This is a genomic window from Streptomyces sp. NPDC091279, from assembly GCF_044757465.1.
GTDB lineage: Bacteria > Actinomycetota > Actinomycetes > Streptomycetales > Streptomycetaceae > Streptomyces.
The window spans coordinates 759,737-860,027 of sequence record NZ_JBIVVA010000002.1 but is presented as its reverse complement, the minus strand read 5'-3'; the positions used below and the strand labels follow the sequence as shown (position 1 = coordinate 860,027).

General features: G+C 72.1%; 84 protein-coding genes, 1 tRNA gene and 6 pseudogenes (1 of these 91 only partly in view). 32 read left to right on the top strand and 59 right to left on the bottom strand.

Annotated features, from left to right (window positions below):
- The 4 genes and pseudogenes from ACIQOU_RS07320 to ACIQOU_RS07305 all read left to right on the top strand — a co-directional run.
- Positions 1-170 (top strand): annotated as a pseudogene (locus ACIQOU_RS07320) (glucose-6-phosphate isomerase); the annotation flags it as partial.
- Between the two features lie 10 nt (positions 171-180).
- Positions 181-1,059, top strand: a complete 879-nt coding sequence (gene gnd / locus ACIQOU_RS07315; RefSeq protein ID WP_401534718.1) for a phosphogluconate dehydrogenase (NAD(+)-dependent, decarboxylating) — start codon at positions 181-183, stop codon at positions 1,057-1,059.
- Between the two features lie 6 nt (positions 1,060-1,065).
- Positions 1,066-1,656: a histidine phosphatase family protein gene (locus tag ACIQOU_RS07310; RefSeq protein ID WP_401534626.1), complete on the top strand. Its 591-nt coding sequence runs from the start codon at positions 1,066-1,068 to the stop codon at positions 1,654-1,656.
- A 42-nt stretch (positions 1,657-1,698) separates the two neighbouring features.
- The gene (locus tag ACIQOU_RS07305) at positions 1,699-3,162 is read left to right on the top strand and encodes a membrane-associated oxidoreductase (RefSeq protein WP_401534624.1); all 1,464 of its coding nucleotides are present in this window, start codon (positions 1,699-1,701) and stop codon (positions 3,160-3,162) included.
- Here the strand turns inward: ACIQOU_RS07305 and ACIQOU_RS07300 are convergent.
- Together ACIQOU_RS07300 and ACIQOU_RS07295 are read right to left on the bottom strand one after the other, a co-directional pair.
- Complete coding sequence (locus tag ACIQOU_RS07300; protein ID WP_401534715.1) at positions 3,149-4,945, bottom strand: bifunctional sugar phosphate isomerase/epimerase/4-hydroxyphenylpyruvate dioxygenase family protein; 1,797 nt, start codon at positions 4,943-4,945, stop codon at positions 3,149-3,151. The genes ACIQOU_RS07305 and ACIQOU_RS07300 overlap by 14 nt on opposite strands.
- Positions 4,946-5,243: 298 nt before the next feature.
- Positions 5,244-6,119 (bottom strand): shikimate dehydrogenase, encoded by an 876-nt coding sequence (locus ACIQOU_RS07295; protein ID WP_401534622.1) that lies wholly within the window; start codon positions 6,117-6,119, stop codon positions 5,244-5,246.
- Positions 6,120-6,296: 177 nt separating this feature from the next.
- On the opposite strand from ACIQOU_RS07295, the gene ACIQOU_RS07290 reads away from it, so the two are divergent.
- Together ACIQOU_RS07290 and ACIQOU_RS07285 are read left to right on the top strand one after the other, a co-directional pair.
- Entirely contained in the window at positions 6,297-6,962 is a 666-nt protein-coding gene (locus tag ACIQOU_RS07290; protein WP_401534619.1) for a TetR family transcriptional regulator, read from the top strand.
- A 177-nt stretch (positions 6,963-7,139) separates the two neighbouring features.
- Positions 7,140-8,498 carry an MFS transporter gene (locus tag ACIQOU_RS07285; RefSeq protein WP_401534616.1) on the top strand — a complete coding sequence of 453 codons (1,359 nt, stop codon included), beginning with the start codon at positions 7,140-7,142 and terminating at the stop codon, positions 8,496-8,498.
- A gap of 181 nt (positions 8,499-8,679) precedes the next feature.
- Here ACIQOU_RS07285 and ACIQOU_RS07280 read toward each other — a convergent pair whose 3' ends face one another.
- On the bottom strand, positions 8,680-9,129 hold the full coding sequence (locus ACIQOU_RS07280) for a PPOX class F420-dependent oxidoreductase (protein ID WP_401534613.1): 450 nt from the start codon (positions 9,127-9,129) through the stop codon (positions 8,680-8,682).
- A 162-nt stretch (positions 9,130-9,291) separates the two neighbouring features.
- On the opposite strand from ACIQOU_RS07280, the gene ACIQOU_RS07275 reads away from it, so the two are divergent.
- The 3 genes from ACIQOU_RS07275 (at position 9,292) to ACIQOU_RS07265 (ending at position 12,522) form a co-directional block, all read left to right on the top strand.
- Entirely contained in the window at positions 9,292-9,873 is a 582-nt protein-coding gene (locus tag ACIQOU_RS07275) for a TetR/AcrR family transcriptional regulator (protein ID WP_401534611.1), read from the top strand.
- Positions 9,870-11,228, top strand: coding sequence for an MFS transporter (locus ACIQOU_RS07270; protein ID WP_401534609.1), 1,359 nt, complete (start codon positions 9,870-9,872; stop codon positions 11,226-11,228). Before ACIQOU_RS07275 ends, ACIQOU_RS07270 begins: the two co-directional genes overlap by 4 nt.
- A 64-nt stretch (positions 11,229-11,292) precedes the next feature.
- Positions 11,293-12,522: a serine hydrolase domain-containing protein gene (locus ACIQOU_RS07265; protein WP_401534607.1), complete on the top strand. Its 1,230-nt coding sequence runs from the start codon at positions 11,293-11,295 to the stop codon at positions 12,520-12,522.
- A 25-nt stretch (positions 12,523-12,547) separates the two neighbouring features.
- On the opposite strand, the gene ribA is transcribed toward ACIQOU_RS07265, so the two are convergent.
- The gene (gene ribA / locus ACIQOU_RS07260) at positions 12,548-13,207 is read right to left on the bottom strand and encodes a GTP cyclohydrolase II (RefSeq protein ID WP_401534605.1); all 660 of its coding nucleotides are present in this window, start codon (positions 13,205-13,207) and stop codon (positions 12,548-12,550) included.
- Between the two features lie 38 nt (positions 13,208-13,245).
- Between ribA and ACIQOU_RS07255 the strand changes: the two genes are divergently transcribed.
- Complete coding sequence (locus tag ACIQOU_RS07255) at positions 13,246-14,022, top strand: creatininase family protein (RefSeq protein WP_401534603.1); 777 nt, start codon at positions 13,246-13,248, stop codon at positions 14,020-14,022.
- A 143-nt stretch (positions 14,023-14,165) separates the two neighbouring features.
- Here the strand turns inward: ACIQOU_RS07255 and ACIQOU_RS07250 are convergent.
- From ACIQOU_RS07250 to ACIQOU_RS07230, 5 genes and pseudogenes are all read right to left on the bottom strand, one after another.
- Positions 14,166-14,909 (bottom strand): annotated as a pseudogene (locus tag ACIQOU_RS07250) (YbhN family protein); the annotation flags it as partial.
- 317 nt (positions 14,910-15,226) lie between these two features.
- Entirely contained in the window at positions 15,227-16,165 is a 939-nt protein-coding gene (locus ACIQOU_RS07245) for a class I SAM-dependent methyltransferase (protein ID WP_401534712.1), read from the bottom strand.
- A gap of 131 nt (positions 16,166-16,296) precedes the next feature.
- Positions 16,297-17,478 (bottom strand): glycosyltransferase family 4 protein, encoded by a 1,182-nt coding sequence (locus tag ACIQOU_RS07240; RefSeq protein ID WP_401534600.1) that lies wholly within the window; start codon positions 17,476-17,478, stop codon positions 16,297-16,299.
- Complete coding sequence (locus tag ACIQOU_RS07235; RefSeq protein WP_401534598.1) at positions 17,475-17,873, bottom strand: 6-pyruvoyl trahydropterin synthase family protein; 399 nt, start codon at positions 17,871-17,873, stop codon at positions 17,475-17,477. Before ACIQOU_RS07235 ends, ACIQOU_RS07240 begins: the two co-directional genes overlap by 4 nt.
- Before the next feature lie 140 nt (positions 17,874-18,013).
- Positions 18,014-18,988: a zinc-binding alcohol dehydrogenase gene (locus ACIQOU_RS07230; RefSeq protein ID WP_401534596.1), complete on the bottom strand. Its 975-nt coding sequence runs from the start codon at positions 18,986-18,988 to the stop codon at positions 18,014-18,016.
- Between the two features lie 107 nt (positions 18,989-19,095).
- Here ACIQOU_RS07230 and ACIQOU_RS07225 point away from each other — a divergent pair, with 107 nt between their 5' ends.
- Positions 19,096-19,869: a CDP-alcohol phosphatidyltransferase family protein gene (locus ACIQOU_RS07225; protein WP_401534593.1), complete on the top strand. Its 774-nt coding sequence runs from the start codon at positions 19,096-19,098 to the stop codon at positions 19,867-19,869.
- Between the two features lie 220 nt (positions 19,870-20,089).
- On the opposite strand, the gene ACIQOU_RS07220 is transcribed toward ACIQOU_RS07225, so the two are convergent.
- The 8 genes from ACIQOU_RS07220 to ACIQOU_RS07185 all read right to left on the bottom strand — a co-directional run bounded on the left by ACIQOU_RS07220 (position 20,090) and on the right by ACIQOU_RS07185 (position 28,108).
- Positions 20,090-21,316: an MDR family MFS transporter gene (locus ACIQOU_RS07220; RefSeq protein WP_401534591.1), complete on the bottom strand. Its 1,227-nt coding sequence runs from the start codon at positions 21,314-21,316 to the stop codon at positions 20,090-20,092.
- Between the two features lie 127 nt (positions 21,317-21,443).
- Entirely contained in the window at positions 21,444-23,228 is a 1,785-nt protein-coding gene (locus ACIQOU_RS07215) for an ABC transporter permease subunit (RefSeq protein WP_401534589.1), read from the bottom strand.
- Positions 23,229-23,231: 3 nt separating this feature from the next.
- Positions 23,232-24,722 (bottom strand): ABC transporter substrate-binding protein, encoded by a 1,491-nt coding sequence (locus ACIQOU_RS07210; RefSeq protein WP_401534587.1) that lies wholly within the window; start codon positions 24,720-24,722, stop codon positions 23,232-23,234.
- Between the two features lie 5 nt (positions 24,723-24,727).
- A complete protein-coding gene (locus ACIQOU_RS07205; RefSeq protein ID WP_401534585.1) occupies positions 24,728-25,261 on the bottom strand; it encodes a GNAT family N-acetyltransferase in 534 nt (177 codons plus the stop codon).
- Positions 25,262-25,407: 146 nt separating this feature from the next.
- The gene (locus ACIQOU_RS07200) at positions 25,408-25,680 is read right to left on the bottom strand and encodes a hypothetical protein (protein WP_401534584.1); all 273 of its coding nucleotides are present in this window, start codon (positions 25,678-25,680) and stop codon (positions 25,408-25,410) included.
- The gene (locus ACIQOU_RS07195; RefSeq protein ID WP_401534582.1) at positions 25,677-27,191 is read right to left on the bottom strand and encodes a glycosyltransferase; all 1,515 of its coding nucleotides are present in this window, start codon (positions 27,189-27,191) and stop codon (positions 25,677-25,679) included. The genes ACIQOU_RS07200 and ACIQOU_RS07195 overlap by 4 nt, the downstream gene beginning before the upstream one ends.
- Positions 27,192-27,249: 58 nt before the next feature.
- Positions 27,250-27,723: a hypothetical protein gene (locus ACIQOU_RS07190; protein ID WP_401534580.1), complete on the bottom strand. Its 474-nt coding sequence runs from the start codon at positions 27,721-27,723 to the stop codon at positions 27,250-27,252.
- Positions 27,724-27,853: 130 nt separating this feature from the next.
- Positions 27,854-28,108, bottom strand: coding sequence for a zinc ribbon domain-containing protein (locus ACIQOU_RS07185; protein ID WP_401534709.1), 255 nt, complete (start codon positions 28,106-28,108; stop codon positions 27,854-27,856).
- A gap of 156 nt (positions 28,109-28,264) precedes the next feature.
- On the opposite strand from ACIQOU_RS07185, the gene ACIQOU_RS07180 reads away from it, so the two are divergent.
- The gene (locus ACIQOU_RS07180) at positions 28,265-28,720 is read left to right on the top strand and encodes a tellurite resistance TerB family protein (RefSeq protein WP_401534707.1); all 456 of its coding nucleotides are present in this window, start codon (positions 28,265-28,267) and stop codon (positions 28,718-28,720) included.
- A gap of 22 nt (positions 28,721-28,742) precedes the next feature.
- On the opposite strand, the gene ACIQOU_RS07175 is transcribed toward ACIQOU_RS07180, so the two are convergent.
- Positions 28,743-29,681, bottom strand: a complete 939-nt coding sequence (locus ACIQOU_RS07175; RefSeq protein ID WP_401534578.1) for a M56 family metallopeptidase — start codon at positions 29,679-29,681, stop codon at positions 28,743-28,745.
- A gap of 3 nt (positions 29,682-29,684) precedes the next feature.
- Positions 29,685-30,143, bottom strand: a complete 459-nt coding sequence (locus ACIQOU_RS07170; protein WP_401534575.1) for a BlaI/MecI/CopY family transcriptional regulator — start codon at positions 30,141-30,143, stop codon at positions 29,685-29,687.
- A gap of 116 nt (positions 30,144-30,259) precedes the next feature.
- Between ACIQOU_RS07170 and ACIQOU_RS07165 the strand changes: the two genes are divergently transcribed.
- The 5 genes from ACIQOU_RS07165 to ACIQOU_RS07145 all read left to right on the top strand — a co-directional run bounded on the left by ACIQOU_RS07165 (position 30,260) and on the right by ACIQOU_RS07145 (position 35,490).
- The gene (locus ACIQOU_RS07165) at positions 30,260-30,835 is read left to right on the top strand and encodes a TerD family protein (protein ID WP_401534572.1); all 576 of its coding nucleotides are present in this window, start codon (positions 30,260-30,262) and stop codon (positions 30,833-30,835) included.
- A 184-nt stretch (positions 30,836-31,019) separates the two neighbouring features.
- Positions 31,020-32,219: an acyltransferase family protein gene (locus ACIQOU_RS07160; protein ID WP_401534571.1), complete on the top strand. Its 1,200-nt coding sequence runs from the start codon at positions 31,020-31,022 to the stop codon at positions 32,217-32,219.
- A 160-nt stretch (positions 32,220-32,379) separates the two neighbouring features.
- A complete protein-coding gene (locus tag ACIQOU_RS07155) occupies positions 32,380-33,738 on the top strand; it encodes a hemolysin family protein (RefSeq protein WP_401534569.1) in 1,359 nt (452 codons plus the stop codon).
- Complete coding sequence (locus tag ACIQOU_RS07150; RefSeq protein WP_401534566.1) at positions 33,735-34,754, top strand: hemolysin family protein; 1,020 nt, start codon at positions 33,735-33,737, stop codon at positions 34,752-34,754. Before ACIQOU_RS07155 ends, ACIQOU_RS07150 begins: the two co-directional genes overlap by 4 nt.
- Positions 34,755-34,839: 85 nt before the next feature.
- Positions 34,840-35,490, top strand: a complete 651-nt coding sequence (locus tag ACIQOU_RS07145; RefSeq protein ID WP_401534564.1) for a hypothetical protein — start codon at positions 34,840-34,842, stop codon at positions 35,488-35,490.
- A 15-nt stretch (positions 35,491-35,505) separates the two neighbouring features.
- Here ACIQOU_RS07145 and ACIQOU_RS07140 read toward each other — a convergent pair whose 3' ends face one another.
- Positions 35,506-35,721 carry a twin-arginine translocase TatA/TatE family subunit gene (locus ACIQOU_RS07140; RefSeq protein ID WP_401534563.1) on the bottom strand — a complete coding sequence of 72 codons (216 nt, stop codon included), beginning with the start codon at positions 35,719-35,721 and terminating at the stop codon, positions 35,506-35,508.
- Between the two features lie 123 nt (positions 35,722-35,844).
- On the bottom strand, positions 35,845-36,204 hold the full coding sequence (locus tag ACIQOU_RS07135) for an ArsR/SmtB family transcription factor (RefSeq protein WP_401534561.1): 360 nt from the start codon (positions 36,202-36,204) through the stop codon (positions 35,845-35,847).
- Positions 36,205-36,405: 201 nt separating this feature from the next.
- Between ACIQOU_RS07135 and ACIQOU_RS07130 the strand changes: the two genes are divergently transcribed.
- Entirely contained in the window at positions 36,406-37,737 is a 1,332-nt protein-coding gene (locus ACIQOU_RS07130) for an MFS transporter (RefSeq protein ID WP_401534559.1), read from the top strand.
- Positions 37,738-37,751: 14 nt separating this feature from the next.
- Here ACIQOU_RS07130 and ACIQOU_RS07125 read toward each other — a convergent pair whose 3' ends face one another.
- Together ACIQOU_RS07125 and ACIQOU_RS07120 are read right to left on the bottom strand one after the other, a co-directional pair.
- Positions 37,752-38,549, bottom strand: a complete 798-nt coding sequence (locus tag ACIQOU_RS07125; RefSeq protein WP_401534557.1) for an SAM-dependent methyltransferase — start codon at positions 38,547-38,549, stop codon at positions 37,752-37,754.
- Positions 38,550-38,670: 121 nt separating this feature from the next.
- A complete protein-coding gene (locus ACIQOU_RS07120; RefSeq protein WP_401534556.1) occupies positions 38,671-40,614 on the bottom strand; it encodes an RICIN domain-containing protein in 1,944 nt (647 codons plus the stop codon).
- A gap of 242 nt (positions 40,615-40,856) precedes the next feature.
- On the opposite strand from ACIQOU_RS07120, the gene ACIQOU_RS07115 reads away from it, so the two are divergent.
- Entirely contained in the window at positions 40,857-41,894 is a 1,038-nt protein-coding gene (locus tag ACIQOU_RS07115) for a LacI family DNA-binding transcriptional regulator (protein ID WP_401534555.1), read from the top strand.
- Between the two features lie 175 nt (positions 41,895-42,069).
- Here ACIQOU_RS07115 and ACIQOU_RS07110 read toward each other — a convergent pair whose 3' ends face one another.
- The 10 genes from ACIQOU_RS07110 to ACIQOU_RS07065 form a co-directional block, all read right to left on the bottom strand.
- On the bottom strand, positions 42,070-44,424 hold the full coding sequence (locus ACIQOU_RS07110; RefSeq protein WP_401534553.1) for a glycoside hydrolase family 3 N-terminal domain-containing protein: 2,355 nt from the start codon (positions 44,422-44,424) through the stop codon (positions 42,070-42,072).
- 76 nt (positions 44,425-44,500) lie between these two features.
- Positions 44,501-45,406 carry a carbohydrate ABC transporter permease gene (locus tag ACIQOU_RS07105; RefSeq protein ID WP_401534551.1) on the bottom strand — a complete coding sequence of 302 codons (906 nt, stop codon included), beginning with the start codon at positions 45,404-45,406 and terminating at the stop codon, positions 44,501-44,503.
- A complete protein-coding gene (locus tag ACIQOU_RS07100; protein ID WP_401534705.1) occupies positions 45,403-46,254 on the bottom strand; it encodes a carbohydrate ABC transporter permease in 852 nt (283 codons plus the stop codon). The genes ACIQOU_RS07105 and ACIQOU_RS07100 overlap by 4 nt, the downstream gene beginning before the upstream one ends.
- A gap of 53 nt (positions 46,255-46,307) precedes the next feature.
- A complete protein-coding gene (locus tag ACIQOU_RS07095; RefSeq protein ID WP_401534549.1) occupies positions 46,308-47,633 on the bottom strand; it encodes an ABC transporter substrate-binding protein in 1,326 nt (441 codons plus the stop codon).
- 251 nt (positions 47,634-47,884) lie between these two features.
- Positions 47,885-48,526, bottom strand: coding sequence for a cutinase family protein (locus ACIQOU_RS07090; protein WP_401534548.1), 642 nt, complete (start codon positions 48,524-48,526; stop codon positions 47,885-47,887).
- Between the two features lie 70 nt (positions 48,527-48,596).
- Positions 48,597-49,877: a PucR family transcriptional regulator gene (locus tag ACIQOU_RS07085; protein ID WP_401534546.1), complete on the bottom strand. Its 1,281-nt coding sequence runs from the start codon at positions 49,875-49,877 to the stop codon at positions 48,597-48,599.
- A 334-nt stretch (positions 49,878-50,211) separates the two neighbouring features.
- Complete coding sequence (locus ACIQOU_RS07080; protein ID WP_401534545.1) at positions 50,212-50,904, bottom strand: M24 family metallopeptidase; 693 nt, start codon at positions 50,902-50,904, stop codon at positions 50,212-50,214.
- Between the two features lie 64 nt (positions 50,905-50,968).
- Positions 50,969-51,904 (bottom strand): RimK family alpha-L-glutamate ligase, encoded by a 936-nt coding sequence (locus tag ACIQOU_RS07075; RefSeq protein ID WP_401534544.1) that lies wholly within the window; start codon positions 51,902-51,904, stop codon positions 50,969-50,971.
- Positions 51,905-52,027: 123 nt separating this feature from the next.
- Positions 52,028-53,506 (bottom strand): ABC transporter substrate-binding protein, encoded by a 1,479-nt coding sequence (locus tag ACIQOU_RS07070; RefSeq protein ID WP_401534542.1) that lies wholly within the window; start codon positions 53,504-53,506, stop codon positions 52,028-52,030.
- Between the two features lie 8 nt (positions 53,507-53,514).
- Positions 53,515-55,494 (bottom strand): hypothetical protein, encoded by a 1,980-nt coding sequence (locus ACIQOU_RS07065; protein ID WP_401534540.1) that lies wholly within the window; start codon positions 55,492-55,494, stop codon positions 53,515-53,517.
- A 295-nt stretch (positions 55,495-55,789) separates the two neighbouring features.
- Here ACIQOU_RS07065 and ACIQOU_RS07060 point away from each other — a divergent pair, with 295 nt between their 5' ends.
- The 3 genes and pseudogenes from ACIQOU_RS07060 to ACIQOU_RS07050 all read left to right on the top strand — a co-directional run bounded on the left by ACIQOU_RS07060 (position 55,790) and on the right by ACIQOU_RS07050 (position 60,054).
- Positions 55,790-56,245, top strand: coding sequence for a nuclear transport factor 2 family protein (locus tag ACIQOU_RS07060; protein ID WP_401534539.1), 456 nt, complete (start codon positions 55,790-55,792; stop codon positions 56,243-56,245).
- A gap of 178 nt (positions 56,246-56,423) precedes the next feature.
- On the top strand, positions 56,424-57,554 hold the full coding sequence (locus tag ACIQOU_RS07055; protein ID WP_401534538.1) for a serine hydrolase domain-containing protein: 1,131 nt from the start codon (positions 56,424-56,426) through the stop codon (positions 57,552-57,554).
- Between the two features lie 158 nt (positions 57,555-57,712).
- Positions 57,713-60,054: pseudogene (locus ACIQOU_RS07050) on the top strand (penicillin acylase family protein).
- A 191-nt stretch (positions 60,055-60,245) separates the two neighbouring features.
- Here ACIQOU_RS07050 and ACIQOU_RS07045 read toward each other — a convergent pair.
- Positions 60,246-60,986, bottom strand: coding sequence for an alpha/beta hydrolase (locus tag ACIQOU_RS07045; RefSeq protein ID WP_401534536.1), 741 nt, complete (start codon positions 60,984-60,986; stop codon positions 60,246-60,248).
- 305 nt (positions 60,987-61,291) lie between these two features.
- A pseudogene (locus ACIQOU_RS07040) lies at positions 61,292-61,417 on the bottom strand (helix-turn-helix domain-containing protein); the annotation flags it as partial.
- Positions 61,418-61,468: 51 nt separating this feature from the next.
- Between ACIQOU_RS07040 and ACIQOU_RS07035 the strand changes: the two are divergent.
- Positions 61,469-61,768, top strand: a pseudogene (locus tag ACIQOU_RS07035) (hydrolase); the annotation flags it as partial.
- Positions 61,769-61,876: 108 nt separating this feature from the next.
- Here the strand turns inward: ACIQOU_RS07035 and ACIQOU_RS07030 are convergent.
- The 4 genes and pseudogenes from ACIQOU_RS07030 to sucC form a co-directional block, all read right to left on the bottom strand.
- A tRNA-Leu gene (locus tag ACIQOU_RS07030) sits at positions 61,877-61,964 on the bottom strand.
- A 434-nt stretch (positions 61,965-62,398) separates the two neighbouring features.
- Positions 62,399-62,808: pseudogene (locus ACIQOU_RS07025) on the bottom strand (aldehyde dehydrogenase family protein); the annotation flags it as partial.
- 122 nt (positions 62,809-62,930) lie between these two features.
- Positions 62,931-63,839: a succinate--CoA ligase subunit alpha gene (gene sucD / locus ACIQOU_RS07020; protein ID WP_401534535.1), complete on the bottom strand. Its 909-nt coding sequence runs from the start codon at positions 63,837-63,839 to the stop codon at positions 62,931-62,933.
- Between the two features lie 14 nt (positions 63,840-63,853).
- Entirely contained in the window at positions 63,854-64,984 is a 1,131-nt protein-coding gene (gene sucC / locus ACIQOU_RS07015; protein WP_401534533.1) for an ADP-forming succinate--CoA ligase subunit beta, read from the bottom strand.
- 143 nt (positions 64,985-65,127) lie between these two features.
- Between sucC and ACIQOU_RS07010 the strand changes: the two genes are divergently transcribed.
- From ACIQOU_RS07010 to ACIQOU_RS06990, 5 genes are all read left to right on the top strand, one after another.
- Positions 65,128-66,810, top strand: coding sequence for a thiamine pyrophosphate-binding protein (locus ACIQOU_RS07010; RefSeq protein WP_401534532.1), 1,683 nt, complete (start codon positions 65,128-65,130; stop codon positions 66,808-66,810).
- Between the two features lie 10 nt (positions 66,811-66,820).
- A complete protein-coding gene (gene frc, locus ACIQOU_RS07005; protein WP_401534531.1) occupies positions 66,821-68,062 on the top strand; it encodes a formyl-CoA transferase in 1,242 nt (413 codons plus the stop codon).
- A gap of 4 nt (positions 68,063-68,066) precedes the next feature.
- Positions 68,067-70,211 carry an acetate--CoA ligase family protein gene (locus ACIQOU_RS07000; protein WP_401534529.1) on the top strand — a complete coding sequence of 715 codons (2,145 nt, stop codon included), beginning with the start codon at positions 68,067-68,069 and terminating at the stop codon, positions 70,209-70,211.
- A gap of 115 nt (positions 70,212-70,326) precedes the next feature.
- Positions 70,327-71,706, top strand: a complete 1,380-nt coding sequence (locus ACIQOU_RS06995) for an MFS transporter (RefSeq protein ID WP_401534527.1) — start codon at positions 70,327-70,329, stop codon at positions 71,704-71,706.
- Between the two features lies 1 nt (position 71,707).
- The gene (locus ACIQOU_RS06990) at positions 71,708-73,117 is read left to right on the top strand and encodes an OFA family MFS transporter (protein ID WP_401534526.1); all 1,410 of its coding nucleotides are present in this window, start codon (positions 71,708-71,710) and stop codon (positions 73,115-73,117) included.
- A gap of 72 nt (positions 73,118-73,189) precedes the next feature.
- Here ACIQOU_RS06990 and ACIQOU_RS06985 read toward each other — a convergent pair whose 3' ends face one another.
- From ACIQOU_RS06985 to ACIQOU_RS06970, 4 genes are all read right to left on the bottom strand, one after another.
- Positions 73,190-74,236: a sugar phosphate isomerase/epimerase family protein gene (locus tag ACIQOU_RS06985; protein WP_401534523.1), complete on the bottom strand. Its 1,047-nt coding sequence runs from the start codon at positions 74,234-74,236 to the stop codon at positions 73,190-73,192.
- 892 nt (positions 74,237-75,128) lie between these two features.
- Positions 75,129-76,298: a metabolite traffic protein EboE gene (gene eboE / locus ACIQOU_RS06980; protein WP_401534522.1), complete on the bottom strand. Its 1,170-nt coding sequence runs from the start codon at positions 76,296-76,298 to the stop codon at positions 75,129-75,131.
- 3 nt (positions 76,299-76,301) lie between these two features.
- Positions 76,302-77,150 carry a TatD family hydrolase gene (locus tag ACIQOU_RS06975; protein ID WP_401534521.1) on the bottom strand — a complete coding sequence of 283 codons (849 nt, stop codon included), beginning with the start codon at positions 77,148-77,150 and terminating at the stop codon, positions 76,302-76,304.
- Positions 77,150-77,881, bottom strand: coding sequence for an EboA domain-containing protein (locus tag ACIQOU_RS06970; protein ID WP_401534519.1), 732 nt, complete (start codon positions 77,879-77,881; stop codon positions 77,150-77,152). The genes ACIQOU_RS06975 and ACIQOU_RS06970 overlap by 1 nt, the downstream gene beginning before the upstream one ends.
- A 220-nt stretch (positions 77,882-78,101) precedes the next feature.
- Here ACIQOU_RS06970 and ACIQOU_RS06965 point away from each other — a divergent pair, with 220 nt between their 5' ends.
- Complete coding sequence (locus ACIQOU_RS06965) at positions 78,102-78,263, top strand: hypothetical protein (RefSeq protein ID WP_401534517.1); 162 nt, start codon at positions 78,102-78,104, stop codon at positions 78,261-78,263.
- A 265-nt stretch (positions 78,264-78,528) separates the two neighbouring features.
- On the opposite strand, the gene ACIQOU_RS06960 is transcribed toward ACIQOU_RS06965, so the two are convergent.
- The 15 genes from ACIQOU_RS06960 to ACIQOU_RS06890 form a co-directional block, all read right to left on the bottom strand.
- Positions 78,529-79,569, bottom strand: coding sequence for a sugar phosphate isomerase/epimerase family protein (locus ACIQOU_RS06960; RefSeq protein WP_401534515.1), 1,041 nt, complete (start codon positions 79,567-79,569; stop codon positions 78,529-78,531).
- Positions 79,570-79,741: 172 nt separating this feature from the next.
- On the bottom strand, positions 79,742-80,917 hold the full coding sequence (locus tag ACIQOU_RS06955) for an inositol-3-phosphate synthase (RefSeq protein WP_401534514.1): 1,176 nt from the start codon (positions 80,915-80,917) through the stop codon (positions 79,742-79,744).
- A gap of 256 nt (positions 80,918-81,173) precedes the next feature.
- Entirely contained in the window at positions 81,174-82,502 is a 1,329-nt protein-coding gene (locus tag ACIQOU_RS06950; RefSeq protein WP_401534513.1) for a ThuA domain-containing protein, read from the bottom strand.
- A 14-nt stretch (positions 82,503-82,516) separates the two neighbouring features.
- Positions 82,517-85,015, bottom strand: coding sequence for a PQQ-dependent sugar dehydrogenase (locus ACIQOU_RS06945; RefSeq protein ID WP_401534512.1), 2,499 nt, complete (start codon positions 85,013-85,015; stop codon positions 82,517-82,519).
- Between the two features lie 84 nt (positions 85,016-85,099).
- Positions 85,100-86,098 carry a sugar phosphate isomerase/epimerase family protein gene (locus tag ACIQOU_RS06940; RefSeq protein ID WP_401534511.1) on the bottom strand — a complete coding sequence of 333 codons (999 nt, stop codon included), beginning with the start codon at positions 86,096-86,098 and terminating at the stop codon, positions 85,100-85,102.
- Positions 86,099-86,111: 13 nt separating this feature from the next.
- Complete coding sequence (locus ACIQOU_RS06935; RefSeq protein WP_401534510.1) at positions 86,112-87,320, bottom strand: Gfo/Idh/MocA family protein; 1,209 nt, start codon at positions 87,318-87,320, stop codon at positions 86,112-86,114.
- A gap of 58 nt (positions 87,321-87,378) precedes the next feature.
- Complete coding sequence (locus ACIQOU_RS06930; RefSeq protein WP_401534509.1) at positions 87,379-88,458, bottom strand: substrate-binding domain-containing protein; 1,080 nt, start codon at positions 88,456-88,458, stop codon at positions 87,379-87,381.
- A gap of 17 nt (positions 88,459-88,475) precedes the next feature.
- The gene (locus ACIQOU_RS06925; protein ID WP_401534508.1) at positions 88,476-89,495 is read right to left on the bottom strand and encodes an ABC transporter permease; all 1,020 of its coding nucleotides are present in this window, start codon (positions 89,493-89,495) and stop codon (positions 88,476-88,478) included.
- Positions 89,492-91,009, bottom strand: coding sequence for a sugar ABC transporter ATP-binding protein (locus ACIQOU_RS06920; protein ID WP_401534507.1), 1,518 nt, complete (start codon positions 91,007-91,009; stop codon positions 89,492-89,494). Before ACIQOU_RS06920 ends, ACIQOU_RS06925 begins: the two co-directional genes overlap by 4 nt.
- Before the next feature lie 129 nt (positions 91,010-91,138).
- Positions 91,139-92,320 carry an ROK family protein gene (locus tag ACIQOU_RS06915; protein WP_401534703.1) on the bottom strand — a complete coding sequence of 394 codons (1,182 nt, stop codon included), beginning with the start codon at positions 92,318-92,320 and terminating at the stop codon, positions 91,139-91,141.
- Positions 92,321-92,555: 235 nt separating this feature from the next.
- On the bottom strand, positions 92,556-93,233 hold the full coding sequence (locus tag ACIQOU_RS06910) for a GntR family transcriptional regulator (protein WP_401534506.1): 678 nt from the start codon (positions 93,231-93,233) through the stop codon (positions 92,556-92,558).
- Positions 93,234-93,647: 414 nt separating this feature from the next.
- Entirely contained in the window at positions 93,648-94,586 is a 939-nt protein-coding gene (locus ACIQOU_RS06905) for a beta-ketoacyl-ACP synthase III (RefSeq protein ID WP_401534505.1), read from the bottom strand.
- Between the two features lie 208 nt (positions 94,587-94,794).
- A complete protein-coding gene (locus ACIQOU_RS06900) occupies positions 94,795-94,929 on the bottom strand; it encodes a hypothetical protein (RefSeq protein ID WP_401534503.1) in 135 nt (44 codons plus the stop codon).
- Complete coding sequence (locus tag ACIQOU_RS06895) at positions 94,898-96,229, bottom strand: OFA family MFS transporter (protein ID WP_401534501.1); 1,332 nt, start codon at positions 96,227-96,229, stop codon at positions 94,898-94,900. Before ACIQOU_RS06895 ends, ACIQOU_RS06900 begins: the two co-directional genes overlap by 32 nt.
- Positions 96,230-96,345: 116 nt before the next feature.
- The gene (locus tag ACIQOU_RS06890) at positions 96,346-96,915 is read right to left on the bottom strand and encodes a TetR/AcrR family transcriptional regulator (RefSeq protein ID WP_401534500.1); all 570 of its coding nucleotides are present in this window, start codon (positions 96,913-96,915) and stop codon (positions 96,346-96,348) included.
- Between the two features lie 107 nt (positions 96,916-97,022).
- On the opposite strand from ACIQOU_RS06890, the gene ACIQOU_RS06885 reads away from it, so the two are divergent.
- Both ACIQOU_RS06885 and fdhD read left to right on the top strand, forming a co-directional pair.
- On the top strand, positions 97,023-97,985 hold the full coding sequence (locus ACIQOU_RS06885; RefSeq protein WP_401534499.1) for a zinc-binding dehydrogenase: 963 nt from the start codon (positions 97,023-97,025) through the stop codon (positions 97,983-97,985).
- 99 nt (positions 97,986-98,084) lie between these two features.
- A complete protein-coding gene (gene fdhD / locus ACIQOU_RS06880) occupies positions 98,085-98,930 on the top strand; it encodes a formate dehydrogenase accessory sulfurtransferase FdhD (RefSeq protein WP_401534497.1) in 846 nt (281 codons plus the stop codon).
- 117 nt (positions 98,931-99,047) lie between these two features.
- Here fdhD and ACIQOU_RS06875 read toward each other — a convergent pair whose 3' ends face one another.
- Positions 99,048-100,073: a bile acid:sodium symporter family protein gene (locus ACIQOU_RS06875; protein ID WP_401534496.1), complete on the bottom strand. Its 1,026-nt coding sequence runs from the start codon at positions 100,071-100,073 to the stop codon at positions 99,048-99,050.
- A 178-nt stretch (positions 100,074-100,251) separates the two neighbouring features.
- Between ACIQOU_RS06875 and ACIQOU_RS06870 the strand changes: the two genes are divergently transcribed.
- On the top strand, positions 100,252-100,291 hold the 5' portion of the coding sequence (locus ACIQOU_RS06870) for a LysR substrate-binding domain-containing protein (RefSeq protein WP_401534495.1). 842 nt of this gene lie beyond the right edge of the window; the window shows 40 of its 882 coding nt (coding positions 1-40); the start codon lies at positions 100,252-100,254; its stop codon lies beyond the right edge, outside the window.

Below are 100,291 nucleotides of genomic sequence, written 5' to 3'. Positions count from 1 at the left end.
AGGGCGCGGTGTGGCACATCGACTCCTTCGACCAGTGGGGCGTGGAGCTGGGCAAGGTCCTCGCCAAGCGCGTCGAACCCGCCCTCACCGAGGGCGCCGACGTCCCCGGTCTCGACCCCTCCACCCGCGCTCTCGTGGCCGCCTACCGCGAACTCAAGGAAGTGAACTGACATGACAGCCATGCAGCTCGGCCTCATCGGCCTCGGCAAAATGGGCGGCAACATGCGCGAGCGTGTCCGCAACGCCGGGCACACCGTCGTCGGCTACGACCGCAACCCCGACGTCTCCGACGTGGACAGCCTCACCGAACTGGTCGGGCAGCTCCAGGCGCCGCGCGTGGTCTGGGTGATGGTCCCGGCCGGCGCCGCCACCCAGTCCGTCGTCGACGAACTCGGCACCCTCCTCGAAGCGGGCGACATCGTCGTCGACGGCGGCAACTCCCGCTGGACCGACGACGAGCAGCACGCCGAGGAGCTGGGCGCCAAGGGCATCGGCTTCGTCGACGCCGGTGTCTCCGGCGGCGTCTGGGGACTGAAGAACGGCTACGCCCTGATGGTCGGCGGCGACAAGGAGCACGTCGAGCGGCTCCAGCCGATCTTCGAGGCGCTCAAGCCGCAGGGCCCCTACGGCTATGTCCACGCGGGCAAGGTCGGCGCCGGGCACTTCTCCAAGATGGTCCACAACGGCATCGAGTACGCCATGATGCAGGCCTACGCCGAGGGCTGGGAGCTGCTGGAGAAGGTCGACTCCGTCACCGACGTGCGCGAGGTCTTCCGCTCCTGGCAGGACGGCACCGTCATCCGCTCCTGGCTGCTCGACCTCGCCGTGGACGCCCTCGACGCCGATGAACACCTCGACAGGCTCAAGGGGTTCGCGCAGGACTCAGGCGAGGGCCGCTGGACCGTCGAGGCCGCGATCGACAACGCCGTACCGCTGCCCGCGATCACGGCGTCCCTGTTCGCGCGGTTCGCGTCGCGGCAGGACGACTCGCCGCAGATGAAGATGATCGCGGCGCTGCGCAACCAGTTCGGCGGGCACGCCGTCGAAGCGAAGGAGTAAGTCACCGTGGGGGACCTTCTGTTGGTCCGCCACGGCGAGACGGAGTGGAGCGTGTCGGGCCAGCACACCAGCTGGACCGACCTGCCCCTCACCCACCACGGTGAGGACCAGGCCAAGTCCCTCGCTCCTCTCCTGTCGCGGCGGACCTACGCGCTCATCCTGACCAGCCCGCTCGAACGTGCGCTGCGCACCGCCGAACTCGCGGGCCTGACCGGGGCCGTGACAGACCCCGACCTGCACGAATGGGACTACGGCGGCTACGAGGGCATCACCACCGTGGACATCCACCGCACCCGGCCCGACTGGGACCTGTGGACGGACGGCGTCCCACCGGGCACCGACGGCCATCCCGGCGAGTCACCGGCCGAGGTGGGCGCCCGTGCCGACCGCGTGCTGGGCCGCGTCGAGGCCGCCCTCCCGGACGGGGACGTCCTGCTTGTCGCGCACTCCCACTTCCTGCGCGTCCTGACCGCCCGGCGGCTCCGACTGCCGCCCGAGGAAGGGCGGTTGTTCCAGCTGGCGACCGGTTCGGTGAGCCGGTTGTCGACGGAACACGGCCGGCCCGTGATCGCCGAGTGGAACGCCCGTACGTCATAGGGCCGTTGACAGCGCGCGCCCGCCGCACCAGAGTCCAGGCTGATGGAGATCGACGATCTGACCCCGGCCGAGACCAGCGTGTGGCGGGCGTTCGCCTGCGGCCACCCGGTGGATTTCCGCACCGGACCCGACGAGGACGCCACCGGCGAGGACACGTGGGGGCCCGAACGGACCCTGCGCGCCTCGGTGTTGAAGACCCTCCTGGTCTCGGCGCCACAGCGGGAGGGCGAGATCGCCGCCCTCAAGGTGCGGGGCGCCCGGATCACCGGCACCCTCCGTCTCACGCACGGGGTGCTCGACCATCCGGTCAGCCTCACCCACTGCCGCTTCGACGAGACCCCCGAGCTGTACGCGGTCCGGCTGCGCCAGCTCAACCTGCGCGGCAGCGTGCTGCCCGGCCTCAACCTCGGCGGCTCCCGCATCGACGGCGTCCTACGCCTCACCGACTGCCACCTCAACGGCCCGCTGCGCCTGGGCGGCGCCCAGATAGCCGCCGCCCTCTTCATGGAACGCGCCCGGCTCGTCGCGTCCGACGGCACACAGGCCGCCCTCCAGCTCACCCAGGCGGTGATCGGCGACGACCTGTGGGCGCCCGAGCTGTCCGTGCGGGGCGAGACCCGGCTCAACGGCACCTCGGTCAGCGGCACCCTGAACATCGAGGGCGCCCGCTTCGACCACCCCGGCGCCACCGCCCTCAGCGCCCTCACCCTCGACGCGAGCGCCGACGTGAACGCCCGCCAGGTGCGCACCCGGGGCCAGGTGGATCTGCGGGGTGCGCGGATCGCCGGGCGGCTCGACCTGTCCCACTCCCGGCTCCGGCACCCCGGCGGGGTCGCCCTGCGGGCCAGCAGCTGTGTGATCGGCGAACTCTGGCTGAGCGGCGCCGAACCCGTGCGCGGCACGCTGCATCTGCGCCGCTCCCGCATCGACGTCCTCAGTTTCGCGCCCGAAGTGGTGCCGGGCGAGGTGCTGTTGAACGAGCTGACGTTCACCGCGCTCACCCCGCACGAGCCCGCCGAACGCCGGCTGCCGCTCCTCGAACGGGACGGTGAGGGCTATGTCCCGTACGCCTACGAGCAGTTGACGGCCGCCTATCGGCGTATCGGCGACGACCGCGGGGCCCGCGCGGTCCAACTCGCGGGGCAACGCAGGCTGCGTGCCACCCTTCCCTGGTACGGGCGCCTCTGGGGCCACCTCCAGGACATCACCGTCGGCTACGGGTTCCGCCCGCTGCGGGCCGCTGCCTGGCTGGTGTCGCTGCTCGCGGCCGGGTCGCTGGTCTACGCGCTGCATCCGCCGCGCCCGCTGAAGACGTCCGAGTCCCCGCACTTCGACGCGGTGTTCTACACCCTGGACCTGCTGCTGCCGGTCATCTCCTTCGGTCAGGAAGGGGCGTTCGCACCCGACGGCTGGTACCAGGCGCTGTCCTACGCCTTGATCATCACCGGCTGGGTGCTCGCCACCACGGTCGTCACCGGCGTCACCCGCAGCGTCAGCCGCCAGTGAGTCGGCGTGCGCCGTGCTGGGCCGCCAGCCGTACCGGTGCGTTCTGGGCGCCGTAGCCCCGGTAGCCCCCGTCGCGCTGGACGAGTTCGAAGAAGACGCGTCCGACGGTCTGCGTGTAGCAGTGCCGGAACTCGCCCTGCGCGTCCCGGTCGTAGAGGATGCCGAGGTCCCGGAAGGTCGCCAACTCGCCCTCGGGGAGGTCGAATCGGGCGGCGAGGTCGTCGTAGTAGTTCGCGGGCATCGCCAGCAACCGGCCACCGGCGGCGCGGAACCGGCGGGCGGCGGCGACGATGTCCGAGGTGGCGAGGGCGATGTGCTGGGCGTGCACGGTGTCGTCGGCGGGGGCCGCACCGACCGACAGCACGATCCGCACCCGCTCCTCGGTGTCCGTCACGGCGCGGCTGCGCAGCAGGCCGTAGGGGTCGGCGACGTCGACGCTCTCCTGGGCGCGGAGCCCGAGGACGCTGCGGTGGAAGAGGGCCGCCTCGTCGAAGTGGTGCCAGGGCTGGGTGAGGGCGAGATGGTCGACGCGGGTGATGACCGCGCCGTCGGCGGCGGCCCGGATGTCCTCGAAGTCGCCTCGCCAGCCGGGGAGTTCGGGGTGGTCGGCGGCGCAGAAGAAGAGTTCGGTGCCGTCGGGTGCGGCGACGGCGTCCAGCGGGGCGTCCTCGGGGGCGCGGCGGCGGGGCAGTACCGGGGCGAGGAGGGCCTCGGCGCGGCGGGCGGCGGCGGCCGGGTCCGGTGACTCCAGGCCGATCGCGGCGAGTCCGGTGCCGTCCCGGCGGGCGGCGGGGCCGGTGTTGACCAGGACGCGGGCCTCGCCCTGCTGCCAGAGGTCGACCGGCTTGCTGCGGTGGCGGGCGGTGCGGGTGAAGCCGAGGGCGGCCAGCACGGAGGTGACGGGTTCGGCGTCGGGCGTGGTGAGTTCGGCGAAGGCGATGCCGGTGGGGACGACCGGGGCGGGCAGGTCCGCGAGGCCGACGCTCTCGCGCAGGACCAGCAGGGAGCGGTGCGCGTCGACGGCGGTCGGTCCGGCGTCGGCCTGCCGGAAGACGTCGTTGAAGACTTCGAGGGAGAGCGGTCCGGTGTATCCGGCGCGCAGCACGTGCCGGACCAGGTGCGCGACGTCGAAGCCGCCCTGTCCGGGGAAGCAGCGGTAGTGGCGGCTCCACTGGAGGACATCCATGGCGAGCAGCGGGGCGTCCGCCAGCTGGAGGAAGAAGATCTTCTCGCCGGGGATGTCCTCGATCGCCTTGGGGTCGGTGCCGCGCGAGAGGATGTGGAAGCTGTCGAGGCAGGTGCCGAGGGCGGGGTGGTCGGCCGCCTCGACGATCCGCCAGGCGTGGTCGTAGGTGGAGACATGGCGGCCCCACGCGAGCGCCTCGTAGGCGACCCGGACCCCGAAGTCCTGCGCGAGGTCCGCGAGTTGGGTGAGGTGGTCGGCGGCGAGGGCGTCGTCGTCGACGGCCTGGGGACTGACGCTGGAGCAGACCAGGACGGTGTCGGCGCCGAGCCGGTTCATCAGCTCGAACTTGCGCCGGGCGCGGCGCAGGTTGGCGGCGAGGAGGTCGGCGGGGACGGCCTCGATGTCCCGCATCGGCTGGTAGAGGTCGATGGTGAGGCCGAGGTCGGCGCAGCGGGCGCGCACCTCCTCGGGGGTGAGGGGGCTGGCGAGCAGGTCGTTCTCGAAGATCTCGACGCCGTCGAAACCGGCCCGGGCGGCGGCCGTGAGCTTCTCGGTGAGCGAACCGCTGAGGCAGACGGTGGCGATGGAGGTGCGCAGGGCGGCGGGCACGGGCGCGCTGCCCGGCCGGACGGCGGGGGTGGGGAAGGGGGAGGCTGAGGGGCGGGTGGACATGGCGGGGCCTCGCTTCACTTCGGTGCGCTGCTTCGCTTGGGTGCGCTGCTTCACTTGGGTGCGCTGCTTCGCTTCAGACGGTGCGTCGCCGCTCGCGGCCCTTCATTTCTGACGGCGCGTCATTTCCCACGGCGCTTCATCTCTGACGGTGCGTCAATTCTGACGTTCCGTCACTTAACCTGCCAGGCTTCCCTTTTGGCTCCCGTGCCGCTCGCCCCGGGGTTCACTTCGGCGTAGTGACGGCGTCCGCGAGTTCCTCGATGTCGGTGAGCATCCGGGCCGTGTCGGGGTCCTCGCCGGTGAACAGGCGGAACGCGTCGGCGGCCTGGAAGACGGCCATGCCACCGCCGTCGAGGACAGAGCAGCCCACGTCCCGTGCGGTACGGAGGAGTTCGGTCTCCAGCGGGCGGTAGACCACCTCGGCGACCCACAGCTCGGGGCGCAACAGCGCGGCGGGCAGGGGCAGTCCGGGGTGCGCGGCCATGCCGGTGGGCGTGGCGTGGACGATGCCGTCGGCCGTGCCGGTCAGCTCGGGCAGGGCGTCGGGGGCGGCGCCGGTGGCGCGGCCGGGGCCGAAGTGCCGGTTCAGGGCGGCGGCGAGGGCGGTGGCCCGTTCGGGCCGGGCGTCGACGAGGGTGACGCGTCCGGCGCCGAGGGTGAGCAGGGCGTGGGCGACGGCCGCGCCCGCACCGCCCGCGCCGAGCTGGACGACCCGTTCCAGCGGGGCGTACGGCAGACCGCGCGCGAAGGACGCGGCGAAGCCCGTGACGTCGGTGTTGTGGCCGATGGCGCGGCCGTCCTCGAAGACGACGGTGTTGACGGCGCCGAGCGCCTCGGCCTGCGGGGCGAGCGCGTCGAGGTGGTCCAGGACGAGCTGCTTGCAGGGGTGGGTGATGTTCAGCCCGTCGAAGCCCAGGTCACGCGCGGCCCGCAGCAGATCGCCGACCGCCTCGGGCGGTACCCCGAGGACGTCGATGTCGATGAGCCGGTAGAGATAGCGCAGCCCCCGCCGGTCGGCCTCGCGCTCGTGCAGGGCGGGGCTGAGCGAGGGGCCGATGCCGGAGCCGATCAGCCCGACGAGATACGAGTCCTTGGCCACGGCGGCCCTCCCAGCGGCTGACTAATGTACGAACTAGTACGTTAGTGATAGCAGCCGGGACGGCTCAGGGGAACCCCCCGGCCGCGACGAACGGGCGTCCGGGCCCACCTCGCCGCAGCCGCCCCGGCCCCCGGCTTCTACAATCGCGGGCACCGGCCTCTCCCCCGAAGGAACCCGATGACCAGCGTCGACGAACCGGCACGACCCCACGGGCGCATCCGTGACGCCGCCCGCACCAGGGCCGAGATCCTCGACGTCGCGACCGGCGAGTTCGCCCGGGTCGGCTACGCGGGGGCCCGGGTCGACGACATCGCCGCCCGCACCCGCACCACGAAGCGGATGATCTACTACTACTTCGGCGGCAAGGAGCAGCTGTTCACGGCCGTCCTGGAGCGGGCCTACGGTGTGATCCGGGAGGCCGAACAGACGCTGGACGTCGAGCATCTGGACCCGGTCGCGGCCATCCGGCGGCTCGCGGAGGTGACGTTCGACCACCATGAGCAGCACCCCGACTTCATCCGGCTGGTCAGCATCGAGAACATCCACGAGGCCGAGCACATCGCCGGCTCCGAGAAGCTCGGCAGGATCGGCTCGCCCGCGCTCGACGTGATCCGCCGGATTCTGGCGGCCGGACAGGAGTCCGGGGTCTTCACGGCGGACGTGGACGCCGTCGACCTGCACGCGATGATCAGCTCGTTCTGCTTCTTCCGGGTCGCCAACCGGCACACCTTCGGCGCGCTGTTCGGCCGCGACCTGGTCGACCCGGCCCGGCGCGACCACTACCGCACCATGCTCGGTGACCTGGTGATCGCCTACCTCACGGCGGACCGTACGGCGGGCTGACGGGCCCGTGCGCGACCTCTTGACAGCGGGGAAACACGGGCGCAACATCCCTACCCATCACGACTAACTACCCAGTGGGTTAATTAAGCCCCCGGTCCGCCGACCCGCCATCCCTGGGATTCGGCCTCCTCCCGCCGCTCACTCCGTCCCTGCCGGAGCCCCCGAAGGAGTACCGCCGTGCCCGTCCCCGCCACGCCCGCCGAACCCGCCGCGCCTCCCGGCCAGCCGGGGAAGGCGGCGGCCGCCGCCTGGATCGGCAGCGCCCTGGAGTACTACGACTTCTTCATCTACGGCAGCGCCGCCGCGCTGATCTTCCCGAAGGTGTTCTTCGACGAGTCCGACCCGGCGAACGCGACCCTGCTGTCGCTGGCGACGTTCGGGGTGGCGTACGCGGCGCGGCCGGTCGGCGCGCTCTTCCTGGGCCACTTCGGGGACCGGGTCGGCCGCAAGAAGATCATGGTCTTCACGCTGATCCTGATGGGCGTGTCGACGTTCCTCATCGGCTGTCTGCCCACCCGTGCCCAGGTCGGCGGCCTCGCGCCGGTGCTGCTGGTGGCGTGCCGGGTGCTCCAGGGCATCTCGGCGGCGGGCGAGCAGGCCAGCGCCAATTCGATGACGCTGGAACACGCGCCGCCCCGCCGACGCGGCTTCTTCACCAGTTTCACGCTGGGCGGCACCCAGGGCGGGCAGTTGCTGGCCACGCTGGTCTTCCTGGTCATCGCCCAGTTGCCCGAGGAGCAGTTGCTGTCGTGGGGCTGGCGGGTGCCGTTCTGGCTGAGCATCGGGGTGGCCGTGGTCGGCTATGTGATCCGGCGCCGGCTGGCGGAGACCCCGGCGTTCACGCGGCAGGCCGCTTCGGCGGGCGCGGTGCGGCTGCCGTTGGTGGTGCTGATGCGGGAGCACTGGGCGGATGTGCTGCGGGTGGTCGCGGGCGCGCTGGTCGCCTCGGTGTCGACGATCTTCACGGTGTGGGCGCTGGCGTACGCGACGAGCGACGCGGTGGGCATGTCCCGTTCGTCGATGCTGTGGGTCGGCGCGCTCGCCAACCTGGTGGCGCTCGGCGCGATCCCGCTGTGGGCGACGCTGTCGGACCGTGTCGGGCGCCGCCCGGTGTATCTGTTCGGCGCGGTCGGCAGCGCGGTGACGATGTTCCTCTACCTCTGGGCGATCTCCACCGGCTCCTACCCGCTGGTCCTGCTGCTCGGCATCGTCAGCTTCGGGGTCGTCTACAGCGCCGCGAACGGCGTGTGGCCCTCCTTCTACGGCGAGATGTTCACCACCCGGGTCCGGCTGTCCGGCGTGGCCATCGGCACCCAGACCGGCTTCGCCGTGGCCGGGTTCGCGGCCACCTTCGCGGCGCGGATCGCCGGTCCCGACGGACGGGGCTGGTCGGCGGTGGGGCTGTTCACGGCGGCCCTGTGCGTCCCGCCGGTGATCGCCGCCCTCACGGCCCGCGAGAGTCACCAGATCCCGACGGAACGGCTCGGCGAGCGCACACCGGAGCGGGCGGCCCGGAGGGAGCGGGTCACCGCCTGACCCGCTCCCTCCGGAGGCGTACGGGGGGGGCGGCCCGGTGCGGGTAAGGGGCGCCCCTGATGTCGATGTCAGGGGCGCCCCTTACGCCTGCCGCGCCCCGCTGGCTCCCTGTCGTACCGGAGGGTGAGCCCCGTAGTACCGGAGCAGCAGGGGCCCCGTAGCCGCTCCGGCCGCCCGGGGGTCACTCCCCCTCGGTCCGCCGGGGGATGCCGTAGGCCCGCTCCACCGGGAGCCTGACCACCAGGCGCCGGTCGCGGACCATGGTCGCGCGGTAGTCGTCCCAGTCGGGGTGCTCGCCGAGGACCTCACGGTAGAGCCGGATCAGTTCCTCGACCGTGTCGTCGTGCGGGTCGGCGGCGACCGGGGACAGCTCGGCGGTGCCCTCGACGACCGTGAAGGCCCAGCGGTCGGGGGCGGTCACGTGGTAGGAGGCACGGGGGTCGCGGCGCAGGTTGCGGGTCTTGGCGCGGTCGTCGGTGACGGAGATCCGCACGATCCGCTCGTCCGGGTGGTAGCTGTGCACGACGTTCGACAGCTGGGGCCGGCCGTCGCGCTTCAGGGTGACCAGCACCCCGTCCCTGCCCTCGGTGAGCAGCTTGAGCAGTGCGCCCTCGGTGGTCTCTTCGCTCATGTCCGCCGTCCTGTCCGGGGTTCCGTGTGCGGGCTCGTGTGGGGTCAGAACCGTGCCGTCCGCCGCCGCATTCCCGGGCGGGCGGCTTCCTCGAAACACCACGGCCCCTCCTTCCACCATGCCGAGTAGACAGTGTCTACGCCTACCTGGTAGACACGGTCCATGCCTGAAACGGAAGCGGGACTGCGGGATCGGCTGGTCGACGCCGGGGTGGAGCTGGTCGCCCGGGAAGGGGCGCAGGCGTTGACCCTGCGGGAGATCGCACGCCGGGCGGGCGTCTCGCACGGGGCGCCGCGCCGCTACTTCCCGACCCACCTGGAGCTGCTGTCGGCCATCGCCCGCCGGGGTTTCGCCGACCTCGCCGGGCGAACGGCGGTGGCGGCCGCCGCCGATACGAGGCCGCCCCGCGCCCAACTGGCCGTGCTGGCCCGCGTCTACCTCGACTTCGCGTGCGGGAACCGTGGGATGTACGAGCTGATGTTCCGTCACGACCTGCTGGAGAGCGGCCACTTGGGGCTCCGGGACACCAGCCTGCCACTGTTCGCCCGGCTGGTGGAGCTGACCGCCCTCGCCCGTCCCGACCTCGACGCCCGGACGGTCGCGGGCGCGCTCTGGGCCAACCTGCACGGCATCGCCCAGCTGTGGAGCTGGGGCAGCCTCCAACTCGCCACCGGCACCGAGGACTTGGCCCCGCTGCTGCGGGCCGCCCTGGACGCCCACCTCGGCCCGGAAGGTGCCCGGTGAACCGTCGGCTGACGCTGGCCGGGAGCGTCGTCGGGGCCATGGTCGTCGCGCTGGACGGCACCGTCCTCACCATCGCCCGGCCCACCCTGCAACAGGATCTGGGGGCGTCCCTCGTCGAGGCGCAGTGGACCGGGACCGGGTATCTCATCGCCGTCGCGGGCCTGTTGGTGTTCGCCGGGCGGCTCGGGGACCGGTACGGGCAGCAACGCCTGTTCGGCATCGGCATGGTGGGCTTCGGCCTGACGTCGGCCGCCATCGGCCTCGCGCCGGATGTCGGGTGGGTGATCGGACTGCGGGTCGTGCAGGGCGTGTTCGGGGCCCTGCTGCAACCGGCGACGCTCGGGATGCTGCGGGCCGCGTACCCGCCCGACCGGCTGCGGATGCCGATCGCCGTGCGGACCAGCTCGATCGGGCTCGCCGCCGCGGCCGGTCCGGTGCTGGGCGGGGCGCTGGCGGCGGGGCCGGGCTGGCGGGCGGTGTTCTTCCTCAACGTCGTCCCGACCCTGCTGCTCGGTGGGCTCGCGCTCGTCATCCGGGACCCGGGCGGGCGGCCCGCGCCGCGTCCGGTCCCGCTCGACGTGCCCGGTGTGGTCCTGCTCGCGGTGGCCCTGGCCTGTCTGACGCACGCCCTGGTGACGCTGCCCGCCGGTTCCTGGGCCGTGGCCGCCCTCGGCGTCGTCGCCGCCGTCGCCTTCGTCGCCCATGAGCGGCGTGCCGCAAGCCCGTTGGTGCCCTCGGACGTCATCGGCCAGCCGTCCGTCGCCGCCGCGCTCGGCGTCCTGGTGGCCGCGTCGGCGGCGCTGAACGGCACCCTGTTCGTGGCCGCCTATCTCCTCCAGGACACCTTCGGCCTGGACCCCGTGCAGACCGGGCTGCGCGCGCTGCCGCTCGCGGCGGCGATGATCCTCGCGGCGCCCCTGGCCGCCGTTCTGCCGGGGCGGTTCGGGCCCCGGGTGACGACGGTGACGGCGTCGGGGGTGCTCGCGGCCGGGATTCTGGTGCTGCGCGCGGCGCACGGGACGCCCGCCGTCTGCACCGGGTTCGCGCTGATCGGCGCCGGGTTCGGCACGGTGATGGTGACGGCCACCCATGTCGTGGTCCGGCGGGCACCGGTCGGGTCGGCCGGGGTGGCGGGCGGGTTGCAGCAGACGGCGATGAACGTGGGGCCGACGCTCGGCGTGGCCGGTGCCGCCACGCTCACCGGGGCCGGGGGCGGCCACGCGGTGGCGCTGGGGGCGCTCGCGGGGGTCGCCGGGGTGGCCGTATTGATCGGACGTCTCCTGCCGAAACGTTCCGAACTGGCGCTCCATCCTGATCAACCGGAGGACCGGGCCCCCGTTCCTGAGCGACGATGAGGGTTGAGACCGGGACGGCGGGGCAGCCGGACCGCGCCTCGACGAACGTATTCGGAGGAGAACGATGGCACTGCTGCGACAAGAGATCGACCCGGACGAGGTCGGGCTGGACGAAAAGGCGTTGGACCGCCTCGACCAGCACCTGGCCGACCAGGTCGACGAGGGGCGGCTGCCGGGCTTCCTGCTGGCCGTGGCCCGTGGCGGTCGCGTCGCCCACCTCACCGCGCACGGCCACCGTGACCTCGCGGCCGGGGAGCCCGTCGAGCCGGACACCCTGTGGCGGATCTACTCGATGACCAAGCCGGTCACCTCGGTGGCCGCGCTCACCCTCGTCGAGGAGGGCCGCCTCTCCCTGGACGACCCGGTCGAGCGCTATCTGCCCGCCTTCGCCGACCCGCAGGTGTATGTCAGCGGTGCGGGCGCCGACCTGCGCACCCGTCCGGCGTCCGGGCCGATATTGATCCGGCATCTGCTGACCCACACGGCGGGCCTGACGTTCGCCTTCTACCACTCCCACCCGGTGGACGCCCTGTACCGGGAGGCCGGTCTGGAGTCGTCGGTGCGGCCCGGCACCGACCTCGCCGGGACGGTCGACGTGTACGCGAGCCTGCCGTTGCAGTACGAGCCGGGCACCGAGTGGAACTACTCGGTCGCCACCAATGTGCTGGGCCGGGTCCTGGAGGTGGTGACGGGGCAGCCGCTCGACGTGTTCCTCGCGGAGCGCGTGTTCGGGCCGCTCGGCATGACCGACGCCGGGTTCGAGGTCTCGGCCGAACAGGCGCCCAGGCTCTCGGAGTTGTACGGCGAGACCAAGGACGGCGGCATCGAGCCCATCAAGGGGCTGCCGCTGCACGGGCGGCCCCGGTTCCTGTCCGGCAGCGGCGGCATGGTCGCCTCCGCCCACGACATGCACCGGTTCGCGGAGCTGCTGCGCCGACGCGGTGAACTCGACGGCGTCCGGCTGCTCTCGCCCGAGACGGTGGACCTGATGACCCGCAACCACCTTCCCGACGGCGCCGACCTGCGCGCCTTCGGCAGCCGCCCGGCCCATGACGAGGTGGGCAACGAAGGCGTGGGCTTCGGCCTCGGCGTCTCCGTGGTCGTCGACCCGTCCCGCACCAAGGCGCCGTCCGGGCTGGGCACCTACGGCTGGAGCGGGGTGGCGACGACGACGTTCTGGGTCGACCCGAGCCGTGACCTGAGTGTGCACTTCTACACGCAGGTGCGGCCGACGTCGTCGCACACGCTCTACCCGGACATCAAGCGGCTGGTCCACACGGCCGTTCTCGACTGAACGGCCCTTTGCCGTACGGCCGTTGTCAGGACAGGTGGGCGACCGCGTCCAGGTGGGGCAGGTGGTGGTCGAGCCGCTCCCGCTTGGTGCGCAGGTAGGTGATGTTGTTCTCGCACGGCGGTATCAACAGCGGCACGGTCTCGGCGACTTCGATGCCGTGCCGCACCAACGCCTCGCGTTTGCGCGGGTTGTTGGACATCAGCCGGACCGAGTGCACACCGAGGTCGTGCAGCATCCCGGCGGCGACCCCGTAGTCCCGGGCGTCGACGGGCAGTCCGAGGGCCAGGTTCGCCTCCACGGTGTCCAGGCCCTCGGCCTGGAGGGCCATCGCCCGCAACTTGCCGAGCAGCCCGATGCCGCGCCCCTCGTGGCCGCGCAGATAGACGACGATGCCCGCGCCCTCGGCGACGACGGCCCGCAGCGCGGACGCCAGTTGGTCGCCGCACTCGCAGTGCTGGGAGCCGAACGCGTCGCCGGTCAGGCACTCCGAGTGCAGCCGGGTCAGGACGCCCTCCGCGCCGATGTCACCGTGCACGAGCGCCACCTGTTCGTCACCGCGGTCGTGGTCCAGGTAACCCATCGCCCGGAATTCCCCGTACACGGTGGGCAGCGGCGCATTCACGATCCGTTCCACGCCCGTGCGCTGCGGTGACTTCGTGCCGAGGACGCCGATTTTTTCTGTCATGATCTGATTCCTAAACAGAGACGAAAGGCCGTGGGGAAATGACTGGTTCGGGCGCGTATACGGCGGCATACGGCTGGGTGCCGGCGGACACTACGGAAGAAGTACGGGCCAGGGCGGCGGGCGTCTCAACGCAGGTCGCCGTTCTTCCGGTGGGGAGTTTCGAGCAGCACGGCCCCTACCTCCCGCTGGCGACGGACACGCTGGTCGCCTGCGCGGTGGCCCGCGAGATCGCCGCCGCCTACCCGGTGCACCTCCTGCCTCCGGTGACGATCGGCTGCTCGCACGAACACGCCGACTGGCCCGGCACCGTGAGCGTGTCGGCCGTGACGCTGCACGCCGTGGTGAGCGACATCGCCGCCTCGCTGCGCCGCTCGGGCGTCGAGGCGCTGGTGGTGGTCAACGGCCACGGCGGCAACTACGTGCTCGGCAACGTCGTCCAGGAGGCGTCGGCGCGCGGTGAGCGGATGGCGCTGTTCCCGGCCGCCGAGGACTGGGAGGCGGCGCGGCAACGGGCCGGTGTGACCAGTTCGCTGCTCACCGACATGCACGCGGGGGAAATCGAGACCTCCCTCCTGCTGCACACTCATCCGGAATTGCTCAGGCCCGGATATGAGACCTCGGATTTCATCGCGGACGACCGGCGTCATCTTCTGACTCTCGGAATGTCCGGCTATACCGATTCGGGCGTCATAGGCCGCCCTTCACTGGCTTCGGCGGAAAAGGGGAAGGCCATGCTCGCGAGCTTCGTGGATTCCTTCGGCGCGTATTTCTCGCTGCTCGCCCCCGGCGACTCGGACGGCTCCGCGGACGAGTGAGCGGCGCCGGGTTCCGGGACCGCCACCGCCGTGGTGGGGCCCGCCCGCAGGCCCGTCCACCAGCGGACGACGAGCACGGCGACGCCGGGCAGCGCGGCCACGAAGCTCAGCACCCCGTAGACGACGGCGACGGCGAGGCCGTTGCTCGCGCCGAGCCCCGCGGCCCCGAACGCCCAGGCGGTGACGCCCTCCCGGGGCCCCCAGCCGCCGACGTTCAGAGGCAGGCCCATCGCGAGGAGCGCGAGCACCGCGATCGGCAGCAGCGCGGCCACCGACGCCCCGGACCCGGCGACCCGGGCGGCCAGCACGAACATCCCGAGGTGTCCGGCCAGCACCAGCAGCGACGAGACGACGATGCCGGGGGCGTTGCGGCGGGACAGCAGCCCCGCGCGGGCCTCGGCGAGGGACGCGCGCAGCGCCCCGCCCCGGCGTGCGGGGGTGCCGTTCATCCGCAGTGCGAGCCCGACGGCGAGCGCCCCGACGACCGCGAGCCCGAACAGCGGCGCGAGATCGCGGGCCTCGGTGAGCACCGGGGACTCCATGGTGAGCAGGACGACCGCGCCGACGACCGCCAACGCGGCCTGCCCCGCGGCCCGTTCGAGGACGACCGTGCGTACCCCGCGCCCGAGGTCGCCCTCGCTGCGGCCGTGCCGTACCGCCCGGTGCACATCGCCGAGGATGCCGCCGGGCAGCGCCGCGTTCAGGAACAGCGCCCGGTAGTAGTCGGCGACGGCGGCCCCGAACGGCAGCCGGATGTGCAGTCCCCGCGCGACCAGCGCCCACCGCCACGCGCTGAGCACGGTGGTGGCGAGCCCGATGGCGAGGGCCGGCAGGAGGGTCGGCGCGTCGATGCGGCGCAGTCCGTCGGTGAAGACGCCGGTGCCCATCCGCCACAGCAGGACGGCGAGGATGACCACACCGGCGACCGAACCGGCGTGGGTGCGTACCGCGCGGGAGTTGAGGACGCTCAGGGTGGCGCGCACCGCCGTTCGCACGCCGAGGGCGCCGGGCCTGATGCCGGGGCGGGCCACGTCGACGATCACGCCGATGTGGGCCGGGGAGACGGCGGCGGGGGCGGCCGGGGTGGTCTCGGCGGCCGGTGCGGGCCGGGCCGGCGTCCGCGCCTCGTCCCGCCGGGCCGCCACCGGCAGGCCCACCGACCGCACCACCACCGGCAGGCGCACCGCCCGCGCCGTCTCCCCGCTCATTCCGCACCGCCCGCCGGTCGGCTCAGGGCGAGGAGGTCGTTGTGGTGGACGACGACGTGGAGTTCACCGGCGGCGCAGGCGGCCAGGCGGTCCCGCAGGTAGGGCTCCGCACGGTCCTTCAGTTCGGGGCGCTGTTCGACGGCGGCGCCGACCCAGCCGCGCAGCCACTGCGCCGTCAACGCGGCCTCGGCGGGCCCGAGCCGCCAGGCGCTCGGGTCGACCCGCACGGTCGCGCCCCGCTCGGAGAAGGCGTCGCAGGCCGCCGTGACCGAGTCCGGGCCGAGCAGCCCGCCGCGCCGCTGATGCGCGTTGAACGCCTCGGCGATCTCCTCGTCCAGCGGGTGCGCGGGCGTCAGTTGGACCCGGCCGGCCACCGAGAGGGTGAGCAGCGCGGGGCAGCCGGCGTCGGTGCAGGCGGCGGCGAGGGTGTCGATCTCGTCCCGGGTGAGGACGTCGAGGAGCGCGGACGCGGTCACCAGGGACGCGCCGAGCAGCGCGTCCGGGGTGAGGCGGGCGACGTCGCCGCGCCGGGTCTCGACGCTGACCCGGCTGCCGTCGGCGGCGGACTTCGGGGAGGCGACGGCCGCGAAGTGCAGCAGGTAGGGATCGCGGTCGTGCAGAATCCAGTGCTGGGCGCCGTCGAGGCGGGGCGCGAGCCAGCGGCCCATGGAGCCGGTGCCGCAGCCCAGGTCGTGGATGACGGTGCCGGAGCGGCCCGGCAGGTTGGCGAGCCGGATGCGCAGCGGGTCGAGCAGACCGTGGGCGCGGGCGGCGGCGTCGGCGGGTTCGCGCAGCTCCAACCACTCGGGCGCGTACCGGGGTTGGTCCTCGGGTCCGCCGTCGCGCAGCCGTACGGTGGCCCGCTCCCCCGGGCGCGGTGTGGGGCCCGCGCCCGGGATCACGCCGTCGCCCGGACCCGGGTCCGGTGTCGGCATCGCCACCTCCTGCTCGACGGGCCGCCCGGGTCCGGCGACGACTGTGCCAGCCATGTCGGCCGTGTCAGCCGGGTCGGCCGGTCCCGACCGGCCGGGGATCATGTCGATCTGCGGTGTCACGGTCGGGTTCTTCATGCCGCCCTCCGGGGTTCGCTCGGGAGCCGGCCCAGGACTCCGGCGAGGCTGCGGGCCGTGGTGGCCCAGCCGTCCAGGGCGGCGCGTCGGCCGCGCGCGGCGGCCTTGAGGCGGCGGCGCACATCGGCCTCGCCGAACCAGCCGCGCAGTTCGTTGGCGAGGGCGGTGGGGTTCTCCGGCGGGACGAGGAGTCCCGGCACACCGCCGTCGGGGGCCCGGCCGACCGCCTCGGGCACGCCGCCGACGTCGGTCGCGAGCACCGGGATGCCCCGGGCGAGGGCCTCGGTGACGGCCATGCCGTAGGTCTCCGCGTAGGAGGTGAGGACCATCAGGTCGGCGGCGGCGTAGCTGGCGTCGAGGGCGGCGCCGGAGCGCGGGCCGACCAGGTGGATGCGGTCGTCGAGGCCATGGGCGCTGATGAGGCGGCGCAGGTGACCGACGTACTCGGGGTCCTGGCCGAGGCCGCCGACGCAGACGCAGCTCCAGGGCAGGTCGGCCGCGGCCGCGAGGGCCTCGACCAGCCGGTGCTGGCCCTTGCGCGGGGTGACGGCGGCGACGCAGAGCAGCCGGGAGACGCCGTCGGTGCCGGAGGCGAGCGGCGCGATGTCGGCGCCGGGGGCGGCGACATGGACGCGGTCGGGGGCGAGGCCGTGGTGGGAGACGAGGCGGCGCACGGCCCAGTCGCTGGTGGCGATGGTGGCGGGCGCGGCCCGCAGCACCTCACGCTCCTTGGCGTCCAACTCCCGTGCCACGGCGGGCTCCAGGCCGGTCTCGTCGCCGAGCGGCAGATGCACCAGGACGGCGAGCCGCAGCCGGGCGGCCTCGGGGACGACGATCTCGGGGACGCCGCACGCCACCAGGCCGTCGATGAGGACCACGGTGTCGTCGGGGAACTCCCCGAGGACGCGGGCGAGTTCGGCGCGGGCGGCGCCACCCGGGCGGGGCCAGCTGCCGTGCACGGCGTGCTGGTGGACCTGCCAGCCGAAGCCGGGCAGGTCGAGACAGATCCGCCGGTCGTAGGCGTTGCCGCCGCTCGGTGCGGCCGGGTCGTCGACGCCGCCGGGCAGCACGAAGTGCACGGAGTTGAGGGACATGCGGAGAATCTCGGCGTTCTTCCAGGTGGCGTGCTGTGCGGGCACGTAGTCGAGCCGGGCCCGGTCCAGGGTCAGATCGGTCACAGCGCACGCTCGTAACTCGCCCAGGCGATGTGCGACTCGTGCAGGGTGACGGAGATCGACGCGATCCCCCGGGCGCCTTCGCCGAGCGCGCCCTGCTGGACTCGGTCGGCGAGCCGGTCGGCGATGACCTTGGCCAGGAACTCGGTCGAGGTGTTGACACCGGCGAACTCGGGCTCGTTGTCGAGGTTCCGGTAGTTCAACTCGCCGGTGAGGGCGCCGAGTTCCTGCGTGGCGAGGCCGATGTCGACGACGATGTTGTCGTCGTCCAGCTGCTCGCGGCGGAAGGTGGCGTCCACGAGGAACGTCGCTCCGTGCAGGCGCTGCGCGGGGCCGAAGACCTCGCCGCGGAAGCTGTGGGCGATCATGATGTGATCGCGGACGGTGACACTGAACAACGGACGACCCTCCAGGTACGGAGCCTTGGGTCCCCCTGGCTGATCCCTGCCGGGGGATGCCCACAAGTACGGCTCTTGCGTTCCCCGTGTTCAGCCCGTTCTCACTCTTTTCTCAGGTCAGGCGTGCGGGCCTGGTGACGTCAGGGGTAGCGGATGCGGTGGCAGAGCGCCGGGACGGTCCCGTCGGCCAACTTCGGGAGCAGCGCGGGCAGTTCCTCGAACGCCGACTCTCCTGTGACGAGGGCGTCGAGGGCCGGGTCGGTGAGGAGTTCCAGGGCGAGGGCGAGCCGGTCGGCGTAGCTGCGGCCCGGGCGGGCGGCCGGGGAGACGGTGCCGACCTGGCTGGCGCGGATGACCAGGCGCCGGGAGTGGAAGGCCTCGCCGAGCGGCAGGGAGACGGTGCGGTCGCCGTACCAGCTCAGTTCGAGGACGGTGCCTTCTGGGGTGAGGAGTTGCAGGGCGCGGGCGAGGCCCTGTTCGGTGGCGCTGGCGTGCACCACGAGGTCACGGTCGCCGAGGGCGTCGGCGGGCAGCGCGAAGTCCACGCCGAGCGCGGCGGCGACGGCGGCGCGCGCGGGGTCGGCGTCCACCAACTGCACGCGCACGCCCGGGAATCGGGCCAGCAGCGCGGCGACCGAGCAGCCGACCATGCCGCCGCCGATCACCGTGATCCGGTCGCCGACCAGGGGGGCCGCGTCCCACAGGGCGTTCACGGCGGTCTCGACGGTCCCGGTGAGGACGGCGCGCGACGCGGGTACGCCGGCCGGTACGGGGGTGACGGCGGCGGCGGGAACGACGTAGCGGGTCTGATGCGGGTGGAGGCAGAACACCGTCTCCCCGGTGAGGTGGTCGGGGCCCTCCTCGACCACGCCGACGCTGAGGTAGCCGTACTTCACGGGGGCGGGGAAATCGCCCTCCTGGAACGGCGCGCGCATCGCCGCGTACTGGCTCTCGGGGACGCCGCCGCGGAACACGAGGGTCTCCGTGCCCCGGCTCACTCCGGAGTACAGCGCGCGGACCACCACGTCGTCCGCGCCGGGTTCCGGCAGGTCGACGTCCTGTATCGCGCCCTCACCCGGACGGTTCAGCCAGAACGCGCGTGCGGTCCGGTTCATCGGAAGCCTCCTGAACGATCGGGAAGTTGTTCACGTACCGAGGTGTGCACAGGCCGCGGACAGTACGCGGCGGTGATCGACTCTGTCACATGGCCGGAGGGTGAGCGGTGGCCCTGAACAACACGTACGACGCGAGGCTGGTCCAGCAGGAGACCGCGGTGGGAGCGGGCGTCCAGATCCTGTTGCTGGCCCTGCTCGGCGAGGCATTCGGGCTGGGGCCCGCGGGCTGGCTGACCGGCCTCGTCTTCGCCGTCGCGACCTGGGCGGTGCTCTCCCGGGCGCTGCACCGGACCCGGCCGAGGTCGTTCGGCCCGGCCAACCGGGTGACCCTCGGACGGGCGACGCTGGTGGGCGGGGTGACGGCCCTGGTCGCGGACTCCTTCCAGAGTTCCCCGCCGGTCACGCTCTTCGTCGGTCTGACGGCGGTGGCGCTGATCCTGGACGGCGTCGACGGCAAGGTGGCCCGCCGCACCGGCACGTCGACGCCGCTCGGCGCGCGCTTCGACATGGAGGTCGACGCGTTCCTGATCCTGGTCCTGAGTGTGTATGTGTCGACGAAGCTCGGTCCGTGGGTGCTGGCGATCGGCGGCATGCGCTACGCGTTCGTCGCGGCGGCCCGTCTCTGCCCGTGGCTGAACGCGCCGCTTCCCCCGAGCATGGCCCGGAAAACGGTCGCGGCTCTCCAGGGTGTCTTCCTCCTGCTGGCCGCCTCCGGCTGTCTCCCGTTCGCGGGCACGTTCGCCGTGACCGCCGTCGCCCTGGGCACGCTGGTGTGGTCCTTCGGCCGTGACATCCGCTGGCTGCACCGCACGTCCCGGCTCGGCGCCCACGAGGTGGAGCGCCTGCTGGAACTGACGCCACGCCACCCGGTGACGTCCTGACCGCACCGCCCCACCGTGACCTCCCCGGCGACACGTTCTGGCAACGGCCCGCGTCAACGGCCCTGCCGCCGAGGCACGTCCCCCTCCGCCGCCGGGATCGCGGAACGCGTCCTGGAGCGGACCCCGCGCGAGCCGGTGACGTCCTGACCGGTCCCGCCCGGCCGCCCGCCGGCCTCCACCGGGTTCGCCACCGCGACGCCCTGACGGCAACCGCCCCGCGTCAACGGCCGTCCCGCCGAGGCAACGCGCACACCGCCACCGCCGGGATCGCCGCCAGCGCCAGCCAGGGCACCGCTGCCGGGAGGCCCGCGTCGAGGAGAGTACCGGTGGCCGCGCTGCCGACCAGGACGATCAGTCCGGAGACCGAGGACAGCGCGCCGGTGTAGAGACCGAGGCGGCCCTGTTCGGCGAGGTCGGGGACCCAGGCCCGGGCCACCGGGGCGATCAGCATCTGGCCGACGGTGAGCAGCACGACGAAGCCCGCGCCGGGCAACAGGCCCATCACGCCGGTCAGTTGGGCGGGTCGGGCGGCCGCGACCACGGCGAAGCCCGTCGAGATCAGCAGCAGGCCCGTCGCCATCGAGCGGCGTGGGGTGAGCCGGAGTCCGGCCCAGCGGGTGACCGGGAGCTGGGCGGTCACCACCAGCAGCGAGGACACGGCGAACAGGAAGGCCAACGGCGCCTGGGAGCCCGTCGCGCGTTCCACCTCGGCGGGCAGCGCCAGGTAGAGCTGGTTGTAGGCGAGCAGGTAGGCGCCGTAGGCGCAACACAGGGCGAGGAAACGGCGGTTGCGGATCAGCAGGCCCAACCCGCCCTTGGCCGGGGTGCGTTCGCGGCCGGGGATGTGCTGCGGGAGCATCCAGGCGTGTCCGGCGAGGACCAGCACGAAGATCCCGGCGCCCGCGAGGCACACGGCGCGGAAGTCGACGGCCAGCAACAGCCCGCCCAGCAGGGGCCCGACGAACGCGCCCGCCTGCCCGGCCACCGTGAACAGCGCGAGCACCCGGGTGCGTGAGCCGCCGCCGTTCTCCTCCAGGGCGACCGCCTGCCGGGCCACCTCGGACTCGACGGCGGGTGAGAAGAGCGCGGCGGCGAACCCGATGAGCAGCACCGCCCCGATCACCGCCCCGGTGTCCTCGGCGTACCCGAGCCAGCCGAACCCGGCGATGCGCAGCACGCATCCGGCGAGGACCACTGGCCGGATGCCGTACCGGTCGGCGAGCGCACCGCCGACCACGAACAGCCCCTGCTGGCTGAAGGTCCGCAGCCCGAGCACGAACCCGACGAGCCAGCCCGCCATGCCGATGGCCTGCCCGAGATGCTCGGAGAGGAACGGCACAACGGCGTAGAAGCCGATGTTGAAGGCGAGTTGGGTGAGGATCAGCAGCCGCAGCAACGGCGTCATGCGGGCCGTGTCGCCGGTGCGACGCAGCCGGAGCGAGGTCATCAGGCTCACTGGACGCCCACCAACTCCCGTGCCAGAGGCTGCCGTTGACGTACGCACCGGAGCCGCAGCAGGGATGCCACCGGTGCCGTGTCCCCAGCACCGCGCGGCCGAGGGGAGGTCGGCGAGGTCACTTCACCCTCACCAACTCCCCTACCAGCGGCTGCTGTTCGCGTGGGTCCCGGTGGCCCCGGAGTCTGGGCAGCCGGACTCCCCCGGCCGTCGCGACCGCGAGGGCGCCGAGGAGGGCGAGGACGGCGGCGGGGGCCAGGACGGCCCAGGGGGCGCGTTCGGCGTAGGGCTGGTTCTCGGCGAGGAGCAGGCCCCACTCCGGGGCGGGCGGCTGGGCGCCGAGGCCGAGGAAGGCGAGGGAGGCGAGGGCGAGCGCGGTACCGGGCAGCCGCAGCAGGGCGTGCCGGGCGACGGGCGGTACGACGGCGGGCAGCAGGTCGTGCCGGAGCAGGTACCAGGGGCCCGCGCCCAGCCCCCGGGTGGCGGTGAGGTGCAGGGCGGCGCGTTCCTGGCGCAGCAGCGCGGAGGTGTGCGCGGCCAGCGGCGCCCAGGCGACGACGCCGACGGCGAGCGCGGGCGTGGCGGGGCCGCCGCCCGCGACGGCGGTGACGAGGAGGGCGCCGAGGACGGGCGGCACCGCGTTGACGGTGTCGACGAGCGGCCCGGACAGCCGGGGCAGCAGTCCGAGGAGCACGCCGGTCAGGAGGGCGGCGGCGCTGATCCCGGTGGCGAGGAGCAGGGTGTCGAGGGCGCCGTGGGAGACCCGGGCGAGCAGGTCACGGCCGAGCGCGTCGGTGCCGAACGGGTGCGCGGCGGACGGTGGTCGCAGGCGCCGGGTGGTGTCGAGGGCGAGCGGGTCGCGGGGCAGGCCGAGCGCGACGACGCCGAGGACGAGGCCGCCGTAGAGGAGCGGGAGCCTGCTGCGGGCGGGTGGGCGGCGCCGGTGCAGGGTGGGCAGGGCGTTGTCGCGCAGGGCGGGGCCGATGAGCAGCCGGGTGGCGAGGTGGGCGGCGCCGGTGGAGCACGCGGCGAGCAGCAGCAGGAGCAGGGTGCCGGCCTGGAGGACGGGCAGGTCCTGGGCGAGGGCGGCTTGCAGGGTGGTGCGGCCGAGGCCGGGGATGTCGTAGATCTGCTCGACGGCGACGGCGCCGCCGGTCAGACCGACCACGAACAGACCGGCGTTGGGCAGCAGCGCGGGCAGGCACCGGCGCACCGCCTGACGGGCGATGGCCGCTGCGGCGAGGCCGCGGGCGGCGGCGGCCCGGGCCCAGGGTTCGGCGAACGCGCCGGGCAGCAGGTCGTCGAGGAGCCGCCCGAGCACCGCGCCCGCGGGCAGCCCGAGGGCGAGTCCGGGCAGCACCGTCCACCGCGGCCCGTACCAGCCGAGCGCGGGCAGCCACCCCAGCTGGACGCCGACGACGGTGGCGAGCACGGACGCGGTGAGGAACTCGGGGAGCGCGGCGAGCATCGCGGAGCCGCCGTTGCCGCCGGGGCGCCGGTCGCCGAGGCGGCGGTGCGCGCCGAGCCACAGGGTGCGGGCGCAGACCGCTCCCGCGGTGAGGACGGCGATGCCGAGCGCGACCGTCATCAGCAGCAGGGACGCGCCGAGGGCCTGGAGGACGGCGGGCGTGACCGCGTCGCCGGAGAGCCAGGACCGTCCGGCGTCCCCGCGCCACAGGCCACCGGCCCACCGCCCGAGGAGCGTCAACGGGCCTTCGTCGAGGCCGAGTTGGTCCCGGATGGCGGCGAGCACCTCGGGGGTGGGGTCGCGGTCGGCGGAGCGCGCCTTGAGGACGGTGAGCGCCGGGTCGGTGCGCGCGAGCCAGGGCAGCAGGCCGATGCCGCACACCAGGGCGAGGGCGAGGCCGGCGCGCCACAGCAGCGCGGTCGTACGGTGCCGCACGGGTCAGCGCCGGGTGCCGGTGGCGACGAGGGTGCGCTCGTACGGGTCGAGCAGGGCGCCGCGCACCGAGGGGGCCACGCCGGTGATGACGCGCTGGTGGACCAGCGGAACGACGGCGTCCGTGCCGAGGATCGCGGCCTCGGCCGCCATCGCCGCGTCCTCGCGCCTGCCGGTGTCGGCGATGCCCTCGGCCTCGGCGACGGCACGGTCGACGCCCTGGTCGCAGAGTTGGGCGATGTTGTAGCCGCCGTCGCAGGTGTAGTCGCTGGCGAGGACGGCGACGGGGTCACCGGTGTCGACGAGGGTGTTGCGGGCCAGCACGAACGCGTCGAACTTCCCGTCGAGGGCGTCGCTCTCCAGCCGTGAGTACTCGCGCACCTGGAGGTCGACGGTGAACCCGGCCTTCTCCAGCTGCTGCTTCAACACCTGGGCGGCCTCGGGGAGTTCGGGCCGGTTGTCGTAGGTGGCGAGGCTGACCTTCGTGCCCTTGGCGGAGCCTGCCCCGGCGCGTCCGGTGGGCTGCTTCCGCTTGCCCTCGGCCCAGGTGACGGCGGGTCCGTAGATGCCGGCGCCCGCGTCGGCGTGTCCTTCGTAGACGCCCTCGGCGAGTGCGGCGGTGTCGACGGCCTCGCGGGCGGCGGCGCGCAGCTTCGGGTTGGCGAACGGCCCTGACGCGGTGTTGAGCAGGAGGCTGGTGGTGCGGGTGGTGGCCGTCTCCTTGCGGGTGGCGGTGTCCAGGGAGGCGGCCTGCGCGACGGGTATCGCCTCGGCGAGGTCGACCTCCCCGGTGCGCAGCGCGGCGGTCCGGGCGGTGCCGTCGGCGATGAACTTCACGTCGATGCCCGCGGATTGGGCCCGGCCGCCCCAGTAGTCGTCGAAGCGGTCGAGGGTCGCGGTGGTGGAGCCGGTGACCTTGGTGAGGGTGAAGGGGCCGGTGGCGGTGCCGACGGGGTTCGCGTCGCCCTGCCGGTCGTAGCCCTTGGCGGACAGGACGGCGAGCCCGGGGCTTGACATGCGCAGCGGCAGTACGGGGTCGGGCCGGTCGGTGGTGACCTGCACGCCGGTGCTGCCGTCGGCGGTCGCCTTGAGGGTGACGCCGGTGAGGGCGGCGGGGGCGGGCTTGGCCTCGGTGGCGTGGGTGAGGGAGGCGGCGACGGCGGCGGGGGTGACGGCGGTGCCGTCCTGGAAGGTGGCGTCGCGCAGGGTGAACAGCCAGGTGCGGTCACTCTCGCGACGCCAGGAGGCGGCGAGCGCGGGGGCGGCGGCGCCGTTGGCGTCCAGGGCGGTGAGGCTCTCGGTGACACCGAGGCGGCTGAGGATGGTGGCGTCGGCGCCGTACGGGGAGAGGTGTTCGGCGGGCGGGAAGGCGAGGGCGACGCGGAGCCGGGAGCCGGACGCGCGGTCGCCGGACGCGTCGTCGGCGCCGTCGGCGGCGAAGCACCCGGTGAGGGCCGGGGCGAGCAGCAGGGCGAGGAGGTGGTGCAGGCGGCGCATCGTTTTCAGTACCCCATGGGTATCTCGAAGTGGACGATCCCCTGACCGCCGCCGGGTTCGTCGCGCTCGTCGAGCACGGCCTTCCCGAGCGACCGCCAGAAGGGCTCGGCACCCGGCACCGCCGGGTCGGTGTGCAGGTATACGGAGCGGTAGCCGCCGTCGGCCACGGCGAACGCGAGCAGGTCGTCGACCATCCGCCGGGCCAGGCCGCGCCGCCGGTGTTCCGGGCGGACGTAGACCCGGCGCAGCTGTGCCGTCTCGCCGGAGGGATAGCGGTCGGCGAGGTGGCGGGGGTTCGGCGGGTGCGCGGGACCGCGTGAGTCGAGGGCGCCGGTGCCGACGACCTCGCCGTCCGGGCCGATCGCCACCAGCAGGGTGTGGCGCCTCGAGGCCAGGTAGGCGGCGCCGGGGTCGACGATGTCGCCGTGCCAGCGCGGCACGTACCCGGTCCCGAAGTCGCGGTACACGGTGTCGAGCATCACCGCTCGCGCCCCGTCGAGGTCGTCCGGCCGCGCGGGCCTGATGATGTATTCACGCACTTGCGAATCATACGCATTAAGCCCCCCACGCCAGATCGACGGCACCCACTCCGGATGCCGCCGATCAATGTACCTACATGACATTCATTTTCAAAACGACGGTCCCTCTCACCCCTCCCGACCGAACCGCCCCTCCCCCTCCCGGACTACTCCTCTCCGGGCGGTACATCGAGCAGTCCGGCCGTCTCCAGTTCCGTGAACGCTCTGCGGATGGCGGCGAGGTCGGTCGGCGGGTGGGTGCGGGTTACGGCCTCGGTGATGTCGGGGAGCGTACGGGTGCCGTCGGCGAGGTGGAAGACGGTGGCGCTCAGGGGGCCGAGAAGGTGCCCCTGTTCGGCGTGTTCGTCGTACACCGCGAGGCGTCCGTCGACGGTCTCCTTGACGCGCAGCCCCTCGCGGCGTGCCCTGGGCGGCCTCACCCGAGCCCCACCGGCTGCGTCCGGTCGGTCCGGTCGCAGACCCCCGGAACGGTGCGATAGCGGTCGGGTCGGCTCCAGCTGGCCAAGTACCTCGCCAATCCGGCGTGTTGATGAATCCAGGACGTCATCTCGTGGACGTTGTCCGGGAGTTCGTCGAGCAGGGGGCCGAACGCGCTGCGGTGGTAGGCGAGGGCGTGGGTGGCGGTGACGTCGGTGACGGCTTCGATGTGCGCGCGGCCCGGGACCGCCGTTCCCCTGGCGCCGCCCAGGTGGAGCAACGACCAGGGGAGGTCCGCGAGTTCGGCCAGGGCGGCGCTCAGCGTGGCGGCGGCGTCGGGGAGGAAGAGGGCGTCGTCCTCCAGGACGAGGAGGGACTCCAGGCCGTCGATGTGGGCCTGCTCGACGGCGCGACGGTGGGACAGGGTGCGTCCGACGCGGGGGTCGGCCGGGGTCGGGGTGGCCGGTTGGCGGTGGATGCGCTCGGGGCGGATACCGAGGGCGATGAGCCTGCCCCGCAGGGCCTGCCAGCGGTCGGCGCGTTCGTCGAGGTTGATACAGGTGATGCCGTCGAAGGCGTGGAGGGGGTTGCGTCGCTCGGCCCGGTGGTCGGCGACGCCCTGCTGGACGGCCTTCTCACCGAGGACGGCGGTGAACTGGGCGACGGCCTCCTCGTGGCTCTGGCCGAGTTCGTCGAAGCCGGTGAGGTAGTTCAACAGGGTCTGGTACCAGGTCGAGTCGGTCCAGCTGGTGCGCGGCCGGTCGAAACGGTGGGCCCAGCGCACGGCGGGCAGACACCGGGTGGTGTGCCCGGCGCGGCGGAACTTCTCGTGCAGATGGCCCTCTTCACCGCCGTGCCGGGCGAAGGCGGGGTTGAGTCCGGGCCACGCGTCGGTGCGGCAGGCGAACAGGCCGAGGCCCTGCATGCCGATCTCGAAGGGCGGGGCGGCCGGGTCGAGGCCGCGCGGGTCGGTGGCCCAGGACCCGAACATCAGCCGTTCCCAACGGGGCTCCCAGTGGGTCGAGACCTGGCGCCCGTCGGCCGAGACCAGCGGGCCCTGGAGCAGGTCGCCGCTGTCCGGGTGGGCGTCGATGTACGCGAGGAGCGCGGCGAGGGCGCCGGGGGCCAACTGGACGTGGGAGTCCAGGCACAGGACCCAGTCCGAGGCGGCCTCGCGGAAGATCCGGTCCCGGGCTGCCGTGCCCACCCGCCGGTCGTAGGGGACGTACCGCAGCTGCGGGAAGTCCAGCTCCAGCCGCTTCAGCGCCCACGCGTGCGGGCCGCAGGGGTGGTTGTCGATCACCAGGAGGTTGACCCGGTCCCGCACCTCGGGGTGGTGCAGGAGCAGGCTCGCGACGGTGAAGTACACGCCGTCGTAGTCGTCGTACGTCGCCATGCCCACCGTGAGGGTGCGGGACTCCTGGGCCCCTCCCGGCTCCGGGCGCGGCCGGAACCGTTCGCCCGGCGCGCTCACCAGCTCCCGCAGCGCCGCGAGACCCACCTCGTCCGCCACCGCCACCCACCCCCGCTCGCTCGACTCCCGTTCCCTGCACAGCCGTTGACGCCGACTGTCACGGGGGCGTGGTGACGCAGTCGGTGCCGATGGTGATCGCCCCGTGCGCCGAGGCCTGGGTGTGTTCACCGTCGCCGACCAGCATGGCGGTGTAGCCGGCCAGGAGTTCCTGGATGGTGCCCGGGCCGAAGTTCTCCGGGGCGGTGATGCCCGCGATGCCGCTGTAGTTGGTGTACGCCGAGCCGAGCAGCCGGCCGCCCGCGCTGTAGAAGCGGACCAGCTCACCCGCCATCGGCCGCCCGCTGCGGGCGTCGGTCACGGTCGCGGAGATGTTCTCCAGCTGCATCGACGTGATGTTCAGCGTGCCCTGGCTGGCGCTCAGGCTGACCGGCGTCTGGGTGGGGCAGTCGGCCTGACCGCAGACGGGCGGCTGGGCCATCGCGGGGGCCGCCGACGCGACGATGGCACCGAGCGACAGGGTGCTCACCGCGACGGCGGCCAATCCGGCGAACTTGTTTCCAGCGAACTTCATAGGTGCCGCTCCACGGGGGCTCGGTGAGGACGCGTTCGGGGTGCCATCACACCCGAACGGCCCCTCACCCGGGTACGACAATCGCGACATAGGCCGCAACGGCTCTCCGGTTCGCCCCATCGGGTGAACGTCATGGTCGGGGCCGCGTTCGGACCCCGGGCCCGTGTCCGAGGGGGAGCCGGTCCCGGGCGCCCGGAACGAGAGGTTCCACCAAGGCGGCCCAACGGCCTCTCTGGTCGACGAATCCGCAGACCTTGCACGCGAAGGCACCCTGGGAGGGCCGGTTGTGGCGTGCGGTGTGATGACACTGCGCGCATTCCTGGCTGGTGTACGCCGGATCGACGTGGACCACCGGCACCCCGGCGCGCTTCGCCTGGTAGGCGATGAACGCGGCGCGGGCAGGGCGCGAACTTCCGCGAAACGGTGGGAACTTCTCCCCCGCCCCATGAGTTTCTACGGTGTTGTAGATACCGATGACCGACGGGGGATCGGCCGCCTGCCGGGCGGACCGGCCGCCGTTCCGAGGATGTTGGAGATGGCCATGGCTCTGTGGGACCGCATCAAGGATTCCGCGTCGACGATGCAGACCCAGCTCGTCGCGAAGAAGAACGACCTCAAGAGCGGCGCCTTCCGCGACGCCAGCATGGCCATGTGCGCCCTGGTCGCCGCCGCCGACGGCACCATCGACCCGGCCGAGCGCCAGCGGGTGGCGCAGCTCATCGCCACCAACGAGGTCCTTCAGAACTTCCCGGCCGACGACCTGCGCCGCCGTTTCGAGGAGAACCTGAACAAGCTGACGACGGACTTCGACTTCGGCAAGGTCAGCGTCCTTCAGGAGATCGCCAAGGCGAAGAAGAAGCCGGCCGAGGCCCGTGCCGTCGTCCAGATCGGCATCGTCATCGGCGGCGCCGACGGCGACTTCGACAAGACGGAGCAGGGCGTCGTCCGGGAGGCCTGCTTCACCCTGGACCTGCCCCCGCACGAGTTCGACCTCTAGGACCTGCGGGGCCGGACCCGTCTCACAGCGGGGTGGCGGTCTTGAGGATGAGGAACATGGTGACCGCCGAGTTCGCGGACGACATCGCGGACAGGGCGGCACCCGCGGCGGCGGTCCACACGGCCATGCCGACGGAGGTGAACGTCGGGGGCCAGGTGCGGGCGGTCGGGGCGGGGCCCAGCAGGGCGGCCACCCGGCGCGGCACCGGGCCCGGTTCGCCGCCGACCGCGGCCATCGTGGGCGCGGGGGCCGGGCGGGAGACGAGGGCGGCCTTGGCGACGGCGCGGGCGGTCAGCCGCCGGTCGCCGACCGCGCGGGCCGCGTCCTCGTCGGCCCAGCGCTCCACGGAGTAGGCGACGGTGGTGCGCAGTGGGCGCAGGAAGGGGTTGGCGCGGGCCGCGAGGCCGGCCAGCAGGAGGTAGCGGTGATGACGGCCGGTGAGATGCGCCCGCTCATGGGCGAACAGCACGCGCCGCTCGCGGGAGTCGAGTCCGGCCAGCATGCCGGTGGAGACGAGGATGCGGGCCGCCCGGCCGCGTCCCGGCAGGGTGTGCGCGTAGGGGCGTTCGTCGTCGAGGACGGCGACCTGGGTGCCGGGCAGTCCGCGCAGCGCGCGGGCGGTGGCGCGGCGCACCCGGTAGTGGCGCAGCAGCAGGGCGGCGCAGGCGGTGGCGGCCGCGGCCAGCGCGCCGACGGCACTCTTGCCGACGACCTCGTCGTGCGGCACGGCGGCCCGCACCTCCGGGTCGGCCCAGCCGTCCGGGAGCGGGTTGCCGGGGAGTTGGGCGGTGCCGACGATCGCCAGCAGCGCCAGGCACAGGATGCTGCACAGCCCGAGCACCCCGGCGACGCCGGAGAGCAGCAGGGTCGCGACGCGCGGATGCAGCCGGTGCTCGGCGAGGCGCGCGACGGGCCAGGCGGTCAGGGGCAGCACGAGCGGCAGGAACACGAACGTGCCCATGGATCAGCGGTCCCCGCTCTCGCCGTCCACCGGAATCTCGGCCTCCGCCTCCAGGAGCAGCCTGCGCAGCAGGGATTCGTCCTGGCGCGGCAGGGAGGACACGAAGCTGGCGAGGACGGCCTCCCGGTCGGTCTCGCCGTCCAGGACGCGGCGCATCCGGTGGGCCGCGAGTCCCGCCTCGCCGGTGGCCGCCGTCCACACGAAGGAGCGGCCCGCCCGGCGCCGGGTGACCACGCCCTTGGTGTGCAGGCGGGTCAGGATGGTGACGACGGTGGTGTAGGCGAGGGTGCCGCCCAGCCGCTCCAGGACCCAGGCGGCCGGTACCGGTTCCTGTGCCGTACGCAGCGCGGACAATACCTGGGCCTCCAGCTCGCCCTGGCCCCGCCGGCCACCGACCCGCTCCGCCACGCCGCCTCCCTGATCGATCGCCGCCGCGCGCAACTCATACGGCGTCCTGCCCATCGTAGTCAGGGGGATGGTCCCCGCCCACCACCCAACTTCTACAGTGTTGTAGATTCAAGGTGGTCCGAAGAGGTATCCGCAGGGGTATCCACAGAGCGCAGCAGGAGGAGAACACCGTGGGAGTTTCCCTGTCCAAAGGCGGCAACGTCTCGCTCAGCAAGGAGGCGCCCGGTCTGACGGCCGTGCTCGTGGGCCTCGGCTGGGACGTGCGGACCACGACGGGCACCGACTACGACCTCGACGCCTCGGCGCTGCTGTTGCAGTCGTCCGGGCGGGTCCCGTCCGACCAGCACTTCGTCTTCTACAACAACCTCACCAGCCCGGACGGCTCGGTCGAGCACACCGGCGACAACCTCACCGGTGAGGGCGAGGGCGACGACGAGTCGATCAAGGTGAACCTGGCCGGGGTTCCGGCGGACATCGACAAGATCGCGTTCCCGGTCTCCATCCACGACGCCGACAACCGGGGCCAGAGTTTCGGCCAGGTCCGCAACGCGTTCATCCGGATCGTCAACCAGGCGAACAACCAGGAGATCGCCCGCTATGACCTGTCCGAGGACGCGTCGACGGAGACCGCGATGGTCTTCGGTGAGCTGTACCGGCACGGCAGCGAGTGGAAGTTCCGTGCCGTGGGCCAGGGGTACGCCTCCGGCCTCGCCGGGATCGCCGCCGACTTCGGCGTGAACGTCTGAGAACCCGCGGCCACCGGCCGAGTCCAGCCGTCGTCCGTGTCTGACGGTTCACACCCCCGTTTACCGCACGGGAAAGCGGTGAGGCGGCGGAGATGTCTCTCCGTCACCTCACCGCCGTGAACCCCGCCGGACCCCCGCCCACAGCCGATCGTGAGGGCCGTCCGCATGGTGACCGGGAGGCGGGGTGAGCCAGACCACCGGAGCCAGCCGCAGCGACCGGACCGGTCACCTCACCGAGGCCACGGACAACGGCCGTACGGCCACGGAGAACGACGCCGCGGCCCGCGCCGATCGCCCCGCGCCCGGCGCGACGCCGGACCGCTCCCGCCCGCAGCCCGCGCGCGACGCCTCCTTCGACAACGCCAAGTACCTGGCGATCGTGCTGGTGGCCGTCGGACACGCCTGGGAGCCGCTGCGGGACGGCAACCCCACGGTCACCGCGCTCTACACCGTCGTCTACGCCTTCCACATGCCGGCGTTCATCGTGATGTCCGGCTACTTCTCGCGCGGCTTCGACGCCGGCCCGCGCCGTATCCAGCGCCTGGTGACCGGGGTGGCTGTCCCGTACGTCGTGTTCGAGACCGCGTACACCCTGTTCACGCGCTGGACGGACCACGCGCCGGACCGGCCCATCAGTCTGCTGGACCCGCTGTTCCTGACGTGGTTCCTGGCCTCGCTGTTCGTATGGCGGCTGACCACCCCGCTGTGGCTGCGGCTGCGGTGGCCGTTGCCCGTCGCGCTGGTCGTGGCGGCGCTGGCGACCACCTCGCCGGCCATCGGCGAGGACCTCGATCTGCAACGGCTGCTCCAGTTCCTGCCGTACTTCGTGCTCGGGCTCTGTCTGCGCCCGGAGCACTTCCGGATGGTGCGCGGGCGCCGGATGCGGGTGCTGTCGATCCCGGTGTTCGCGGGCGCGTTCGCGCTGGCCTACTGGCTGGTGCCGCGCTTCACCGGCGCCTGGTTCTTCCACCGCGACAGCGCGCCGGAGCTGGGCGCGCCGACCTGGGCCGGGCCGCTCATGACGCTCGCCCTGTTCGGCTGCTCGACCCTGCTGACCGCGTGTTTCCTGGCCTGGGTGCCGGAGCGGCGGACCTGGTTCACGGCGCTGGGCGCGGGCACCATCGCGGGGTATCTGCTGCACGGGTTCTTCGTGGTGCTGGCCAAGTACCTGGGCTGGTACCGGCCCGAGTGGGTGCACGGCCCGGTCGGCACGGTCGTCGTCACCCTGGTGGCCGCCGGTGTCGTCACCGCGCTGTGCACACCGCCGGTGCGCCGGGCGGTCCGGGTCGTCGTGGAGCCGAAGATGGCGTGGGCCTTCCGCGCGGCCCACGACCGGCCGCCCGAGGGGCCGGGAACCCGGACCGGCACCCCTTCGTTGTCCTGACAACCCCACCGGCCGTATCCCGGACCGCCCGGCGGTACCCCGGAAAGAGGAGCACGACCTTGTCCGCCAGACCGACGGACCCACCGGAATCCGAGGGGCACAGTCCCCGACCACCCCGTCACAGCGAGCGTGCGCGCGGCACCCGGCGGGGTGGTGTCCGATGAGTGCCGCGACCGCTCTGCTGGGCCTGCTGGCCGTGCTGGTCCTGACCGCAGGCACCGGCTACTTCGTCGCCCAGGAGTTCGCGTACGTCTCCGCCGACCGGCTGGCGCTGGCCCGGGAGGCCGAGGCGGGCGACCGGCGGGCGGCCCGCGCGCTGACGGTCCTCGAACGGCTGTCGTTCATGCTGTCCGGCGCCCAGCTGGGCATCACCGTGACCGGTCTGGTGGTCGGTTTCATCGCCGAGCCGTCCGTGTCGGCCCTGCTGGAACCGGCGCTGTCCGGTCTCGGGCTGCCCACCGGCGCGGTGAGCGCCACCTCGGTGGTGCTGGCCTTCGTGGGCGCCACCGTCGTCCAGATGGTGCTGGGCGAGCTGGCGCCGAAGAACCTCGCGATCGCGGCGCCGGAGCGGCTCGCCACGTCGCTGGCCGCGTCCACGCTGGCGTATCTCAAGGTCGTCGGGCCGCTGGTGCGGGTCTTCGACAGCGCCGCCGACCGGCTGCTGCGCCGGGTCGGCATCGAACCCGTCGAGGAACTGCACCACGGGGCCACGCTGGAGGAACTGGGCCATCTGATCGGCGCGTCCCACCGGCACGGTGAGCTGCCCGAGGACACCGCCGCGCTCCTCGACCACGCCCTGGAGTTCTCCGAACGCACCCTGGCCGAGGTGCTGGTGCCGCGCGCCGACGCCGTCTTCGTGCGCACGGACGCGAGCGCGACCGAGGCCGTCGAGCTGATCGCCCGGCACGGCCACTCCAACTACCCGGTGCTGGGCGACCATCCGGACGACGTGGCCGGGGTGGTCGGCGTGCGCGAGCTGATGCGGCTGCCCGCCGCCGCGCTCACCGGCTCCACCGCGGGCGACCTGGCCAGGCCGCCGCTGCTGCTCCCGGACACGCTGCCGTTGCCGGTGGCGGTGGAGCGGATGCGGGAACGGGACGACGAGTTCGCGGTCGTCCTCGACGAACACGGCGGGGTCGCCGGGATCGTCACCTACGAGGACATCGCGGAGGAGCTGGTCGGGGACATCGCCGACGAGTCCGACACGGTCACCGAACTCGCCGTCGCGGACGGCACCGGCTGGCTGGTGGACGCAGGACGGCGCCTGGACGAGGTGGCCGAGGCGACCGGCGTCGAGCTGCCCGAGGAGGACGACTTTGACACCGTCGCCGGTCTGATCGTGGACCGTCTCGGGCGCTTCCCCGCCGTCGGTGACCGGCTGACGGTCGACCTGCCCGGCGCGGGCCGCGCGGTGATCGACGTGCGGACCCTGGACCGGCATGTGCCCGAGCGGGTGCGGATCGAACGACTGGACACGGCCCGGACGACGGCGCACGAACCGGCTGAGGAGCAGGCATGAGTTTCCCGATGGCGCTCTTCGTCACCGTGCTGCTGCTGATCGGCAGCGGGTTCTTCGTGGCCGCCGAATTCGCGCTGGTCGCCGCCAAGCACCACCGGATGGAGAAGGCTGCCGCCGACGGCCGACGCGGCGCGCAGGCCGCGCTGGCCGGGATGCGCGAACTGTCCCTGATGCTCGCCGGTGCCCAACTCGGCATCACCATCTGCACCTTGGGCCTCGGCTCGGTCTCCAAACCGGCCATCTCGCACGAACTGGACCCGCTGCTGCACCGGTTGGGCCTGCCGAGCACGCTCAGCTACGCCGTCGCGTTCGCGGTGGCGATGGCCGTCGTGGTGTTCCTGCACATGGTGGTCGGCGAGATGGCCCCCAAGTCCTGGGCGATCGCGCACCCGGAGCGCTCCGCGATGCTGCTGTCCCCCGCCTTCCGGGCCGTGGTGCGGGTGGTGCGTCCGCTGATCTCGCTGCTGAACCGGGTCAGCAACGCCCTGGTGCGGCTGTGCCGGGTCACTCCGCGCGACGAGCTGGCCCCGGTCCACAACCGGGAGCAACTCACCCGTCTCGTCGCGGAGTCGGAGCGGCTCGGCCTGATCAGCGAGGTCGATTCCGAGCTGCTCACCCGCTCCCTGACCGAGCCGGACACACCGGTCGGTGACCTCACCGTGCCGACCGCGCGGATCACGTCGGTCGACGGCGGGGCGGACGTCGAAACGCTGCTGCGGGTGGCCGCCGACAGCGACCGCACCCGGCTGCTGGTGCGGGACGGCGAGGTGTTCGTCGGCTCGGTGCACGCCCGTGACGCCCTGGTCGCCCGGGCCCGGGGCCGGGCCGGTACCGCCCGCGACCTGGCCCGCCCGGTGCCCGAGGTGCGCTGCGACACCACGGTCACCGACGCGATCGACCTGCTGCGCGGGCGCCGTGCATCCCTCGCCGTGGTCCGCGACGACGAGGGCGCCGTCCTCGGCATGGTGACGCTGGACGACCTGCTGTCCCGGTTCCTCCAGCCGCAGTCGGCGTGACCGGCCGCCGGACACCGTCCCCGGAGGCGTTGGCAGGCGGATACGGTGTCCGGCGGAGCGAGTCGGCGGCGGCGGAAGCGGGGCCATGAGCGAGCAGGGCACGACCACGGGGACCGAGTTGGGCGAGCGGCGAGCCCCAACGCCGTTGAAGACGCCGTTGATCGGGGTGCGCAGGGCGGTCAACTCGCTGGTGTGGGCGGTGGGGCTGACCCTCGCGATGATCATCAGTACCGGGCTGGCCCAGTGGCTGGTGTGGCTCGGGGTCGTCCTGGTGCTGGCGACGGTGGCGGTCGCGGCCTGCCTCGTCGGCAGCGCCTGGAACCGGGCGGGGGCGGCGGCGCTGGCGTCGTTCTCCGGGTTCGCGCTGACGCTGTTCGCGGGGCCCGCGCTGTACGAGGTGTACATGAAGACGTTCGGGGACCCGGTGCCCGCCGTGGTCACCGAGGTGGGCGAACGGCGCAGCGGGCGCGACACCGACCTGTTCTGCTCGCTGCGTGAACTCACCGGCGCGCGCCGGGCGTACGAGGTCTCCCAGATGCAGAACTGTTTCGGACAGGCCGAGGTGGGCGACCGCGTCGTCATCCGCCAGGACCCGCTGGGCCTGCTGGAGCCCCGGCTGCCGGACAGCGCCGACCAGGAGGGCACCACCGACCTCACGGTCGGCATCAGCGCGGGCCTGGCCCTGCTGACCGCCGGGACCGTGTTCTACGGCGGTCAGCGACGCCGCAACGGCTAAGACCTGTCCGGCGGTTCAGGCGCGCGGGGCGGTCTCGTCCGGGCGGCCGACGACGGTGCCCTCGACGACCCTCGGCGTGCCGGGCGCGTCCTGCTCCTTGAGGGCCTTGGCCTCGCTCTTGAAGATCCGCGCCGCCTTGCCCGCCGAACGCGTCAGCTCGGGCAGCTTCTTGATGCCGATCACGACCGCGACGACGATCAGGATCACGGCCAGTTCACTCAAACCGAACATCAGGTCTGCTCTCTCCCAGGCGACACACGCCATCTACAGTGCTGTAGAAGTCTCTCCCGAAAGGCGACGGCACAACAAGCCCGCTGTTTCCAGCCGGACCCGCACAGGCCACCCGGCCCGCCCTCAGTCGTGCGGGGCCTGCCCGCTGACCCGGTGGTCGGCGTGGCTGAGGGCCTCCATCACCAGCCGCCGCAAGTGCCCGTCGCGCAGGCTGTAGTGGACGTGCCGCCCCTCGCGCCGGGTCTCCACCAGGCCCGCGAGCCGCAGCTTGGCGAGGTGCTGACTGACGGCGGTGCGGGAGGCGGCGCAGTGTTCGGCGAGCGTGCCGACGTCCGACTCGCCCTGGGCGAGCAGCCACAGCAGATGGAGCCGGGTGGCGTCCGAGAGCAGCGCGAAGACCCCGGTCGCCTCGGCCAGCCGCGCGCTGTCGGGGGCCCGCAGATGCGTATCGGGCGCAGGTGGCGAAGGGTCGCGTGGGGACATGGGGTCAGCCTAGGCGCTGCGCGGGCGGCGGGGAGCCGGGACCCCGGCCGACCGGGACGCCGTTGCCGCTGGTCACGCAGGGCGCCACCCGGCGCCTCATCGTCCGCCGGGAGGTGACCTGATCCTCATGTGCGCAGATGCGCACACGACTATTACACTGGTGGTCTGCCGTGTCCGCTCCGATCGTCAGGGAGCCGCCGCATGCTCGCCGTCCTGCGTGACCGTGTCTACCGCCGTCTCTTCACCGCCCAGGTGATCGCCCTGGTCGGTACGGGCCTGGCCACCGTGGCCCTCGGGCTCCTCGCGTACGACCTCGCGGGCGCCGACGCCGGTTCGGTGCTCGGCACCGCGCTCGCCGTGAAGATGGTGGCGTACGTCGGGATCGCCCCGCTCGTCGGCGCGGTCGCGGACCGGCTGCCGCGCCGGGCGCTGATGGTGGGCGCCGACCTCACCCGGGCCGGGGTGGCGTGCGTGCTGCCGTTCGTCGACCAGGTTTGGCAGGTGTATGTGCTGGTCTTCCTGCTCCAGTCGGCGTCGGCCGCGTTCACGCCGACGTTCCAGTCGGTGATCCCGGACGTGCTGCCCCAAGAGCGGGACTACACACGGGCGTTGTCGATGTCCCGGCTCGCCTACGACCTGGAGAGCCTCCTCTCCCCCGCGCTGGCCGCCGCCCTGCTCACCGTCATCGGCTACAGCTGGCTGTTCACCGGTACCGTCGTGGGCTTCCTCGGCTCGGCCGCGCTCGTGGTGTCGACGGCGCTCCCGAAGCGGGCCGCCGCCCCGACGCACCGGCCCGCGCGGGCGACGGCGGGGCTGCGGCTCTTCCTGAGCGTCCCGCCGCTGCGCGCGCTGCTCGCCCTGAACCTCGCGGTGGCCGCCGCGAGCGCCATGGTCACCGTCAACTCCGTCGTCTACGTGCGGGACGTGCTCGGTCTCTCGGCGAGCGTGGTGCCGCTGGCGCTCGGCGCGTACGGCGCCGGTTCGATGGTCGTCGCGCTGGCCCTGCCCCGGCTCCTCGACCGGGGTGCGGACCGGCCGGTGATGCTGCGCGGGGCCCTCCTCATGACGGTGGTGTTCGCCGGGCTCGGGGTCATCACGGCGTCGGGGAACGGGAGTTGGCGGCTGGTGGCGCTGCTGGTGCTGTGGGCGGCGTTCGGTGCCGCGTGCTCGGCGGTGCTCACCCCGGCCGGGCGGCTGGTGCGCAGGTCGGCGCCGGCCGGGGAGCGGACGGCGGCGTTCGCCGCGCAGTTCTCGCTCTCGCACGGCTGCTGGCTGCTGACGTATCCGCTGGCGGGCTGGCTGGGCGCGGAGGCCGGGCTGCTCACGGCGGTGGTGGTCCTGGGCGCCCTCGCGCTGGCCGCCTCGCTGCTCGCGGTACGGCTGTGGCGGGTGCCGTCGGCGGCCGTCGAGCACGAGCACCACGACCTGCACGCCGGGCACCCGCATCTCGCCAACGCCGTTGCGGTGCGGGCGGGTTGGCGGCACCGGCACGGCTACGCGGCGGACGGCCTGCACCCGCTGACGTCGGCGTAGCCGGGCCTCACGGGTCAGGCGTTCTTGCGGGCCACGCCGCCGTAGAAGCCGATCTCGTGGGAACGGGGCGGGGGTTGGCTGTCGGGGCGCCAGAACGGCGCCTGCGCCAGGCCGGGTTCGAGAAGGTCGAAGCCGTCGAAGAACCCCTCGACGGCGGCGCGGGGGCGCAGGGTGAGACTGGCGCTGGCCTTGCTGTAGACGGCCTGCGCGGCGGTGCGGTCGGCGAAGTCGCCGGTGGCGTGCGTCAGGACGAGGTAGCTGCCGTCGGGCAGGGCGTCGCGCAGGGTGGCGATGATGCCGGCCGGGTCGTCCTCGTCGGTGAGGAAATGGACGACGGCGACGAGGAGCACGGCGACCGGTCGGCCGAAGTCGATGACGGCGCGGACGTCCGGGTGGTCCAGGATCGCGCGCGGGTCGCGCAGGTCGCCGAGGATGATGCTGGTGGCGCCGGAGCGGCTGAGCAGGGCGTCGGCGTGGGCGTTGACGATCGGGTCGTTGTCGACGTACGCGACGCGCACGTCCGGGGCGACCTCGTGCGCGGTCTCGTGGACGTTGGGCGTGGTGGGCAGCCCGGTGCCGATGTCGAGGATCTGGCGGACGCCGCTGTCGACGACGAACCGGACGGCGCGGCGCATGAAGTCGCGGTTGGCGCGGACGCCGATGCGGACCTCGGGGGCCGCTGCCGCGAGGGCGTCGGCGGCGCGGCGGTCCACGTCGTAGTTGTCCTTGCCGCCCAGCAGATAGTCGTAGATCCGCGCGGGGTGCGGCTTGCTGGTGTCGATCGCGTCGGCACTGCCGCCGTCCTGTGGCACCCTGTGCTCCTCTCGCCCTGTTCGGCTGCGGACAGCTTGCCACACCAATTCCGGCCCGGATGACCGCAGTTGCGGGCGGCGAGCGGCGCCACCAACCCCAACTGCGGCCGGACGGCGGGGGCTAGCTGCTCCAGGTCTGGGTGGCGTTGCCCAGGGGCGTCCACAGCTGGACCCGGGAGCCGTTTGCGGTGCCCCAGGACGTGACGTCGAGGACCAGGCCGTTCGAGCGGTTGGCGATCGTGCCCTTCAGGGTGAAGGGGGCGGCGGTGGGCAGGGGGTCCTGGAGGGGCTGCCACTCCTGGGAGCCGTCGGTGGTGGAGGCGGCCACGGTGACCGGGCCTCCCGCGCTCGCGCCGGTGAGGTAGAGGGCGGTGTTCTTGACGGAACGGAGCCGGTAGTAGCCGTCGGTGGTGGCGACGAGCGTCCACTTCTTGTCGTCGGCGCCGTCGTCGACCCATTGCGCCACGCGCTGTCCTGCCGTCGCGGCGCCGGTCCAGACGGCGACCGCCCGGCCTCCTGCCTTGTTGAGGAGGGTCACGTCGGAGCCCTTGGCGGTGAGGTGCCAGCGCTGGGTGGCGGCGCCCGCGTCGGCCGCGTTCAGGACGAGGTCGGGGGTGTCCCCGGTGAAGACGGCGTCCTGCGTCTTGCCGGATTCGGGGGCGAGCACCTGCCCGGTGCGGCGGTTGACCAGGCGGTAGTAGGCGCCGTCGGAGTTGCCGAGGTCGACCTCGGCGTAGGTCACGGGGCCGACGGCGGTACCGCTCCAGGAGGCCTGGAGGATGAGGACGCGGCCGGTGCCGTCGACGTACTGGAGGGTGCGGCTGTATCCGGCGGCGATCGGGGTCTTGTACTGCTTCCAGGTCCCGGTGCTCAGGCCGGAGGCGTTGACCCAGACGTCGCCGCTGCCGGCCGCGTTGTAGACGAGGCGCCCGTCGGGCAGCGCGAGCAGCACCGGACTGCCGCCGGTGGCAAGGGAGTTGGCGCCCGAGGGCACCGGCAGCGAACTGATCGGGGCGTCCGTGCCCGAGAAGAACGACAGCGGGTCGTCGGCGATCCGGTAGCGGACGTTGCTGCCGCCGCCCCAATACTCGTACGTCATCAGCCACTTGCCGTCGGTGGTGGGGACGACGGTCGTCATGCCGGGCCGGCCGCCGCCGATCTCGGTGCGGCCGCCCACGCTCACCGTGCTGCCGGGGACGTCGACGACCGGGTCGCTCCACGCGGCGGAGGTGCCGTTCCAGGTGCGGTGCAGGAGGACCTGGCCGCCGGAGTCGGTCGCGGTGTCGTTGTCGGCGGCGAGGGTCGGCCTGCCGGTGCCGGTGTCGTAGCCGGTGTAGTCGTTCTCGTCGGAGTAGTAGGCGATCAACTGGCCGTCGTGCGCGAGCAGATGGGGTTCCCAGACGGGGTCGAGCTGGGCGTGGGTGTTGGCGGTGGCGACCCGGCCGGGGCTGCCCGCGCTGCCGCCCTGCCAGCCACCGGCGGCGATGATGTTCTCGAACGTCCAGGTCGCCCCGTCGTCCCCGCTCGCGTACAACGCCAGGGCGACGTTGGCGCGGTCGCCGTCACTGGTCGGTCTCCAGGCGGAGTTGGCCGCCTTCTGCTCCTGGTAGTAGGCGTCGTCACCGGAGACGACACTCGCGAGCAGCAGCGTCCCGGCGCTCAACTGCCCTACGGCGTGCGGGAGTACGTACAGATACGGGTTGGTCCAGTTGCTGGTGTACTTCGCGTACCGGGAGTCGGTGGAGAGGGCGGCGGGCGCCTTGACGTCCGTGAGCTTGGCCCAGGTCGTGCCGGAGTCGTCGCTCTTGTAGATCGGCAGGGTCTGGCCCACCGGGGCGCTCTGACTGTTCTCGAACGTCGCCACCAGCCGTCCGTCGGGCAGTTGGGCGGACTTCGGGTAGAGCACGCAGGGGCTCTTGTTGCAGTCGGCGGTGTGGTCGGCGACATACAGATTCGCCGGGCTGGGCTGATAGGCGGCGGCACTCTGCGCGGTGACGGCGCCGAATATCACGGCCATTCCCAGGGCGGCCGCCGAGGCGAGCGCCTTCCGTACCAGTTCTTTCATCAATGGGGGAACCCTTTCGCGGCTCACCGCTCGGGGAGGGGGAATTCCACTGAATGCGCCCGGGCGGGATGGGGGCAGTATGGGGACGCCGTCGTGCGATGTCATCGGCCGGTTCCCGAAAGTGTTTCGCGGTCCGGGCGTGCCCGAATATTGACGTGGAGAAAGGCGGTGCAGCGCTCTTGCCTTTTCTCACCCGGCCCCGCTATTTTGCGGCTCGGCTCCAGGAACGGAACGGGTATCCGGTGACAGGTCGCGGAAAGGAAAGGCAGGAGGCGCAGTACGGTCTCCTGACGAACATCGCCGAGGAGGCCGGGGTCTCGCTGAGCACGGTGTCCAAGGTGGTGCACCGGCGCCGGGACGTCGGCGCGGCGACCCGGTCCCGGGTGGAGGAGCTGCTCGCCCGGCACGGATATCTGCGCCCGTGGGAGCCGAGCCCGGCGGCGCCCCGGCAGTTGATCGCCGTCTTCCGTGACCTGTCCGGCCCCTACACCCTGGAGGTCGCGCGCGGAATCGTCGACGCGGCCGGGGAGTTGGGGATCGACGTGGTCGTCGGGACCACCAACCGGCGTTCGATCTCCGGGTGGTTGGAGGAGAGCGTCGCGTTGGGCGCCGCCGGTCTGGTGATCGTGATCTCGATGCTCGCGGGCGACGACCAGCGGCGGATCGTCGAACAGCGGCTGCCGGTGGTGCTGATCGACCCGCTCAGCGCGCCGACCGAGGACATCCCCAGCATCGGCGTCACCAACTGGAGCGGCGCCCGCGAGGCCGTCCACCATCTGCTGGGGCTCGGCCACACCCGCATCGGCATGGTCGCGGGCCGCTCGCACTCGCTGGCCGGGGCGGCGCGGCTGCACGGGTACCGGGCCGCGCTGGAGGAGGCCGGGCTCGGCTACGATCCGGCGATCGTCCGCTCGACGGACTTCGACTACGCCGAGTCGCTCGCCGCGAGCCTCCAGATCCTGCGCGACCCGGCACCGCCGACGGCCGTCTTCGCGGCCAGCGACGCCCAGGCCCTCGGCGTCCTGGAGGCCGCCCGGCAACAGGAGTTGCGGGTCCCGGACGACCTCGCGGTCATGTCCTTCGACGACACCCTGGTCGCCGCCATGGCCTGCCCACCCCTGAGCGCGGTCCGCCAACCCTTCGAACAACTCGGCCGGGAAGCGACCCGTGTCCTCCTCGACCTCTCCGAGGGCCGCCCACCCGCGTCCCCCCGCATCGAACTGGCCACGGAACTGGTGCTGCGCACGTCCTCGGGGGTGCGGCGGGGAGGGAATGAGTGAACGGGGGGCGTGGTCAGGCTGGTTGGGGGCGAACGGCGGCCGCCCGTGGCGCCGGTGCGGCTTCGGCCAAGGTCCGCCGCCGTGCTGGGGGCGCCTCAACGGGGGCCAGCGCGGCAGCGCCGTCGCGTGGACGAGGGGCCTCCCAGCGTCGACGTTGGGTGAACTGGCCTGTTGGTCAGGGCCGTTCGATGCTGACCTGGACCGTGTGGTGCCGTAGGGATGTGGCGTCTCTCTCCTCGCCGGTGAGGTGGATCGTGGTCCGGGCCGGGGTGTTCAGGCTGGAGGGGCCTGCGTGGAGGTGGATCTCGCCGGGTTCGACGATCCGGCGTCCCGACAGGCCGGTGAAGGCGAGGCGGTCGGTGTGGACGTGGAAGACGGCCGTGGCCTCCTCGCCGGGTTCCAGGGCGACCTTGGCGAAGCCCAGCAGTTGGCGCACGGGCCGGGTGACGTGGGCGACCGGGTCCACGGCGTACAGCTGAACCGTCTCGGCGCCGGGCACCCGGCCGGTGTTGCGCACCCGGACACGGGCCGTGAACTCGCCGTCGGTGGGCACCTGTTCGGCGTCGACGGTCAACCCGTCCGTCTCGAACGTCGTGTAGGAGAGACCGTGCCCGAAGGGGAAGGCGGGGGTCGGGTCGAGGTTGGACAGGAAGCTCTGCCGGTCGGCGAGCGGCGGGTGGAGGTAGGTGTAGGGCTGGCCGCCCGGAGTGGTGGGGATCTGGACGGGCAGCTTCCCACTGAAGTTGGCGGCACCGGCGAGGAGTTGGGCCACCGCGCGGCCGCCTTCCTCGCCGGGCAGGAAGACCTGGACCATCGCCGCCGCAGCCGACGCGAACCGGCCGACCGCGTAGGGCCGGCCACTGCTGACCACCAGCACCACCGGCCGCCCCGCGTCGAGCACCGCCGTCACCAACTCCTCCTGCACGCCGGGCAGTCGGAGATCCTCCACGTCGCAGCCCTCACCCGAGGTGCCGATGCCGAACATGCCGGGCCGGTCACCGACCACGAGAACCGTGAGGTCGGCGGACACGCCGGCCGCGACGGCGGCGGGGATGCCGGAGCGGTCCTGCTCGCGGATGGTGCAGCCCTGCACGAACTCCCACTCCACGCACGGGAGTTCCTCGGCGAGGGCGGTGCGCAGGGAGACCGCCTCGACGCCGTCGCCGAGGTCGTCGCGGTCGGCGAGGACATGGTTGGGGAAGCTGTAGCAGCCGAACATCGTACGGACGTCGTCGGCGCACGGCCCGATCAGCGCGATCCTGCCGCCCGCCGGGAGCGGCAGGGTGCCGTCGTTCGACAGCAGGACGGCGGCGGAGCGGGCCACGGCGTGCGCGAGCTTGCGGCTCGCCGGTTTGTCGAGGTCGAGTGCACCGGCGTGCAGGCCGGCCGGGCGTGGGTCGAAGTCGGCGTCGAGCAGGCCGAGTTCGGCCTTCTGGCGCAGGACCCGGCAGACCGCGCGGTCGACCAGGCTCTCCGCCACCCGGCCCGCCCGTACCGCCTCCACGAGGGCGGGTCCAAAGCCGCGCTGGTCGGGGAGTTCGACGTCGAGCCCGGCGCTCAGGGCCAGCGCCCCGGCGTCGGACAGGTCGGCGGCCACCCGGTGCGAGTCGACCAGGAACGGCAGCGACCAGTAGTCGGAGACGACCGTGCCCTCGAAGCCCCACGCGTCGCGCAGCACCTCGGTCAGCAGCCAGCGGCTCGCGGCGGGGGCCTCGCCGTCGATCTCCGCGTAGGAGTTCATGACGGACCGCACCCCGGCGGCGACCAGGCGTTCGAACGGCGGCAGGATGACGTCGAAGAGTTCACGGCGGCCCGCGTGCACGGGGGCGTGGTTGCGGCCCCCCATCGAGGCCGAGTACCCGGCGAAGTGCTTGAGCGTGGCGTACACGCCCGCGCCCTGGAGTCCGCCGACGTAGGCCTCCGCGATCTCGCCGACCAGGTGCGGGTCCTCGCCGTAGGTCTCCTCGCAGCGCCCCCAACGGTAGTCGCGGACGACGTCGACGACCGGGGCGAGGGCCTGGTGGACGCCGGCCTCGGCCATGTCGGCGCCGATGGCCGCGCCGACCTGCCGGATCAGTGCGGGGTCGAAGGTGGCGGCCATCGCCAGTGACGTGGGGTAGATCGTCGCGCCGTACGCGGTGAAGCCGGTGAGGCACTCGTCGTGGGCCATCGCCGGGATGCCGTGTCTGCTCTGGCCGATGATCTGGCGCTGGCGGCGGGCCAGGTGCTCGGCGTGTTCCAGCGCGGGGCGGGGCAACGTGCCGTACGGGCGGGTGAGTTGGCCCAGTCCGTGGGCGGCGGTGGCGGTGAGGGGGCCGACCGGCTCGAAGACGCTGGTGCCGGGGGCGACTTCGGGGCCTGCGGGTTCGACGTCCTCCCAGGCGCTGGTGAGTTGGGCGACCTTCTCTTCGAGGGTGAGGCGGGTGAGCAGGAGTGCTGCGCGGGCGTTCGCGGTGAGGGTGGGGTTGGTCCAGGGGCGGTCGCCCTCCGGGTGGGTGGGGTCGCCTGCGGTGGGCAGGGTGGTCGTCATGCGCGGCTCCTTCGGAGGGGCGGGGTGGGTGAGCGGTCAGGGGGTGACGGTCTGCGGGGGCCGCCGCCCCCACGCCTCACTTGGAGAACCCCGCCGTCAGCCCCGCGACCAACTGCCTCCGCGCCAGGATGAAAAGGGCCAGCATCGGGAGGGTCGAGAGGACGACCGCGGCCATCGTCGCGGGGACGTTGATGCCGTACTCGCCTCGGTAGAGGGTGAGGGCGAGGGGCAGGACCGCCTTGTCGGCGCTCTGGGTGAGGATCAGGGGGAAGAGGAAACCGTTCCAGACCTGGAGGCCGTCGTAGACGGCGACGGTCATGAGGGCGGGGCGGGCCAGGGGTGCGGCGAGGGAGAGCAGGAGGCGCCAGTCTCCGGCGCCGTCGACGATCATCGCCTCGAAGAGCGAGCGGGGTACGTCGCGCAGGAAGCTCACCAGGATCATCACGGTGATCGGGAGGGCGAACGCCGCCGAGGGGAGGACGATGGCCGCCAGGCTGTCGTACAGGTGCAGGCGGATGATCAGCAGGTAGACCGGGATGATCACCGCTTGGAGGGGGATGGCCAGGCCCAACAGGTAGACGCGGAAGGTCAGTTGGGACAAGCGCGTGCGGTGGCGGACGATCGTGAACGCCGCCGTCAGCGCGGCTGTCACCGTGAGCGCGACCGTGGTCACCGTGACCAGCACGCTGTTGAGGAGGTACGTGGTGAAGTCACCGGCCAGGACGGTGCGGTAGTTGTCCAGGGTCGGGTGGGTGGGCAGCGCCAGCGGGTCGCCGGTGGTGAAGTCGGCGCGGGCGCGCAGGCTGGTCACGACGAGCCAGTAGACGGGGACGATGACGATCGCCGTCCACAGGAGCGCGGCGGCGCCGGTGGCCGTCCGGCGGGCGGCGCCGGTCGTGGTGCGTCGTCGGGGGTGGGGCGAGGGCGCGGTCGGGGACGTTTTCCCTTGGGGGGTACGGGACGTGGGCGCGGTGATGGTCACATGCCCTCCTGTTGGCTGTCCATCCGGCTGAAGCCGGACAGGCGGGTGGTCAGGAGCGACAGGCCGAGCCCGGTGGCCACCAGGAGGGTGGCGACGGCGCTGGCGCGGCCCATGTCGTGGGCCTGGAACCCGGTGAGGTACATGGCGAGGGGCAGGACCCGGGTCGAGGTGCCGGGGCCGCCCGTGCCGCCGGACAGGACGAAGATCAGGTCGAAGTAGGTGAGGGAGCCGACCAGCATCAGCGTGCCGGAGGTGACCATCGTGTACTTCAGCTGCGGCAGCGTGACGTGCAGGAACCGGCTGGCCGGGCCCGCGCCGTCCAGGGCCGCGGCCTCGTACAGGGCGGTGGGGATCTGGCGGATGCCGGCCTGGTAGAGCAGGGCGTGGAACGGCACGAACTGCCAGGCGATGACGGCGATCACGGTGGAGAGGGCGAGGTCGGGCGAGCCGAGCAGCGGTCGGGCCAGCCAGTGCAGTCCCGGGGTGGCGCCGATGCCGAAGGAGGGGTCGAGGAGCGCCTGCCAGGTGAGGCCGATCGCCACGGCGGACAGCAGCAGCGGCAGGAAGTACAGCACCGCCAGCAGGGCGCGGAGCCTGCCCCGGGGTGCCTGGAAGAGGCCGAGGGCGAGCGCGAGGGGCGTCTCCACCAGCCAGCTGACGGCCATCACCTTGAGGGTCAGGCCGAACGCCTGCCAGGTGGCGGCGTCGGTGAGCACCCCGGTCCAGTTGGCGAGTCCGGCCCAGCCGAGGGAGCCGAGGCCGTCCCAGTGGGTGAGGCTGAGGGCGACCACGCCGACCAGCGGGACGAGCCCGAACAGGCCGAAGAGGATCAGCGCCGGTGCGGCCATCAGGAGCCCGGCGGGACCGCGCCGGGTGCGGCTGGCGGAAGGAAGGGTCGCCGTCACGGCGTCGCCTTGCTCAGGGTGACGCCGAACGCGCTGGGCGAGATCTCGCGCAGGAACGACTTGTCGGTGGCGGTCAGCAACGCGTCCGACTGCTCGGACGGCAGCGCCTGGTCCCAGGAGAGCTGGAAGCCGGGGGCGTCGCGCACCAGGTCGTAGACGAAGGTCAGCCACTTCTTGTCGGACGCCGAACTCACCTTCGCCAGGCGGGAGTCGAGGTCCTTGACCGGTGGCACGCTGCCGCTCTTGAGGTAGGCGGCGATCTGGTCGTCGTTCATGACGTAGTCGTTGAGGTAGGTCAGCGCGGCCGTGCGGTTCTTCGTCGCGGCGTTCAGGGAGAGGAAGTTGGACGGGTTGCCGGTGATGCCGCGGGGGTCTCCGGAGCCGTCGGGCAGGGACGGGAAGGCGGTGTAGCCGAGGTCGCCGCTCTTCAGGAAGTCGGGTGCGGCCTTGGCGATGTTGGCGTACTCCCAGGTGCCCATCAGCTCCATGGCGGCTTTGCCGGTGTAGAGCAGGGCGGTGGAGGAGCCCTGGTCGTAGGCGACGGAGGACGCGCCTGTCCCGAACGCCCCTGCTTTGGCGAGGCCTTGGAGATCCTGGTTGGCCTCGGTGACGGCGGGGTCGCGCCAGGCCGAGGCGTCACCGGCGGCGATCTTCTTGAACACCCCGGACCCGCCGATCCGGTCGAGCAGATATTGCAGGTATTGCAAGGTGGGCCACTTGGAGTTGGCGGCGAGGGAGAGCGGCGTCACGCCCTTCGCCTTGAGCTTCGCGACGGCGGTCAGGAGGTCGGCGTAGGTCCCCGGCGGCTGGAGGCCCGCGTCGGCCAGTACCCGCTTGTTGTAGTAAAGGACCACGGGGGCAAGGCCGTTGACGGGGACGCCGTAGACCTTGTCGGCGAAGGTGGCGGTGTCCATGACGCTCGGCAGGAAGCGGTCCGTCTGCACCTCGGAGGCGCTCAGCGGGGCGGCCTTGCCCGCCTTGACGTAGTCGTCGAGGGCGCCGCCGCCCCAGTTGAAGAAGAGGTCGGGGGCCTGCCCCGCGCCGAAGGCGACCCGCAGTTTCTGCTTGTAGTCGTCGTTGGCGAACACCCGCAGGGTGATCTTGGCCTCCGGGTGGTCCTTGTTGTAGGCGTCGACCGAACGCGTCAGGATCGGCTGGTCGTTGAGCGCCCACAGGGTGAGCCCCTGGGCCGACGTCGTCGCGGACGGCCCCGCCGTCCCGCACGCCGCGAGCCCCGCCACGGCGGCCAGCGTGAGCGCGGACGCGATGGCGCGGCGCCCTCGGGGACCTCCGGGATGTGTGACGGACGGGATGGCCCGCATGGAGCACCTCTCTTCTGTCGGCATGCCCTCGGCATTGGCGGACGGCCGCGCCCGGAAAGGGATCACGAAAGACTTTCGGGTGGAGTGCCGAGGCCGGTCCGTCTGCTGGCCGGGACACTGACACGGGATTCACGTCCACGACAAGGAAAGGAAATTCCTCGGTTACGAAAGACTTTCGCGCCCGGCCCCCGGTGACCGTATGCCGGAGGGGGCCGGGAGATCGCCCCGGCCCCCTCGTCGTGTGCGTCGGCTCAGACCCTGCCGGCGGCGAAGGTGGCCGCCTGATCGGCGTCGGTGGTGTAGCCGAGGTGGGCGAGGGTGTCGGTGCCGCCCTTCTCGCAGACGGGGTCGCCGGTGGCGCAGAGGTCGAGGGTGCGGCTCTGGTAGATGCCGGTGACGCTTCTGCCGATCGCCCGGATCGGGTTGCCGAACAGCAGGACGGCGGCGACCTTCGGCTCCACGGCGGCCGGGAGGGTCGCGACGATACGGCTGCCGACGACCGCGCCCTCGCTGCTGATACCGAGGGAATTGTCGACGACGTTGGCGCCCTGCGAATAGCCCACCAGAATGAACCGTTGGTTCGGGCAGGCGGCCGACTGCGAGGTCACGTGGTCGACGAGTTCCGCGTTCCCGCGCGCGGCCGAGGTGAGGGAGAGGTCGGCGGGATAGTCGACCCGGTGACTCGACAGGGATTTTCCGGTGATTTTCCGCTGGAGCGCCGCGTACACCGGGTCTCCGACGATCGTGCCGAGGGTGCCCGGCTCGAAGGTGCCGCGAGCGGCGACGACATCGAGATCCGCGCAGGCGGCGGCGGTCGCGGTGGGTGCCGTGAGACTGGTCAGGCCCGCCCCCGCCACCAGCGAGAGGGCGGCCAGACACCATCGAATACGCATGGGGAATTCCTTCGGGTGAGGGCGCTCTCAGCGCCTCGGTGGGGACATTCCCGAAGGTATTCGCGGGCGCTCATTCCTTGTTATGCACGGGATGATCGAAACGCGGTGAGTTTTTGTCCACGGGTGAGGATTCCGATGCGCACCAAGGGATTCGGGTGCGCAGTGCGAGCAGGAGATCGAGGCGGGTCGTGGTGTCGCGCAGGCCCGGCCCGAACAATTTCTCCAGCTGCCGCATCCGGTAGCGGACCGTCTGCGGGTGCACATGCAGACGGGCGGCGACGTCGGGGACGTTGCTGCCGCTGAGGAGCCACTCCAGGAGGGTTTCGGCGAGCCGGGCGCGCGGGCCCTCGGCGACCGTGTCCAGGGGGGCGAGGACGCGGGCGGCGAGGTGGGCGTGGAGCGGCTCGTCGCCGTACAGGAGGAGGGTCGAGAGGTGGTCGGCGCAGCGCACCACGCCCTGGCGGGGCAGGATGCCCCGGCCCATCAGGCCGAGCGCGCGGCTCGCCCAGTGCAGGGAGCGGGCGGCGTCGGTGAGCGGGACGGTCGGGCCGACGGCGGCGGGGCGGCCGCGCAGGGCGGCGCCGAGGGCCCGGCAGCCGATCCGGCCGGTGCCGTCGGGGTCGGGCAGCAGCATGCGCGGCGGCCGGGCCGCGAGATCGACGAGCGCTCCGGTGCCGGGCGGCGGCCGGTCGTCCTCGCCGTGCCGTGAGGTGGCCACGAACACGACGACGGCGGCCTGTTCCGGTACCGTCCAGCGCGCGCTGTGCGCGAGGTCGCGGACCGTCTCCGGCGGCACCGGGCCCTCACCGAGCAGCAGACGCAGCAGTCGGCGTCGGCGTCTGTCCCCCTCGTCCGTGGACCGGAGCCGGGCCTCGGCGTACCCGGCCGTGGCGGCCTCGGCCACCTCGTGCACGGTACGGAAGGCGAGTTCACCGAGGGCGGTGACCGTGCCGCTGTCCAGGCCGAGTTCCTCAGCCGTGCGGCCCATCGCCCGCCAGGCCTCCAACCCGCCGATGCGCAGGGCGGATTGGAGGGCGTCGAGGCCGCGCCCCTCCAGGGCCTCACCGCGCCCGAGTTCGCGGTAGGTCGCCGTGATGGTGTCGCCCTGCCCGGCCGCGTCGGCGAGTTGGTCCACGAACAGGGTCAGGGCGAGAACGACGCCCTCGCGGAGGTTCTTGCGGTAGGCGTCGTCGGCCGGGCGCGCGTACTCGGGCACCTGTCGGCGCACCTCCGCCTCGACCGTGTCGGCGACGGTGTCCAGCCGCGCGCGCAACAGTCGGACCAGGTCCGGCGGGACCAGTGGGGCCGTGGGGAGGTCGTCCGGTGTGCCGGGCGGCGGGGGGATCGTCACGGACACTCCTTTCACCCGGAGGTGGGCTCGTCCGTGGATTGCCTCTCCTGGTACGAGAGTTGTCCGGCGGTGGGACGGCCGGGCCCCGGCTTCCGTTCCGTGCCCCCCGGGGCGTCGGCCTCACCCGCGCCCGGCGCCGGGCGAGCCCCGCACGACGCTCGGCGGCGCCGTCCGGGGCCCTGGGGCGTGTTGCCGTCGCCTCTGTCGCCACCGCCACCTCCGAGGGGGTCTCGAATATGGCAGCGGGTGGCGGCGCTGCCGAGTGGTTCGCCTTTACCTGTGCGGGAGTTGAGTGCCCGGCGCCGGGGCTTCGTCGGCGGATGACAACGGCGGCTCAGCCGAGGGTGAGCAGTTCCTCGTGGAAGCCGCCGAACCCGTGCTCGCGGTCGATGAGATGGACCTCCAGAATCCAGTGGCAGACGCGTCCGGCCCGGTCCGTGCGGCGCATCGGGGTGTCGTTGGCGGGGGTGATGTACGACTCGACGTCGGCGCCGTCGATCTTCTCGTGCGGGAACTCGCCGACCAGGTGGCCCGCGTGCCAGCCGCCCAGTTCCCAGCCGGCGTCGGCGGCGAGGCGGGCGACCTCGGTGTGCAGGGCGGCGCCGGTGATCCCGGGGTCGGCCTCGAAGTGTCGTTTCCCCGCCGCGAACACCACGGCGAGGTCGTCCCGCAGCCGTCGTTTCACGGGGTCGTCGCCGAGGACGAAGGTGCGGCCGAAGTCGGCCTCGTACTCCTCGAAGATCGGCCCGAAATCGGCGAAGACGATGTCGTCGGCGCCGATCAGCCGGTCCGGCGGGTTCTCCTTGTAGGGCATGAGGGTGTGCGGGCCCGAGCGCACGATCCGCCGGTGCCAGTGGCGGGTGGTGCCGAACAGTTCGTTCGCGAGGTCCCGCACCCGGTCGCTGACCGCGCGCTCGCCCTCCCCCGGCGCGACCAGGCCACGCGTCTCGATCTCCGCGAAGAGCCGCTCGGCCTTCGCCTGTGCGTCCAGCAGCCGCGCCGCGCGCGTGAGTTCGTCATCGGCCATGGCAGCGACGGTAGTTGTCTGGATCATCGCGGGCAACGTCCACGGCCGCCGTCCCCGCGCCGCCTCAACTCGCCTGGGGCCGCCACGCTTTCAGGCGGCGGTCGATGCAGTCCTCGATGGCCGGGATCACCGCCGTCATCTGCGGGCGCCAGCCGGGGACGGCGTTGACCTCGCAGACGGTGAACGTGTCCTCGGAGGTGAACAGGAGGTCCACCCCGGCGATGGCGAGCCCCACGGCGCGGGCGGCCCGCACGGCCAGCTCCTCCGCCTGCGGATAGCGGCCAGGACACAGGGTGGCGACGCCGCCGCGCCCGATGTTGGAGGCGAGGCCGTCGCCCCGGGCGGTGTGCACGGCGGCGGCCACCGGCTCGCCGTCGACCACGATCAGCCGCAGGTCACGGCCGTGCGAGGGGGCCACGTACTCCTGGAAGAGCTGCGGCGTCTCCCGCGCCAGCGCGCCCACCACCCCGTGCAGCACCTGCCGGTCGGGGGCGAGGAACACCTCCTTGCCCTTGTATCCGCAGGTCGGTTTGACCACGCACGGGGTGTCGAGGTGCGGGGTGCGGACGACGCCTTCGACGGGGGCGGTCGCGGAGGAGAGGGTGCCGGGCACGGGCAGTTCGGCCAGCGCCAGTTCCTGGAGCTGCCAGAGCTTGTTGCGGCACACGAGGTGCGCGTCCAGCGGGTTGAGGAGGGTGGCTCCCATGCGTTCCAGCTGGCGCAGGAGGGTCACCTCGCGGTCGTGGCGCATCGAGCTGGGGATCTGGCGCACACACACCACCTTCGGGGCGGGAACGTCCATGCCGCCCAGGGTGCGCAGGATCAACCGCCCTTCCTGGACGCCGAAGACGAACTCGTCGGTGTGCCAGACGGCGAACCGCGGCCCGTGGCGCGCCGCGAGCGCCTCGGCCAGCGCGCGGGTCGACGCCTGCAACGGAAGCGGCCGCTCCCGCACGAGCATCCAGATGTCGGCCGGTGGCACGGACCCCGTGTGCGTCATATGTACCTTCCTCATGACCTGCCACAACGGCAGCAACTTATCCCGCGCCACGCAGGGCACCCGGGATTCTCCGCCACACCACCCGGCCCGCGCCCGCCTCGCCCCGGGTCAGTCGCCGTCGGGTCAGTCGCCGTCGGGCTGGTCGTCCTCGGGGGTCGTGACGTCGACGAGGTCGGCGCGGCCCTGGGAGTTGAGGCTGAGGATGGGGACGGCCTTGTCGCGCGGGTTGCCGTCGTTGTGGAAGGAGAGGAAGCCGCTCGCGCCCGCCACCGGCTGGCCGTCCATCTGGTGGAACATCCGGCCCACCGCCTCGCCGGTCACCTCGGGTCCGCCGGAGGCCAGTTCGATGCCGTGGGCGGCGGTGAGGACGGCGTCATGGGCCATGATGTCCTGGCTGTCGGAGCGGTCGTCGCCGGGGAACCAGCGGTCCATCTGCTCGCCCTTCTGGAAGTACCGGGCCGAACGCTCGGAGACCCGGTCGGGGGCGTTCTTCCACATGTCGCGGTGGGCGAGGCCGGTGTAGAGGACGTGCACGGCCTTCGCGGCGGCCCGTTCGATCTGGACCCGGCTGAGGTTGGAGGTGTCGTCCCCGGCGATGACGGTGAACTTCTGCTGCGTGCAACTGCGGTTGGCGAGCCGGTTGAGGAACGTCGTCAGGTGCTGGCCCCGGCCCGCGAAGAAGATGACGTCCGGTCTCTTGTCGCAGATGTTCACCGGGATGTTCTGCAACTCCGTCTTCCACACGCCGGGCTTCCCCGACGAGTCGTAGGTCATGCTCTCCGCGACCAACTGGTGTTTCCCGTCGGGGAACGCCTTGCTGAACGCGGCTGTCAACGTCCGTGCGTAGAGGTTGCGTCGGGCGACGTCCTCGACGATGACCGCGCGGTGGAACCCGGCGTTCTTGAGGTAGGTGGCGGCGGCGTACGCCTCGTCGGTGTTGTCGGGGGCGACCCGCACGAATCCCGGGATGTTCTTTATGTTGGTGGCCGTCATGGTGCTGGCGACGGTGGCGATCCCGGCGGCCGACAGCTTCTTCAGGGCGGCCAGGTTCCGTTCGGTGCTGGGGCCGAGGCCGGTGACGGCGACGAGCTTGTCGTCGGAGTCCTTGCGGCGGATCAGCTCGTCGACGGTGTGTTCCCAATGGGCCGAACTGCTCCCGGTGTTGGCGAGCAGCAGCCTGATCTTCGGGGAGGAGGCGAGGTCGCCGCGGTTGTGCCGGTACTGCGCGAGATAGGCGCCCTCCAGCTCGTGGCGGACGGATTCGGCGGAGTTGCTGTCGTCGTCCGTGACGGTCAGGGACGTCATGTAGGCGACGCTGACATACGGCTCCTTCTTCTCCGCGGCCTCCTTGACGACCTGGGCGTTCTCCTTCCTGATCCGGTCCTCGACGAGGTCGAGGTGGTGGGCGAAGACCCAGGAACCGTCGGTCACGCCGACGCACTCGCCGTCGCCGAGCTTCACGACCCCGTCGCCGCAGCGCGCCCTGGCCTCGCTCACCCAGTGCACCGTGAGCGGCACGGTGACGGCGAGGACCGCGACGACCAGGACGACGATCGCGACGCGGCGCACGATGTGCAGTGGCCATTCGAGTCTCGGACGCATCCGCGTTCTCACCCCTCGCTCGTGACGGTCAGCGGATGGCGCCAGTGCCGGTAGCGTTCCGCCTCGTTGAACAGCGCCACCACGTCGTTCCTGCGCAGTCTCGACAGTTGGTTGAACCCGTCGGCGATCAGGTCGTTCAGCCGCATGCCCGGGTCGGTGAGCGGGTCGCTCCACAGCCACCGGACGGTGACCAGTTCCCGGATCACGGACTCCGCGGTGATGGTGGCGGAGGGCGCGGCCGGGCCGAGCGAGGCGAACAGCTGGAGCGGTCCTCCGGCGGTCGGGAGCCGGTTGGGCGCGGCGGTGATCGCGTTGAACTCGCTGATCCAGCGGGCGGCCGGTGCCTGGGCGAAGAGGGTCACCAGATAGCCGGTGACCTCGTCCGTGCACCCCCAGGCCAGCCGGTGGTACATCTCCTGGACCGGTCGCCGCCCCGCCCTGAAGTGCTCGGCGAGCAGTTCGTTCACCGTGTCCCAGTCGTCCGGGCGCCGGGCGAGCCGCCACAGCAACAGCCGGCGCAGCCAGGGGTGCAGGGTCGGTGCCACGGACGGGGAGAGCAGCAGCCAGCGGGCGCGCATCTCGCCGAACAGCGCGTCCCCGGGGCTGAGGACGCGGGTGCCGATGGACAGGTCACGGGCGGCGGCGCACTCGGCGAGGGTGTCGCGCGCGCCCTCGTCCAGGCCGTGCAGCAGGTGATCGAGGGCGGCGTCGCAGAGCGTCGGGGTGTCCTCGCCGTCGCGCAGGGTCCGCTCCGGCAGGGTGCGCAGCCACCGGTCCTGTTCGGCGCCGTCCTCCGCCGGTACCCCCGACTGCCGAAGGACGCCCGTGACTTGGTGCACCGCCCGGGGAAGCCCGCAGGTCAGCCGGTGCACGAAGGGCGCGAGCCGGGTGAACGGCGCGAGGTCGGGGTGGCGGCGCATCTCCAACTCCATGCGGATGCGCACCTCGTCGAGGTTGAGGTCGCGCAGTCGCAACGGGTACCACCAGGTGTCGTCGCTGTCGCGGGTGGGTCGGTGCTCGCTCCAGTCGGACAGCGCCGCCCGGTCGGGGCCGCGCAGCCGCCACGGCCACTGATCCCCGGTGGCGGGTCCCCAGCGGGGCAGCCAACGGTTCGAACTCGCCACGATGGTCAGCGGATCGCAGGTCGTACCGGCCACCACCGTGTCGTCGTGCCGGGCGCGGATCAGCAGGTCGAGGAAGCGACGGCCGTACTCCGTATGGGAGTTGTCGAGCAGCAGCAGATACGAGCGGGGCATGAAGGAGTGCGACACGTTCTGCCGCAGGTCCTCCAGGAACGCCGAGAACAGCACCCGGTCCAGTCGGTCCTGGTCGTCGACGTCGCCGTTGTGCCGCCAGAGGTTCAGCTCGACCAGCGCTTCCCAGGCGTCCTGGCTGCGGATGAGCGGGTGGGCGCCGTACCAGGCGGCGCTGCTGGTGAACTTGCGGCTGGGCAGCCGGCGTCGGCCGATCCGCAGCGCGTCCTGCAACAGGGCGAGCGCCGCGCTCGACGCGCCGTCCGGGGCGCCGACCGCGCCCCCGGCCACCTCGAAGAAGGCGGCGAGGTAGTCCCCGTAGCGTGCCTCGGTCTGCTCCTGGAAGGCGTCCAGTTCGCGCCGGATGGTGCGCCGCCCCTCGACCAGGGTGGTCATCCGCAGCTCGTGGTCGGAGGCGAGCAGCCCGAGCCGCAGCCGGGGGAAGTGGGAGCGCAGGTATTTCGGCAGCTTGCGTTCGAGCTGCCGGGCGAGCAGGGCCAGGCCGTAACGGGGCAGCAGGGCGTGCTCGACGCCGAGGTTGACGTAGGCGAACGGGTTCTGCGGGCCGAACTGCTCCATGAGCGCGCTGTGGGCCTCGCTGGCGCCGCTGCCGCGCGGGCCGAGCAGGATGGTCACCGGGCGCTCCGCTGCGGGCGGTTGTGTGAGGCACTCGCCGACCAGGGAGACGATTCCGCTCCGGCCTCTGAGGCCCATCCCCACTCCGGACTCCGTCACGCGCCACCGCTCCCCCGAGCATCAGCCGACCGACCGGAACCAGTCGGGTGTGAATGGTCCAGTCTAGCGACAGAGCAGGACAATGGCCCCTGTTTTCACGGCAATTGACTGCGCCCTTCCAGGCGGACGAGCCCTGTCACCGTGGTCGACTGCCGTCGCACGGGGCCCACCGATGCTCGCCCGGGGGCCCGCCGCGCGGCTTCCGGGACACGCTCGGACCTGCCCGGTTCCGGCCGCGCGCCGGGGCAGACTGGGCGTTCGTCACCGCCGCTCACCACAGAAACCGAGGAACGTCATGGCCGTGAGGGATCTGGACGACTTCAAGGCGCTGGAGCCGTTCTTCCGCGTCGTCGGGGAAGGGCTCGCCGGGCTGGTCGACGGGGACCACTTCTTCGACTGGTTCGCCGAGGACGCCGTCACCGAGTACGTGGTCACCGTCCCGGGCTACCCCCGAAGGATCGAAGGCCGGGACGCGCTGGCCGAGTTGTACCGCGGCTACGGGAACGCGATGGTCGTGGAGAGCGCCGACGGTCTCGCCGTCCACCACGACCGCGTGACCTCGGTGGTCGTCCTCGAATACGCGGTGCACGGCCGCGCGGTCTCCACGGGCCGGGCGTACGACAACCACTTCGTCTCCGTGATCACCCTCAAGGACCGCAGGATCACCCACTGGCGCGACTACCTCGACCCCCTGGCCGTCCTCGAAGCCCTCCAGATCCCCTTCCCGGCAGACTCCAACTCGGCGGACTGACCGGGCAGTTGAAGGTCCATCTGTCGGTAGGCGGCCGATGGCTCGCACGCCCGGTCGGCAAGGTTGCCCGAAAAGGGCTCAACCCCCTTGTCACCGGCCCGGGTTGAGGCAACTGCCATGGACCGTCCCACGTCCCTCCCCCCGACCGAGCTGATCACCAGCCCAGTTGGGGGAGAACATGCGAGCACGTACGACTCTGGTCGCCGCCACGGCCGTTGCACTGACTACGGCACTGGCGGCACCGGCACTTGCGGCGACGGACGACCACGCGGCGACGGGCACGGCCGTGCGGGCGGCGGTGGCAGCGGGCGTTCCCGGTGTCACCGCGACCGCCCAGGACCGGCGGGGCACCTGGTCGACGACGGCCGGGGTGGGCAACCTCCGTACGGGCGACCCGCGTTCGGCCGACGACCGCTACCGGGTCGCCAGCATCACCAAGACGTTCGTCGCCACCGTCGTGCTCCAACTGGAGGCGGAGGGACGGCTGTCGCTCGACGACACCGTCGACACCTGGCTGCCCGGCGTGGTCCGGGGCCATGGTCACGACGGCCGCCGCATCACGCTCCGCCAACTCCTCAACCACACCAGCGGTATCTACGACTACACGTCGGACCCGGAGTTCACGACCAGGTACCTCCTGGCGGACGGGTTCCTCAAGCACCGCAACGACACCCGCACGCCGGGTGAGTTGGTGGGGATCGCGATGGCCCACGGGCCGGACTTCACGCCGGGGACCTCGTGGAGCTACTCCAACACCAACTACATACTCGCCGGGATGGTGATCGAGAAGGCGACCGGGCACGGGTTCGGCCAGGAGATCGAACGGCGCGTCATCGAGCCGCTGCGACTGAGGGCGACATCGGTGCCGGGCACCCGGTCGACGGTCCCGTCCCCGAGCAGCAGGGCGTACTCGAAACTGGCGCCGACGGCCGAGGGCAGGACGTACGACGTGACGCGGCTGAACCCGTCGCTCGCGTCGGCGGCGGGCGAGATGATCTCCAGCTCCGCCGACCTGAACCGTTTCTACTCGGCGCTCCTGCGCGGCCGGTTGCTGCCGCCGCAGCAGCTCAAGGAGATGAAGACGACGGTGCGGCTGGACGGCGTCCCGAACCTCTCCTACGGCCTCGGTCTGATGGACCAGACCCTCTCCTGCGGTGTCCATGTCTGGGGCCACACCGGCGGAATCCACGGCTCCGCGTCCGTGGCGACCACCACGGCGGACGGCCGCCACTCCCTCGCCCTGAATTTCAACGGGGACTGGGCGGGAGACCTGAACCAGGTGCTGGAGGCGGAGTACTGCGGAGACTGACCCGGCCGGGTGGAGTCGGGCAGGGCGGTCGACCGGGGCGGGTGCCCCGGTCGGCGCGGTGCGTTGACAGTCGTCGACGCCCGGTGGGCATGTGGGCGGCGGCGCCGTGGGGTGCGGTCGCCGATCACCGTTTCCCGGGAGGAACTGTGCCGGTCCGTATCTGGTCGAGACGCTGGGCGGTCGCCGCGCTGGTGCTGCTGATCGCCGCGTCCGCCGTCGTCCGGTACACCGCGTACGGCATCCCGCACATCGTCGCCCGGGACTACCCGAGCCTCGGTTTCGGCACCGGCTGGGCCCAGGCCCAGGACGCGGTGTGCGATCTCGCCGAGGCGTTCATCACCGTACGCGGCGAGCGGTCCCGGCACTTCGGTGCGCGCGGTGCGCCCAACCCCCGCGCGTCCGCCGCCACCACCAACCTCGCCAGCGACCTGTTCTACCGGGGCGTACGGGACACCGGCACCGTCGAACGGCTCATGGCGACGCCCCCGTCGACCGGCCCGAGCCACCGGAGCGCCGAACTCCGGCGCGGCTGGGCCGCCGGCTACAACGCCTGGCTGCGGCAGGAGCGCATCACCGATCCGGCGTGCGGGAAGGCCCGTTGGGTCCGTCCGGTGACCGCCGTCGACGTCGCCGCCCTCGAATTCTCCGTCGGCCTGTTCGGCGGCCAGGCACTCGGCATCGACGGCATCACCGCCGCCCGCCCGGGAGCACCCGCACCGCCGACGCGGCACAGCCGACCCCCGACCTCACCAGGACAGCCGAGGCCGCACACCAACTCCTCTCCCCCGCCTCGGAGTTGCCCGGCCGAGACACGTCCCTGGCCTCCAACGCCGTTGCCTTCCACGGCTCCACGACGGCGAACGGACGCGGCCTGCTGCTCGGCAACCCGCACTTCCCGTGGCGGGGGCAGCTGCGCTTCTGGCAGTCCCAGCAGACCATCCCGGGTGAACTGAACGTCGCGGGCGGCTCGTTGCTCGGTTCGGCGACCGTGTCCATCGGCTACACCGCCGACATCGCGTGGAGCCACACCGACGCCACCGGCATCGCCATGAACCTCCACCAGCTGACCCTGGACCCGGCCGACCCGACCACCTACCTGGTGGACGGCCGACCCGAACGCATGACCCGGCGCACCGTCACCGTCCCGGTCGACAACGGCGGTGAGGTGACCCGCGTCCAGTGGTGGACCCGGTACGGTCCCGTCCTCACCTCCCTCCCCGGCGGTCTGACGCTCCCGTGGACCGCGACCAGCGCGTACGCCCTGAGCGACCCGGGCGCCGCCAACCTCCGGGGTGCGGACACGGCGCTCGGCCTGGCCAAGGCCCGCAGCACCCGCGAGATCCTGACGGCCCTGAACCGCACCCAGGGCCTCCCCTGGGCCAACACCCTCGCCGCCGACTCCGCCGGGCACACCCTCTTCAGCCAGTCCCAGGTGCTGCCCCGCATCACCGACGACCTGGTCCGCCGCTGCTCGACCCCGCTCGGTCACCTCACCTACCCGGACTCGGGGTTGGCGGTTCTGGACGGCGCACGCGGCGACTGTGTCCCGGGCACGGACCCGGACGCCGTGCAGCCGGGCACGTTCGGCCCCGCCGCCCTGCCGCTCCTCCAGGACGCCCCGTACGTGGAGAACTCCAACGACAGCGCCTGGCTCACCAACGCCGACCGTCCGCTCACCGGTCATCCCCGGATCTTCGGCCCGACCGGCACGCCCCGCTCGCTGCGCACCCGAGGGGCGATCGAGGACGTCTCCGCGCTCGCGGCCAGGGGCGGGCTGACGGTCGCGGATCTCCAGCGGCAGCAGTTCAGCAATCGCGCGCCCGCTGGTGATCTCGCCGCCGCCGAGACGGCCCGTGCCTGTGCGGCGTTGCCGGGCGCGGTCAGGACCGCCGACGTCACTGCGGCCTGCCGGGTCCTGGCCCGCTGGGACCGCACGATGAACCCCGCCAGCCGGGGCGCCCTGCTCTTCGACCGTTTCTGGCGACGGCTCCTTGCGACAGTGCCCCCGGCCGACCTGTGGACCGTGCCCTTCTCCCCCGCCGACCCGGTCCACACCCCGCGCGTCCTCAACACCGCCGCCCCGGGCTTCTCCCAGGCCCTCATCGACACCGTCGCCGAACTGCGCTCCACCGGCACGGCGCTGGACGCGCGACTGGGCGAGCACCAGTTCGTCACGCGCGGCGGGCAGCGCATCCCGGTGCCGGGCGGCACGGACGCGCTGGGCGTCTGGAACACCATCGAGCCCGACTGGGACCCGACGGTCGGCGCGTACCCGGACGTCCCGTACGGCACCAGCTACCTCCAGGCGGTGACCTGGACCAACGACCACTGCCCCGACGCCCGCACCCTCCTCACCTACTCCCAGTCCCCCAACCCCCGTTCCCCCCACACCGCCGACCAGACCCGCCTCTTCTCCACCGCCCACTGGGTCACCCCGCCCTTCTGCGAGGGGGAGATCCGCAGGGCCCCGGGCTTGCGAACGGTGACGGTACGGGAGTGAGGGGACTCGGCCGAGCTTCGTTCGGGGCCGCGCCGAACTCCCCGTCTCCTCACGGCAGTCCCGGCCCGGACCCGAAGGTCGAGTACAGCGCCGACGCCGGACTCATCGCCCGGGGGAGGGCTGGCCGACCTGGTGCGCCGGGGTGCGGACCGGCGGCGGCTACCGTCCGTCGCCGGTCCGCCGGCCCGGCCTCACTTCAGATGGCGGGCGAAGAACTGCGCCGCGCCCTCCCCCGCGGACTCCGGGACGCCGGTGTGCCCACCGAGATGCGCGTGCAGGGACTTCTCCTCGGACCCGAAGGCGTCGAAGAGGTCCAGGGCCGCCTGCCGGTCGTTGCCCTCGTCGTCCCACTGCAACAGCACATGCAGGGGAACGGTGATCTGCCGGGCCTCCTCGAACAGGGCGCGCGGCACGAAACTCCCCGCGAACAGCACGGCGGCCGAGATGCGGGGCTCGACCCTCGCCAGCCGGATGCCGAGGGAGATCAGGCCCCCCGAGTATCCGACCGGGCCGCCGATTTCGGGCAGTGCGAGGAGGGCGTCCAGGGCGGCCTGCCATTCCGGCACCGCCTGGCCGATCAGCGGGAGGACGAGGGCGTCGACGATCTCGCCGCCGACCGGCTCACCGGCTTCGATCGCCCGGCGCAGGTCGGCGCGGGCCTGCTCGACGGCGGGCCAACGGGGCCGGTCGCCGCTGCCGGGAAGCTCGATGGTGGCCGTGGCGAAACCGTCCGCTGCGGCACGCCGGGCCCGGCCCACCAGCCGGGGGTACATCCGGCGCAGCCCGAGCGGAGGTTGCCCGAGCAGGATCAGCGGCGCCGGTGTCGACGCGGGGGCGGATGCGGGCGTCCACAGGATGCCGGGGATCTCGCCGAGGGTGAATTCGCGTTCGAGGACGCCGTCGTCGAGGCGCTGCTCGTCAGTGAAACGCATGGTCGTGCCTTTCGGAAGTGCACTGGAACGGCGCTCCCGGACGACCCACCTACCGCCCGACCATGACCCCGGAGGAGAGCACCCATGTCGATACAACGCTCACGGATACCACCTCCTCGATCTCCCGCACGGCCTCCGGAAAGGTAGCAGGGCTGATCCTGGCAGCCAACGGGTTTTTGCGGGGCGTGAGTGGCCGGATCGGCCGTCGGGACACTGGGGGTGCCTGGGTCCTCCGCGGCACCGCGATCCTCTCCGAGGGGGCGGATGTCGCGCGCGAAGTGGGCCAGGGTCGGGAAGCGTTCAGGGTCGGCGACCGCGCGCAGCAGTTCGGTCTTGCTCCGGAAGTGCCGGTAGAGGCTGGAGGAATCGGTCCCGAGGACCACGGCCAGCTTGCGCACGCTGAACGAATCCGCGCCGCTCGTGCGCAGCAGCTCCGCCGCCGCGTCCAGGATCTCTTCGGTCGCCCAACGCCTTCGGCCCGCCCCTCTTCGCTGGCGCAGATGCAACGCACCGTCCCGGTCGTCTCCCAAGAGGGCAGGACGATCGACTACGGCCTCGGCCTGCACCCGATGGAAGGCCCCGGCCAAGACATCTTCTGGGGCCATGGCGGCACGGTCTGGGGCGGTGGCACGCCGGCCATGACCGGTGCCGACGGCAAGCGGCAACTGTCCCTCGCCGTGAACCTCCAGCGGTGGAACAGGCTTGCCCCCTCCGGCAAGCCGCAGCTCCACCCCATCGACGACGCCCTCGCGGCTCTGTACCGCGTGGCGATGCACGGCTGACCTGCCGGGAGAACGGCACGTGGTACTTCCTTGCTGAAAGCTGGCCACATGATCGGTCACACCAGAGCCCTGGAACGCAAGAGACCCCACATGAAGTGGGGTCTCAGCTGGTGTCCGAGGGGGGACTTGAACCCCCACGCCCGTTAAAGGGCACTAGCACCTCAAGCTAGCGCGTCTGCCATTCCGCCACCCGGACTAGGTGTCTGTCGCCTGGCCGGGGGTGTTCCCCGCGGCGACATGGACAACAATACCAAGCTTTCGGAGCGCCTTTCACCTGCATATCCGTCCCGTGGGCGGGGGTGCGGCGGGGTGCGGGCGAGCACTCGCGGCCGATCACCTGGGGTGACTTCTCCATCACTCCTAGGTGTATTCCTCGGCCTGGGGTACCTGCGCCGCACGGACCAGCGCGGCCGCCGTTTCCTCGCCCAGGCGGTGAGGGGAGAGGCGTCGGCTCGACGTTGTTCTTGTGCCGGGGTGCCGCCGGGCCGTGGTCGGGACTGATCGTCCGGCATGGCATGAGCGGGGTGGGTTGAGAAGGTGAGGGGCTGGACGTAGGCCGACGTTTCCTGGCCGGGCAGGAAGCGGGCGTGGTCCCGGGTCGGCGCGGTGCAGCAGGACGACGTCGCCATCGGCGACCGCGGCACCGGTGTCGCGGTCGCCTGCGAAGGAGACGCAACCGATCTCGGGCGCCCGCACCAGCGCCCGGGACAGTTCGCGCCCGCTGTCGCTGACGAGGGTCACCGGAATTCCCTCGCGGGCGGCGAGCGCACTGGCCAGGATGAGGGACGCGGGACCACCGTCGGTCGGGGTCTTGGCGATCACCGCGTTGCCCGCCCATGCCTGTACCAGTAATCAGTGAACGAGCACGCTCGCCGGATAGTTCCAGCTCGCGAAGTTCGACACCGGGCCGTCCAGCGGGCCCGGCCGACGATCTTCGGCCCGTTCCCGTCGACGTCCACGTCAGCCCGCGCCAGCCGCCAGGGCTTGCCGATCTCCCAGACCACGAGCGGCGCGAGGAGATCGCGGTGCTCGACGAGGGCGTGAGGGTGGCCGTCGTCTGCTCTGCTCTCCGTGTGCAGGCGGGGGCGGGGAGTGCAGGGCCGTTACGCGCGCGTGGAGGGGCGGTGCGGGGATGTCGAGGAGGTGCTGATCGCCGTTGCCGTCAATCGGTGGCGGTGCTGCTCCCTCGTTCGGGGGGTTCGAGACGTTCGCGTACGAGCTTCGCTGTCTCGGTCGGGGTCCGGCCGACCTGTACGCCGACGGCTTCCAGGGCCTCCTTCTTGGCTCGCGCGGTGCCCGTGGAACCGGAGACGATCGCACCGGCGTGGCCCATCGTCCTGCCGTCCGGCGCGGTGAAACCGGCGATGTAGCCGACGACCGGCTTGGTGACGTGGGCGCGGATGTACGCGGCGGCGCGCTCCTCCGCGTCGCCGCCGATCTCGCCGATGAGGACGACGAGTTCGGTGTCGGGGTCGGCCTCGAAGGCGGCGAGGCAGTCGATGTGGGTGGTGCCGACGACGGGGTCGCCGCCCATGCCGACGCAGGTGGAGAAGCCGATGTCGCGCAGTTCGTGCATGAGTTGGTAGGTGAGGGTGCCCGATTTCGAGACCAGGCCGATGCGTCCGGTTCGGGTGATGTCGGCCGGGATGATGCCCGCGTTGGACTGGCCGGGGGTGATCAGGCCGGGGCAGTTGGGGCCGATCACGCGCGTGCCGCGGGCTTTCGCGTGCGCGTGGAAGGCGACGGAGTCGTGGACGGGGATGCCCTCGGTGATGACGACGGCGAGGCCGATCCCGGCGTCCGCGGCCTCGATGACGGCCTCTTTGGCGAAGGCGGGCGGCACGAAGACGACGCTGACATCGGCGCCGGTGGCCTCGATGCCGTCGCGCACGGTGCGGAAGACGGGGACGGAGCGGTCGTCGAAGTCGACGGTGCGGCCCGCCTTGCGCGGGTTGACGCCGCCGACGACGTCCGTGCCGGCGGCGAGCATGCGCCGGGTGTGTTTCATGCCCTCGCCGCCTGTCATGCCTTGGACGAGGATCTTGCTCTCCTTGGCGAGGTAGATGGCCATGTCGTCCCGTCTCCCTAGGCGTTGGTGGCGAGTCGGGCGGCCCGGCGGGCGGCGCCGTCCATGGTGGTGGCCTGCTGGACCAGCGGGTGGGCGTGGTCGGCGAGGACGGCCCGGCCGCGCTCGGCGTTGTTGCCGTCGAGGCGGACGACGAGCGGCTTGGTGAGCCGTACGGTGTCCAGGGCCCGGACGATGCCGTCGGCGACCTTGTCGCAGGCGGTGATCCCGCCGAAGACGTTGACGAGGACGGACCGGACGTCGGGGTCGGAGAGGATGACGGCGAGGCCGTCCGCCATGACCTGCGCGGAGGCGCCGCCGCCGAGGTCGAGGAAGTTGGCGGGGCGGGCGCCGCAGCCGGCGACCACGTCGAGGGTGGCCATCACGAGTCCCGCGCCGTTGCCGATGACGCCCACCTCGCCGTCGAGCTTCACGTAGGTGAGGCCTTTGGCGGCGGCCCGGGCCTCCAGCGGATCGGCGCGCTCCGCGTCGGCGTCATCCCAACGTGTCTGGCGGAAGCGGGCGTTGTCGTCGAGGGTGACCTTGCCGTCGAGGGCGAGGACGCGGCCCTGCCGGGTGCGTACGAGCGGGTTGACCTCGACGAGGAGGGCGTCCTCGCGGACGAGGACCTGCCAGAGCCGGACCAGGACGTCGACGGTCTCCGGCGGCAGTGCGGCCGCCTCGGCGATCTCGGCCGCCTTGGCCGGGGTGACGCCCTCGGCGGGGTCGACGGGGACGCGGGCCACGGTCTCGGGGCGGGTCGCGGCGGCCTCCTCGATGTCCATGCCGCCCTCGGCGGAGGCGATCGCGAGGAAGGTGCCGGACGCGCGGTCGAGGACGTAGGAGACGTAGAACTCGCTCTCGATGTCGACTGGTTCGGCCAACATCACCGTGTCGACCGGGTGTCCCTTGATGTCCATGCCGAGTATCTGACGTGCCGTCAGGTAGGCGGCGGCCGGGTCGGCGGCGATCCTGACGCCGCCCGCCCTGCCCCGCCCTCCGACCTTCACCTGTGCTTTGACCACGGTCTTGCCGCCCAGCCGGCGGGCGATCTCGCGGGCCTTCGCGGGCGAGTCGGTGACCTCGGCCCTCGGTACCGCGATGCCGTGTTCCTCGAAGAGTTCCCTTGCCTGGTGCTCGTACAGGTCCATCTCGGCTCCTGTCTGAAAAGTGCCGCACGCCTCTGGACACGACCTGACGGATGCGGGATAACAAGGTTCATACAGTATTCGTCGACTGTATGCAATGTACGGAGAGAGCGTTCCAACCCCCTACGAAGGGACAGGACTTCGCCATGTCCGACGACACTCAAGACGTCATTTCCGGTGGTCATCTCGTTGCCAAGGCACTCAAGGCCGAGGGGGTCGACCGCATCTACACCCTGTGCGGCGGCCACATCATCGACATCTACGACGGCTGCGTCGACGAGGGCATCGAGGTCGTCGACGTCCGCCACGAACAGGTCGCCGCCCACGCCGCCGACGGGTACGCCCGCATCACCGGCAAGCCCGGCTGCGCCGTCGTCACCGCCGGACCCGGCACCACCGACGCCGTCACCGGCGTGGCCAACGCCTTCCGCGCGGAGTCACCGATGCTGCTCATCGGCGGCCAAGGGGCCCACACCCAGCACAAGATGGGCTCCCTCCAGGACCTCCCGCACGTCGACATGATGACGCCGATCACCAAGTTCGCCGCGACCGTCCCGGACACCGCCCGGGCCGCCGACATGGTGTCCATGGCGTTCCGCGAGTGCTACCACGGCGCGCCGGGACCCGCCTTCCTGGAGATCCCCCGTGACGTGCTGGACGCCAAGGTCCCGGCCGCCACCGCGCGCGTGCCGCGCCAGGGCGCCTACCGCGCCTCGACCCGGTCCCCGGGCGACCCCGACGCCGTCGAGAAGCTCGCCGACCTGCTGGTGCACGCGGAGAAGCCGGCCATCCTGCTCGGCAGCCAGGTGTGGACGACCCGGGGCACCGAGTCCGCCGTCGACCTCGTCCGCACCCTGAATGTCCCCGCCTACATGAACGGCGCCGGACGCGGCACCCTCCCGCCCGGCGACCCGCACCACTTCCAGCTGTCGCGCCGGTACGCCTTCTCGCACGCCGACGTCATCGTCATCGTCGGCACCCCCTTCGACTTCCGCATGGGCTACGGCAAGCGGCTCTCACCGGACGCGACGGTCGTACAGATCGACCTCGACTACCGCACCGTCGGCAAGAACCGCGACATCGACCTCGGCATCGTCGGCGACCCCGGCCTGGTGCTGAAATCGGTGGCCGAGGCCGCCTCCGGGCGCATCAACGGCGGTGCGGGCCGACGCAAGGAATGGCTCGACGAGCTACGCGCCGTCGAACAGACCGCACTGGAGAAGCGGCTGCCCAGCCTGAAGTCCAACGCCTCCCCCATCCACCCCTACCGGCTGGTCAGCGAGATCAACGACTTCCTCACCGAGGACTCCCTCTACATCGGTGACGGCGGCGACATCGTCACCTTCTCCGGGCAGGTCGTCCAGCCCAAGTCGCCCGGGCACTGGATGGACCCGGGCCCGCTCGGCACCCTCGGCGTCGGCGTCCCCTTCGTGCTGGCCGCCAAGCAGGCACGCCCCGACAAGGAGGTCGTCGCCCTCTTCGGCGACGGCGCCTTCTCCCTCACCGGCTGGGACTTCGAGACCCTCGTCCGCTACGACCTCCCCTTCGTCGGCATCGTCGGCAACAACTCCTCCATGAACCAGATCCGTTACGGCCAGGCCGCCAAGTACGGCCAGGAGCGCGAGCGGGTCGGCAACACCCTCGGCGACGTCCACTACGACAAGTTCGCCCAGATGCTGGGCGGTTACGGCGAGGAGGTCCGCGACCCCGCCGACATCGCCCCCGCGCTCCAGCGGGCCCGCGAGTCCGGCAAGCCGTCGCTGATCAACGTCTGGGTCGACCCGGACGCGTACGCCCCCGGAACCATGAACCAGACGATGTACAAGTGAGGTGACCTTCATGTCCGGTACGTCGGCCAAGGCACTCGAAGGAATCCGCGTCCTCGACATGACGCACGTCCAGTCCGGACCCTCGGCGACGCAACTGCTCGCCTGGCTCGGCGCGGATGTCGTCAAGCTGGAGGCACCGACCGGTGACATCACGCGCAAGCAGCTGCGCGACCTCCCGGACGTGGACTCCCTCTACTTCACGATGCTCAACTGCAACAAGCGGAGCATCACCCTCAACACCAAGACCGAGCGCGGCAAGGAGATCCTCACCGAGCTGATCCGGCGCTCCGACGTCATGGTCGAGAACTTCGGACCGGGCGCGGTCGACCGTATGGGCTTCACCTGGGACCGCATCCAGGAGATCAATCCGCGGATCGTCTATGCCTCCATCAAGGGGTTCGGGGACGGCCCGTACACCAACTTCAAGGCGTACGAGGTGGTCGCGCAGGCCATGGGCGGGTCGATGGCGACGACCGGTTTCCAGGACGGGCCGCCGCTGGCGACGGGGGCCCAGATCGGGGACTCGGGCACGGGCGTCCACGCCGTGGCGGGGATACTCGCGGCGCTGTTCCAGCGCGAGCACACCGGGCGCGGTCAGCGGGTGAACGTGGCCATGCAGCACGCGGTGCTCAACCTCTGCCGGGTGAAGTTGCGCGACCAGCAGCGCCTGGCCCATGGCCCACTCGCTGAATATCCCAACGACGACTTCGGCGACGAAGTTCCCCGGTCCGGGAACGCGTCCGGCGGCGGCCAGCCCGGCTGGGCCGTCAAGTGCGCGCCGGGCGGCCCCAACGACTACGTGTACGTCATCGTGCAGCCCGTCGGCTGGCGGCCGCTGACCGAGCTGATCGGCCGGCCCGAGCTGGCCGAGGACCCCGAGTGGGCGACGCCGGAGACCCGGCTGCCGAAGCTCGGCAAGATGTTCCAGCTGATCGAGGAGTGGTCCTCGACGCTGCCCAAGTGGCAGGTGCTGGAGAAGCTCAACGCCCACAACATCCCGTGCGGGCCGATCCTGTCGACCAGGGAGATCATCGAGGACGCGTCACTGGTCGCCAACGAGATGGTCGTCACCGTGCCGCACCCCGAGCGGGGCGAGTTCGTGACCGTCGGCAGCCCGCTCAAGCTCTCCGACTCCCCCGTGGACGTGACCAGTTCGCCGCTGCTGGGCGAGCACAACGAAGCCGTCTACATCGGCGAGCTGGGGCTCGGCGACGAGGAGCTGCGCCTGCTCAAGTCGAACGGAGTGATCTGACGTGATGGCCGAAGACCGGGAACTGAGGGTGCGTTCGCTCCTGGACGCCGTGCGGGCCGAGGGCCGCTCCGCGCTCACCGCGCCCGAGGGCAAGATCATCGCCGATGCCTACGGGATCGCCGTACCGGGCGAGGAGTTGGCGACCGACGTCGACGAGACGGTAGCACACGCGGCACGCTTCGGCGGGCCCGTCGTGATGAAGATCGTCTCGCCGGACATCCTGCACAAGACCGACGCGGGCGGGGTGGTCGTCGGTGTCGAGGGCGCAACCGACGTGCGGGCCGCGTTCCACCGGATCGTCGAGAACGCGCGCGCGTACGACGCCGCCGCGCGGATCGAGGGCGTGCAGATCCAGGAGTTGCTGCCGCAGGGGCAGGAGGTCATCGTCGGGGCCGTCACCGATCCGACGTTCGGGAAGATCGTGGCGTTCGGGCTCGGCGGGGTGCTCGTCGAGGTCCTCAAGGACGTCACGTTCCGGCTGGCGCCGGTGAGTTCCGACGAGGCGCTGTCGATGCTGGAGTCGATCAGGTCGGCGGAGATCCTGCGCGGGGTGCGCGGGCAGGCGGGGGTGGACCGGTGGGCGGTCGCCGAGCAGATCCGGCGGGTGTCCCAACTGGTCACGGACTTCCCGGAGATCGCGGAGGTCGACCTCAACCCGGTGATCGCGACCCCTGGGGGTGCCGTCGCCGCCGACATCCGCGTGATCCTCGCCGACCGGCAGCCACCGGTACGGCGCCGGTACGCGCGCGAGGAGATCCTCACCTCGATGCGCCGCCTGATGCAGCCCTCGTCGGTCGCCGTGATCGGTGCCTCCAACGAGCAGGGCAAGATCGGCAATTCGGTGATGCGCAACCTCGTCGACGGGGGCTTCGCCGGGGAGATCCATCCGGTGAACCCGAAGGCCGACGACATTCTGGGCCGCAAGGCGTACAAGAGTGTCACCGATGTCCCCGGCGAGGTGGATGTCGCGGTGTTCGCGATCCCCGCGCGGTTCGTGGCCGCCGCTCTGGAGGAGGTCGGGCGCAAGAAGATCCCCAACGCCGTGCTGATCCCCTCCGGGTTCGCTGAGACCGGCGAACACGCGCTCCAGGACGAGATCGTGGCGATCGCCGAGCGGTACGGCGTCCGGCTCCTGGGGCCGAACATCTACGGCTACTACTCCACCTGGCACGACCTGTGCGCCACGTTCTGCACGCCGTACGACGTCAAGGGCGGCGTCGCGCTGACCTCGCAGTCCGGCGGGATCGGGATGGCCATCCTGGGCTTCGCGCGCACCACCAGGACGGGCGTGTCGGCGATCGTGGGACTGGGCAACAAGTCGGACCTGGACGAGGACGATCTGCTGACCTGGTTCGGCGAGGACCCGCACACCGACTGCATCGCGATGCATCTGGAGGACCTCAAGGACGGGCGCGCGTTCGTGGCGGCCGCGCGGGAGACGGTGCCGAAGAAGCCGGTCGTGGTGCTGAAGGCGGGCCGCACGGCGGCGGGTGCGAAGGCGGCCGGCTCGCACACCGGGGCGTTGGCGGGCGACGACGCCGTCTACGACGACATCCTGAAGCAGGCCGGGGTGATCCGCGCGGCGGGTCTGAACGACATGCTGGAGTACGCGCGCGCGTTGCCGGTCCTTCCCACTCCGCAGGGTGACAACGTCGTCATCATCACCGGGGCCGGCGGCAGCGGTGTGCTTTTGTCGGACGCGGTGACCGACAACGGCCTGTCCCTGATGGAGATCCCGCCGGACCTGGACGCGGCCTTCCGCGCGTTCATCCCGCCCTTCGGGGCCGCCGGGAATCCCGTCGACATCACCGGGGGCGAGCCGCCGTCGACGTACGAGGCGACGATCCGGCTGGGGCTTGAGGACCCGCGCGTCCACGCGCTCGTCCTGGGCTACTGGCACACCATCGTCACGCCCCCGATGGTCTTCGCGGAGCTGACCGCGCGCGTGGTGGCCGAATTCCGGGAGCGGGGCATCGAGAAGCCCGTGGTGGCGTCTCTCGCGGGCGATGTCGAGGTCGAGGAGGCCTGCCAGTACCTCTACGAGCGTGGAGTCGTGGCGTACCCGTACACGACCGAGCGGCCGGTGGACGTGCTCGGCGCGAAGTACCGCTGGGCGCGTGCGGCGCGGCTGCTGGGAGGCGGTTCATGAGGTGAGGGCGAGGGTCCGGCCGACGGTGTGCGGCCGGACCCGGGACCCGGGTGTGCACGAAAGGCATTGGACAGGGGGCGCTGGCCAGAACTTTCGATGCAAGGGGTGCTGCACGATGACAACTACGGACTGTTCCTTACCCGTTCCCTTTCGAGAAGTGACGGACCGCAACGGACGCGGGTACCGGGTCGGCGAGTCCGATGTGGACCTCATGGGCCGCACGCGCGCGTGGATGGTCGTTCTGCCCTGGGTGGCCATGACAAGCGCGGGTGCCGCCGCGTGCGCGTTCGCCGCGGCGGGCGGGGCGCACGTGTGGAGCGACGAGCACGTCTTCCGGCTGCTGGGCGTCTGGATGTGCTTGCAGGCGGCCGTGGCCCTCCCTGCCGGGCGGCTGCGGGTCAACGGCCGACTGACCGCCCGTACGGCTCTGCTGATCGGCGCCTGTGCCCCGTTGACGGGATGGCTCTTCCTGGCCGCTCTGCCCGGCACGCGCGTGGGCTCCTTCGGGTTCGCCGTGTGCGGTGGTCTCGGCGCCGGGCTCGTCCAGGTGACCTGTGTGAGCTTGGTCGGCACGTGGTGTCCGGAGCGCAAGGGCGGCCGGACGGGCCTCGTCAGCGGCGGCTTCGCCGTCGGGTCCGCGCCCTTCCTGTTCCTGTTCGCCGCGTCCGTGGATCTGGCTCGCCATCAGGCCGTCTGCGTGGCCGTGGGTGTGGGGCTGTGTCTGGTGGTGGCGTCGGCCGGTCGGCTTCTCCAGGACCCGCCGAAGAACTGGTGGCCCGACCACGTCGACCCGCTGCGCAGGCCGGTCGACCCGACGATCCGCCGGGCTCTGGAGAGGAACCCGCCCGCCGCGAAACAGCACACTTCTCAAGAAGCCGCGCGCACGCCCGTCCTGTGGCTGATGTGGCTCTGTCTGCTGGGCACGGCCGGAGTGAACGTCTTCGGAGTCGTCGTCCAGATGTCGTTCGCCGAAGACCTGGGCTTCCCGCGCGGGACGCTCGGCACGGCTGTCGCCTTCATGGCGCTCGTCAACGGCGTCGGCCTCGGCGCCGTCGGGAGGCTCTCGGACCGCTACGGGCGGCGCAACGCGCTGGTCCTCGCCTGCGTCGTGCTGGGCACCGCGCAGTTCGGTGTGCTGGTGGCGGGGGAACGGGGCAGCGAACCGTTCCTCCTGTTCTGGTTCCTGGTCTGCGGGCTCGGCGGTGCGGCGGTGTTCCCGCTGTGCGCGGCGATGACGGCGGACTTCTTCGGCGAGAACGACAACGCCTCCCACTACGGCCTGGTCCACAGTTCGACGCTGGTCTCCGGGCCTGTCGGCGTGGGCCTGGGCGCGGCCGTGGCCGGGGGCGCGTGGAGCTGTCACGGCGCGCTCGTGCTGGCGGGTTCCGCCGGGCTGGCGTGTGCCGTGCCGGCGCTCTTCCTGATATCCCCGGGCCGAATGAGGGTCCGGCGCATCGTCCCCAATCCGCAACCGCTCGGCGAGGAGATGGCCTGACATGACCGTGGACCCCATCGCAGCCGGCCAGACGTCGGCAGGCCCTGACGCCGCGAACCGTCGTCCCTACCGTGAAGTGACCGACCCACGAGGTCGCGTGTACCGCGTCGGCGAAAGTGACCGGGACATCCTCGGTCACTCCCGCAAGATCATGGTGTACCTCCCCTGGCTGGCCATGATGGCCATCAGCGTCTTCGAATACGCGTACGGCTCGGCGGAGGACACCCTGTCCCACGCGCACGGCTGGACGCAGAGCAACACCTTCTGGATTCTGAGCGTCTGGGTGTTCTTCCAGGCCGGTATCGCCTTCCCGGCGGGCTGGCTGCGCGAGAAGGGCCTCCTGACGGCCCGCAGGGCCATGTTCATCGGCTCCGCGATGTGCCTGGTCGGGTTCGCGGCCCTGTCGCATCTGAGCAACGTGTGGCTGGCCATCATCGGCTTCGGGGTGGTCGGCGGTGTCGGCGCCGGTCTGGTCTACGCGACCTGCATCAACATGGTCGGCAAGTGGTTCCCCGAACGTCGGGGCGCCCGCACGGGTTTCGTCAACGGCGGCTTCGCGTATGGGTCGCTGCCGTTCATCTTCATCTTCAACTACGCGTTCGACACCGCGAATTACCACCGGGTCCTGGATCTGATCGGCATCTACATCCTGATCGTGGTGTTCGGGTGCGCGTTCTTCTTCAAGGACCCGCCCAAGAACTGGTGGCCCGCGGACATCGATCCACTGACGTTCTCCGGTGACGCGAAGAACGCGGCGAGCCTCGCCAAGAACCCCCCGGCCGCACGGCAGTACACGCCGAAGGAGGCCGTCAGGACGGGCATGCTGCCGCTGATGTGGCTGGCCATCGTGTTGACCGCCGGCGTGTCGATCTTCGGGATCTCCTTCCAGGTCGACTACGCCAAGGAGGTCGGTTTCGGCCCGCTGGTGGCCGCCTCGTCGATGGGCGTCATGGCCGTCATCAACGGCATCGGGCGCGGTGTGGTGGGCTGGCTGTCGGACAGGTGGGGCCGCAAGTCGACCCTGGTGTTCGTCATCGTGGTGCTGGGGCTCGCCCAGTTCGGCGTGATCCTGGCGGGTGACCTGAAGAGCGAGTCGTTGTTCCTGTTCTTCGCGTTCCTGTCCGGGTTCGGCGGCGGCGCATTTTACCCGATGTTCGCGGCGCTGACGCCGGACTACTTCGGGGAGAACTACAACGCCTCCAACTACGGCCTGGTCTACAGCGGCAAGCTGATCAGCGGCCTGTTCGGCGGCGGCCTCGGTTCCATGGTCGTCGCGGCCTGGGGCTACAACGGCGCCTATGTGCTGGCCGGGGTCGTCTCGATGGTCGCGGCGGGCATCACGCTGCTGCTGCGGCAGCCCGGCCGGGGCCCGAAGACGACACCGGTTCCGCAGCCGCAGACGACCGGCTGAGCGCGTCCCGCACGCGCGCGTGAGGAGGCCCTCCCCCTGGTCGGGGAGGGCCTCCTCACGTGTGCGGGGCCTTCAGTGCTTCTCGCGGAGCGTGTGCAGATAGGCGCTGGAACGGCGCGCGAAGCGGAGGGAGTCGGCGGGCAGGTCGTGCTCGGTCTGCCAGTGGTGGGCCAGGCGTTCGCCGCGCAGCCGGTTCACCGCGGTGATGAACTTCCGGTAGTCGATGTCGCCGTCACCGACGTCGACCATCTGATAGCCGAACGGATTCTGCGGGTCGCTGACACCGTCCTTCACGTGGAAGAGCGGGTAGCGGTGGGGTTGGCGCAGAACGTAGTGGATCGGTTCGAACGGCGCGGGCGTGCCGTCGGGGCGCGTGGAGAAACGGAACTGGCCCGCGTACGCCCAGAAGATGTCCATCTCCAGGAACACCAGGTCGGGGTCGGTCTCGGCGAGCAGGACGTCGTAGAGCCGGACCTTGGGGTTGTCACTGGCGAAGCCGAACTCGTCGGAGTGGTTGTGCTGGTAGAACTTCATGCCCCGCGCCCCGGCCGCCGCGCCGTAGGTGTTGAACTCGGCCGCGGCACGTTTCCACGCGTCGACCGTGTCGCCGTAACGGAACGGTCCTGATGCGGTGCCGATGTGCTGGAGGCCGAGGGCCTGGGCGTCGTCGAGGACCCGGGTGAGGTTCTGGGCGAACGTGTAGGCGTTCGGGTCGTCGGAGTAGTAGCCGACGTGGCTGCCGATCGGGTGGAGGCCGTGGTCGCGGGCCAGCCTGCGGAGCCGGGCGAGGGTGATGGGCCCTGCGGAGCCCTGGGTGTATCCGGCGAACTCGACCTCGTCGTACCCGTACCTCTCCAACTCGGCGAAGACGGGGGCGAAACCGAGCGTGGCGACCTTGTCGCGCAGGCTGTACAGCTGGATGCCGAGCCGGCCGGGCGGCAGGACGGGACGGCCCCGGTCGTGGCCGTGTCCGGCGGTCGACGGGGTGGTGGCGGCGGTCGCGGGGGTGGCCACGGCGCCCAGCAGGGCGGCCGCGGTGGCGCCTGCGGCCACGCCGAGCATGCCGCGTCTGCCGATGCGGTGGGTGAGTTCGGGGTCGGGCTGCGAAATGCGGCTCATGTCTGGAACTCCCTGGGATCTCGGGCCGTTGTCAGTGGTGGGTGCTTCACTGGTGACCAGTCGGAACGGACCGGCCAGTTGGAGCTGGAGTGAGGCCTGGGTTGAGCCTGGGCTGGGGCCTGGAGTGACATCAGGTCGGGGCCGCGACGTGGTCGCCGACCGCACGGGGGAGGTGGAGCAGATGAGGAGCGGACGGTCGTCGTCGCTCGCCGGAAGGTGGCCTTGGCTGCCGCGAATAGGTGACGGGGCCGGGGGTACGGCCGTCCTGCGATAGCGGGGGCCGAGTTTCTTCCGGGCCGGTGGGGTGGCCGCGTTGACCTTGGCGTAAGGGTCGAGCGGGTCCAGGAACAGTTCGACCGGGTCGTGGGCGGGTCTTGGCCGAGTCGTGGTTCGGTCGTGGTCGGGTTCGCGGTGGGTCTCGACGAGTTGCGCGTAGTCGGGCGTGCGGGTGTCGTCGAGCCGGTGGAAGTGCCCGCACCAGGCGTGCGGTGCGCCACCGTGACACGTTCACCGACCCACGTGTGGTCGAGGCGCTGGGCCTTCTTGCCTTCGCTGCCGAGGAGTTGCTCGACGCCGGGCAGGTCGACGAGGGCTGCCCGCTTGGCGCCGAGGTTCTCCCGGGCGAGGTGTGTCGATGTGGGCGCTGACTCGGGGGTTGGCGCGGGCGTCGAGGTGGCCCTCGGCTCAGGCGCCGGGGTGGGCGGCGGCGTTGGGGCGGGTGGCGGGGCGGCCCTCGGGTCGGGGGGCGGCCGGCGAGCGGGCCAGGCCGGGTTCAGGGGGGTGGTCGGTTTTCGGGGGTGCGGGTCGTCGGGGTTGCGGAACGGACAGGGGGTGAGGCTGACCGCGTCGAGGGCGTGGAGTGGGGTGGGGCAGGGGTCGGGCCTGGGGTCACTCATGGGAGTTCCTTCAGGCCAAGGTCGGTCAACAGGTCCCGGACCAGGGCGAGTTCGGCGGCGATGCCATCGGCGAGCTGGGCTCGGTGCCGGGGGCGCAGGGCTGATGGGAGGGCTTGCCAGGTGTAGGTCTCGACCTCCAGGTGGTGGGTGAGCGGCTGGGGGCCGCCGACCAGCCGGGTCAGAGTCGTGGTGAGGACGGGGAGGGTGGAGGTGAGGGGCGCGGCAGGGGCCGCGTGCAACGGGACGTGGAAGTGAGCGCGCCAGGGTGCCGTGTCGGGCAGGGCATCGGTGGTGAGCGCCTCGTCGAGGTCGTCGGTGCCGTGCAGCCCCGTGGTGGTGGCGGTGCGGGTCTGGTGCAGGAAGCGGGGTTCGTCGAAGGCGGCGAGGGCCGCGCGGACTTGGGGGAGGTGAGGGTGTTCGGCATGCAGGGCGGCTGACAGTTGGGACTTGACGATGGGGACGCCGGCGCCGGTGAGGGCGTCCAGGGCGGTGTGCGGGTCTTCGAAGGAGGTGGCGAGATGGCAGGTGTCGACGCTCAGTCCGATGCGGGGGTGGGCGATGCGGGTCAGTGGGGCGAGGGCGTCGGCGGTGGTCTCGATGACGCAGCCGGGTTCGGGTTCCAGGCCGACGCGGAGGGAGCGGCCGGTGAGTTCATGGAGGGCGTCGAGGCGTTCGGCGAGAGTGAGGAGGGCGGCACGGGCCAGGTCGGCGCGGTCGTCGTCGTAGGCGGTGCGCCAGGCGAGGGGCAGGGTGGAGATGCTGCCCTCGGTGACGTCGTCGGGGAGGAGGTGGGCGAGGACACGGGCCAGGGCGATGGTGTGGTCGAGGCGTTCGGGGTCGGCCCAGTCGGGGCGGTACACGCGGTACTTGACCTGCTCGGCGCCGAAGCCCTCATAGGGGAAGCCGTTGAGGGTGACGACTTCGAGGCCGCGCCGGTCCAGTTCGGTACGCAGGCCGCGCAGGGCGGACGGGTCGGTGACCAGGGCGTGGGCGGCGTCCTTGGCGAGCCACAGTCCGATGCCGAGGCGGTCGCGGCCGAGGCGACGGCGGACGGGTTCGCAGTGGTCGCGGAGTTGGGCGAGGACGCCGTCGAGAGTCTCGGCGGGGTGGACGTTGGTGCAGTAGGCGAGGTGGACGGTGGAGCCGTCGGGGTGCCGGAAACGCATGGCTCACTCCCCGCCGCGCAGCACGGAGTTGCCCTCGTGGGTGGCGTCGGTCGCGGCGACGTCCAGGGCGAGGCGGCCGCTGAGCCCGTAGAAGGCGACGGGGTTGCGCCACAGCACCCGGTCGACGTCGTCCTCGGAGAAGCCCTCGGCCAGCATCAGGTCACCGACCCGGCGTGTCTTGAGGGGGTCGCTGCTGCCCCAGTCGGCGGCGGAGTTCACCAACACCTGTTCCGGGCCGTAGGCGCGCAGGATCGCGACCATCCGTGCCTCGTCCATCTTGGTGTCGGGATAGACGGAGAAGCCGAGCCAACAGCCGCTGTCCTTGGCCTCTTTGACGGTGGTCTCGTTGAGGTGGTCGACCAGGACCCGGCAGACGGGCAGCGCGGACTCGCGGACGACGTCGAGGGTGCGGCGCAGCCCGGCGAACTTGTCGCGGTGCGGGGTGTGGACGAGCGCGGGGAGGCCGTGGTCGGCGGCGAGTTGGAGTTGGGCGGCGAGGGCGGTGTCCTCGGCGGGGGTCATCGAGTCGTAGCCGATCTCCCCGACGGCGACGACCTGGTCCTTGACGAGATAGCGGGGCAGTTCGTCGAGGACGGGGGTGCAGCGCGGGTCGTTCGCCTCCTTCGGGTTGAGGGCGATCGTGCAGTGGTGGGCGATGCCGTACTGGGCGGCACGGAAGGGTTCCCAGCCCAGGAGGGAGTCGAAGTAGTCGAAGAAGGAGGTGGGTGAGGTGCGGGGCTGGCCGAGCCAGAAGGAGGGTTCGACGACGGCGCGGACTCCGGCCGCGTGCATGGCCCGGTAGTCGTCGGTGGTCCGTGACGTCATGTGGATGTGCGGGTCGAAGAGGCGCATCAGGACTCCTTGCCGTCGGTGCCGCGCGGTCCGTGGTCGGCGGTCGGCGCGGGCGGCGGGGCCGTGGGGTCGATGAGGCTCAGGACGCGGTACAGGTCTTCGGGCACGGGGCGTCCTGCGGCGGTGCGTTCGGCGGCGTGATCGTCGAGCATCCGGGCGAGTTCGGTGTCGGCGCGGGCACGGCGCTCCAGGTCAGCGACCTCGGTGACGGGCACGCCGGTGAACAGGCACTTCAGGACGGCGTGACGCCAGGGTGGGGAGGTGAGATACCGGGCGGCGTACGGGCCGACGGCGGCGGCGACCAGGCGGGTGTCGTTGGTGCGGAGGGCGTCCTCGACCAGGGGGAGCGCGTCGGGGCCGTCGACCAGGTGGGGCAGGGCGTGCAGGACGGCGCGGCGTTCGGCGGCGGTGCCCTGGGCGTAGACGCGGGTGAGGGTGTCCGTGCCGACGCGGGCGGCGTGCAGGATCAGGACGCGGGCGGCATCGGCGTGTTGGTGACCGCAGCGACGTCCGGCCTCCGCGAAGCGCACCTCCCACACCGGGAGGGGACCGGGCGGTCCGGGCTGGTCGGCGGCTTCCCCGAGGGCCTGGTCCAGCCAGGTGCGGGCGGGGGTGGCGAGGAGGGGGGTGAGGTGGTTGTAGAGGGCGGCGGGAGGTGTGTGGGCAAGGGGAGGTATGGGAGTGGGGAGAGGTACGTGGGCGGGGAGGGGCATGTGGGCGGGGAGGGGCATGTGGGCGGGGGTGAGAGGGGGCACGGGGAGAGCGGTGGGGGCGGGGATGGGGGCCGCTTGGTGCGGGGTGCTGGGAGCGACTGGGGTGTTCGGGGTGGCCCTCGTTTCCGGGGCTGCCTGGTTGGCTGGGGTGATCGGAACGGCTGGGGTGGCCATGGCGGCTGGGGTGGCTGGAGCAGCCCGAGTAGCCCGAGTAGCCGAAGCGGCCGGGACCACCGGGGTGACCGGGACAGCCGAGGTGACCGGGACAGCCGAGGTGACCGGGACAGCCGAGGTGACCGGGACAGCCGAGGTGACCGGGACAGCCGAGGTGACCGGGACAGCCGGGGTGGCCGGAGCGGTCGAAGTGGCCGGAGCGGTCGAGGTGACTGGAGCAGCCTGAGTGGCCCGAGTGGTCGAAGCGGCCGGGATAACCAGAGCGGCTGAAGTGGTCGAAGCGGCCGAGGTAACCGGGGTGGCCAGAGTGGCCTGGGTCGCCGAAGCAACCGGGGTGGCCAGAGTGGCCCAGGTCGCCGAAGCAACCGGGGTGGCCTGAGCGGCCGAAGTGACCGGAGTGGCCCGGGTCGCCGGAATGGCCCAGGTCGCCGGAGTGGGCTCGGCGTTTGAGGTGGGCTCGTTCGAGGGCGTTGGGGTGGGGTGGGAGTGCGTCATGGGGAGGTGCTCCCTTCCGGGGTGGCCGAGGGGGTGGCGGGAAGGGCGGGGGGCGATTGGGCGGCGGCTTGGTGGAGGAAGGGGAGGGAGCGTTCGGCCTGGTGCGGGCCCTCGTGGGAGTGGCGGGGCAACTCGACGCCGGTGAGGCCCTGGTAGCCGGTGGCGGCGAGGGCCGCGAGGACGGGCGGGAAGTCGATCTCGCCGGTTCCGAACGGGAGGTGCTCGTGGACGCCGCGTCGCATGTCCTCGATCTGGACGTGCCGCAGCCAGGGAGCGGCGGCGCGTACGCAGTCGGCGGGAGAGAGGGGTTCGAGGCACTGGCAGTGACCGATGTCGAGCGTGAGGCCGAGGTGTTCGGGGTCGCCGAGGGTGCGGCGGAGTCGGTGGAAGTCGGCGAGGGTGGCGAGGAGGTGACCGGGTTCGGGTTCGATGGCCAGCGGGACGCCTGCGGTGGCGGCGGCTTCCAGGACCGGGGTGAGGGCGGCGGCCAAGCGTTGCCACGCCGTGTCCGGAGAGGTGCCGGCGGGGGTGATGCCGCTGAAGCAGTGCACGGCGTGGGCACCCAGGTCGGCGGCGATCTGGACCGCGCGTGACAGCAGGTCGGTTCTGCGGGCGCGGTCGTCGGGGTCGGCGTCCAGCAGGGAGGGGCCGTGCTTGCGGCGCGGGTCGAGCACGTAGCGGGCGCCGGTTTCGATGGTGACGTCCAGGCCGAGGGCGTTCAGGCGGCGGGTGAGGTGCTGGACGCGGGCGGGGAGGTCTGCGGCCAGGGGGTCGAGGTGCATGTGGTCGAGCGTCAGGCCGACGCCGTCGTAGCCGAAGTCGGCCAGGAGGGCGAGGGCGTCGTCGAGGCGGAGGTCGGCCAGGCCGTTGGTGCCGTAGGCGAGACGGAGGGGGGAGGGGGAGGCGGAGGGGGAGGCGGGGGCGGGGGAGGGGGAGGGGGAAGGAAACGTGGGGACAGACCTGGAGGTGAGCCCAGGGGCCAGCCCCCCAGCGGAAAGCCGGCCCCCAGAGGGCGCGAAATCACCCGGCAAAGTCATACGACGCCCCCTCCTACCCTCACGGCCGTCACTCCACTCACGCCCCTCGCTCTCCTCGTTCCCCTCATGCCCGTCACACCCGTCACGCCCCTCACGTCCCTCACGCCCCTCACGCCCCTCACTCCCCTCACTCCCATCACTCCCGTCACTCCCGTCACGCCCCTCGCTCCCCTCACGCCCCCTCCCCCGCCCAACCCCCCAGCCGTCTCCCGAAGTTGAGCAGTTTCCCGTACTGCTCCCCCAGTGCCGAAGGGCCCTGGCCTGCCGGGTCCTTGAAGTAGAAGGCGAGTTCGGGCAGGGGGCCGGAGAGGCCGGTTTCGTGGGCTCGGGTGGTCAGGCGGATCAGGTCGAGGACGAGGGGGGCGGCGAGGGCGGAGTCGCAGCCCTGCCAGATGGTCTGGAGGATCATGCGGGTGCCGAGGAAGCCGTCGAAGGCGATGTGGTCCCAGGCCGTCTTCCAGTCGCCGAGTGCGGGGACGTCGTCGATGTGGACCTGGCCCTCGGGGGTGGTGCCGAGGGTGTCGGTGAGGACGCGTTCCTTGCCGGTGTTCTTGGCCGCGGCGGCGGCCGGGTCGGCGAGGGCGGCTCCGTCACCGCCGCCGAGGAGGTTGGTGCCGGACCAGGCGCGGACCGCGAGGGCGCGTTGGCTGAACATCGGGCCCAGGGCGGAGCGCAGGAGGGTCTGGCCGGTCTTGCCGTCGCGGCCGGCGTAGGGCAGTCCGCTGGTGGCGGCGAGGTCGACAAGTGCCCGGTGGTGCAGTCCCGTTGAGGGGGTGAAGTTGATGTAGGGGCAGCCCGCGTGCAGGGCCGCCGCCGCGTACAGGGAGCTGGGCGGGAGGGTGTCGTCGGTGGGCGTGGGTTCGGTGGAGGCGACGTTCACCACCACCGCCCGTGCCAGGCCGCGCCGTTGGATGAAGGCGTCGATGTCGGTGGCGAAGGCGTCGATCAGTCGACGTGGGCTCCGGGTGTCTCCCGGGGTGGGGCCTCCTGGTCTGATCTCCCGTTCGGCGGCGGCGAGTTCGGCGGTGACGGCGGCGGGGAGGCCGGGTGGGAGCACGCCTCCTGCTGCCAGTTCCTCCGCGCGTTTGGGCAGGGGGCAGTCGAGGGTGTCGTGTCCGCCGAAGACGAGAGCGGACAGGGGTGGCAGTCCGGACCGCGCGAACGCGGCGGTCTCCGTGACCAGTCCGACGGGTGGGTGCAGACCGGCGGTGAGGGCGGCGCAGCCCGCGACCACCGTGGTGGCCACCGAGCCACGGGCACCGATCAGCCATACGCCGACGCGAGGCGGGGAGACGGGCACGGACACGGATGCGGATGCGGAGACCGGTTCGGACGCCGTGAGGGACATGGGCATACCTCCTTGTCGAGCGCTCCTGACCTGAGTCAGGTCTCGTGGGACTCAAGCCAGGAGCGGTGGGCGGGAGTTCGGCGTCTCCCGCCCACCGCCGATCAGTGGCCCGGCAGAGCCGAGGCGGAGGCCGGAACCGCAGCCCCAGCCGCAGTCGCAGCCCCGGACACGGGCACAGGCACAGCCGCGACCACGACCGCGACTACGGCTCCCAGGGCCGCTGTCGCCGCTCGACCGGGTCCAACCCCCGCCCCGTTCACCGGACTTCCTTGATGCGGAGGTCGCGGAAGGACACCCGGTCGTCGGCTCCGTGGTTCTGGATGCCGAGGTGGCCGTCGCGCAGGGATCGGGCCGGGTCGGTGTTGGTGAAGTCGTTGACGCGGACGCCGTTGAGCCAGACGCGGAGGCGTTCGCCGGTCACCCGGATCTCGTAGGTGTTCCACTCCCCCGGCGGGTTCAGCGCGCGGTCGCGCTTCTTCAGGTCGGCGGAGCGGAAGCCGTAGACGGAGCCGGTCGTTCTCTCGGGTACGTCCGTGGCGTCGATCTGGATCTCGTAGCCGTGGTCGACGGCGGACCACGGGTCGTTCGAGGGCGGAAAGCCCACGAACACACCGGAGTTGTCGTCGCCGGACGGGCCGGACATCTTCCAGTCGAGCTTCAGGGAGTACGAGGTGAAGGCCGCCGCCTGGTACCAGAGCAGGCCCATTCCGCCCGACGATGTGAGGGTGCCGTCGTCGGAGAGGGTGAACGAGCCCGGTCCCGCCTGCTGCCAGCCGTCCAGGGAGGTGCCGTCGAAGAGCGGCCGGTAGCCGTTCTCCGGGCGGCAGTCGGCCTGGGTGTCGCCGACGGCCCAGCGGATGCCACCCAACAGGTGGGCGCGGAAGGCGGGTTCGGCGTACGACTGGCCGGTGTGGCCGCCGCCGGTGTAGAAGGCGCGGCCGCCTCGGTAGTTCTGGCACCAGGCGATCGGATGGTCGCCGTTCATGGTGGCGCCGGTGTAGGAGGACTCGTCGAGAGAGGCCAGGACGTGGGCTCGATCGCGAGGGTTGGAGCGGTAGTTGTACCACTCGTCGGTGCGGTTCCAGGTGCGGGCCAGGCCCGAGGTCGCCGGGTGGGCGCGGTCCTCGACGTGGACGGTGGCGGGCTGGATCGCGGGGTGGGACTGGAAGTAGGCGCCGGCCAGACCGCCGTAGAACTCCCAGTCGTACTCGGTGTCGGCGGCGGCGTGGATGCCGACGTAGCCGCCGCCCCCGCGTATGTAGCCCTCGAACGCCCGCTGTTGGGGTGGGGTGAGGACATCGCCGGTGGTCGAGAGGAAGACGACGGCGTCGTAGCGGCGGAGGGTGCGGGAGGTGAAGGCGCCCGCGTCCTCGGTGGCGTCGACCTGGAACTCGCCGGTGGCGCCGAGCTGTTGGAGGGTCTCGATGCCTTCGGGGATGGAGTCGTGGCGGAAGCCTTCGGTCCTGGAGAAGACCAGGACCCGTCTCCCGTCGTCCTCGGGGTGGGAGGAGGCGGGGGCCGAGACACAGCCGAGGAGCAGGGCCGCGCCGACAACTGCCGTTGCCGCACGGTGGGTTGTGCGCATCGCGGATGCTCCTCTCAGCCGGTGGTGAAGGTGAGGTCGTCCACGTCGAAGAGGGCTCCCGTGCCGCCCTTGAAGACGAGGTAGAGAGTGGTGGTCGCCCGGGGTGCGCGGGACAGGGCCGCGGTGACGTCCTGGAAGGTCTCCCAGCCTCCGGTCACGGGCACGGTCGCCGTGCCGAGCAGGGTGCCCTTCGTCGATCCGGCGCGGATCTCCAGCGTGCCGCCGGTGCCGCCGGAGGAGACGCGGGCGGTGATCTTCTTGGCGTCGGCGAGGGCGTACGGGGTGAACGCGATCCAGTCGCCGTGGTGGATGTCACCGACCGTTCTGCCGCCGTGCGCTGCGGACTTGGCGATCACGGAGATGCCGGCGGAGGTGGTGAAGTGCTCGGCCTGCCGGTGCCGGGGTTGCAGAACGTGCTGGTCGTGCGAGGTCAGCGGGGCCTGGCCGCCGCCTCCGCCGTCGGTGTACTCGGCGACGAGGACGCCGAAGATGTTGGCGTCCTCGTCGTGGCCGCCGTCGGCGGTGGTCTGGATGGTGCCGGTGCAGCCGGTGGCGGAGGTGATCGGGTGGCCGTGGGTGTCGTGGCCGAGGACGAAGCTGACCTTGACCTTGGCGCAGTCGACGCGGCGGCGGTCCTCGGGGTCGGTGACCTTCACCTGGAACGGGATGGCGTCGCCGAAGCTGAACAGCTGTCCGTCGCGCGGGAGTTGGAGGGTCACGGTGGGTGCGGTGTTACCGACGACGACCCGGACGCTCGCCCGGCCGGTCCGTCCGGAGGGGTCCTCGGCGGTCAGGGTCGCGGTGTAGGTGCCGTTCTTCTGGTATCGGTGGGTGGGGTGGGCGGCCGTGGCGGTGGTGCCGTCGCCGAAGTCCCAGCGGTAGGTGAGGGCGTCGCCGTCCTGGTCGGTCGAACCGGCCGAGGAGAAGCGGACCTTGAGGGGTGCCTGTCCCGAGGTGCGGTCGGCGGCGGCCTGGGCGATGGGTGAGTGGCCGTCGGTGGCGTTCTCGATGCGGAAGAGGCCGGAGTTGTCGTCGCCGCCGAACCAGGAGGTGCCGTAGTCGAGGACGTACAGGGCGCCGTCGGGTCCGAAGGCCATGTCCATCACCTGAGTGCCGTTCCAGGGAACGGAGTTGATGGACTGGACGGTGCCGTCGGGGTCGCTGGTGATGCGTTTGATCCAGCGGCGGCCGAACTCCCCGGCGAAGAAGTCGCCGTCGTAGGCCTCGGGGAATTTGACGGGCGAGTCGAGGCCGGGGTCGTAGTGGTAGACGGGGCCGCCCATCGGGGATTCGGAGCCGTCGCCGAACTCCGGTACGGACGGGCCGTCGTAGGGAATCCAGGCGGTCTGGGCCGGGGGCAGTTCGGTGCGGCCGGTGTTGTGCGGGGAGGTGTTGCGCGGGGCGGCGCAGTCGAAGGGGGCGCCGGACGTCTTCGTCGCGAAGTCGTAGTCCACGTACGGGTCGTTGGCGCCGGTGCAGAACGGCCAGCCGAAGTTGCCTGGGCCACTCACGCGGGCGAACTCGACCTGTCCGGCCGGGCCGCGGGCCGGGTCGGCGGTGGAGGCGTCGGGGCCGTAGTCGCCGACGTAGAGGATGCCGGTCTCGCGGTCGACGCTGAAGCGGAACGGGTTGCGGAAGCCCATGGCGTAGATCTCGGGCCGGGTGCGGTCGGTGCCGGGGGCGAAGAGGTTGCCGTCGGGGATCGTGTAGGAGCCGTCGGGCGTGACCTTGATGCGCAGGATCTTGCCCCGCAGGTCGTTGGTGTTTCCGGCCGAACGCCGGGCGTCGAAGGCCGGGTTGCGGTCGGGGCGTTCGTCGATCGGGGTGTATCCGTCGGACTGGAACGGGTTGCTGTCGTCGCCCGTCGACAGGTACAGGTTGCCGTGGGCGTCGAAGTCGATGTCGCCGCCGACGTGGCAGCACAGGCCGCGCGAGGCGGGGATGTCGAGGATCTTCTTCTCGCTGGCGGCATCGAGGGTGCCGTCGGTCGTCAGGACGAACCGGGAGAGGCGGTTGACGCCGTCGAAGGGGGCGAAGTCGGCGGCGGTGCCGGTCTCGGGGGCGTCGCCCGCCGGGGTGTCCAACGGGGGTGCGTAGTAAAGGTAGATGAAGCGGTTGGTGGTGAACTCCGGGTCCACGCCGACGCCTTGGAGGCCTTCCTCGTCGTGGGTGTAGACGTCGAGTTCTCCGGCCAGGGTGGTGGCGCCGGACGCGTCGGTGAGGCGGAGTTCGCCGTCGCGTGAGGTGTGCAGGACCGAGCGGTCCGGGAGGACGGCGAGCGACATGGGCTCGCCGACCTCCGCCTCGCCCTTGGCGAGGGTGACCTGCTGGAAGTCCTCGGCGGTGACGGTGCCCGGGCCGGTGACGGCTGCGCCGGCCTGCGGGGTGGTCAGGGTGAGCGTGGCGCCCGTCAGCAGGACGCCGCTGATCAGGGCGACGGCGCTGCGGAAGGTCGGGCGTCGTCGCGGGGTTCTGGTGCTGCCGGGTCGTGAGGTGGGGTCGTTCCCGTGCACGGTGCCTCCAGGATGGTGCCGGTCGAACGGTGCGGGTGGGGACGCCGGGATGCGCCGTCATCCCGGAGCGCCTTGCGGAGTGGGTCAGGTGCCGAACGCCGCGTCGAAGGACGCCGTCGGCGGTTCGAAGTCGTAGGCCTTCAGGTGGGCCAGCGCCTCGGGGGCGCCCTGCGTCCGGTCCATGCCGGCGTCCTCCCACTCGACGGAGACCGGGCCCCGGTAGTCGATGGAGCGCAGCATCCGGAAGACGTCCTCCCAGGGCACGTCGCCGTGTCCGGCGGAGACGAAGTCCCAGCCGCGCCGGGGATCGCCCCACGGGAGGTGGGAGCCGAGGCGGCCGTTGCGGCCGTCGAGGCGCCTGCGGGCCTCCTTGCAGTCGACGTGGTAGATCCGGTCGCGGAAGTCCCAGAGGAAGCCGACCGGGTCGAGGTCCTGCCACACGAAGTGCGAGGGGTCGAAGTTCAGACCGAAGGCGGGCCGGTGGTCAACGGCTTTGAGGGCGAGGTGAGTTGTCCAGTAGTCGTAGGCGATCTCGCTGGGGTGGACCTCGTGGGCGAAGCGGACGCCCTCCTGGTCGAAGACGTCGAGGACGGGGTTCCAGCGGGCGGCGAAGTCCTCGTAGCCGCGCGCGATCATCGACTCGGGGGCGGGCGGGAACATGGCGACGAGGTGCCAGATCGCGGAGCCGGTGAAGCCGACGACGGTGTCGACGCCGAAGGCGGCGGCGGCGCGGGCGGTGTCCCGCATCCGGGCGGCCGCCCGCTGTCGTACCCCTTCGGGGTCGCCGTCGCCCCACACCGCGTCGGGCAGGATCGCCCGGTGGCGTTCGTCGATGATGGCGTCGCAGACGGCCTGGCCGACGAGGTGGTTGGAGACGGCCCAGCAGGACAGCCCGTACTGGTCGAGGAGTTGGCGTCGGGAGTCGAGGTAGGTCGGGTCGGCCAGGGCCTTGTCGACCTCGAAGTGGTCGCCCCAGCAGGCGAGTTCGAGGCCGTCGTAGCCGAAGTCGCGGGCGAGTCGGCAGACCTCTTCCAGGGGCAGGTCGGCCCACTGGCCGGTGAACAGGGTGAATCTGCGCGGCATGGGGTCGGCCTCCTCAGCCTGCGACGGGGGTGTAGACGGAGTTCTTCTGGGCGCTCTCCTCGACGGCGGCCAGGACGCGCTGCACCTGGAGTCCGTCGGCGAAGGAGGGGCGCGGCCGGTGTCCCTCGGCGATGGCGTGGACGAGGTCGCGGGCCTGGTGGACGAAGGTGTGCTCGTAGCCGAGGCCGTGCCCGGGGGGCCACCAGGCGTCCAGGTAGGGGTGGTCGGGTTCGGTGACGAGGATGCGGCGGAACCCGGCGTGCGCGGCGGGCTCAGTGCCGTCGTGGTAGGAGAGTTCGTTGAGGCGCTCCAGGTCGAAGGCCAACGAGCCGTGTTCGCCGTTGAGTTCGATGCGCAGGGCGTTCTTGCGGCCGGTCGCGTACCGGGTGGCCTCGAAGGAGGCGACGGCGCCGGAGGCGAAGCGGCCGGTGAACAGGGCGGCGTCGTCGACGGTGACCGTGCCGGTGCCCGCGACCGCGCCGGCGGCGAGTCCGCTGGTGGCGCCGAGCGGCAGGGGTCGTTCGCGGACGAAGGTCTGTGTCAGCGCGGACACTCCGGCCAGTTCCTCGCCCGCCAGGTACTGGGCGAGGTCGACGATGTGGGCGCCGAGGTCGCCGAGGGAGCCGGAGCCCGCCGACTCCTTGCGCAGCCGCCAGGTGAGCGGGAACTCCCGGTCCACCAGCCAGTCCTGAAGGTACGTCACCCGCAGATGCCGCAGTGCGCCGAGCCGTCCCTGGGCGACCATGGTGCGGGCGAGCGCGGTGGCGGGCACCCGGCGGTAGTTGAAGCCGACCATCGCCAACTGGCCGTTGCGATAGGCCAGTTCGGCGGCCGTCGTCATGGCCTCGGCCTCCTCGACGGTGTTGGCGAGGGGTTTCTCGCACAGCACGTGCTTGCCCGCGGCCAGCGCGGCCAGCGCGATCTCGGCATGACTGTCGCCCGGGGTGCAGATGTCGACGAGGTCGATGTCGTCCCGCGCGATCAGCGTCCGCCAGTCGGTCTCCGCGTCGGCCCAGCCGTGCCGGTCGGCCGCCGCGCGGACGGCGTCGGCGTCCCGTCCGCAGATCGCGGCGAGGACCGGGCGGCGCGGCAGGTCGAAGACCCGGCCCGCGGTGCGCCAGCCCTGCGAGTGGGCGGCGCCCATGAAGGCGTAGCCGATCATGCCGACGCGTAACGGCGCCTGCCTGCCCGGTGATCCGTCCGGCTGCTGCGGGTGTTCCATACGGGTGTCCTCCTGGGCCTCGTCGTGGATGCGCCGTGCGGGGTGCGGGCGGGCCCGGTCAGCTGAAGCCGGTGGACAGGTAGCGGTCGACGTTGTCCTTGTCGACGACGGCGGAGTAGAGCGTCACCGAGGTCGGGATCTCGTACTCGGCGAGTCCGCCGACGCCCTGGCCCTGGCCGAGGGCGCGGGCCAGGTCGATGGCGGAGGCGGCCATGGTCGGCGGGTAGAGGACGGTCGCCTTGAGGACGCCGTTGTCCCGCTTGATGGCCTGGAACGCGGAGAGCGCGCCCGCGCCGCCGACCATCAGGAAGTCGTCCCGTCCGGCCTGTTCGACGGCGCGCAGCGCACCGACGCCCTGGTCGTCGTCGTGGTTCCACAGGGCGTCGAACGCCGGTTGTGCTTGCAGGAGTTGGGCCATCTTGGCCTGTCCCGACTCGACGGTGAAGTCGGCGGCCTGGCGGGCCACCTTCTTGATGTTCGGGTAGTTCTTCAGGGCGTCGTCGAAGCCCTGAGTGCGCTGCTTGGTCAGTTCGAGGTTGTCGAGACCGGCGAGTTCGATGACCCGGGCGTCGCGTCGGCCCTTGAGCTGTTCGCCGATGTAGGTGCCGGCGTTGAGGCCCATGCCGTAGTTGTCGCCGCCGATCCAACAGCGGTAGGCCTGCGGGGAGTTGAAGATGCGGTCGAGGTTGACGACGGGGATGCCGGCGCGCATCGCCTTCAGGCCGACCTGGGTGAGTGCCTTGCCGTCGGCGGGCAGGACCACCAGGACGTCGACCTTCTTGTTGATCAGCGTCTCGATCTGGCCGATCTGGGCGGCGGTGTCGTTGGAGCCCTCGGTGATCTCCAGGGTGACGTCGGTGTAGGTCCTGGCGCGTTTCTTGGCCTGGTCGTTGATCGCGTTGAGCCAGCCGTGGTCGGCCTGTGGGCCGGCGAAGCCGATGGTGACGGCCTTGCCGGAGGCCTCGCCCGACGCGGTCCTGTCCTGACCTGCGGGGCTCTCGGTGGTCGAGTCGTTGCTCGTGCAGCCCGTGAGGAGGGTGCCGGTGGAGACCGCGGCGGCGCCCAGGAGCAGCCCTCTGCGGCTGGTGCGGGCCGCGTCCTCGCCCGTCGCGGGGAGCCCTTTCCGTGTCCTGTCCATGGTGGGGAATCCTTTCCTCAGCTCGTGGTCGCGGTACGGCGCTGGACCAGCACGGCGGCGACGATGATGGCGCCCTTGGCGATCTGCTGGACGTCGCTCTGGAGGTTGTTGAGGGCGAAGATGTTGGTGATCGTGGTGAAGATCAGGACGCCGAGGACGGAGCCGGTGATGGTGCCCCGGCCGCCGGTGAGCAGGGTGCCGCCGATGATCGCGGCGGCGATGGCGTCCAGTTCGTAGAGGTTGCCGTTGGTGTTCTGGCCCGAGCCGGACAGGATGATCAGCAGGAAGGCGGCGATGCCGCAGCACAGTCCGGACAGCAGGTAGAGGTAGAGGCGTTGGCGGCGGACGTCGATGCCGGCGAGGCGGGCGGCCTCCGCGTTGCCGCCGACCGCGACGGTGCGGCGGCCGAAGGTGGTGCGGTTGAGGACCAGCCAGCCGACGACGGTGACGGCGGCGAAGACCATCACCAGCGGCGGCACGCCGAGCACGTAGGCGTCGCGTTCGCCGAGGTCGAGGAGGCCGGTGACGCCGACGATCTGGGTGCTGCCGTCGGTGATCTGGAGGGCGAGGCCCCGCGCGGAGGCGAGCATGGCGAGGGTCGCGATGAACGGCACCATCGCGCCGTAGGCGATGAGCACGCCGTTGACCAGGCCGCAGCCGACGCCCACCAGGACGGCGGTGAAGAGGATGCCGGCGAACCCGTACTCCTGGGTCGCCACCGTCGTCGCCCACACGGAGGCGAGGGCGACGATCGCGCCGACCGAGAGGTCGATGCCGCCGGAGGTGATGACGAAGGTCATGCCGACGGTGACGACACCGATCACCGAGGCCTGGGTGAGGACGAGTTGGAGGTTGCGGGTGTCGAGGAACTCGTCGGGTCGGGTGGTCCCGCCGATCAGGATCAGCGCGGCGAGCACGCCGAGCAGGGACAGGGTGCGGACGTCGATGCGGGCCAACACACCCTGCCAGGCGGGGCGTTGGGCGATCGGGGGCAGCTGGTCGGTGCTGTCCCGGGGTGGGGAGACGGGCTGCGTCATGTCGTCGGGCTTCCTTCCATGACGAGGTCGAGTACGCGGTGTTCGTCGAGTGCGTGGGCGGGCGCGGTGTGCACGACGCGTCCCTCGCGCAGTACCAGGACGCGGTCGGCGAGGCCGAGCACCTCGGGTACCTCGCTGGAGACCAGCAGCACGGCGAGGCCTTCGTCGGCGAGGCGCCGGATGACCGCGTACAGCTCGGCGCGGGCGCCGACGTCGACGCCCCGGGTCGGTTCGTCGAGGAGCAGGACCCGGCAGCCGCGCAGCAGCCAGCGGGCCAGGACCGCCTTCTGCTGGTTGCCGCCGGAGAGGGTGCGTACCGGCGCGGACGGGGTGTCGGGGCGCAGCGACAGTTCGCGGGTGGCGGTGCGCGCCGCGTCGCGTTCGGCGCGCCGGTCGATCCAGCCGGCGCGGGCGAAGCGGGAGAGGGCGGAGAGGGAGACGTTGCGGGTGACGGACTCCAGCATCAGCAGGGCCTGCGCCTTGCGTTCCTCGGGGGCGAGCCCGAGTCCGGCGCGGACGGCGGCCCGCACGTCGCCGGGCCGTACCATCCGCCCGTCGACGGTGATGTGTCCGGCGGTGGGTCTGCGGGCGCCGTAGATCGTCTCCAGGATCTCCGAGCGGCCCGAGCCGACCAGCCCGGCGAGGCCCACGATCTCGCCCGGCCGCACGGTCAGGTCCAGCGCCTCGAACTCGCCGTCCCTGGCCAACCCCCTTACCTCCAGGACCGGTTCGCGGTCGGGTGGGGAGGCGGGCCGCGCGGGGAAGACGTGCTCGACGGTGCGTCCGGTCATCAGCGCGACGACCTCGCGGGCCGGCGTCGACCTCGCGGGGAGACCGCCCGCCACCGCGCGGCCGTCCTTGAGGACGGTCACCCGGTCGCCGATCCGGCGGATCTCCTCCAGTCGGTGGGAGATGTACACGACGGCGACGCCGTCCGCGGTCAGGTCGCCGACGATGCGGAACAGGTTGTCGACCTCGTCCGGGTCGAGGGCGGCGGAGGGTTCGTCCATCACGATGAGCCGGACCTCGTGGGAGAGCGCGCGGGCCATCGACACGATCTGCCGCTGGGCGGCGGACAACGCGCCCACCGGTCGGGCGGGTTCGATCTCCGGGTGCCCAAGTCGCCGCAGCAGCAGGCGTGTTGAGACCCGGGCTGCCTTGCCCCGGACGATGAATCCGGCGGTGGTCGGTTCGTGGCCGAGGTGGATGTTCTCGGCCACCGACAGATGTTCGACCAGGTCGAGTTCCTGGTAGATGGTGGCGATGCCGAGGCGCATGGCGGCGCTGGGCGAGCGCGGGGTGACCGGCTCGCCGTGCCAGCGGATGGTGCCGGTGTCGGGCTGGTGGGCGCCGGCCAGCACCTTGATGAGCGTGGACTTCCCGGCCCCGTTCTGGCCGAGCAGGCAGTGCACTTCACCGGCCTGGACGTCGAGGTCGACGCCGTCGAGGGCCCGGACTCCGGGGAACGACTTGGTGATGCCGGACATGGTGAGCAGCGGTGGTTCTGGTGCCATGTGGGTTCCCCTCGGCTGGCGTGCGGGCCGGTGTCAGGGCGGTGCCGGTCGGAAACTGGCGGGCGCTGTGCGGGCCGTGCGGGGCGCTGTGCGGAGGGGACGCGCGGGGGTGCGGGTCCGTGGACGCGGCTACGCGGGCGAGAAGAGGTGGTCGCTGATCAGTCGGGCCGCGCCGATGACTCCGGCGGTGGGCCCCAACTCCCCCAGCACGATGGGCAGGTTGCCCGTCGCGAGGGGCAGGGACTGGCGGTAGACCTGGGTGCGGATCGCGGCGAGCAGGGTGTGGCCGAGGCCGGTCACCCCGCCGCCGATCACCACCAGGCCGGGGTTGAAGAAGGAGACCAGCCCGGCGATGATCTGGCCGGTGCGGTCGCCGCCCTCGCGGATCAGGCCGAGGGCGGTGGCGTCCCCGGCGGCAGCGGCGGCGGCCACGTCGGCCGCGGTGAGCGTGCCGTGCGCCGCGAGGCGGGCCGCCAGCTGCGCCGACTGCCCCTGCTGGGCCGCCTCCTGGGCGTCCCGGGCGAGGGCGGCGCCGCTGAAGTGGGCTTCCAGGCAGCCCCGGTTGCCGCAGGCGCAGGGGCGTCCGTCGGGCACGACCTGGATGTGTCCGATGTCGCCCGCGCTGCCCGTGGTGCCCCGGTGGACCTGGCCGCCGACGACGATCCCGCACCCTATGCCGGTGCCGATCTTGACGCAGAGGAAGTCGCCGACGGACCGGGCGACGCCCGCGTGCTGCTCCCCCATCGCCATCAGGTTCACGTCGTTGTCGACCATGACCGGGCAGCCCAGTTCCTGGCTGAGGGCCTCCCGGACGGGGAAGCCGTCCCAGCCGGGCATGATCGGCGGGGCCACCGGGACGCCCTCGGGGAAGCGGACCGGCCCCGGAACGCCGATGCCGGCGCCGTCGAACCCCTCGGCGAGCCCGGAGGCCCGCAGCGTGGCGGCGAGGGACAAGACGTGCTCGAAGACCGCGACCGGGCCCTCGCGGACGTCGAGGGGTTGGTTGAGGTGGCCCAGGATCTCCAGTTCCGCGTTGGTGACGGCGACGTCGACGGAGGTCGCGCCGATGTCGACGCCGAGGAACCGCAGGCCGGGGGCGAGGCGGATGTTGTGGGAGCGTCGGCCACCGCGTGAGGCGGCGAGTCCGTCGGCGACGACCAGTCCCGTCTCCAGGAGCCGGTCCACCTCCACGGCCAGCTTGGACCGTGAGAGGTCGACCTGATCGCCCAGCTGGGCACGGGAGTTGGGGCCGCCGTCCCGCAACAGGGTGAGCAGGCGGGCCTGATGGGCGTTGGCGGGCCGGGCCGTCATGCGTCTCACCGACCCCTCCCCGCCTCAACCGGTGTGCCGTGTCCGGGCTTTCGAGGGGAACGTAGCAGCGTCCGCCGCACCTGGGAAGAAGTCGTGCGGGAATCGGCGCCGACTTTCCCCACTCACAGGACAAAGACCGCCAACGGCGTTCCCCGGCGTGCGGGACCGACAACGGCGGCCGCCCGCAGGGCCGTCGGGCCGGACTGCGGGCGGGTGGGCAACGCCCCTGATCCGGCTAGGACGTGGGGCGGTCGTGGTAGGAGCGGCGGGTGTGTTCCGTGTGCTCCCGCATCAGGTCGGTGGCCCGGCGTTCGTCGCGGTCGGCGATCGCCGCGATCAGCGCCCGGTGCTCGATCCAGGACTGTCGGCCGCGCTGGCGTGCCACCGGCGTGTAGTACCAGCGCACCCGCCGGTCGACCTGGGCCGCCAGCTCCGCGAGGACGGTGTTCCCGGCGAGTTCGATGACGGTCGCGTGGAAGCGGGCGTTCATGGCGACGGCGCCGTCCACGTCGTCGGCGGCGACCGCCCGCTCGCCCTCGGCGCACAGCTCCTCCAGGGCTGCGATACCGGCGCTGCCCGCGTTGGCGGCGGCGAGCCGGGCCGCTTCGGCCTCCAACAGGGTGCGGACGGTGAGGAGTTGGTCGGCCTCCGCCTCGGTCGGCTCGTGCACGAACGCGCCCTGGGCGGGCCGCAGATCGACCCATCCCTCGGTGTTCAGCCGTTGCAGCGCCTCGCGCACCGGCTGCCGGGACACCCCGAGGTGCCCGGCGAGTTCGCTCTCGACCAGGTGCTGGCCGGGCTGGAGGGCGCGGGTGGTGATCAGTTCGAGGAGTGCGTCGTAGACGCGGTCGCGCAGCGGGCCGGGCCGTTCGAGCTTGGGCACCGCACCTTGCGGCAGTCCTGTCGACAACATCGGTCGTCCCCTCCTGGGCAGCGGGGCAAGCGGGGCCGCGGGCCGGTGCGGGCGGGACGCCGGTGCGGCCAGGGGCCCGTACGGATGGTCCGGGGTGCCAGTATGGATTGTCTTTCGTCTACAGTCTACGGCTCGCGAACGGCCATGCCTCAGCTTCGCGACGGCCATCCCGAGGGCCGAAACCAGCCGCTCCACCACCCCGGGCAACGGCCTCGACCGTCCCGCCCGCCTCAGTGGTCACCCCCGTGACCCCCACCGCCCCCGACCGTCACCCCCGTGGCCCCGCTCAGCCCCGCCGCTCCCCCGACACCCACCCCGCCCGCCTCAACCGGCGCCCCCTGCACCACCGTTGACCCGCGTCACCCCCGACGCGCGCCTCACCGCAGCCCCGTTGCGCAGCTGCCGCCCCTCAGCTCACGGGCAGCGGACGACCTGTCCTGCGTAGGAGAGGTTGCCGCCGAAGCCGAAGAGGAGCACCTGGTCGCCGGAGCTGAGTTCGCCCCGTTCGACCAGCTTGGAGAAGGCGAGCGGGATGCTCGCGGCCGAGGTGTTGCCGGAGTCGACGACGTCCCGCGCGACGACGGCGTTGACCGCGCCGATCTTCTCGGCGAGGGGCTCGATGATGCGCAGGTTGGCCTGGTGGAGGACGACTCCGGCGAGTTCCTCGGGGGTGAGCCCGGCGCGGGCGACGGCCTTGCGGGCGACGGCCGGCAACTGTGTGGTGGCCCACCGGTAGACGCTCTGCCCCTCCTGGGCGAACCGCGCGGGCGTGCCCTCGATCCGCACGGCGTGCCCCATCTCGGGCACCGAGCCCCACAGCACCGGGCCGATGCCGGGCTCGTCCGAGGCCTCGACGACGGCGGCGCCCGCCCCGTCGCCGACCAGGACGCAGGTCGTGCGGTCGGTCCAGTCGGTGATGTCGGTCATCTTGTCGGCGCCGATCACCAGGACCCGGGTCGCGCCGCCCGCGCGGACGGCGTGGTCGGCGGTGGCCAGCGCGTGGGTGAACCCGGCGCACACCACGTTGAGGTCCATGGCGGCGGGCGAGGGGATGCCGAGGCGGCGGGCGACGCGCGCGGCCATGTTGGGCGAGCGGTCGACGGCGGTCGAGGTGGCGACCAGCACCATGTCGATGTCGGCCGGGTCCAGCCCCGCCGAGGCGAGCGCTTTGGCACCGGCGTGCGCGGCCAGTTCGTCGACCGGTTCGTCGGGTCCCGCGACGTGCCGCGTGCGGATGCCCACCCGGGTGGTGATCCACTCGTCGCTGGTGTCGACCATGCCCGCCAGGTCCTTGTTGGTGAGCACCTTGGCGGGCTGGTAGTGGCCGACGGCGGCGATGCGCGAGCCGTTCATTGGTTGGTCCCCTTCACTGCCTCGGGTAGCGGGACCCACCAGTCTGATGAGTGACTCACGGGTACGGCTGACGGTAAGCCGACAGGAAACCGGCGCGAGGCTTGTCGGCTTCCGTTAGACCCAGGGGGCCCGCGGGGTCATCGCACAGTCACTCGACTGTGTATCCCACGGTAACGCCGTGCGGCGGCCACGCTGCGCGGTGGTTCCGTCACCCGGTGAACAGCCCGGTGGCCTTCTGGACCAGCTCGTAGAGGCCGTAGCCCAGCGGTGCGCCGACCCAGGCCCAGGCGAGGACGATCAGGGCGCGCCGGTCAGGCGGACTCGGGCTGCTGTCGTGCGACATCGGCGGCCTCCTTCGGGGCGGGCACATGGTGGCGGGGGTGGACGGGGCGGACGAGTTCGCCTGCGACGAAGCCGACGACGAGCAGGCCGATCATGATGAGGAGCGAGAGGCCGTAGAGGGCCGGGCCGTGTCGGCCGGCGGCCTCCTGGCGGTCGGCGATCCAGTTCACGATCAGGGGTCCGAGGACGCCTGCCGTGGACCAGGCGGTGAGCAGCCGCCCGTGGATGGCGCCGACCTGGTAGGTGCCGAAGAGGTCCTTCAGGTAGGCGGGGATCGTCGCGAATCCGCCGCCGTAGAAGGAGAGGATGACCAGCGCGCACAGCACGAACAGGGGCTTGGAGGCCTCGCCGAACAGGGCGATCAGCGCGTACATCGCGGCGCCGGCGCCCAGGTAGAGGCGGTAGATGTTCTTGCGTCCGATGAGGTCGGAGGTGGACGACCAGCCGATCCGGCCCGCCATGTTGGCGGCGGACAGCAGGGCGACGAACCCCGCGGCGGCCGACACCGAGACCGGGGCGGACGTGTCCGCGAAGAAGTCCGTGATCATCGGCGCGGCCTTCTCCAGGATGCCGATACCGGCGGTGACGTTCATGCAGAGCACCACCCACAGGCACCAGAACTGCGGGGTGCGCACCGCGGCGGCGGCGGAGACCTGCGGTCCGGCCAGGACGCCCGGGGCGCCCGGCACCGGTCGTGCGCCGCGCGGGACCCGGACCAGGAGGACGCCGAGGGACATGAACACGGCGTAGCCGAGGCCGTGCACCAGGAAGGCGAGGGCGATCCCGGAGCTGTCGGTGCCGAACGACGCCAGCATCTGCGTCGACCAGGGCGAGGCGATGAGGGCGCCGCCGCCGAAGCCCATGATGGCGATGCCGGTGGCCATGCCGGGGCGGTCGGGGAACCACGTGATCAGCGTGGAGACCGGCGAGATGTAGCCGATGCCGAGGCCGATCCCGCCGACGAAGCCGTAGCCGAGGACGATCAGCCAGTACTGCCCGGTGGCGGCGCCGAGTGCCGAGATCAAAAACCCGCAGGAGAAGCAGACCAGGGCGACCGTCATCGCCCAGCGCGGCCCGTTGCGCTCGACCAGCGTGCCGCCGAACGCCGCCGACAGGCCCAGCATGACGATGGCGAGCTGGAACGGCAGCGCGCTCTGGGTGCCGCTGAGGCCGAGGGCGGATTCCAGGGGTGGCTTGAAGACGCTCCAGGCGTAGGCCTGCCCGATGGCGAGGTGGACGGAGAGCGCGGCGGGCGGAACCAGCCACCGGCTCCAGCCGGCGGGGGCGACGGGAGGACTCATGGGCCCGGACGGTAGGCAGCGCGACGGGAGTTGAGAAGGCTCCTCGCCGGGGGCGTGCGGTGAACGGCGTCCGGGGCGCGCCGAACGGTCGTTGTCGGCCGGGTCGACCGGTGGATTCAGGCCGCGAGCGCCCGGACGACGAACCCGGCGTAGCGCCGGGCGGCCCTGATCCGGGCGGCGGTCGAGGCGGTGCGGATGCCCCGGACGGCCGTGACCATGAGGATGAGGTCGTCCAGGACGACGTCGGGGCGCAGCCGTCCGGCGTCCTTGGCCCGCCGGACCAGTGCGGCGCTCGCCCGCAGGGTGGCCGCGCGGTCGGCGGCGAGGTCGGTCGCGTCCGGGAACTCCGACAGCAGGGCCTCGGTGAACTCCCCGTCGCGGGCGTGCAGTTCGCAGAGCCGCTCGATGACCCGGCCGAGGCCGCGCCAGGGGTCGGGGTCGGCGGAGCCCTCCTCGACGATGACGCGGCAGGCGTGCAGATGGTCGGCGAAGGCCTCGGTGACCAGGTCCCGCTTGGTGGGGAAGCGCCGGTAGAGGGTGGCGGGTCCGACGCCCGCGTGCCGGGCGATCTCGCGCATCGGCACGTTCAGGCCGTCGACGGGGAAGAGGGCGCGGGCCGCGTCGAGGATGCGGTCACGGTTGTCCCGGGCGTCGGAGCGCAGGGGGTGAGGCAAAAGGTCGGTCACCTCTCTCACTTTAGCCAGCAGGACCCGGGCCGCCGTTAGCGTCCGCAGGACAACGGCCTTGGAGAGCACGGCCGTTGACCCGGAGAACCACGAAGAGGGAGACGACGATGAAGGCGATCGTGATCCGGACGTACGGCGGGCCCGAGGGGCTGGCCCTGGTGGAGCTGCCCGATCCCGTGCCCGGCGCCGGGCAGGTGCTGATCGGGGTCGAGGCGGTGGGCGTCGGTGGTTTCGACACCCTGATCCGCAGCGGCGCGCTGGCCGCCTACCGGGCCACCGGGACGGGGCACGTGCCCGGCAGTGAGGTGGCGGGCACGGTCACGGCGGTCGGTGACGGCGTCGACGGGGCGTGGCTGGGCCGCCGGGTGTGGGGGTTCACCGGCATCGGGGGCGGCTGTGCCGAGCAGGCCGTCGTGCCGGTCGACGAGCTGACCCTCCTCCCCGGGGACCTGTCGGCGGCGGACGCGGTGACCGTCGGCGGCTCGGGGGCGGTGGGCCACTTCGGGCTGGCGCACGCCCGGTTCGCGCCCGGTGAGTCGGTGCTCGTGCGCGGTGCGGGCGGGGGCATCGGCGTGATGACGGTGCAGCTCGCGGCCCGCGCCGGTGCCTCGGCGGTGGCGGTGACCACGTCCTCGCCCGAACGCGGGGAGCGGCTGCGGGAGTTGGGCGCGACCCACGTCCTGGACCGGTCCGGCACCGGGGACGGGTCGCCCGACGGCTACGACGTCGTCGTGGACATCGCCGCCGGGGACGCCCTGCCGGAGTTCCTGGACCGGCTCCGGCCCAGCGGCCGCATGGTCGTCGTCGGCATCATGGCGGGCCCGCCACCGGTGGAGTTCGGTGCGCGGATGCTGGCCGCGTTCGAGCGGTCGCTGTCCTTCGCGACGTTCAGCATGGACTCGGTGCCGGGAGCCGACCGGCGTGCGGTGCGGGCGGAGCAGTTCGCCGCCGCGAGCCGGGGTGAACTCCGCGCGGTGGTGCAGGAGGTGCTGCCGTTGCAGGAGGCCGTCTCGGCACACCGGAAGCTGGCCGCCGGTGAGGTCTTCGGCCGCCTCGTGCTCACGCCGTAGCGGCCGCCCGCCCCTCCGCGTACCGGCAGGTGGGGAACGGGCGCGGGACAATGGCACCGTGAAGGTCATCCACGCACGGAACCGGGGCTGAGACACGACATGGGACGAGTCACGGAACGACGCAAGGTGATCCGCGTCCGGGACGGCGCCGTCTCCGCGCGCCCGGACACGCTGGTCGCCGAGGAGCCGTTGGAGATCCGGCTGAACGGCAAGCCGCTCGCGATCACCATGCGCACCCCCGGCGACGACTTCGCGCTGGCCGCGGGGTTCCTGGTCAGCGAGGGTGTCCTCGCCCGGGGCGCCGATCTGCGGAACATCGTCTACTGCGCGGGCGCGACGGCCGACGGGGTGAACACGTACAACGTGGTGGACGTGCGGACCGCCCCGGAGGTGGTGATCCCCGACATCACGCTGGAGCGGAACGTGTACACCACGTCGTCCTGCGGTCTGTGCGGCAAGGCCAGCCTGGACGCGGTGCGCACCACGGCCCGCTGGCCGATCGCCGACACTCCCCCGGTCCTGGTCGCGCCCGAGCTGCTCGCCCTGCTCCCCGACCGGCTGCGGGCGGCGCAACGGGTGTTCGAGCGGACCGGGGGTCTGCACGGGGCGGCGCTGTTCTCCGAGACCGGCGAGCTGCTGGACGTCCGTGAGGACGTGGGGCGGCACAACGCGGTCGACAAACTGGTCGGGCGGGCGCTCCAGAACGACGCGTTGCCGCTGTCCCGGACGATCCTGCTGGTCTCCGGGCGGGCCTCGTTCGAGCTGGCGCAGAAGGCGGTGATGGCCGGTGTCCCGGTGCTCGCGGCGGTCTCGGCGCCGTCGTCCCTCGCGGTGGACCTGGCGGCGGAGACCGGCCTCACCCTGGTGGGCTTCCTGCGGGGCGCGTCCATGAACGTGTACGCGGGCGAGCACCGGGTCGCCCTGGAGACCGCGCCCCGGGCCTGACCGGCTCCCCGGCCTGACCGGCTCCCCGTGTGACCGGCACAGCGCCTCTGCGCGAGGGGGCCCCGCCTCGGCGGAGGGTGGCCCGCGCCCTCGGACCGCCCTGGGCCGAACGGCGTTTCAGCCGGCAGCCGTCCCGGTCGCCACCGTCGTGCGGGGCTCCTCGGTCGGCTCGGGACGGGTGACCTCGTCGCCGTTCTCGTCCATCTCGTCGCGGGCCCGGCGTTTGGCGATCACCGCGCAGACCATCAGCTGCATCTGGTGGAAGAGCATCAGCGGCAGCACCGCGAGCGAGGCGTGGGCGCCGAACAGGACGCTGGCCATGGGGAGTCCGGAGGCGAGCGACTTCTTGGAACCGGCGAACTGGAGGGCGACGCGGTCCCGGCGGCCGAAGCCGAGCGCCTTGCCGCCGTACCAGGTCAGGGCCAGCATCGCGGCGAGCAGCACGGCCTCCACGACCAGCAGTGCGCCGAGCCGCACCGCGCTCACCTGGTGCCAGATGCCCTGGACCATGCCGACGCTGAACGCCGTGTAGACGACGAGCAGGATCGAGCCCCGGTCGACCAGGCCGAGCACCTTCTTGTGCCGGGTGAGGAACCCGCCGATCCAACGGCGCAGCAGCTGGCCCGCGGCGAACGGCACCAGGAGTTGCAGCACGATGTCCAGGAGCGAGTCGGCGGAGAAGCCGCCCGCCCCCGCGCCGAGGAAGGCCGCCGCCAGCAGGGGGGTGACGAGGATGCCGACGATCGAGGAGAAGGAGCCCGCGCAGATCGCCGCAGGCACGTTTCCGCGGGCCATGGAAGTGAACGCGATCGACGACTGGACGGTCGAGGGGACCAGCGTGAGGAAGAGCAGGCCCTGGTAGAGCGGCTGCGTCAGCAGCACCGGGACCAGGCCCCTGGCGGCCAGGCCGAGCACCGGGAAGACGACGAACGTGCAGGCCAGGACCGTGAGATGGAGCCGCCAGTGGCGCAGCCCCGCGACCGCCTCGCGGGTGGAGAGGCGGGCTCCGTAGAGGAAGAAGAGGAAGGCGATCGCGGCGGTGGAGGCGCCCGAGGCGACATCGGCCGCAGTCCCTCGCGCGGGCAGGAGGGCCGCGAGCCCGACCGTTCCGAGGAGCAGGAGGATGTAGGGATCGATCGGCATCCGACTCGGCCACTTCAGGCGTTTCAACGGTGCTCCACGTGCTGGTTGCTGTGCGTGCTCTTGCCCGGGGCCGAGAAGCGGGGGCCCCCGCTCATGGTCCTCCTTCCGCCCTTGATCGGGAATCCGTCATACCGCTCTGACTGTGATCGCCTTATGCGATAACCGGTACGGTGGCGGTATGTACGACCCCTCTCACCTGCGGACCTTCCTCGCGGTCT

Excerpts from the sequence above, each read along its gene's own strand:
- gnd (WP_401534718.1), top strand. The coding sequence starts at position 181 with ATGCAGCTCGGCCTCATCGGCCTCGGCAAAATGGGCGGCAACATGCGC.
- ACIQOU_RS07305 (WP_401534624.1), top strand. The coding sequence starts at position 1,699 with ATGGAGATCGACGATCTGACCCCGGCCGAGACCAGCGTGTGGCGGGCG.
- ACIQOU_RS07290 (WP_401534619.1), top strand. The coding sequence starts at position 6,297 with ATGACCAGCGTCGACGAACCGGCACGACCCCACGGGCGCATCCGTGAC.
- ACIQOU_RS07280 (WP_401534613.1), bottom strand. The coding sequence starts at position 9,129 with ATGAGCGAAGAGACCACCGAGGGCGCACTGCTCAAGCTGCTCACCGAG.
- ACIQOU_RS07275 (WP_401534611.1), top strand. The coding sequence starts at position 9,292 with ATGCCTGAAACGGAAGCGGGACTGCGGGATCGGCTGGTCGACGCCGGG.
- ACIQOU_RS07265 (WP_401534607.1), top strand. The coding sequence starts at position 11,293 with ATGGCACTGCTGCGACAAGAGATCGACCCGGACGAGGTCGGGCTGGAC.
- ribA (WP_401534605.1), bottom strand. The coding sequence starts at position 13,207 with ATGACAGAAAAAATCGGCGTCCTCGGCACGAAGTCACCGCAGCGCACG.
- ACIQOU_RS07255 (WP_401534603.1), top strand. The coding sequence starts at position 13,246 with ATGACTGGTTCGGGCGCGTATACGGCGGCATACGGCTGGGTGCCGGCG.
- ACIQOU_RS07245 (WP_401534712.1), bottom strand. The coding sequence starts at position 16,165 with ATGCCGACACCGGACCCGGGTCCGGGCGACGGCGTGATCCCGGGCGCG.
- ACIQOU_RS07230 (WP_401534596.1), bottom strand. The coding sequence starts at position 18,988 with ATGAACCGGACCGCACGCGCGTTCTGGCTGAACCGTCCGGGTGAGGGC.
- ACIQOU_RS07220 (WP_401534591.1), bottom strand. The coding sequence starts at position 21,316 with ATGACCTCGCTCCGGCTGCGTCGCACCGGCGACACGGCCCGCATGACG.
- ACIQOU_RS07210 (WP_401534587.1), bottom strand. The coding sequence starts at position 24,722 with ATGCGCCGCCTGCACCACCTCCTCGCCCTGCTGCTCGCCCCGGCCCTC.
- ACIQOU_RS07190 (WP_401534580.1), bottom strand. The coding sequence starts at position 27,723 with ATGAAGTTCGCTGGAAACAAGTTCGCCGGATTGGCCGCCGTCGCGGTG.
- ACIQOU_RS07180 (WP_401534707.1), top strand. The coding sequence starts at position 28,265 with ATGGCTCTGTGGGACCGCATCAAGGATTCCGCGTCGACGATGCAGACC.
- ACIQOU_RS07175 (WP_401534578.1), bottom strand. The coding sequence starts at position 29,681 with ATGGGCACGTTCGTGTTCCTGCCGCTCGTGCTGCCCCTGACCGCCTGG.
- ACIQOU_RS07170 (WP_401534575.1), bottom strand. The coding sequence starts at position 30,143 with ATGGGCAGGACGCCGTATGAGTTGCGCGCGGCGGCGATCGATCAGGGA.
- ACIQOU_RS07155 (WP_401534569.1), top strand. The coding sequence starts at position 32,380 with ATGAGTGCCGCGACCGCTCTGCTGGGCCTGCTGGCCGTGCTGGTCCTG.
- ACIQOU_RS07150 (WP_401534566.1), top strand. The coding sequence starts at position 33,735 with ATGAGTTTCCCGATGGCGCTCTTCGTCACCGTGCTGCTGCTGATCGGC.
- ACIQOU_RS07145 (WP_401534564.1), top strand. The coding sequence starts at position 34,840 with ATGAGCGAGCAGGGCACGACCACGGGGACCGAGTTGGGCGAGCGGCGA.
- ACIQOU_RS07140 (WP_401534563.1), bottom strand. The coding sequence starts at position 35,721 with ATGTTCGGTTTGAGTGAACTGGCCGTGATCCTGATCGTCGTCGCGGTC.
- ACIQOU_RS07135 (WP_401534561.1), bottom strand. The coding sequence starts at position 36,204 with ATGTCCCCACGCGACCCTTCGCCACCTGCGCCCGATACGCATCTGCGG.
- ACIQOU_RS07130 (WP_401534559.1), top strand. The coding sequence starts at position 36,406 with ATGCTCGCCGTCCTGCGTGACCGTGTCTACCGCCGTCTCTTCACCGCC.
- ACIQOU_RS07120 (WP_401534556.1), bottom strand. The coding sequence starts at position 40,614 with ATGAAAGAACTGGTACGGAAGGCGCTCGCCTCGGCGGCCGCCCTGGGA.
- ACIQOU_RS07110 (WP_401534553.1), bottom strand. The coding sequence starts at position 44,424 with ATGACGACCACCCTGCCCACCGCAGGCGACCCCACCCACCCGGAGGGC.
- ACIQOU_RS07100 (WP_401534705.1), bottom strand. The coding sequence starts at position 46,254 with ATGGCCGCACCGGCGCTGATCCTCTTCGGCCTGTTCGGGCTCGTCCCG.
- ACIQOU_RS07095 (WP_401534549.1), bottom strand. The coding sequence starts at position 47,633 with ATGCGGGCCATCCCGTCCGTCACACATCCCGGAGGTCCCCGAGGGCGC.
- ACIQOU_RS07090 (WP_401534548.1), bottom strand. The coding sequence starts at position 48,526 with ATGCGTATTCGATGGTGTCTGGCCGCCCTCTCGCTGGTGGCGGGGGCG.
- ACIQOU_RS07080 (WP_401534545.1), bottom strand. The coding sequence starts at position 50,904 with ATGGCCGATGACGAACTCACGCGCGCGGCGCGGCTGCTGGACGCACAG.
- ACIQOU_RS07075 (WP_401534544.1), bottom strand. The coding sequence starts at position 51,904 with ATGACGCACACGGGGTCCGTGCCACCGGCCGACATCTGGATGCTCGTG.
- ACIQOU_RS07070 (WP_401534542.1), bottom strand. The coding sequence starts at position 53,506 with ATGCGTCCGAGACTCGAATGGCCACTGCACATCGTGCGCCGCGTCGCG.
- ACIQOU_RS07060 (WP_401534539.1), top strand. The coding sequence starts at position 55,790 with ATGGCCGTGAGGGATCTGGACGACTTCAAGGCGCTGGAGCCGTTCTTC.
- ACIQOU_RS07055 (WP_401534538.1), top strand. The coding sequence starts at position 56,424 with ATGCGAGCACGTACGACTCTGGTCGCCGCCACGGCCGTTGCACTGACT.
- ACIQOU_RS07045 (WP_401534536.1), bottom strand. The coding sequence starts at position 60,986 with ATGCGTTTCACTGACGAGCAGCGCCTCGACGACGGCGTCCTCGAACGC.
- sucD (WP_401534535.1), bottom strand. The coding sequence starts at position 63,839 with ATGGCCATCTACCTCGCCAAGGAGAGCAAGATCCTCGTCCAAGGCATG.
- sucC (WP_401534533.1), bottom strand. The coding sequence starts at position 64,984 with ATGGACCTGTACGAGCACCAGGCAAGGGAACTCTTCGAGGAACACGGC.
- ACIQOU_RS07010 (WP_401534532.1), top strand. The coding sequence starts at position 65,128 with ATGTCCGACGACACTCAAGACGTCATTTCCGGTGGTCATCTCGTTGCC.
- frc (WP_401534531.1), top strand. The coding sequence starts at position 66,821 with ATGTCCGGTACGTCGGCCAAGGCACTCGAAGGAATCCGCGTCCTCGAC.
- ACIQOU_RS07000 (WP_401534529.1), top strand. The coding sequence starts at position 68,067 with ATGGCCGAAGACCGGGAACTGAGGGTGCGTTCGCTCCTGGACGCCGTG.
- ACIQOU_RS06995 (WP_401534527.1), top strand. The coding sequence starts at position 70,327 with ATGACAACTACGGACTGTTCCTTACCCGTTCCCTTTCGAGAAGTGACG.
- ACIQOU_RS06990 (WP_401534526.1), top strand. The coding sequence starts at position 71,708 with ATGACCGTGGACCCCATCGCAGCCGGCCAGACGTCGGCAGGCCCTGAC.
- ACIQOU_RS06985 (WP_401534523.1), bottom strand. The coding sequence starts at position 74,236 with ATGAGCCGCATTTCGCAGCCCGACCCCGAACTCACCCACCGCATCGGC.
- eboE (WP_401534522.1), bottom strand. The coding sequence starts at position 76,298 with ATGCGTTTCCGGCACCCCGACGGCTCCACCGTCCACCTCGCCTACTGC.
- ACIQOU_RS06975 (WP_401534521.1), bottom strand. The coding sequence starts at position 77,150 with ATGCGCCTCTTCGACCCGCACATCCACATGACGTCACGGACCACCGAC.
- ACIQOU_RS06970 (WP_401534519.1), bottom strand. The coding sequence starts at position 77,881 with ATGCCCCTCCCCGCCCACATGCCCCTCCCCGCCCACGTACCTCTCCCC.
- ACIQOU_RS06960 (WP_401534515.1), bottom strand. The coding sequence starts at position 79,569 with ATGACTTTGCCGGGTGATTTCGCGCCCTCTGGGGGCCGGCTTTCCGCT.
- ACIQOU_RS06955 (WP_401534514.1), bottom strand. The coding sequence starts at position 80,917 with ATGTCCCTCACGGCGTCCGAACCGGTCTCCGCATCCGCATCCGTGTCC.
- ACIQOU_RS06950 (WP_401534513.1), bottom strand. The coding sequence starts at position 82,502 with ATGCGCACAACCCACCGTGCGGCAACGGCAGTTGTCGGCGCGGCCCTG.
- ACIQOU_RS06940 (WP_401534511.1), bottom strand. The coding sequence starts at position 86,098 with ATGCCGCGCAGATTCACCCTGTTCACCGGCCAGTGGGCCGACCTGCCC.
- ACIQOU_RS06935 (WP_401534510.1), bottom strand. The coding sequence starts at position 87,320 with ATGGAACACCCGCAGCAGCCGGACGGATCACCGGGCAGGCAGGCGCCG.
- ACIQOU_RS06930 (WP_401534509.1), bottom strand. The coding sequence starts at position 88,458 with ATGGACAGGACACGGAAAGGGCTCCCCGCGACGGGCGAGGACGCGGCC.
- ACIQOU_RS06925 (WP_401534508.1), bottom strand. The coding sequence starts at position 89,495 with ATGACGCAGCCCGTCTCCCCACCCCGGGACAGCACCGACCAGCTGCCC.
- ACIQOU_RS06920 (WP_401534507.1), bottom strand. The coding sequence starts at position 91,009 with ATGGCACCAGAACCACCGCTGCTCACCATGTCCGGCATCACCAAGTCG.
- ACIQOU_RS06915 (WP_401534703.1), bottom strand. The coding sequence starts at position 92,320 with ATGACGGCCCGGCCCGCCAACGCCCATCAGGCCCGCCTGCTCACCCTG.
- ACIQOU_RS06910 (WP_401534506.1), bottom strand. The coding sequence starts at position 93,233 with ATGTTGTCGACAGGACTGCCGCAAGGTGCGGTGCCCAAGCTCGAACGG.
- ACIQOU_RS06905 (WP_401534505.1), bottom strand. The coding sequence starts at position 94,586 with ATGAACGGCTCGCGCATCGCCGCCGTCGGCCACTACCAGCCCGCCAAG.
- ACIQOU_RS06900 (WP_401534503.1), bottom strand. The coding sequence starts at position 94,929 with ATGTCGCACGACAGCAGCCCGAGTCCGCCTGACCGGCGCGCCCTGATC.
- ACIQOU_RS06895 (WP_401534501.1), bottom strand. The coding sequence starts at position 96,229 with ATGAGTCCTCCCGTCGCCCCCGCCGGCTGGAGCCGGTGGCTGGTTCCG.
- ACIQOU_RS06885 (WP_401534499.1), top strand. The coding sequence starts at position 97,023 with ATGAAGGCGATCGTGATCCGGACGTACGGCGGGCCCGAGGGGCTGGCC.
- fdhD (WP_401534497.1), top strand. The coding sequence starts at position 98,085 with ATGGGACGAGTCACGGAACGACGCAAGGTGATCCGCGTCCGGGACGGC.
- ACIQOU_RS06875 (WP_401534496.1), bottom strand. The coding sequence starts at position 100,073 with ATGCCGATCGATCCCTACATCCTCCTGCTCCTCGGAACGGTCGGGCTC.